This window comes from Variovorax sp. TLI9-5A (assembly GCF_056867935.1).
Window position 1 is genome coordinate 3295028 of sequence record NZ_CP200310.1, and the last position, 111969, is coordinate 3406996.

Consider the following 111969-nt stretch of genomic DNA (forward strand, 5'->3'; position numbering starts at 1 on the left):
CTGGACCTACTCCTGCATCAACTGCATTCGCACGCTGCCGCACGTGGTGCGCTGGTACGAGACGTTCAAGGACCGGGGCTTCACCGTGGTGGGCGTGCATTCGCCCGAGTTCGCCTACGAGAAGTCGACGCGCAATGTGCAGGACGCGATCGAGCGCTTCAACATCCGCTATCCGGTGGCGCAAGACAACGGATTCGCCACCTGGCGGGCCTACAACAACCAGTACTGGCCCGCGTTCTACCTGGCCGACAGCAGCGGGCAGGTGATGCGGCAGCACTTCGGCGAAGGGGAATACGCCGAGATGGAGGCCGCGATCGAGGCGCTGCTGGCGCGCAGGCCGGCAGCCTGAGCCAAGGCTACAGGGCTACTTCGGCGATTCGACGATGCGCCGTACCGCCGCCTTGCCAGCGGGCGTGAGAACCGGATCGAGGTCGGCGTAGGGCACTTCGACCTCGATTTCGCAGCCGTTGCCATAGGCGGGCTGGGCGAAGCGCATGCCCTTGGCTTCCAGCGTCAGGTCGTAGTAGGCGCCTTCTTCGTAGTTGGACCGGCAGTTGTCCTCGGCCTTCGACGCGTCGATGCCCGCGTAGCGGAACAGGAAGCGGCGCAGCTTCGGTGTCATCGAGGCGCCTCCGGTGCCGGAGATCCTCCCTACCTCGGCCGGGCGCGACTTCGACAGCGAGCGCAGACCGAACCAGGACCATGGGTCGACCTGCCTGCCCGTCTGCAGGTCCCAGGTGCGATAGAACCAGGAGATGCCGTTACGGCCCATGCCGGCCGCCCAGGTGTAGTTGCGGATGCTGAGCCACTGCGAGCTCCAGTACGAAGGATCGGCGGTGTTCTCGTCTTCCGCCGGCACGCCGACCCGTCCGAGGAACTCGCGGCGCTTGTCGAAGTACTCCTTGATCGTGTCCTTGCTGGTGTCGAAGTCGCGGCGCAGCTCGCGGTTGATGGCCGCCAGCGTGGGCTCGGGGCCGGAGAGTTCGATGGTTTCCTGCCCCGCAAAGCGCAGGCGGCGGAAGCTGCGGCCTGCCGCGAATTCCTCTTTCTTCCCGGTCTCGATCTTCGGTGGTGCTTCGAGCAGGCCTGCATAGCCGTCGCTGCCGCAGGCTTTGTCGCCGCCCGTGGCGTCGGACATGTCGAGCCGGATGGGCAGCGTCACGGGCGTGCCCTTCACGCTCTTCCAGGTGCCGGTCAGCGTGTTGCCTTTGGCTGGCTCCAGCGACCACAGGCCGGTGTCGCCGCCCTCGTGCCAGAAGCTGTCTTTCTCGACGCGGCTCAGCGGGATCGCCTTCTTGTACTGCTTGTAGAAGTAGCTGCCGCTCGGGAATTCGGCGTTGAAGCAGGCCACGATGGCCTTGGTGCCGAGCGTGCCTTCCCACACGCCCTTGGGCACTTCGACGGTTCCGGTCGCGCTGGCCAGGAAGGGCGCCAGCAGATAAAGGCCACCGAGGGCGTGAAAGAGTTTCATGGCTTGCGTGCGGAGATCGAATACATGAGCGGAATGCGCGGCATGCCCTCGGGCGGCGCCATGCGGCGCCCGCCGATGTCGCGCATGCCTTCGAAGGGCTTCCAGCCGTTGGCGTACGGGTACTCGTCGAGCTGCTCGATGACGAGGCCGGCCTGCGACAGCGCGGTCGTCACCTGGCCCACGCCCCATGTGAACTCGAAGCTCGGATGCGGGTTGCTGAAGTTCTCCACGCCGCGCTCGTAGCCCTCGCGCACGAGGCCGTCGCCGGACTCGGCCACGTAGTCGCCCACGCCTTCCTCGGGCACGGGAGCTTCGTTGAAGTAGTCGTAGTGGAACTTCCAGGCGGGGTCGAACACGAGTGCGAAAGGATGGAACTCGATGAAGACGAAGCGGCCGCCGGGCTTGAGCAGCTGCGCCACGCCGCGCGCCCAGGCGCCGATGTCGGAGAGCCAGCACAGCGTGCCGTACGAGCAGAACACGATGTCGAAGCGCTCGCCGCGCGCCTGCGCATCGCGAAAGTAGTCGTAGACATCCGAGCGCACGAAGCGCGCCGCGATGCCCGACTGCTGCGACAGCCGCGTCGCGAAGTCGACGGCCTCGTCGGAGATGTCCACGCCCGTCACCTCGGCACCCAGGCGCACGATGCTCAGGCTGTCCTGCCCGGCATTGCACTGCAGGTGCAGCACCGACAGGCCCGTCACGTCGCCGAGCAGGCCGGCTTCCTCGGGAAAGAGGGTGGAGCCGCCCTTGCGGAAGAAGGCGGCCTGGTCGCCCTTGTGGCTGTTGTGCGCGACAGTGGCCGCGTTCCACGAGAGCCGGTTGGCTTCGTGCAGGTCCTGCTTCATTTGGTGGTGCTTGTTCCTTGCGTGGGCCAGCCCGCCAGATTGCGTTCGGCGATGCCCGCTAGCGCGGTGATCCATGCCGGGCTGTCGTTGAGGCAGGGGATGTAGCTGAAGGCTTCACCGCCTGAGTGCAGGAAGGCTTCGCGGCCTTCCATGGCGATTTCTTCGAGCGTCTCGAGGCAGTCGGCCGGGAAGCCCGGGCAGACCACGTCCACGCGCTTCACGCCGGAGGCGCCGAGTTCGCGCAGCGTTGGCTCGGTGTAGGGCTCCAGCCACTTGGCCTTGCCGAAGCGCGACTGGAAGGTCACGCGGTACTGCGTGCTCGAAAGGCCCAGCCGTGCCGCGAGCAGGCGTGCGGTTTCGAGGCACTGCGCCTGGTACGGGTCGCCCAGCGCGATGTTGCGCGCGGGAATGCCGTGGAAGCTCATCAGCAGCACCTCGCCACGGCCGTCGGTCTTCCAGTGCTTCTCGATGCTCTGCGCCAGCGCCTCGATGTACGCGGGGTCGTCGTGGTAGTCGTTGACGAAGCGGAATTCGGGCACGCGGCGCTGCTTGCGGCTCCAGGCGTTCACCGCGTCGATCACGCTCGCGGTGGTCGTGCCCGAGTACTGCGGGTAGGCCTGCAGCAGCAGCACGCGGGTGGCGCCATCGGCCTGCAGCGCGTCGAGCCGGGAGGCGATGGAGGGGCTGCCGTAGCGCATCGCGTCGCGCACCGTCACGCGATGGCCGCGCTCGCCGAGCCAGCCGGCCAGCAGCGTGGCCTGCTTCTGCGTCCATACCTTGAGCGGCGAGCCTTCGCGCATCCAGATGCTTGCGTACTTGGCGGCCGACTTGGCAGGCCGCGTGCGAAGGATGATGCCGTGCAGGATCGGTGCCCACAGCACCTTCGGGATCTCGACCACGCGCGGGTCGCCCAGGAAGTCGGCGAGGTAGGGGCGCACGGCGGCCGCGGTGGGGGCGTCGGGCGAACCGAGGTTGCACCAGAGCACCGCAGTGCGGGGGGCACTTGAGGAACCGGGGGTACTCGGAGAGGCGTTCTCTTGGGTCGAAGGCATGCGATATTCTCAGGCATGACTTCCGCTTCCCCGGTGCCCGCGGGCGCCGCGCCTCTCGATCTCAAGCGCATCTCGGCGATCTCGCTGGACCTCGACGACACCCTCTGGCCGATCTGGCCGACCATCGAACGCGCCGAGGCCGTGCTGCATGCGTGGCTGCTGCGCGAGGCACCAAAGACGGCCACGCTGCTGATGACGCCAGGCATCCTGCGCGAGCTGCGCGAAGCCACCGCCAAGGAGCGCTCAGACCTCGCGCATGACCTGAGCGCGCTGCGCCGCGAGTCGATCCGCACCGCACTCACCCGCGCGGGCGAAGACCCGGCGCTGGCCGAGCCGGCCTTCGACGCCTTCTTCGCCGAGCGCCAGCGCGTGACGCTGTACGACGACGCGCTGCCGGCGCTGAAGTGGCTCAGCGAACGCTATCCGCTGGTGGCGGTCTCCAACGGCAACGCCGACATCCACAAGACCGGCGTGGGCCGCTGGTTCCGCACCGCCTTCAACGCACGCGCCTTCGGCAGCGGCAAGCCGCACGCGCCCATCTTCCGCGCGGCCGCCGCGTCGGTCGGCCTGCTGCCCAAGGACGTGCTGCACGTGGGCGACGATGCCGAGCTGGACGTGGTCGGTGCGCTCAATGCCGGCATGCAGGCTGCCTGGCTGGTGCGCGACGAACGCCCCTGGGTGCACGGCGCGCGGCCGCAGCTGATCGTGCCGAACCTGCACGCGCTGTGCGTGGCGCTGGGCGGCTGAGGCGTCAGCTGAAGACCGGGCGGAAGAAGCTGCGTTCGTAGCTCACGATGCAGCGGGTTTCTTCCGCGTACTTGAACGCGGCCTGGCATTCCGGGTCCTGCATCGAGTCGGCGCGGTACTTCTCGTAGGCGGCCAGGCTCGGGAAGGTGAACATCGCGAGCGCCACGTTGTTCGTGCCCTCCGAGGGCAGGAAGTAGCCGTGGTGCTTGCCGCCGAATTTCTCGACCAGTGGAATCCAGAGCTTGCCGTAGTGCTCGAACTCCTTGAGCTTGTAGGCGTCGACGATGTATCGCAGGTAGCAGGTGACCATGGTGTCCGTTTTTCCGTGATGCGGGCCGAGGGGTATTGGCGCGGCGTCTGCAGCCGCGCGCCGGGCTGACTATAGTTTCCCGGCTGTCTCAACGTCTTGCGGCTTCGCGCCGGGCAGGAACCCCAAAGTGCATTTCTCCAACTGGCTCATCTTCTGCAGCGTCACGCTGCTCGTCGTTTTCACCCCGGGGCCGGCCGTGCTGCTCGCGGTCTCGAACTCGATGAGCGTCGGCCCGCGACGCGCGATGATCAGTTCGCTGGGCAATGCGGCCGGGCTCTTCATGGTGTCTGCCGCCGCGATGGCCGGACTGGGCGTGGTGCTCTCCACCTCGGCGCATGCCTTCATGGTGCTGAAGCTGGCCGGCGCGGCCTACCTGATCTACCTGGGCATCAAGCAGTGGCGCAGCCAGGGCAGCGTGTTCGCCGACGTGCAGGGCAGCCAGGGCGGCGCGGCACCGCGTTCGAGCTGGCGCCTCTTCGGCCACGGGATGACGGTGGCGCTGACCAACCCCAAGGGCATTCTTTTCTTCTCCGCGCTGTTCCCGCAGTTCCTCACGCAGGACGCGCCGATGCTCACGCAGTTCGCGGTGCTGACCGGCACCTTCGCGGCGGCATCGGTGGTCGCGCATTCGTTCTACGTGCTGCTGGCGCGGCTGCTGCGCAAGCAGCTCTCCGATCCGCGCCGCACGCGCATCTTCAACAAGGTGTCGGGCGGGGCCTTCGTGCTGCTGGGGCTGAGCCTGCTTCGGCTGCGCAACAAGGCGGCCTGATCTCGCTTCCGCTCAGTCGAGCGCGAAGCGTTCGCGCAGCGCCGCGCAGAAGTCGGCGGTGCCGCCGATGGAGAGTGTGATGGTGTCGTAGCGCGGGTCGTCCTCGCTCGACTCCTGCAGGTCGTAATCCCACATCCCGCCTTCGTCAAGGGCGCCGCGCGCATCGGGAAAGGCGGCCTCGGCCCACGCGAGCACGAGTTCGACTTCGGCGCGCACCTCGTGCGTTTTCTCGGGCGAGGTCGAGGCCATGGCGTCGAAGGTGCCGTGGCCTTCGGTGTCTTCGCTGTAGTCGAAGTCGAGGTAGCGCAGTCCGGTCGTCATGGCGTCAATCCAGTGATCTGGCGGCGGCGAGCCCGCTGAGCACCGCGCCTTCGAGCGTGGCGGGGTAGGGGCCTTCGATGTAGTCGCCGCAGGCTTGCAGGCCCGGTGCGATGACCGAGTGCGGCCGCACGAGGCCGGGCGTGCAGGCGAAGGTGGCGCGTTTCTCGACCACGGTCTGCACCAGCTGCAGGTTCGATTGGCCCAGCTGGGCGGCGGCTTGTGCGATGACTTGTTCTTCCAGCACCTCGCGCGACGCCTCGTTCGCGCTCACGACCATCGCGAGCACGCCCTGCATGCCGCCGAGCCGGCTCCTGTCGAAGGCGAACTGGGCCGGTGCCGTGGCCGGATCGCTGCGAAGCGCGAGCATCGGCTCGGCCAGCGGCCTGGCGCCACGCACGTAGACGGTCGCGATGGCCTCGAAGCGCAGCGCCTCGGTGGTTTCGCACCAGCGGTCCGCAGGCAGGCCCGAGGCGCGGACCAGCCGCGCCGCGTCCCAGGGCGCGCAGGCCAGCACGACCTGGTCGAAGGCTTCTCCGTCGACCTGCCATTGCCCGGCTTCGGATGCGATGGCACGCACGCGCGTGCCGATGCGCACCGTGGCGCCTTGCTGCGTCAGCCAGCGGATCGCGGCATCGGGCAGCAGAGCCCCAAGATCGGCGCGCGGCAGCAGCAGGTCGGCGCCGCCGCTTCCGCTGAACAGCGCGTCCTTCAGCACGCGCAGGAAGACTTCACCGCTCGATTGCGCCACGGGCGTGTTGAGCGCGGAAACGCAAAGCGGCTCGATCAGCTCCTGCATCACGCGCGGCGTAAGCCCGTCGCACAGATCGGCAACCGTCGTGCCGCGCTCGCAGCGAAAGCCCGAGAGCCGCCAGCCGATGGCGGTGCGCAGCAGCGACGACCTGTCGCGCCACGTCCAGCCGCGCGCCGTGAAGATGCCCGCCAGCAGATCGAGCGGCGCAGGCAGCCGCGGCAGCTTCAGCCCGCCGCCATCGGCGAAGCGCAGCGAAAGAGGCAGCCGCAGCAGCGCGCCTTCGACGTCGACGCCCACATCGCGCATCAGCTGCAGCGTGGCGGTGTACGCGCCGATCAGGATGTGCTGGCCGTTGTCCAGCGCCAGCCCGTGCATGTTGTCGACCCGCCGCGCCCGCCCGCCCGGCGTGTGCGCAGCCTCGAACAGCGTGACGGCATGGCCGAGGCGCGTGGCCTCCACCGCGCACGCAAGGCCGGCCCAGCCGGCGCCGATGACGGCGGTCTTCTTCTTGCTCAAGCTCAGATGCGTCCGAGGGCTTGGACTTTCCAAGCCAGCCAGAGCTTGCGCACCGGCGTCAGGCTCACGCGCTGGTTCAGCACCTGGAAGTTGTCGCGTTCGATCTCGCGCAGCAGGGTGCGGTAGATGCTGGCCATCATCAGGCCGGGCTTCTGCGAGCGGCGGTCGGCCAGTGGGAGCAGGGCGAGCGCTTCGTCGTAGGCGGCGTGGGCGCGGGCGGCCTGGAACTTCATCAGCTCGACGAAGCGCTCGGAGTGCACGCGGTTCAGGAGCTCGTGCGCCTTCACGTCGAATTTCTGCAGCTCGTTGACTGGCAGGTAGATGCGGCCGCGCAGGGCGTCTTCACCCACGTCGCGCAGGATGTTGGTGAGCTGCAGCGCCAAACCGAGCTTGTGGGCGTAGGCGGTGGTCTGGGCATCGGTCTGGCCGAAGATGCGGGCGGCGACCTCGCCGACCACGCCGGCCACGAGGTGGCAGTAGCGCGAGAGGCCCTGGAAGTCGAGATAGCGCGTCTGGTCGAGGTCCATCTGGCAGCCGTCGATTACCTCGTTGAGCTGGCACGCCTCGATGCCGTAGGCCGCGGCGTGCGGCATCAGCGCCTGCATCACCGGATGGCGAGGCGTACCGGCGAACGACTGGGCAACCTCGGTGCGCCACCAGGCGAGCTTGGTGGCGGCCACGCCCGGGTCGCTGACCTCGTCGACCACGTCGTCGACTTCGCGGCAGAAGGCATAGAAGGCCGTGATCGCGGCGCGGCGCGGCTTGGGAAGGAACAGGAAGGCGTAATAGAAACTGCTGCCCGAGGCGGCGGCCTTGTCTTGCACGTATTGCTCGGGGGTCATCGGGGAGGCGCTGCTTTCATGGGGCGTGATTGTCTCCGCATCCGCAGGGCCTTCCAGAGCAGCACCGGCGCGTCGAGCTTGCCGATGGCGGGGCGCTGGGTGAAGGTGTCGAAGCCCAGGTCCTGGATCTTGTCGAGGATGCGCAGGCCGCCCTGCACCACGAAGCGCAGCTCCCAGCCTGCGCGGCCGGGCAGGCGGTGCACGAGGGGGGCCCCCTCGGTCATGAGCTCGCGTGCCCAGTGCGATACGACTGCTATCAAATTGATAGCTTCCTGCGGAGGCTCCGCGCGCGAAAGCGGCGCGAAGACCTTGAAGTTCTCGGGCGAGAGGCTGCGCCGGTCGCAGTCGGTCAGCGGAAAGTAGAAGCGGCCGCGCGGCAGGTCGACGCTCGGGTCCTGCCAGAAATTGATGAGCTGCAGGGCGCTGCAGATGGCGTCGCTCTGAGCCAGCGCCTCGGCGTCGTGCACGCCGTAAAGATGCAGCAGCAGGCGGCCGACGGGGTTGGCGGAGCGGCGGCAGTAGTCGAGCAGCTCTGCGCGGTCGGCATAGGTGCCGCGGTCGCGGGTTTTCTCGATGTCCTGCATGAAGGCGCTCAGCAGGTCGGCGAGCAGGTCCTCGGGCAGGCCGTGCCGGGCGATGCTGTGGGCCAGCGGGCCGAACACATGGGGCCAGCGCGATTCGGGGAGCACTTCGCCCCGAGCGGCGGCGGCCAGTTCTTCGCGGTAGGCGCGCAGTTCGGCAAGGCGCTCGGCGGGCGAGGCGCTGCCTTCATCGGCGATGTCGTCCGCGGTGCGCGCGAAGTGGTAGATCGCGGCGATCGGCGGGCGCAGATGCGGCGGGCATAGCCAGGAGGCTACGGGGAAGTTTTCGTAGTGCGCCGGCGGCGCGGCATGTTGGGGAGTGGCGGGCACGCCACGATTGTCAGCGACGGCGCAATGCCCCGGCACTATGCTCGCAGCGTCGCCACTACGAACTTCCCGCTTCATGAAAGCATCCGCTCCGGCTCCCGGGTCCCAGGTTTCAGCGTACGGCGAGGCGGCGCACCCGACGGGCCCGGCGCTCATGGTGGCGGCGCTGGGCGTCGTGTTCGGCGACATCGGCACCTCGCCGCTGTACGCCTTCAAGGAAACGATGAACCCCGAGCACGGCGTGCCGTTCACGCCCGATTCGGTGCTGGGGCTGCTCTCGCTGATCTTCTGGGGGTTGATGTTCGTGGTCACGCTGAAGTACGTGGTGTTCGTGCTGCGCGCCGACCACGACGGCGAGGGCGGCATCCTGGCGCTGCAGGCGCTCGCGCGCAGCGCCGTCGCGGGGCCGAAGACCAGGCCGTGGGTGTGGAACGCCATCGGGCTGCTGGGGCTGGTGGGCGCGGCCATGTTCTACGGCGACAGCCTGATCACGCCGGCCATTTCCGTGCTGTCGGCGGTCGAGGGGCTGGAGGTGCAGGCGCCGGTGCTGCAGCGCGCGGTGCTTCCGATCACGGTGGTGATCCTGATCGCGCTCTTCATGGTGCAGAAGAAGGGCACGGGCACGGTCGGCAAGATCTTCGGGCCGGTCATGCTGCTGTGGTTCATCGTGCTGGCGGCAGCCGGTGCTTGGCAGGTGCTGCAGCAGCCTCAGGTGCTGGCGGCGCTCGATCCGCGGCGCGCCCTGGGATTCCTGGTCGAGCACCGGGCGCAGTCGCTGGCGGTGTTGGGCGCGGTGTTTCTGGCCTTCACGGGCGGCGAGGCACTCTATGCGGACATGGGGCACTTCGGTGCCAAGCCGATCCGGCTGGCGTGGCTCTTCATCGCGCTGCCGGGGCTGGTGCTGAACTATTTCGGGCAGGGCGCGCTGGTGCTGGCGAACCCGGCGGCCATCGACAACCCGTTCTTCCGCTTGTTTCCCTCGTGGGGCGTGCTGCCGATGGTGGTGCTGGCTGCGATGGCGACGGTGATTGCCTCGCAGGCGGTGATTTCGGGCGCCTTCTCGCTCACGGCGCACGCGATGCGCATGGGCTATCTGCCGCGCATGCGGGTGATCCAGACCTCGGGCACGGCCATCGGGCAGATCTACGTGCCGGCGGTCAACTGGCTGCTGATGGTGGGCGTGCTGCTGCTGGTGCTGGGCTTCCGCAGCTCGGGGGCGTTGTCGGCGGCGTACGGCATCGCGGTGTCGATCACGATGGTGACGACCACGCTGCTGGCCGGCATCGTGGCCTGGGGGCTGTGGCGCTGGAACAAGGTGGCGGTGGTGATCGGCGTGGCGGCCTTCGCGGTGGTCGACCTGACTTTCGTGATCGCCAACAGCCTGAAGGTGGCCGAGGGCGGCTGGCTCACTCTGGCGGTCGCGGCCGTGGTGATGGTGCTCTTCACCACCTGGTCGAAGGGGCGCCGGCTGGGGCTGGAGGCTGCCGCGGCCGAAAGCCTGCCGTTGCGGCCCTTCGTCGAATCGCTGGCGCAGCACATGCCGCATCGGGTGAGCGGCACGGCGGTGTTCCTGAACCCCGACGCCACGGCGGTGCCGCACGCGCTGCTGCACAACCTCAAGCACAACCAGGTGCTGCATGAGCAGGTGATCGTGCTGCGCGTGCTGCCCTGCGACACGCCGCGCGTCGATGCGCGCATCCGCATCGAGGCCGAGCAGCTGATGGAGGGCATCTGGATGGTCACCGCGCGCCACGGCTTCATGGAGCGGCCCGACGTGCCGGAATTCATCCGCATCCTGGCCTACCAGAAGACGCTGGCGATCGATTCGATGAAGACTTCGTACTTCGTCTCGCGGGCCTCGGTGGGCGAGGAGAACCTGCCGGGCATGAACCCGATCCGGCGCGCGCTCTTCGGCTGGCTGCAGCGCAATGCGGGGCGGGCTTCCGACTATTTCGAGCTGCCCGACAACCGCCTCGTGGAGATGGGCCAGCGCACCTAGAAAGCGGCAGGTGGAAGGGCGGTGACAGGCCCTAGTGACCAACGGGTCATTGACACTGGTTCACGTTTACCCTAGATTACTAACCAGTGGGTCAGTAATGACTCGGTTCGTCCTATCCAGGGTGTCTCATGACCGCCTCCGCCGTCTTCTCGTCCCGTGTGCGCAGCGCCGCCTGGCTGCTGCTTCCCGCCGTCTTTCTGGCCGGCTGCTCCCCCAAACCCGCGGCCGAAGATCCCGTCCGGGCGGTCAAGTTCGTGACCGTGGGCGCGAGCGAATTCGATGCCCAGCCCGAGTTCTCGGCCGAGGTGCGAGCCCGGGTCGAATCGCGCCTGGGCTTCCGCGTCGGGGGCAAGATCACCAGGCGCCAGGCCGAGCTCGGCCAGCATGTGCAGGCAGGGCAGGTACTTGCCCAGCTCGATCCGCAGGACTATCGCCTCGCCGCCGAAGCGGCACGCGCCCAGCAGGCCGCCGCGCTGACCAACCGTGACCTGGCGGCGGCCGACCTCAAGCGCTACACCGAGCTGCGCGCCCAGAACTTCATCAGCGGCGCCGAGCTGGAGCGCCGCGAAACCACCTGGAAGGCCGCGCAGGCCCAACTCGAACAGGCGCAGGCGCAACTCGCCTCGCAGGGCAACCAGGCCAACTACACGACGCTGGTGGCCGACGTGGCCGGCATCGTCACCGCCATCGAGGCCGAACCCGGCCAGGTCGTGCAGGCTGGCACGCCGGTCGTACGCATCGCCCAGGACGGCGCGCGCGACGTGGTGTTCGCGGTGCCTGAAGACCGCGCCACGCTGATCAAGGCCGGCTCACCCGTCACGGTGCGCGGCTGGTCCGGCGGCAATGAGCTGCAGGGCCAGGTTCGCGAGGTGGCGGCCAGCGCCGATGCGGTCACCCGCACCTATTCGGTCAAGGTTTCCATCGACGCGGCCACCGCGCCGCCGCTGGGTGCCACGGTCTACGCGCGTCCGCAGGCGCTGGCGCATTCCGCCGCCACGGTGATGAAGCTGCCGACCAGCGCGCTGCGCCAGGAAGGCAAGGGCTCGGCCGTGTGGGTGCTCGACAAGTCGACCATGACGGTGCGTTCGCAGACTGTGCAGGTGGCCACCGCCGACGGCAATGAGGCCGTGATCGCCGGCGGCATCTCGCCCGGCATGATGGTCGTGGCGGCCGGCGTGCACGTGCTGTCGCCGGGGCAGAAGGTCACCATCTACCAGTCCAGGGAGGCGGCTGCTGCCGCCGCCAATGCAGGTGCCAAGGAGTCGGCGCAGCCCGTCACGGCTGTGGCTGCGACGAACAAGGAGATCGCATCGGGTGCCGCCAAATGAGCGGCGGCGCGGCGAAATCCACCGACAAGCCCTCCGGCTTCAATCTCTCCAAATGGGCGCTGGACCACGCGCCCCTCACGCGCTACCTGATGGTGGTGCTGATGGTGCTGGGCGCCTTCGCGTACTTCCAGCTCGGGCAGGACGAAGACCCGCCCTTCACCTTCCGCGCGATGGTGGTTCGCACCTACTGGCCCGGCGCCACCGCGCAGCAGGTGGCCGAGCAGGTCACCGACAAGCTCGAGCGCACGCTGCAGGAAGCGCCTTACGCCGACAAGATCCGCAGCTATTCGAAGCCCGGCGAGTCGCAGATCATCTTCAACATCAAGGACTCGTCGAAGTCCACCGAGGTGGCCAACGTCTGGTACACGGTGCGCAAGAAGATCGGCGACATGCGCGCCACCTTGCCGGCCGGCGTGCAGGGGCCGTTCTTCAATGACGACTTCGGCGATGTCTATGGCGTGATCTACGCGCTGGAGAGCGAAGGCTTCAGCTACGCCGAGCTCAAGACGATGGCCGACGACGTGCGCCAGCAGCTGCTGCGCGTGAAGGACGTTGCCAAGGTCGACCAGTTCGGTGTGCAGGACGAGAAGGTCTACATCGAGATCTCGCAGAAGCGCCTGGCGCAGCTGGGGCTGGATTTCAACGCCGTGCTCTCGCAGCTCGGCTCGCAGAACGCCATCGAGAGCGCGGGCACGATCCAGTCGCCGCTGGACGTGGTGCAGGTGCGCGTCGCGGGCCAGTTCACCAGCGTCGACCAGCTGCGCGAGATGCCCATCCGCGGCAGCTCGGGCAACCAGCTCAAGCTCGGCGACATCGCCGACATCCATCGCGGCTACATCGATCCGCCGTCGGTCAAGGTGCACCACCAGGGCAAGGAAGTGATCGCGCTGGGCGTGTCGATGGCCAAGGGCGGCGACATCATCGCGCTGGGCAAGGCGTTGAAGGCCACCGCCGTGACCATCGGGCAGCGCCTGCCGGCCGGCGTGAAGCTGGCGCAAGTGCAGGACCAGCCGGTGGCGGTGGCGAGCTCGGTCAACGAATTCGTGGGCGTGCTGATCGAGGCCGTGGCCATCGTGCTGGCCGTGAGCATCATCTCGCTGGGCCTGCACAAGGGCGGGCGCTTCGGCTGGTACATCGACATGCGCCCGGGGCTGGTGGTGGCGATCACCATTCCGCTGGTGCTGGCCGTGACCTTCCTCGCGATGAACTACTTCGGCATCGGGCTGCACAAGATATCGCTGGGCTCGCTCATCATCGCGCTGGGCCTGCTGGTTGACGACGCGATCATCGCGGTCGAGATGATGGTGCGGAAGATGGAGGAGGGCTACGACAAGGCCCGCGCCGCCACCTATGCCTACGACGTCACGGCCAAGCCGATGCTCACGGGCACGCTCATCACGGCGGCGGGCTTCCTGCCGATCGGGCTGGCGAAGTCGGTGACGGGCGAGTACACCTTCGCCATCTTCGCGGTGACGGTGATCGCGCTGGTGCTGTCGTGGATCGTCTCGGTGTACTTCGTGCCGTACCTCGGCACGCTGCTGCTCAAGGTGAAGCCGCACGACGCGAACGCGCCGCCGCACGAGCTCTTCGACTCGCCGTTCTACAACGCCTTCCGCCGCTCGGTGAACTGGTGCGTGCAGCACCGCTGGATGACCATCGGCGCCACGGTGCTGATCTTCGCGCTGGGCATCTTCGGCATGGGCAAGGTGCAGCAGCAGTTCTTCCCGGATTCGAGCCGGCCGGAGATCCTGGTCGACCTCTGGTTCCCGGAGGGCACCTCGTTCGCCGCGAACGAGGAGGTGGCCAAGCGCGTCGAGAAGCGCGTCATGCAGGAGGCCGGCGTGAGCACCGTCAGCACCTGGATCGGTTCCGGCGTGCCGCGCTTCTACCTGCCGCTGGACCAGGTGTTTCCGCAGACCAACGTGTCGCAGCTGATCGTGCTCGCCAAGGACCTGAAGGTGCGCGAGACGCTGCGCATCAAGCTGCCGCAGGTGCTGGCACAGGAGTTCCCCGAGGTGCGCGGCCGCGTCAAGCTGCTGCCCAACGGGCCGCCGGTGCCGTACCCGGTGCAGTTCCGCGTGATCGGCCCCGACCCGGCGCTGCTGCGAGGCCATGCCGACGAGGTGAAGGCCGTGCTGCGCGACAACGCCAACATGCGTGGCGTGAACGACAACTGGAACGAGTCGGTGAAGGTGATCCGCCTCGAGATCGACCAGGCCAAGGCGCGCGCGCTCGGCGTGACCAGCCAGGCCATCGCGCAGGCCTCGAAGACCATGTTCAGCGGCACCACTGTGGGCCAGTACCGCGAGAACGACCTGCTGATCGACATCGTGCTGCGCCAGGCGCCCGACGAGCGCCAGGCCATCTCGGACATCGGCAACGCCTATATCCCGACGACCTCGGGCCGCTCGATCCCGCTCACGCAGATCGCCAAGCCGGTGTTCACCTGGGAGCCGGGCGTGATGTGGCGCGAGAACCGCGACTACGCCATCACCGTGCAGGGCGACGTGGTCGAGGGCCTGCAGGGCGCGACCGTGACGGCACAACTGCTGCCGACACTGCGCGAGCTGGAAGCCGGCTGGGTCGCGGCCGGGCAGGGCGCCTACCGCATCGAGGTAGCGGGCGCGGTCGAGGAAAGCAGCAAGGGCTCGGCCTCCATCGTGGCGGGCGTGCCGATCATGCTGTTCCTGGTGTTCACGCTGCTGATGCTGCAGCTGCACAGCTTCAGCCGCTCGCTGCTGGTGTTCATCACCGGCCCGATGGGCATTGCCGGCGTGGCCGGCGCACTGCTGGTGCTGAACCGGCCCTTCGGCTTCGTTGCGCTGCTGGGCGTGATCGCGCTGATGGGCATGATCCAGCGCAACGCCGTGATCCTGATCGACCAGATCGAGCTCGACCGCGCGGCGGGCGTGCCGGCGTGGGACGCGATCGTGGAATCGGCGGTGCGGCGTCTGCGGCCCATCGTGCTGACGGCGGCCGCGGCGGTGCTGGCGATGATCCCGCTGTCGCGCAGCGTGTTCTGGGGGCCGATGGCCGTCGCAATCATGGGCGGCCTGATCGTGGCAACGGTGTTGACCCTGCTTGCACTGCCCGCGATGTACGCCGCCGCATTCCGTGTGAAGCGCGAGCCGGAAACGCAGCCGATTAGCGTCTAAAATCGCTGGCTGACCGATTTCAAGCGGATGGTCTTTGGCCCACGGGAATCCGTGATGCCGAAAGCCCGTCCGCTTTTGCATTCACCTGAAAAAAGATTGGCATCGCGCGGGTGGCGAAATTGGTAGACGCACCAGGTTTAGGTCCTGACGTTCGCAAGAACGTGCCGGTTCGAGTCCGGCCCCGCGCACCAGCCCTGCTATGTAGCCTGATCTATCGAGCAGTGAAAAAGCCCCGTTTCGTGAGGAACGGGGCTTTTTCTTTTTAGCCGGCTCTTATTACCAGTCGTTGTCGCCGCTGCTGCTGTCGCCGCCGCTGTCGAAACTGCCGCTGCCGCTCGAGTCGTCCCAGGAGCTCGTGTCCTTGATGCCGAAGTCGTTGTCGACGATGCGTTCGGGCTCCGGGGTGGTCGACGAGGGCCAGAGGCCGCGGCCCATTTCGGTGTTTCCGTTGTCGGCGATGCGGGTCGTGCCGCTGTCCCTGTTGTCGATCACGTTGTTGTCGCTACCGTGCATCCAGTGGCGCACCGCCTCTTGCGCGACCATCGCGCCGACGCCCACGGCTGCACCTGTGGCAAGGGCCGAGCCGAGGCCCATGCCGGGGCTGGCGGCGGGCGGTGGCGCGGGCGTCCAGTTGCCGCCTGGGCCGTAGCTTCCATAGCCTGCCGGCGCGCCCTGCATGCCGGGCATGCCCGGTGCGGGGCCGTACGACGGGGCGACCGGTGCCGCGGGCGGCGCAACCCGGCGCCGGAAGGCGAGGTAGCCGACGACCAGCAGCCCCAGCAGGGCGATGGGCATCCACGGCACGGAACTCGTTCGGCTCTCGGCGGCGCGCGGTGCTGGCGCAGCGGGCTCGCTCACGCGGGAGGGCGTGCTCCTGGCCTGCGGCACCGGCTTGTCGAGCTTGTTCGCGAGCCGTTCGACGGCCTCGGGCTTGGCGAAGTCGAGTTCGGGCGACAGCGTCTTCGCCTTCGCGAGTTCGCTTCTCGCGTCGTCGAGCTTGCCTTCGGCCGCGAGCAGCTCGGAGTGCACGAAATGCGCCTTGGCGCTGTTGGGGTGGTCCTTCAGCACCTTCGCGATCATCGCGTCGGCGTCGGATATCCGGCCGCCGTTGGCGGCCTCGTAGATCTGCTGGATGGTCGGCTCTTTCGGAGTCGGCGCGTCGGTCTTGGCCTGCGCGAGGGAGGGCATGCCGAACGCCACGGCAAGGCTGAGGGCGAGGGCGGCAAACATTCGCTGGAGCATGAGAATTTTCCTGTGCATCCCTGTGAGGGAGGATGAATCGAGAGTCACTGTACGAGCTGAATATTGGCCAAACCTGACCGCTGTTCGCTCCGCGCTTCAACCCCGTGAAAACCCGCTTTCCCGCCGGATTAGAATCCCGGGTTGCCCAGTTTTGCAGGCGGCACCCGCGTGCCTCCGCATAAATCCCGCCAGCGCGTGTAAGTCCTTGATCTGTATTGATAAAAAAGATGCAGGCCCCGCGCACAGCCCCCTTACCAGGAAGACATCATGACCGTGACCGTTGAAACTCTCGAGAAGCTCGAACGCAAGATCACGCTGACCCTGCCGGTCGGCACCATCCAGTCCGAAGTCGATTCGCGCCTCAAGAAGCTTGCGCGCACCGTCAAGATGGACGGCTTCCGTCCCGGCAAGGTGCCGATGAACGTCGTGGCCCAGCGCTATGGCTACTCGGTGCACTACGAAGTCATGAACGACAAGGTCGGCGAGGCCTTCTCGCAAGCCGCGAACGAAGCCAAGCTGCGCGTCGCCGGCCAGCCCCGCATCACCGAGAAGGAAGAGTCGCCCGAAGGCCAGCTGGCTTTCGACGCCGTCTTCGAAGTGTTCCCCGACGTCAAGATCAACGACCTGTCGGGCGCCGAAGTCGAGAAGCTCTCGGCCGAAGTCGGCGAAGAAGCCATCGACAAGACCCTGGACATCCTGCGCAAGCAGCGCCGTACCTTCGCCCAGCGCGCGCAAGACGCCGTGGCACAGGACGGTGACCGCGTGACGGTCGACTTCGAAGGCAAGATCGACGGCGAGCCCTTCCAGGGCGGCAAGGCCGAAGACTTCCAGTTCGTCGTCGGCGAAGGCCAGATGCTGAAGGAATTCGAAGACGCCGTGCGCGGCATGAAGTCGGGCGACAGCCGCACCTTCCCGCTGTCGTTCCCGGCCGACTACCACGGCAAGGACGTGGCCGGCAAGCAGGCCGACTTCCTCGTCACCGTGAAGAAGATCGAAGCCTCGCACCTGCCCGAAGTCAACGAGCAGCTCGCCAAGTCGCTCGGCATCGCCGAAGCCACCGTCGAAGGCCTGCGCGCCGACATCAAGCGCAACCTCGAGCGCGAAGTGAAGTTCCGCCTGCTGGCGCGCAACAAGAATGCCGTGATGGACGCCCTGGTGGCCAACGCCGAGCTCGACCTGCCCAACGCCAGCGTGCAGTCCGAAGTCAGCCGCATGGTCGAAGGCGCCCGCGCCGAGCTGAAGCAGCGCGGCATCAAGGACGCCGACAAGGCCCCGATCCCCGACGAAGTGTTCCGTCCGCAAGCCGAGCGCCGCGTGCGCCTGGGCCTGGTGGTGGCCGAACTGGTGCGCGCCAACAACCTGCAGGCCAAGCCCGAGCAGATCAAGGCCCACATCGACGAGCTGGCCGCCAGCTACGAAAAGCCGGCCGACGTGGTGCGCTGGTACTTCAGCGACAACAACCGCCTGGCCGAAGTCGAAGCCGTGGTCATCGAGAACAACGTGACCGATTTCGTGCTGGGCAAGGCCAAGGTCAACGAAAAGTCGGTCTCGTTCGACGAACTGATGGCTCAGCAGCAAGGCTGATTTCCCAAGCCGCCCGCTACGCCGATGGGGCTTGTGCTTTGCGGCACGAGCCCCATTTCACTCAGGCGTACAGTTCAGAAACAGCGAACGATCCCATTTCTCGGAGAGCAAATTCATGAGCGCACAGGAAACCCAGGCCCTCGGCATGATCCCGATGGTCATCGAGCAGTCGGGCCGCGGCGAGCGGTCTTACGACATCTACTCGCGTCTCCTCAAGGAGCGCATCATTTTCCTGGTGGGCGAGGTCAACGACCAGACCGCCAACCTCGTGGTGGCCCAGCTGCTGTTCCTCGAGAGCGAAAACCCGGACAAGGACATCTCGTTCTACATCAACTCCCCGGGCGGCAGCGTGAGCGCCGGCATGGCGATCTACGACACCATGCAGTTCATCAAGCCCGACGTGTCGACCATGTGCCTGGGTTTCGCGGCCAGCATGGGCGCCTTCCTGCTGGCGGCCGGTGAGAAGGGCAAGCGCTTCTCGCTGCCCAACTCGAAGATCATGATCCACCAGGTGCTCGGCGGCGCACGCGGCCAGGCCACCGACATCGAGATCCACGCGCGCGACATCCTGCGCACCAAGGACCAGATGAACCGCATCCTGGCCGAGCGCACCGGCCAGCCGCTGGAAAAGGTCAAGGCCGATACCGAACGCGACTATTTCCTGACCGCCGACGAGGCCAAGGACTACGGCCTGGTGGACCAGGTCGTCGCCAAGCGCGGTTAAACGCCGGCGCCGCTGGCGCCAAATGGCAAAAAACGGCGTTTTCCACACGGGAAACGCCGTTTTTGTTTAGTTATCATTGTCCCTACCCTGTAACGAGGCAAAAGTCCATGGCCGATAAAAAAGGCTCCTCCAGCGAAAAAACGCTTTATTGCTCGTTCTGCGGCAAGAGCCAGCACGAGGTCAAGAAGCTGATCGCGGGCCCTTCGGTCTTCATCTGCGACGAGTGCATCGACCTTTGCAACGAGATCATCCGCGATGAACTCCCGGCGGGTGAGGAAGCGCGCGAGGCGCGCAACGACCTGCCGACGCCGCTGGAGATCAAGGCCAACCTCGACAACTACGTGATCGGCCAGGAGCCGGCCAAGCGCATGCTGTCGGTGGCCGTCTACAACCACTACAAGCGCCTGCGCCACAAGGAAAAGGCCAAGGGCGACGACGTGGAGCTCAGCAAGAGCAACATCCTGCTGATCGGCCCAACCGGTTCGGGCAAGACGCTGCTGGCGCAGACGCTGGCGCGCATGCTCGACGTGCCCTTCGTGATGGCCGACGCCACCACGCTGACCGAAGCCGGCTACGTCGGCGAGGACGTCGAGAACATCATCCAGAAGCTGCTGCAGAGCTGCAACTACGAAGTCGAACGTGCCCAGCGCGGCATCGTCTACATCGACGAAATCGACAAGATCTCGCGCAAGTCCGACAACCCCTCGATCACCCGCGACGTGTCGGGCGAGGGCGTGCAGCAGGCCTTGCTGAAGCTCATCGAAGGCACGATGGCCAGCGTGCCGCCGCAAGGCGGGCGCAAGCACCCGAATCAAGACTTCCTGCAGATCGACACGACCAACATCCTGTTCATCTGCGGCGGCGCGTTCGCGGGCCTCGAGAAGGTCATCGAAAACCGCACCGAGGCCTCGGGTATCGGCTTCGGCGCGTCGGTCAAGAGCAAGCAGCAGCGCAGCATCACCGAGGTGTTCCGCGAAGTCGAGCCCGAAGACCTGATCAAGTTCGGCCTGATCCCCGAACTCGTGGGCCGCATGCCCGTGGTCGCCTCGCTCGCCGAGCTTTCCGAAGACGCGCTGGTGCAGATCCTGACCGAGCCGAAGAACGCGGTGGTCAAGCAGTTCACCAAGCTTCTGCAGATGGAAGGCGTGGACCTCGAGATCCGTCCGGCGGCGCTCAAGGCGATCGCCCGCAAGGCGCTGGCCCGCAAGACCGGCGCGCGCGGTTTGCGCTCGATCCTTGAACAGTCGCTGATCGACACCATGTTCGAGTTGCCGAACGCGACCAATGTCGACAAGGTGGTGGTCGAGGAATCGACCATCGACGAAAACAAGCCCCCGCTGCTCGTGTACCGCGAAGCTGCGAAAAAGGCTTAAAGCCAAAGACGCGAAGGATCTGCATGTCTGGCCATACCCCTCTGCCTCCCGAAGCCCTCGACCTGCCGCTGCTGCCGCTGCGCGACGTCGTGGTGTTTCCCCACATGGTGATCCCGCTGTTCGTGGGTCGCTCCAAGAGCATCAAGGCGCTCGAACTGGCCATGGAGGCCGAGCGCCGCATCATGCTGGTGGCCCAGAAGGCCGCCGCCAAGGACGAGCCCTCGGTCGAGGACATGTTCGAGGTCGGCTGCGTCTCGACCATCCTGCAGATGCTCAAGCTGCCCGACGGCACGGTGAAGGTGCTGGTCGAGGGCCAGCAGCGCGCCCGCGTGAACCGCATCGATGACGGCGAGACCCACTTCTCGGCCAACGTGACGCCCGTCGAGGCGCCCGAAGGCGGCGAGAAGGGCACCGAGGTCGAGGCCCTGCGACGCGCGGTAATGCAGCAGTTCGACCAGTACGTCAAGCTGAACAAGAAGATCCCGCCCGAGATCCTGACCTCGATCTCGAGCATCGACGATCCGGGCCGCCTCGCGGACACCATCGCCGCGCACCTGCCGCTCAAGCTCGACAACAAGCAGGCCGTGCTCGACCTCGACGACGTCAAGGCGCGCCTGGAAAACCTGTTCGGCCAGCTCGAACGCGAAGTCGACATCCTGAACGTCGACAAGAAGATCCGGGGGCGTGTGAAGCGCCAGATGGAAAAGAACCAGCGCGACTTCTACCTCAACGAGCAGGTCAAGGCCATCCAGAAGGAGCTCGGCGAGGGCGAGGAGGGCGCGGACATCGAGGAGATCGAGAAGAAGATCAAGCTCGCGAAGATGTCCAAGGAAGGCCTGAAGAAGGCCGAGGGCGAGCTCAAGAAGCTCAAGCTCATGTCGCCCATGTCGGCCGAGGCCACCGTGGTGCGCAACTACATCGACGTGCTGATCGGCCTGCCCTGGAGCAAGAAGACCAAGATCAAGCACGACCTGGCCAATGCCGAGGCGGTGCTCAACGCCGACCACTACGGCTTGGAAAAAGTCAAGGACCGCATCCTCGAATATCTCGCGGTGCAGCAGCGCGTGGACAAGGTCAAGGCGCCGATCCTGTGCCTCGTGGGGCCTCCGGGCGTGGGCAAGACCTCGCTCGGGCAGTCGATCGCCAAGGCGACCGGCCGCAAATACACCCGCATGGCGCTGGGCGGCATGCGCGACGAAGCCGAGATCCGCGGCCACCGCCGCACCTACATCGGCGCGCTGCCGGGCAAGGTGTTGCAGGGGCTGAGCAAGATCGGCACGCGCAATCCGCTGTTCCTGCTCGACGAAATCGACAAGCTGGGCACGGACTTCCGCGGCGACCCTTCGAGCGCGCTGCTCGAGGTGCTCGACCCCGAGCAGAACCACACCTTCGGCGACCATTACGTGGAAGTCGACTTCGACCTGAGCGACGTGATGTTCGTCGCCACCTCGAACTCGATGAACATCCCGCCGGCGCTGCTGGACCGCATGGAAGTCATCCGCCTCTCGGGCTACACCGAGGACGAGAAGACCAACATCGCGATCAAGTACCTGCTGCCCAAGCAGATGAAGAACAACGGCGTGAAGGACGACGAGCTCGCTGTCACCGAAGAAGCGGTGCGCGACATCGTGCGCTACTACACGCGTGAAGCCGGCGTTCGTTCGCTCGAACGCGAGCTGTCCAAGATCTGCCGCAAGGTGGTTAAGGGCCTCCTGCTGAAGCAACTCACGCCGAAGGTCACGGTCACCGGCGCGAACCTCAACGATTTCCTCGGTGTGCGCAAGTTCACCTTCGGCCTGGCCGAGAAGCAGAACCAGGTCGGCCAGGTGGTCGGCCTCGCGTGGACCGAAGTCGGCGGCGACCTGCTGACGATCGAAGCGGTCACCATGCCCGGCAAGGGCGTGATCAGCCGCACCGGTTCGCTGGGCGACGTGATGAAGGAGTCGGTCGAGGCCGCGCGCACCGTGGTGCGCAGCCGCTCGCGCCGCCTGGGCATCAAGGATGAGGTGTTCGAGAAGCGCGATATCCACATCCACGTGCCCGATGGCGCAACGCCGAAGGACGGCCCGAGCGCCGGTGCAGCGATGACGACGGCCTTCGTGTCGGCGCTCACCGGCATCCCCGTGCGCGGCGACGTCGCGATGACGGGCGAGATCACGCTGCGAGGCGAGGTCACTGCCATTGGTGGACTGAAGGAAAAGCTGCTGGCGGCCCTGCGTGGCGGCATCAAGACCGTGCTGATTCCGGAAGAGAACGCCAAGGACCTGCAGGACATTCCCGAAAACGTGAAGAACGGCCTTGAGATCGTGCCCGTGAAGTGGATCGACAAGGTGCTCGAGATCGCTCTCGAGAAAACGCCCGAACCGCTGTCCGATGAGGAAGTGGCTGCATCCGCCGCTGCAATGGCCGAACTGGCCAAGCAGCGCGGTACTTCGCCGGCTTCTGAAGGCTCGGTCAAACACTGATCGGCGCCTTCAAGAGTTGCGGGGCCTCGAAGAATTGGTATATACTTCAAGGCTCGAAACGCGGGAATAGCTCAGTTGGTAGAGCGCAACCTTGCCAAGGTTGAGGTCGAGAGTTCGAGACTCTTTTCCCGCTCCAGTTTTGAAAAAGGGAAGCTCCAGCTTCCCTTTTTTTCGCTAGTTTGATTTCGTATTTCTGCGTGGCGCGATAGCAAAGCGGTTATGCAACGGATTGCAAATCCGTCTAGTCCGGTTCGACTCCGGATCGCGCCTCCACTCTTTCGGTTCAAACAGATTCGGCCCCGAATTCCAAGCCCCGCCAACCGACGTTGCCGGGGCTTGTTTTGTTTGGGTTATCGTCGATGTCCAACCTGACGCCCGGATGGTGAAATTGGTAGACACATCGGACTTAAAATCCGCCGCTTCCTTAATCGGGGCATACGGGTTCGACCCCCGTTCCGGGTACCAACTTACAAGGGAGCATTAGATGCCTCGCTACAACGCTCCATTTGAAATTCATGTGCACGGCGACGTGCCGCTGCGTTCGGACGTGACCTTCGAGCAGATCCAGGAAGCGCTCAAGCCGCTCTGGAAGTACGCTGGTGCCAAGTCGCTGGCCGACGGCGCGACCAGCTCCTACGAAGAAGAGCCCGGCATCCGCTACGAGCAGAAGGACCATGTGCTCCAGATGTGCTGGACCGTGGCCGGCGACGAAGACTTTCGCCAGGCGCTCGACGAGATGTGCATGGGCCTGAACGAGCTCTCCGAACGCGGCGCGGCCATCGAGGTCACCTTCTACGACACCGACTTCGACGAGGAAGAAGGCGATCCGGAAGAAGAGTCGCGCGACGACTTCCTGATGCTCTTCGTCGGCCCCAACCCGGCGGCGATCATGCAGGTGCAGCGCGACCTGCTGGTGGAAGACGTGGTCAACCTCATGGAGCGCCACTTCGACGGCTCCGAACTGGGCGGCGTGGTTGCCGAAATCGATCGCCTCTTCAGCGACCGTTTCGACGCACTCGTGAACTCGCTCGAAATAGGCAAGCGCCCGCGCGGCACCGGTGGTCCGGGCAGCGGGGGCAGCGGCGGTGGCCATGGCGGCGGCCGCCGTCCGCGCCACCTGCACTGACTACCTGACCGACGCCGCCCGCGGCACTCCGCGCATGGCCCTGTTCCCCGCCTCAGCGCTGCAACCGGGCGTGCGCAAGCGCGAGGTCTTCGGCTGGGCGATGTACGACTTCGCCAACTCTGGCTACACCACTGTCGTCATCACTGCAGTATTCGCCGCCTACTTCGTGGGCGGCATCGCCAAGGGTGCTCCATGGGCCGCCTTCGCGTGGACGGCCGCGCTCAGCACCTCTTACGCCATCGTGATGCTCACGATGCCCGCCATCGGCGCCTGGGCCGATCTGCGCGCGGCAAAGAAACGGGTCCTGGTTCTCGCAACCCTGGGCTGCGTTTTCGCGACGGCGGCGCTTGCCGTCACCCCCAGCTTCACCGGCGCCGGTGGCGTAGCGCTCGCGATGGCGCTGATCATCGTCTCCAACGCCTTCTATTCCTACGGCGAGTCCCTCACGGGCGCCTTCCTGCCCGAGCTGGCCACGGCCGAAGGCATGGGTAAGGTGAGCGGATGGGGCTGGGCCTTCGGCTATGTCGGCGGCATGCTGGCGCTGGGCATCTGCCTGGCCTATGTGCTGTGGTCCCAATCCAAGGGGCTGCCGGCGGCGCACTTCGTGCCCGTCACGATGCTGATCACGGCGGCCATCTACGGGCTCGCAGCCTGCGCGACCTTCGCGCTGCTGCCCGAGCGCGCGCAACCGCGTGCCACGGGCAGCGAGCAGGGTGCCTGGCAGCAGCTGCTCGTTACCTACCGGCAGGCGCGCTCGTACCGCGACTTCATGTGGCTGCTGGCTTGCACCGTCTGCTACCAGGGCGGCGTGGCTGTGGCCATCACCCTCGCTGCCATCTATGCGGAGCAGGTGATCGGTTTCGTGGCGAGCGAGACCATGGTGCTGATCTTCGTGCTCAACATCGCGGCCTCGCTGGGAGCCTTCGGCTTCGGCTATGTGCAGGACCGCATCGGCCACAAGATCTCGCTGGCCGGCACGCTCATCGCGTGGGTCGCGGTCTGCGTGATCGCCGCGCTGGTCACCACCAAGGGCGGTTTCTGGTGGGCAGCGACCATCGCGGGGCTGGCCATGGGATCGAGCCAGTCGGCCGGCCGCGCGATGACGGGCTACCTGGCGCCGCCGAAGCAGCTTGCAGAGTTCTTCGGGCTCTGGACCTTCGCAACGCGGCTGGCGAGCATCGTCGGCCCGCTGAGCTTCGGCGCCATCACCTGGATGTCCGGCGGCAACCAGCGCATCGCGATTCTTTCAACCACGGTGCTGTTCGTGGCGGGGCTGTTGCTGCTGCTGCCGATCGACATGCGGCGCGGCCGCCAGGCCGCGCTGCGCGCTTCCTCCTGACTGCCGCCGGCGATCAGGGCAGCTTGTCGCCGAACAGGCTGTCGTTGGTCAGCGGCCAGCCGACTTCCGGTGCATAGCGCACCGTCCAGTTCGCCGGGTCCTTCACGCGGGCCGCGAAGGCGGCGAGATCCGAACGGTCGAGCGAGCCGGTGTAGATCGCGTTGGTCTGGTTGGCGGGCGTGACCTTGAAGCTCATGCCCGTACCGGCTGTCGTGACGGCGTCGGGAATGGAGCCCGCGTCACCGCCCAGCGTGATGGTTGCAAGGTAGTCGCCGACGGCGGTGATCTGTCCCGCCACGCCGTCGCCCAACCCGGCGATGGTGCCGCCCGCGATGGCGTAGACGGTTTCCGACTTTCCGATGCCGCCCGGCGACCCGAGCGTGAAGCCCTTGTCCGCGATCGGATTGCCCGTCACGTCGGTCTGGATGGTCACGATGGTGCCGGCCGGCAGGTTGCGGTCGGCGGTCCAGAAGAAGGCCGTCTCGTTGGTGATGCCGGTGAACTCGTTCGTGCCCGTCTTGCGGTCGCGGTCGGTGAAGAGCACCTTCGTGCCGCCGTTCACCGCCTTCAGCAGCACGAAGGCGTAGGCGTCGGGCGCCTCGGCGTTGGCGGCCATGAAGAGCAGGTCGCCAGCGGCAAGCGTCGTGGCGCCGGCGGTCGTGGTGAAGCTCAGCTTCGTCGCGTCGCTGATGCTGGCGAAGGCGTTGCCGGCGGGGTCGGTGATGGCATTGCCATCGATGGTGACGTAGTAGCCGCTGCTCGCTGCCAGCGGCGCCGACGGGATCAGCTTCAGCTTGTTGAACGCCACCTGCAGGCGGGCGGCGGGGCTGTTTGCGTGGAAGGTCTCGACCACGCTGCCGTCGGCCTTGTGCAGCACGATGCTGCCCGAGCCCAGGCGCACGGCCTCGTTGAACGACAGCGTGATCGCGGTGTCGAGGTTTACGCCCACGAGACCGGCCGGCGTGGCCTTCTGCAGCTTCGGCGCGGTGGTGTCCACCAGCGGCGAGCCCAGGCGCACCACGAAGCCGTCGAACTTCTGGTCGGCGGCGGGCAGGTCCTTCGAGGCGGTCTTGCCGTCCCACTTGGTGTCGCCGTTGTCCAGCAGCAGCTGGACCTGCGTGCCGGCCTTCACCGGGCCCGGCACCTCGACCACGGATTCGAAGCTGCCGCCGGTTTCCTTGCGCAGCGCGTCGAGGTCGTTCGAAAGCTCGACCGGCGCGCTGTTCGGGTTGCCGTCCCATGCGAAGAGCGCGAAGTTGCGGTCCACCTCCGGCACGCCGGGGCCCGCGGGGCCGGCGACGATCAGGTAGTTGCCGTCGGTGCCCTTGTCGATCGAGCGGATGCCGCGGCCGCCGAGTTCGAGCTCGATGGGCGCGCCGAAAGTGGCCTGCGTGGCGGTGCCACCGACCAGCGCGGCGTAGTTCTGCACCGGCACGATCAACGCCTTGGAGCGCACCGTGGTACCCGTCTGCGGCGCGCGGAAGCCGAGCCACAGCGCGGTGTCGCCGGGCGAACTGGTCATGCCCTCGATGGAGAAGCCGTCGACCCGCTCGGGCGCGATGCCCGCCGCGGCCGACACGGCAAAGCCGAAACGGTTGGCGCCGAGGCCGTGCGCGTTGCCGGAGTCCCAGGCGATGAGCTGCGCTTCGAGCAGCGCGAACTGGCCGACGTAGTCGAAGGCGGTGGCTGCGCCCGTGCCGGTGACCTTGACCGCGAACAGGTGCGAGCGGTCGGCGGCCGCGTCGCCGCCATCCTTCTTGTTGCTGTTCGAGCCGGTGAAGTACAGCGTGTCGCCGACGCGGGTGCCGGCCTCGAGGTCGAGTTCCTTGGTGAGCTTGGGGCCTTCGAGCTCGTAGCTCCATTCCTTCACCGCGGCGCCGCCGCCGCGCGGGTAGACGCGCAGCACGTTGGCCTCGTCGTCCGCCACGATCATGAAGTTGTCGGGCAGCGCGATGGCGGTCGATGCGTCGGAGGAGCCCTTGGTGGTGCCCGCATTGGGCGTGAACCGTGCCTTGGAGACGAGCTGGTCGGGCTCAGGCTGCGCGGCCGGCGGTTGTGCCGGTGGCTGGGCGGCCGGCGGCGCCGAACTGATCGGCGGAAAGAATCCGCCGGAGCCGCCACTGCCACCTCCGCAGGCACTCAGAGCCAGCGCGAGCGCGCCGGCGAGCAGCAGGGGCTTGAAGGGAATGCGAGTCTGGGAGGGGGAGTTCATTGTGCGCGGCAATACTTTTTGACAAACCGCGCATGCTGGTACTTTTGTGTGACGGCCTGGTGAAAAACGGGCCGCGGATCAGGCTCCCGTCAGGGGACTTGCTGCTGGAGCGACTTCGGCACCTTGAAGCGCTCGCCGTCGTAGCGCAGCGTGACGGTGTTGAACTTCGGGGGCAGGGCCTTCTCGACGCAGCCCTGGTCTTCCTGCTCCTGCGCGCGGCTTTGCAGCAGCGTGCGCGACAGCTGCAGGTCGGCAAAGCCGTTGCTGCTGCCCTTGCCGACCGACAGCATGGTGCGCAGCTTCTCGAAGTGGCCGGTGCAGGCCGAATCCCATCCGCCGTGGTCGTGGTCGAGCTCGATCTCCTGCAGCACCTGGCGCATCTGCTTGCCGTGGTGCACGTACAGTCGCACCGTCTCGCTCGCCAGCGGGCTGCCGGGTGCGTTGCTGCCCCTGTAGCGCACCCGCACGCCGAAGGCGCGCGCCTCGGACGACAGCACGTAGCGCGAGGTGTCGATGCGGATGTCCTGGATCGAGGTGGTGGCGTCCTCGTCGAGCGCCTCTGGCTGCAGCAGCCGGCCGATGACGGTGTCGCGGTCGGTGTTGCCGTTGTCGGGGCGCTGGATCAGCAAGATTTCGAGGTCGAAGACCTTGGCGCCCCGGTCGGTGGTTTCGCGCGGCATCGGCAGCACGACGATGCTGCGCCCCGGAAAGGCCGGCCACACCTTGCAGGCCGCGAGCCGCTCGTCGAGCTGGCGGTTGGGGTGCAGCTTGGCATGCATGCGCTCGGCAAGGCCGCTTTCGCAGGCCGCGTGGCTCAGGCCGGCGGCTGAAAGGCCCAGGAGGAAGAGGGCGGCGTGGCGCAGCAGCAGGCGCATGGAGCGGTTCAGGCTGTGGCGGCTGCGGAAAGCCCGAGCCATTTGGCGGCCGCGGCTTCGAGCACGGCGACGTCGCCGCTGCTCTGCAGCAAGAGGCTTCCCGTGGCTGCGGTGCCGTCGGCGAGCCGCCCCGCCGATGCGAGCAGGCGCCGCGTCTGCTGCGCGACCGGCACACCCGTGTCGATGAAGCGCAGCGTGGCCGGTGCATGCTTGCCCAGTTCGTCCTTCACCAGCGGATAGTGGGTGCAGCCGAGCACCACCGTGTCGACTTCGCCGTGCCCGTCGCCGAAGGGGCCGGCCTCGGCCATGTAGCGTTCGCTCAGTGCCGCGATGCCGGCCGAGTCGAAGCCCTCGATGGCCTTCACGAGGCCGTCGCAGGGCACCGGCCTCACGTCGGCCGATCCGGCGAACGAGGCGCGCAGGGCCGCGTACTTGGCGCTGGCCAGCGTGCCTCGCGTGGCCAGCACCGAGATGTGCCCCGTGCGGCTCGCCGCCACGGCGGGCTTGAGACCGGGCTCCAGCCCGACGATCGGCAGGTCGGGGTGGTCGGCCCGAAGCAGGTGGATGGCAGCGGTGGTGGCCGTGTTGCAGGCCACCACCAGCGCCTTGATTCCGTGCTCGCGCAGCAGGTGTTCGACCACCGCGCGCGAGCGCTCGATCACGTAGGCGTCTCCGCGTTCGCCATAGGGCGCATAGGCCGTGTCGGCGAAGTAGACGAAGTTCTCGTGCGGCAGTTCGGCCCTCAGCGCGGCCAGCACGCTGAGCCCGCCGACACCGCTGTCGAAGACGCCTACCGGGCTCAACTCAGGCTTCTTCCATCATGATGGTCTTGAACTCGCCCATGGCGATGCGCTTCTGCCACTCGGCCGGACCGGTGATGTGCGCGCTGGTGCCGCCAGCATCGACCGCCACCGTCACGGGCATGTCGACCACGTCGAATTCGTAGATGGCTTCCATGCCCAGGTCCTCGAAGCCCACCACCTTGGCGGTCTTGATGGCCTTGCTGACCAGGTAGGCGGCACCGCCCACGGCCATGAGGTAGGCGCTCTTGTGCTTCTTGATGGCCTCGATGGCGACCGGGCCGCGCTCGGCCTTGCCGATCATGGCGATCAGGCCGGTCTGCGCCAGCATCATCTCGGTGAAGCCGTCCATGCGGGTGGCGGTGGTGGGGCCGGCGGGGCCCACGGCCTCGTCCTTCACCGGATCGACCGGGCCCACGTAGTAGATGACGCGGTTGGTGAAGTCCACCGGCAGCTTCTCGCCCTTGGCCAGCATGCCCTGGATGCGCTTGTGCGCGGCGTCGCGGCCGGTGAGCATCTTGCCGTTGAGCAGCAGCGTGTCGCCCGGCTTCCAGCTCGCCACTTCGGCGGGCGTGAGCTTGTCGAGGTCGACGCGCTTGCTCTTCTTCTCGTCGGGCGCCCAGTTCACGTCGGGCCACAGGTCGAGCGAGGGCGCTTCGAGGTAGACCGGGCCGCTGCCGTCCATCGTGAAGTGCGCGTGGCGCGTGGCCGCGCAGTTGGGGATCATCGCCACGGGCTTGCTCGCCGCGTGCGTGGGGTACATCTGGATCTTGACGTCGAGCACGGTGGCCAGGCCGCCCAGGCCCTGCGCGCCTATGCCCAGCGCATTGACCTTCTCGTACAGCTCGACGCGCAGCGCCTCGACCTTGCTGAGCTCGGCGCCCGAGTTCTTCTTGGCCAGCAGCTCGTGCATGTCGAGGTCGTCCATCAGGCTTTCCTTGGCCATCAGCGCCGCCTTCTCGGCCGTGCCGCCGATGCCGATGCCCAGCATGCCCGGCGGGCACCAGCCGGCGCCCATGGTGGGCACGGTCTTGAGCACCCAGTCGACCACGCTGTCGCCGGGGTTCAGCATGACCAGCTTGCTCTTGTTCTCGCTGCCGCCGCCCTTGGCGGCCACGGTGACTTCAAGTTTGTCGCCCGGAACGATCTCCGTGAAGATCACCGCGGGCGTGTTGTCCTTGGTGTTCTTGCGGTCGAACTGCGGGTCGGCCACGACCGAGGCGCGCAGCGTGTTGTCGGGGTGGTTGTAGCCACGGCGCACGCCTTCGTTGATGGCGTCGTCCAGGCTGCCGGTGAAGCCGCCCCAGCGCACGTCCATGCCCACCTTGAGGAACACGTTGACGATGCCGGTGTCCTGGCAGATCGGGCGCTGGCCGGTCGCGCTCATCTTGCTGTTGGTCAGGATCTGCGCGATGGCGTCCTTGGCCGCGGGGCTCTGCTCGCGCTCGTAGGCGCGGGCCAGGTGGGCGATGTAGTCGGCGGGGTGGTAGTAGCTGATGTACTGCAGCGCGGCGCTGATCGATTCGATCAGGTCGGCCTGCTGGATCGTGGTCGTCATGGTGGGGGCTTTTTAGGAATGTGAAACGCCCCCCGATTATCTCAGCCGCGGCGCCTGCCCCGCCTACCTTGCCGCAGCCCGGGCTTGCTCCACCCAGCCGTCGAAGAGCTGCTGGTGCGCCCTGATCCATCCGTCGGCGTGGCGCTCCACGTCCTGCTGCGTGTTCGCGCCCTGGCTCATGCGCAGGTTCTGGGCGTTGATGTCGCCGATGGGCAGCTTCATCACCTCGAACAGCCTGCCGGCGGCCGGGTTCTTTTCGACGAAGGCCCGGTTGGCGACGATCTGTTCCTGGTTGGCCTGGAAGCCGTAGTTCCTGCCGTTGGGCAGCTGCGTGTCGACATTGCCGCCATCGCCCTGAGAGGAGGAGAAGGGCACCTGCAGCCACACCACGTCCGCGCCCGGGCGCAGCACGGCGCTCACCCAGTACGGCGTCCACGTGTAGTACAGCACCGGCTTGTCCTGCCTGAAGCGCGCGATGGTGTCGGCCATGAGCGCGGCGTAGCTGCCCTGCCTGTGACTGACGGTGTCGCGCAGTTGGTAGGCCGTCAGGTGGTTCTCGATGGCCAGCTCGCAGCCCCAGCCGGGGTTGCAGCCCGTGAGGTCGGCCTTGCCGTCGCCGTCGGTGTCGAACATCTTCGCGATGGCCGGGTCCTTCAGCTGCGCGATGTTGGTGATGTTGTATTGCTCGGCCGTCTTGCGGTCGATGAGGTAGCCCTGCACCGCGCCGTCGGAGTACACGCCCTTGCGCCACAGCCTGGCGTCGCCGCCGCTGTTCTTGTAGAAGTCGGCGTGCAGCAGGCTCCAGTGGTTGGCCATGAAGGTGGCGTCGCCGTTGGCGATGGCCAGGTGCTCGGTGGCGGGCTCCAGGTCCTTCATGGGCTCGACGGTGTAGCCGAGCTTCTCGAGCGCGCGCATCACCAGCAGCGTCTGGAAGGCCTCCTCGGCGAGTGAACTCTTCAGCGGCTGCACCTTGATGCCCTTGCCGGGCAGGTCGGCGGAGGCTTGGGCGGCAACGCCCGAGGCCACGAAGGCGAGGGCGAGCAGGCCGCGTGCGATGAATCGGGGTTTCCGGTTGATGAAGTTCATGTGGCGGATTCCTCCGTTCATCGCGCCTGCGCCGACAGGGCGGGGGCGGGTTCGGCATCGGCGTGAGCCGGTGCCACGGCACGCTGCAGCATGCGCAGCGCAAGGCCCACCGGGCCGGTGTGCCACCAGCGGCGACCGGCGCTGCGGCGCGACTTGCCCATGGCCTGCGTCAAGCGGTCCAGCGAGATCGCCAGCAGCACGATGCCCACGCCGCCCACGGTCGCCAGGCCCATGTCGAGGCGGCCGATGCCGCGCAGCACCATCTGGCCCAGGCCGCCCACGGCGATCATCGAGGCGATGACCACCATCGACAGCGACAGCATCAGCGCCTGGTTGATGCCCGCCATGATCGAGGGCATGGCCAGCGGTAGCTGCACCTTCACCAGCATCTGCCAGGGCGAGGCGCCATAGGCGCGCGCGGCCTCTATGAGGTCGGGGCGCACCTGGCGCAGGCCGAGGTTGGTCAGGCGCACCAGCGGTGCCAGCGCGAAGACGATGGTGACGATCACGCCCGGCACGTTGCCGATGCCGAACAGCATCACCACCGGCACCAGGTACACGAAGGCGGGCGTGGTCTGCATCGCGTCGAGCACCGGGCGTATGACGCGCTGGGCCCGGTCGCTGCTGGCCAGCAGCACGCCCAGCGGCAGGCCGATGACCATGCAGAAGACCAGCGAGGTCAGCACCAGCGACAGCGTGACCATTGCCTCGGGCCAGATGCCCAGCATGGCCACCAGCAGCAGAGCCACCGTGGTGCCGATGGCCAGCGCGCGGCCGGCGAACTGCCAGACCAGCAGGCCGATCAGCGCGATCATCGCCAGCGTGGGCAGGCCGGTGAGCAGGCTCTGCACCGAGTTCAGCGTGCTGTCGATGGGCAGGCGAACGGTCTGGAAGAAGGGACGGAAGTGCTCGACCACCCAGCCCAGGCCGCTGTTGATCCAGGACTCCACGGGCAGCGAGCCGTCCCAGAGCCGGTGGAGCTGGAAGCCGCCGGTGGCTGCATCGGCGTGGCCGGCCAGCAGGTGGGCGCTGTCGAGCTGCGCGGGGGCGTCGAGCCAGGCGCTGGTCGCGGTGGCGTCGGGCGCGGCGGAGAGGGCCTCCCACGGGTCGACCGGGGCGGGGGCAGGCGTCGCCAGCACGGTCGCGGCGTCGTTCAGCGGTGCGAGTTCGGAGGGCAGTGCGGTGTCGTTCATCGGTTGTTCCTTCGAAATCGTTCAGGCGGCTGTCGCTGCGGTTGCGGCGGCCACGGGTTGCTGGGGCTGGTGCGCCGGGTCGATCGGCGGCGTGTCGCGGTCGAGGAATTTCAGCAGCGTCGTCTTGCTGATCGCGCCGCAGAAGCGGCCATCGGCCGCCACCACCGGCATCGCGCACGGCGCCTGGGCTACCTGGCCGAAGAGGCCGGCCACGGGCGCATCGGCGTCGATGGTGCCGAGGTCGTTCAGGAAGGCGTGGCGCAGGCCCAGCGGGCCGGAATGGCCGTCGAGCGCGGCGCGCAGCGTGTCGGCCGACACCGTGCCCAGGTAGCGCCTGTTGGGGCTGGTCACATAGGCGAAGTCGCGGTCCTGGTCTTCCAGCTGCTTGAGCGCCGCGCGCGCGCCGCGCTCGGGGTGCTCGCAGACCACGGTGAGCTGCTTGCGCGCGATGTCGCCGGCCTTGAACACGGCCGCCGCGTCCACGCCGCGCACGAAGCTGCGCACGTAGTCGTTGGCGGGGCTGCGCAGGATCTCGTCGGGCGTGCCGACCTGGATCACCTGGCCGTCCTTCATGATCGCGATGCGGTCGCCGATGCGCATCGCCTCGTCGAGGTCGTGCGAGATGAAGACGATGGTGCGGCGCTGCTCCTGCTGCAGGCGCAGCAGCTCCGATTGCATCTCGGTGCGGATGATCGGGTCGAGCGCCGAGAAGGCCTCGTCCATCAGCAGGATCGACGGGTCCGAGGCCAATGCCCGCGCCAGGCCCACGCGCTGCTGCATGCCGCCCGAGAGCTCGTCGGGGTAGCTGTCGCCCCAGCCCGCCAGGCCCACCTGCGCGAGCGCCTTGTCTGCCTGCGCGAGGCGCTCTCTCTTGCCGGTGCCCGAGAGCTCGAGGCCGAAGGCGGTGTTCTCGCGCACCGTCATGTGCGGCATCAGCGCGAACGACTGGAACACCATGCTGATGTCCTTGCGGCGCAGCGCGCGCAGGCGGGCGTCGGAGTGTTCGTTGATGTCGGCGCCGTCGATCACGATGCGCCCGGCGGTCGGCTCGATCAGGCGGTTCAGCAGGCGCACCAGCGTCGACTTGCCCGAACCCGAGAGCCCCATGATGACGAAGATTTCTCCGGCCTGGATATCGAAGGTGGCGTCGAACACGCCGATCGACTGGCCGGTGCGCGCCAGGATCTCCTTCTTCGAAAGTCCTTGCCGGACCAGCTCCAGGGCTTGTTCGGGCTCGTCGCCGAACACCTTGAAGACATGGTCGATGAGAATTCCTTTGGCCATACGTCGGGGCTCCTTGGGTGAAGGGTTGACAGATCGCCGCCCCCGCCGGAAAGCACGCAGGAGCGACGCGACCACGCCCCCAGCCCAACGCATGGGCTGCCGGCAGGCACTGAAGACGACATGGCGACGAAGCCAGTGCCCGCCGGATGCTTCATTCGCAGGGCAACGGGCCTGGTCGAGGGGCGCCGCCTGGATGAGCGTGACGTGGCAATGGGGACGGAAAAGATCCGGCCGGTTTGCCGGGCTGGGCCCGGCGGGAGAACCTTGCACCGCGACGGGATTCGGAGATCCGCGAGTAGTGAAGGGGTGACCGGCAAGTTCAAGAGAGCGGGGAACCCGAACTCATCATGACTTGTTGGTCGTCAGAAGGCTTCGATCATAACTTTTCGACATGATGCGGTCAAGGCGGGAGGCGTATCGTGATGTCAGCGGCCAGCCAATGGCCCCGTCAGATGCGAGCTATTCCTATTGGCCGATACTCGGGCTCGCGCCCGCCGAGCGGCGCGACCTTTCATGATCCTGCGGAGCTTTTTCTCATGACGACTTCCCCCAAGACCCGTGCCGAGCGCGATACCTTCGGACCGATCGACGTGCCGGCCGACAAGCTGTGGGGCGCGCAGACCCAGCGCTCGCTGCAGAACTTCGACATCTCCGGCGAGCAGCAGCCGCGCGAGATCATCAAGGCGCTGGCGCAGGTCAAGCGCGCGTCGGCCGTGGTCAACCACGCGCTGGGCCTGCAGGACGAGAAGAAGACCAACGCCATCGTGGCGGCCGCCGACGAAGTCATCGCCGGCAAGCACCCGGGTGAGTTCCCGCTGGTGGTCTGGCAGACCGGCTCGGGCACGCAGACCAACATGAACGTCAACGAGGTGCTGGCCAACCGCGCCAGCGAGATCCTCGGCGGCGAGCGCGGCGAAGGCCGCCTCGTGCACCCGAACGACGACGTGAACCGCAGCCAGTCGAGCAACGACGTGTTCCCGACCGCCATGCACGTGGCAGCCGTCGAGGCCATCACCCACAAGCTGCTGCCGGCCATCGCCAAGCTGCGCGGCACGCTGGAGCAGAAGTCCAAGGACTTCGCCGACATCGTGAAGATCGGCCGCACCCACCTGCAGGACGCCACGCCGCTCACGCTGGGCCAGGAGTTCTCGGGCTACGTGGCGCAGCTCGCGCATGGCGAGGCGCATGTGCGCGCCGCGCTGCCGCACCTGTGCGAACTGGCACTGGGCGGCACGGCCGTCGGCACCGGCCTGAACGCACCCAAGGGCTATGCGGAACAGGTGGCCGCCGAACTCGCGAAGCTCACCGGCCTGCCGTTCGTGACGGCGCCGAACAAGTTCGAGGCCATGGCCAGCATCGACGGCATGGTGCACGCCCACGGCGCGCTGAAGACGCTGGCCGCCAGCATGAACAAGATCGCCAACGACGTGCGTTGGCTCGCCAGCGGCCCGCGCAGCGGCATCGGCGAACTGAGCATTCCCGAGAACGAACCCGGTTCATCGATCATGCCGGGCAAGGTCAATCCGACCCAGAGCGAAGCCGTGACGATGCTGGCCGCGCAGGTGTTCGGCAACGACGTCGCCATCAACATCGGTGGCGCCTCGGGCAACTTCGAGCTGAACGTGTTCCGCCCGATGGTGGCGCACAACTTCCTGCAGAGCGTGCGCCTGCTGGCCGACGGCATGGTGAGCTTCAACGACCACTGCGCGGTGGGCATCGAGCCGAATCGCGAACGCATCACGGAGCTGGTGCAGCGTTCGCTGATGCTGGTGACGGCGCTGAACACGCACATCGGCTACGACAAGTCGGCTTACATCGCCAAGAAGGCGCACAAGGAAGGCACGAGCCTGCGCGAAGCGGCGATTGCCTCGGGGCACCTCACGGCCGAGCAGTTCGACCAGTGGGTGGTGCCGGAGAACATGACTGGCCGTTGATTCGCCGGCGAGCCCCATGAAGAAAGGACCCTCGCGGGTCCTTTCTTCTTTCAGTAGCCGATGGTGTATCGCTGGCGTGAATGGGCGGGCTTTTCCAGCTCGTCGATGAACGCGATGGCGTAGTCCGCGAAGGTGATCCAGCTGCGACCTTCGGCGCTCACCAGCAGGTCGTCCTTGCCCAGGCGGAACTTGCCGGTGCGCTCGCCTTCGACGAATTCGGCGGAGGGCGAGAGGAAGGTCCAGTCCAGGTCCTTCTCGTTGTTGCGCAGCGTGTCCAGGAACACGCCGCCGGCCGAGGCTTCGGCGCGATAGGCGTCGGGGAAGTTCGGCGTGTCGATGACCTTCAGGCCGGGCGCCGCGAACAGGCTGCCTGCGCCGCCGACCACCAGCAGGCGCTTCACGCCGGCGCGCTTCGTCGGCTCGATGATGGCCGCGGGCGGCACGGTGGCGAAATGCGCGGCGCTGAACACGGCGTCGTGGCCGGCCAGGGCCTTCTCGAGGGCGGCGCCGTCGAGCACGTCGAGGTCGACGGCCTTCACGTTGGCGCGGCCCGCCAGCTTGGCGCTGGCCTTGCGGGCGATGGCGGTGACAGTGTGGCCGCGGCGCAGGGCCTCTTCGAGAAGCTGGCTGCCGGCGCGTCCGGTGGCGCCGATGATGGTGATGTGGCTCATGGTGACTCCTGTGAAAGATCGGATGGGATGAGCCGCATCTTAGGTTTCTGGTTTCGAAAGAAATACCTCGATTTGCGCGCTTGTTTATTCCTAAAATCGTTCGAATGGACCGATTGAATGCAATGCGCGTGTTCGTCAGCGTGGTCGACTCGGGCAGCCTTTCGGCCGCGGCCGACAAGCTGGACATGTCCCGCCCGGTGGTCACGCGCTACGTGGCCGAACTGGAGCAGTGGACCGGCGCGCGCCTGCTGCATCGCACGACGCGCCGCCTGAGCCTCACGGCCGCCGGCGAGGAACTCCTGCCGCGCTGCCGCCAGGTGCTGGAACTCACGGGTGACATGCAGGCTGCGGTGCGGCATCCGGCGGAGGCGCCGCGGGGGCAGTTGCGAATCACGGCCAGCACTTCCTTCGCGCAGGCCCAGTTGGCCGATGCGATGGCCGACTATGTGCGGCTCTATCCGGGCGTGGCGGTCGACTTGGTACTGCTGGACCGCGCGGTGAATCTCGTCGACGAGCGTATCGACCTCGCGATCCGCGTGGCGGCGGAGATCGACCCGAATCTGATCGCGCGACGGCTCACCGATTGCCGCTCGGTGGTGTGCGCCTCACCGGCCTACCTGAAGGAGCACGGCAGGCCGTCGAGCGTGGAAGAACTGGCGCAGCACAACTGCCTCACGCACTCCTACTTCGGGCGCAGCCTCTGGAATTTCACGCGCAAGGAAAACGGGGAGCCGGTTTCGGTGGCCGTCGGCGGCAACGTGTCGACCAATGAAGCCGCGAGCCTGATGTACCTGGCGAGGGCAGGGGCCGGCATCGCGATGCTGCCGACCTACCTCACGTCGCAGCTGCTGCAGTCCGGCGAACTGGTCCGGCTCTTCGGCGATTTCGAGCCGCAGGTGGTGGGCATGTACGCCGTGTACGCCTCTCGCAAGCACATGCCGGCCACCCTGCGCACGATGCTCGACTTCCTGGCCGCGCGATTCACCGAAGTGCCCGCGTGGGACGCAATGCCGCACGCAGGCTGAGGAGCAGGGCTCAGTGGCCGTCGCCGGCGTGCGGCGGCGGGGCCATCAGTCGGTCGGTGTAGGCAATGGCCATCGCCGACAGCAGGAACGCGATGTGGATCACGGTCTGCGCGATCAGCACGCGATCGGTGTAGTTGTCCGCGTTGATGAAGGTCTTCAGCAGGTGGATGGAGCTGATGCCGATGATGGCGGTGGCCAGCTTCACCTTGAGCACCGAGGCGTTCACGTGGCTCAGCCATTCGGGTTGGTCGCGGTGGCCTTCGAGGTCCATGCGGCTCACGAAGGTCTCGTAGCCGCCCACGATCACCATGATGAGCAGGTTGGAGATCATCACCACGTCGATCAGCGCGAGCACCACGAGCATGATGACCGTCTCGTTCAGCGTGCCGACGGGCGCCGTGGTCTTGTAGCCGATGCTGGTGATGAGTGCCTGCAGCGCCTCCTTGGAGCCGAAGGCGGCCTCCACCAGGTGCAGCAGCTCGACCAGGAAGTGCACCACGTACACCGCCTGCGCCACGATCAGGCCCAGGTACAGGGGCAGCTGCAGCCAGCGGCTCGCGAAGATCAGCTTGGGCAGGGGCCGCAGCGGCGAACCACGGCGTGGTACGGGCGGGTTCCGGGTGTCGAAAGGATCGGGAGCGGACATCGGCAGGGCGGTTGTGGAGGACCGCGAATTCTAGGGGTGTCCCAGTGACGCACTCGTGATAACCCCGAGAGGGCAAACAAACAAGCTCTAACATCGGACTCGTCAGTGACCCGTAAGTGGGCCCGCCGACATTACGGCCGCACCCCTCCTGGAGACAAAAAGCATGAGCAGCAGCGCATCGAAGAACATTGAATCCGTCCTGGTCGAGAACCGCGTGTTCCCGCCTGACGCCCGCGCCACGCAGGGCGCGCGCATTTCCGGCATGGCCGCCTACGAGGCCCTGTGCAAGGAAGCCGAACAGGACTTCGAGGGTTTCTGGACCCGCCAGGCCAAGGACAACCTGAACTGGACCAAGCCCTTCACGAAGACGCTCGACGAATCGAACGCGCCGTTCTACCAGTGGTTCGGCGACGGCGAGCTCAATGCCAGCGCCAACTGCCTCGACCGGCACATCGGCACCCCGGTCGAGAACAAGACCGCCATCGTCTTCGAAGCCGACGACGGCACCGTCACCAAGGTCACCTACAAAGAACTGCTCGCGCGCGTGAGCCAGTTCGCCAATGCGCTCAAGGCGCGCGGCATCAAGAAGGGCGACCGCGTCATCGTCTACATGCCGATGACCGTCGAGGGCGTCGTCGCCATGCAGGCCTGCGCGCGCATCGGCGCCACCCACAGCGTGGTGTTCGGCGGCTTCTCGGCCAAGGCGCTGCAGGAGCGCATCATCGACGCCGGCGCGGTGGCCGTGATCACCGCCAACTTCCAGCTGCGCGGCGGCAAGGAACTGCCGCTGAAGGCCATCGTCGACGACGGCATCGGGCTGGGCGGCTGCGAGTCGATCAAGACCGTGTTCGTGTACGAGCGCACGCCCACCGCGTGGAACCGCGTCGAGGGCCGCGACATCAGCTTCGCCGAGGCGCTGAAGGGGCAGGGCACCGAGTGCGCGCCCGTGCCGGTCAACGCCGAGCACCCGCTCTTCATCCTCTACACCTCGGGCTCCACCGGCAAGCCCAAGGGTGTGCAGCACTCCACCGGCGGCTACCTGCTGTGGGCCAAGCTCACGATGGACTGGACCTTCGACATCCGCCCCGAAGACGTGTTCTGGTGCACCGCCGACATCGGCTGGATCACCGGCCACACCTACGTCGCCTACGGCCCGCTCGCGGCCGGCGCCACGCAGGTGGTGTTCGAGGGCATCCCGACCTTCCCGCACGCGGGCCGCTTCTGGCAGATGATCGAGAAGCACAAGGTGACTGTGTTCTACACGGCCCCCACCGCGATCCGATCGCTCATCAAGGCGGCCGACGGCGACGAGAAGGTGCATCCCAAGAACTGGGACCTGACCAGCCTGCGCATCCTCGGCTCGGTCGGCGAGCCGATCAATCCCGAGGCATGGATGTGGTACCACCGCAATGTGGGCGGCGAGCGCTGCCCCATCGTCGACACCTTCTGGCAGACCGAGACCGGCGGCCACGTCATCACGCCGCTGCCGGGCGCCACGCCGCTGGTGCCGGGCTCGTGCACGCTGCCGCTTCCGGGCATCATGGCCGCCATCGTCGACGAGACCGGCAAAGACCTGCCCAACGGCGCGGGCGGCATGCTGGTCATCAAGCGGCCCTGGCCCTCGATGATCCGCACGATCTGGAACGATCCCGAACGCTTCAAGAAGAGCTATTTCCCCGAGGAGATGGGTGGCACGATCTACCTCGCCGGCGACGGCGCGGTGCGCAGCGCCGACCGCGGCTACTTCCGCATCACCGGCCGCATCGACGACGTGCTGAACGTGTCGGGCCACCGCCTGGGCACCATGGAAATCGAATCCGCGCTGGTCGCCAAGACCGACCTCGTGGCCGAGGCCGCCGTGGTGGGCCGCCCCGACGACGTGACGGGCGAGGCCGTGTGCGCTTTCGTCGTGCTCAAGCGCGCCCGCCCGACCGGCGAGGAAGCCAAGCAGATCGCCAACGAGCTGCGCAACTGGGTCGCCAAGGAAATCGGACCGATTGCCAAGCCCAAGGACATCCGCTTCGGCGACAACCTGCCCAAGACCCGCAGCGGCAAGATCATGCGGCGCCTGCTGCGCAGCATCGCCAAGGGCGAGGCGATCACGCAGGACACCTCGACGCTGGAGAACCCGGCGATCCTGGAGCAGCTCTCGCAGACGAACTGACGAGCAGTGCATTAGTGCTGTAGGACATGGCCGTTTATGCGGCCATTTGCGCCGAACAGGGCTCTTCGCTGAGGTAAAACCATCGGATCACCGCGCGCCTCGAAGCGCGCGGGTTCCCATGTGTTCGATCTTTCCGAAGGAGGCCCCAATGGGCGTGAGATCCGCTTTTCTTTTCGTCGTCGTGCTGCTGATCGTGGCGCTTGCCGCGCTCAACTGGGGCACGCTGGCCACGCCCACCGACGTGTGGCTGGGCTTCATGACCGTCTCGGCGCCGCTGGGCCTCATCATGCTGGGGCTGACCACGGTGCTGGCGGCCTTCTTCCTCGTCTACGTGCTGTACCTGCACAGCTCGGTGCTGATCGACACCAAGCGCCACGCCAAGGAAATGCAGGCCCAGCGCGACCTCGCCGACAAGGCGGAGGCTTCGCGCTTCACCGAGCTGCGCAACTTCCTGGAGGCGCAGGAAAACAAGCACATGGCGCAGAACGCCGACCGCCAGTCGGCTGTCCTGGCCCGTCTGGAGCAGCTCGAAACGGCGATCCGCCTGCGCTCCGACCAGACCGACAACACCATGGCCGCACACATCGGCCAGCTCGAGGACCGCATCGAGCGTCGTCCTGTGCCGGTGGACATCAACCCACAGGCGTGATGTCGATGCCCGAAGGAGGGCTTGAAGGAGGGCTTATTTCGTCGACAGCACCCAGGCCGCGAGCTTCTTTGCGTCGGCTTCGCTGACCTGGTTGTTCGCGGGCATCGGCACCGGTCCCCACACGCCGGAGCCGCCCTTCATGATCTTGTTGGCGAGGGTGTCGACGGCGCCCTTGTCGTCCTTGTACTTGGCAGCCACGTCCTTGAACGAGGGGCCGAGCACCTTGCGCTCGACCGCGTGGCAGCTCATGCAGTTCTTCGAGGTCGCCAGCGCCAGGTCGGCGAAGGCGGGCGCGGCGAGTGCAGTGAGGCCGAGGCCCAGGACTGCCGGCAGCAAGACTCTTTTCATGGGGTGTAATTGTTAAAGGCTGAGTTACATTCGTCTCAACGCGATTGTAGGTAGCGCCGTGCACGGCGCCGGATGCGTTGCCAATACAACCCTGAGGGATTCGCGATGTGGTTTCTGGGATTGGGCCTGCTTGCTCTGGCCCTGAAATATTTCGAGATCGGCATGGTCGCCACATGGAGCTGGTGGATCGTGCTGTCGCCGTTCGCGCTGGCCGTCGCATGGTGGGCCTGGGCCGATTCGTCGGGCTACACCAAGCGCAAGGTCATCGAGCGGGAAGAACGGCGCAAGCAGGCGCGCATCGACCGCCAGAAGAACAACATGGGCATGAAGACCAGCAACGGGCAACGCCCGCGCCGCTGAGCCGTTTCCGAGGCGCTTCTTCTCCCAGCGGCCGAAGTCCCCGCACCGCATGCATCGAGCAGACGTGCCATGGACGAGGAAGCCACCACCCGCGCGCTGATCGTCTTCGGACTTTCGCTGCTGCTCGGCCCGGCCGTCGGCGGGCTCGTGGGGTGGCTCAAGAATTTCTTCTGGGGTGTGGGCGTGGGCGCCTTGCTCATCGGCTGCGCCGGCCTGTACGGCGCGGCATCTCTCGGCTGGAACCGCTACCAGTCGATCGCCGGCACCGCCAGCGTGCAGGGCAGCCTCCTCGAGTTCGTCGACGAACAGAGCAAGGACAGCAAAGGGCGCACCACGGTTTCGCGCGCGCCCATCGTCGAATACGTCACGCCGGATGGACAGAAGCGCCGCGTCAAGGGGCTGGGCGGCGGCCTGTCGGGCAAGGAGTGGGGTGATCCGGTGGAGGTGCGCTATCGCGTGGCCGACCCCTCGCAGGCGCTGGTGGCCGACTTCCAGAACATGTGGGGCGGCGTCTGGGGGCTCGGCATCTTCGGCGCCTTTCCCATGATGTTCGGCCTGTTCTTTGTCGGCATGGCGCGCAGGGAAGCGCGCGAGAAGCAGGGCGCTGGCGTACGGCCGGAGTTGCGCGAGCCCACGCCCGGGCAGAAGCGCTGGCGCACGCGTGGCACGGTGCTCGCCAACCTCGTCTTCCTGGCCGGCTTCGCGCTCGTGTTTCTCTACCCGGACCCGAGCCCGATGAAGCAGTTCGGCGCGGGCTTCATGACCATCGGCGCCGGCGCGATCCTGCACTTTCTCGTGCAGAGCCTGCCGCCGGCGATGGATTTCCAGTCGCGCAGCATCCTCGCGATCGTGGGCCTCGGGTTTCTGGCCTTTGGCTACGGCGTGTGGATGATGGCCTGATCGACCGATCTCAGAACTTGTCGAGCACAGCGCCCGAGCTGGCGCTCGATGCGTTGAACGCGAACTTCGCCTGCACGCCGCGCGTGTAGCGTGGGGCCGGTGCCTTCCAGCCTTCGCGGCGCTTGGCGATCTCGGCTTCGGGCACGTTCAGTTCGAGCTTGAGCTGGTGCGCATCGATGGTGATCGAGTCGCCCTCGTTCACGAAGGCGATGGTGCCGCCGGCAGCCGCTTCGGGCGCGACGTGGCCCACCACCATGCCCCAGGTGCCGCCCGAGAAGCGGCCGTCGGTAATGAGGCCCACGCTCTCGCCGAGGCCCGCGCCGATCAGCGCGCCGGTCGGCGCCAGCATCTCGGGCATGCCCGGGCCGCCCTTGGGGCCGAGGTAGCGCAGCACCATCACGTCACCGGCCTTGATCTTGCCGTCGAGGATGGCCTTCAGCGCCGACTGCTCGTCGTCGAACACGCGTGCCGGACCGGTGATGACCGGGTTCTTCAGGCCGGTGATCTTGGCGACCGCGCCTTCGGGCGACAGGTTGCCCTTCAGGATCGCGAGGTGGCCTTCTTCGTACATCGGGTTGTCGATGGTGCGGATCACGTCCTGGTCGGCGCGCGGCACGTCCGGCACGTCCTTCAGCACCTCGGCGATGGTCTGGCCGCTGATGGTGATGCAGTCGCCGTGCAGCAGGCCCGCGTTCAGCAGCACCTTCATCACCTGCGGGATGCCGCCGGCCTGGTGCAGGTCGACCGCGAGGTACTTGCCCGAGGGCTTCAGGTCGCAGATCACCGGGACCTTCTTGCGCATGCGCTCGAAGTCGTCGATGGTCCATTCCACGCCCGCCGCGTGCGCGATCGCCAGGAAGTGCAGCACCGCGTTGGTCGAGCCGCCGGTGGCCATGATGACCGCGACCGCGTTCTCGATGGCCTTCTTGGTCACGATGTCGCGCGGCTTCAGGTCCTTCTTGATGGCCTCGATCAGCACCTTGGCCGACTCCTTGGCCGAGTTGGCCTTCTCGTCATGCGGGTTGGCCATGGTCGAGGAGTAGGGCAGCGAGATGCCCAGTGCCTCGAACGCGCTCGACATGGTGTTGGCCGTGTACATGCCGCCGCACGAGCCGGTGCCGGGGATGGCGCGCTTTTCGATCTCGAGCAGGTCTTCGTCGCTCATGTTGCCGGCGGCGTTCTGGCCCACGGCTTCGAACACGCTCACGATGTTCAGGTCCTGGCCCTTGTAGCGGCCCGGCAGGATGGTGCCGCCGTACACGTAGATGGCCGGCACGTTGGCGCGCAGCATGCCCATCAGGCCGCCGGGCATGTTCTTGTCGCAGCCGCCGACCACCAGCACACCGTCCATCCACTGGCCGCCCACGCAGGTCTCGATGCAGTCGGAGATGACTTCGCGGCTGACCAGCGAGTACTTCATGCCCTCGGTGCCCATGGCCATGCCGTCGGAGATGGTGGGCGTGCCGAACACCTGCGCGTTGCCGCCGGCTTCCTCGATGCCGGCGATGGCCGCGTCGGCCAGCTTCTGCAGGCCCGAGTTGCAGGGCGTGATGGTGCTGTGGCCGTTGGCGACGCCGACCATCGGCTTCTTGAAGTCGCCTTCCTGGTAGCCCATGGCGTAGAACATCGAGCGGTTGGGAGCGCGGCTCTTGCCTTCGACGATGTTGGCGCTGCGGCGGTTGATCTGGATTGGCTTGGTGTCCATGGTGTCTCTTCTGTCGTGGGGGAGATCGGGGGAGCCCAAGTATCGGACTTCTGATTGATTGCTTCCAATCCATTTTCAATCGCTGATTGATATGCTTGGCATATGAATGAAGCACTGATCGACCTGCGCGCCTGGCGCCAGTTCGTCGCCGTGGCCGAGGAGCTGCACTTCGGCCGCGCCGCGCTGCGGCTGCACATGACCCAGCCGCCGGTCACCCAGGCCATTGCCCAGCTCGAGAAGACGCTGGGCGTGGTGCTGTTCGACCGCACCCGCCGGCGCGTGGCGCTCACGCCGGCCGGCGAGGCGCTGCTGCCCGACGTGCGGGAGCTTCTGGCGCGCGCACAGGCCCTGCCTGGGCGGGCTCGCGCAGCCGCAGCGGGGCAGGTGGGCCGCGTGCGCATCGGCTTCGTCTCGACGGTGGGTTTCGAGCAGTTGCCCGCCTGGGTGCGCGAATTCCGCGTGCTGTGCCCCGAGGTGGCGCTGGAGCTGGTCGAAGCCACGGGCGACGTGCAGCTCGAAGCCTTCGCGCGCGGCGAGATCGACGCCGGCCTGATGCTGCATTCGCCCGGCGCCGCGCCGCCGGGGCTGGCGCGCCTTGCCGTGTCGGAGGAACCGCTGGTGCTGGCGCTGCCCGAGCGTCACGCGCTCGCGCGCACCGGCAAGCTGCTGCTGGCCGACGTGCTGGCCGAGCCGCTGGTGATCTTCCCGCGCCGCATCGTGCCGTCGCTGCACGATGCCATCTTCGCCCTGTACCACGCGGCCGGCCGCACGCCGCAGCTCGGGCAGGAGGCGATCCAGATGCAGACCATCGTGAACCTCGTCTCGGGCGGCATCGGCGTAGCCTGGGTGCCCGAGAGCGTCACGCAGTTCCGTCGGGCGGGCGTGGTGTATCGCCGCGCCGAGGAGTTCGCGCCGGCCGCGCGGCGGCGCAGTGCGCCGGAGCTGCCCGGGTGCGAAACCAGCCTGGTGTGGCCAGAGGGCACGGCCAATCCGGCGCTCGAACGCTTCATTGCCTTCGTGCGCGAGCGGGGTGCAGGTTCGAAGAGCCGGTAGGAGGCTCAGGAGGATTAGCGGGCCTTGCGGGTGCGTCCGCCGGCGGGGTGGGCCGGCTTGTCGAGCGCATCTGCCAGCACCGCTTCAAGCCAGCCTACGAAAGCCTGCATGCGCCGCGACAGGTTGCGCCGATGCGGATACACCAGCTGCACCGGCAGCGGCTCGGCGCGCGCGTCGGGCAGCACTTCCACCAGTTCGCCTGCCGCCAGGTGCTCGCGCACGTCGTATGCCGGGATCTGGATCAGGCCCAGCCCGGCCAGCGCGCAGGCGATGTAGGTCTCGGCGTTGTTCGCCGCCACCTGGCTGCGCATGCGCAGGGTGGAGGTTTCGCCGTCGCGCAGCCATTCCCATGGCGCGGCGCGGCCGCTGGTCGGCGAGGCGTAGTTGACGGCCACATGATCCGGCAAGTCGGCCGGGGTGCGCGGCGTGCCGTGGCGCTCCAGGTAAGCGGGGCTCGCGCAGTTGATCAGCGTGAAATGTCCCAGGGGCCGTGCCACCAGGCTGCTGTTGGCCAGGGGGCCGACGCGCAGCGCGCAGTCGATGCCTTCGAGCACGAGATCGACGGCGCGGTCGCTGGAGCCGAGTTCCAGTTCGATGGCCGGGTGGAGCGCGAAGAAGCCCGGCAGCGCAGGTGCGATCAGGCGTCGCGCGATACGGCTGGGCACGTCGACCTTCAACCGCCCGCTCACTTGGCCGCGCGCGGGCAGGAACTGCTGCTCCATGTCCTCCATGTCGGCCACCAGCGCGCGGGCGCGCTCCAGCATCACCTCGCCGTCGGGCGTGAGGCCGACGCGGCGCGTGGTCCGGTGCAGCAGGCGGGAGCCGAGGCGGGTTTCGAGCTGCTGCACTGCAGTGGAGACGCTTGCGCGCGGCAGGCCCAGGCGGTCGGCTGCGCGCGTGAAGCTGCCGGTTTCGGCCACGCGAACGAAGACCTGGAGGAGGTCGATGCGGTCCATTGAAGAAGAGGGGATGGAAGGAGTGTGGATTGTTCGTGAAATCCTGAACAGTCTAGCGCTGGATGTTCTATTTATCTGTCCGATGCCGATCAATAGACTGGCCGCTCCAGTCACACATCCACGCTTCAACCAAGGAGTTCATTCCATGTCCGCACGTACGCTCAAGAACAAAGTCGCCGTCATCGCTGGCGGCGGCAAGAACCTCGGCGCCCTCATCGGCCACCAGCTGGTCGACGGTGGCGCCCGCGGCATCGCCATCCACTACAACAGCGACGCCTCGCGCGCCGATGCCGAGAAGACCGCCGCCGAACTCAAGGCGAAGGGCGCCGACACGCTGCTGGTGCAGGGCGACCTCTCGAAGGTCGAGAACTGCGTCGGCCTGTTCGACAAGGCGGTGAAGCACTTCGGCCAGGTCGACATCGCGATCAACACGGCCGGCGTGGTCATCAAGAAGCCGATCCTCGATGTCACCGAGGCCGACTACGACAAGAGCTTCGACGCCAACGCCAAGGCCGCCTTCTTCTTCATCCAGCAGGCCGGCCGCACGATGGCCGACGGCGGCAGCATCGTCACCCTGGTGAGCTCGCTGCTGGCGGCCTACACGCCGTTCTATGCGATCTACCCGGGCTCGAAGGCGGCGGTGGAGCACTACACGCGCGCTGCGTCCAAGGAGTTCGGCGAACGCGGCATCTCGGTCAACGCCATCGGTCCCGGCCCCATGGACACGCCGTTCTTCTATGGACAGGAAAGCAAGGAGGCCGTGGAGTACCACAGCAGCGCCGCCGCGCTCAGCAAGTTCTCGAAGAAGGGCCTGACCGACATCGAGGACATCGCGCCCATCGTGCGCTTCCTGGTCACCGAGGGCTGGTGGATCACCGGGCAGACGATCTTCGCGAACGGCGGCTACACCACGCGTTGATCGGGCAAGATGCCGCCAGGAGGAAAACGACATGCACACGATCATGGTGATGGGCGGCGGCTTCGTGCTGCTGGTGGTGTTCCTGCTGGCCGGGCGCCTGCTCGGCGATGGCTCCTCGGCGGCGCTGGCCGTCGCGGCCAAGTGGTTCATTCCGGCGTGGTTCGTCGGCGCGGGCATCAACATGGCCGTGGGCGTGATCAAGGCCGGGTATTCGGTGGCCGAGGAGCTGCCGATCTTCCTGCTGATCTTCGCGGTGCCGGCCGTGGTGGCGGGGCTGCTGTGGTGGAAATTCGGGCGCTGACCGGCGGCCTGAACGCCCCTCGAATCTCCTAAAAGCCCCGACCCGGCCACGACATCGGGCCGGGGCACAATCCGCGGATGCTCATGTATCCGCATATCGACCCCATCGCCCTGCAAATCGGGCCGGTGGCCATCCACTGGTATGGCCTGACCTACCTGGCCGCGTTTGCGCTGTTCTACTTCCTCGGCACGCGCCGCTTGCGGCACGAGCCGTTCCGCAGGCTGGTGGATGCCGGCGTGTGGCAACGCCGGGACATCGAGGACATTCTTTTCCTCGGCGTGATGGGCGTCATCGTCGGCGGGCGGCTGGGCTACTGCCTGTTCTACAAGCCCGAGTTCTATCTCACGCATCCGCTCGAAATCCTCTACGTGTGGCAGGGCGGCATGAGCTTCCACGGCGGGCTGCTCGGCGTGATCGGCGCGATGGTGTGGTTCTCGTACTCGCGCAAGCGTGCGTTCTGGCAGGTGATGGACTTCGTCTCGCCCTGCGTGCCGACGGGCCTCGCGGCCGGCCGCGTGGGCAATTTCATCAACGGCGAGCTGTGGGGCCGCTTCAGCAGCCCCGACCTGCCTTGGGGCATGGTGTTTCCGCAGAGCGGATCAATGCTGCCGCGCCATCCCTCGCAGGTCTACCAGTTCCTGCTCGAGGGGCTGCTGCTCTTCGTCGTGATGTGGCTCTACGCGCGCAAGGAGCGCAAGCAGGGGCAGGTGGCTTCTGTGTTCCTCATCGGCTACGGCGTGCTGCGCTTCGTCGCGGAGTATTTCCGCGAGCCCGACGACTTCCTCGGCCTGCGGGCGCTCGACCTGAGCCAGGGGCAGTGGCTCAGCATCCCGATGATCGTCGCGGGCATCGCGCTGTGGCTGTGGTTCGGCCGCACCGGCGGCAAGGCTGCCACCGCGCGCGCCTGAGCTTCCGGGCGCAGGGGCTCATTGAGCCCTAAGTTTTCAGGGTAAGTCCCAGCCGCGCACGCGATGCGCGGCACTTGCGTCTGGCCGTGCACGGGCTCAGAATTACGCGTAATTACAGGAAATTATGCGGCCCTGATCCCATGCGCCTGGTCCCCAACTCCCTGCACGACGAAGTCGCCGCCACGCTGCGCGAGCAGATCTTCGACGGCTCCCTGGCTCCCGGCAGCTTCGTCGATGAAACGGCGCTGTGCGAGCGGCTTTCCATCTCCCGCACGCCGCTGCGCGAAGCGCTCAAGGTGCTCACCGCCGAAGGCCTGCTGCGGCACGAGCCGCGGCGCGGCTGCTTCGTCAACGAGGTGACCGAGCGCGACCTCGACGAGATCTTCCCCGTCATCGCTTTGCTCGAAGGCCGCTGCGCCTACGAGGCGGCCCGCAACGCCAGCGACGCCGAGCTGCAGGAGCTCGACGCCCTGCACGAGCGCCTAGTGCGCCACGCCAGGGCCAAGCGCATCAACGACTACTACGCCACCAATCACATCATCCACGAGGCGATCATCAAGCTGGCCGACAACAAGTGGCTGGCCCAGGTGATCGGCGACCTGCGCAAGATCCTCAAGCTCGCCCGGCTGCAGCAGCTGCATGCGCCGGGGCGGCTCGACCAGAGCCTGTCGGAGCACCTGGCCGTGTTCGCGGCGCTGAAGGCGCGCGACAGCGAAGGCGCCGACGCCGCCATGCGCACGCACCTGACCCGCCAGCGCGAGGCGCTGCGCGAGGTCGCGCGCCAGCAGAAATCCAGGGTGATGTCGTGACAAGCGTGACAACCCCCTCAAGCATTGGAGTGCCCCGATGAGTGCGACCGAATGGTTCCAGGCGCGGCTGCGTTCTGGCGAGAAGTCCAAAGTGCCCGTGGCGCCCGAAGGCGCGGCGAAGAGCGCACCGAAGAACGCGCCCAAGCCCAGCGCGCGCCCGACCGCCGAGCGCCTGCAGGCCACGCTGCGCAAGGCCGACGAGGCCCTGTCGCCGCGCGCGTTGCGCCGCGTGCTGGCCGACCTGCAGGCGGTGATCGACCCGCGCGTGAGCGAGGTCGAGGGCGGCCGCCGCGCCCATGCCATTGCCGACGCCTACCGCGCCGCCACACCCGACGAGCGCCGCGACTACTGGGCGCTCATGAGCGAGCATTTCGCCGCCGATGCGCAAAAGCTCAAGACCGCGCGCGACCAGCACCAGGCGGCCGTCGGCACGCCCGACGAGGGCCAGGCCGAGCTGCGCCTGCGCCGCGCGCTGGTGTCGCCGCGCATGCGCCTGCTGCAGCGCTTCGCGGTCGAGCCCGAGGGCATGCGCTTTCTGGTGGACCTGCGCGCCGACCTGCTGCCGTGCCTGAAGGCCGACAAGCGTCTGCTCGCGCTCGATGCCGAACTCGAACAGCTCTTCTCCACCTGGTTCGACGTCGCCTTCCTCGAGCTTCGCCGCATCGACTGGGATTCGCCGGCTTCGCTGATCGAGAAGCTCATCCGCTACGAGGCGGTGCACGACATCAAGAGCTGGTCCGACGTGAAGAACCGGCTCGACGACAGCGACCGCCGCTGCTACGGCTTCTTCCATCCGCGCCTGCCCAACGAGCCGCTGATCTTCGTCGAGGTGGCGCTGGTCGACCGCATCAGCGCCGGCATCACGCCGCTGCTCGACGAAACCGCCGTGCCGGTGCCGGCTGCCCGGGCCACCACCGCGATCTTCTATTCGATCAGCAACACGCAGAACGGCCTGCGCGGCGTGAGCTTCGGCGACTCGCTCATCAAGCGCGTGGTCGAGACGCTTCAGGAAGAGCTGCCGCGCCTGAAAACCTTCGCCACGCTTTCGCCGATTCCGGGTTTTCGCACCTGGCTGGCGAAGAATGCCGCCGACCTGCTGCCGCGCATCGACGAGAAGCGCGAAGCCGAGCTGGGCCGCCTCGTCGGCTCGGTGCCGCCCACGGCAGAGCGCCTGCTCGCCGCGGCGGACGGCGCCGCCAGCCTGGACGCCAAGTCGCCATTGCGCCAGTGGCTGATGCAGGCCGCCGCCGAGTACCTTGGCCGCGCGCTGGTCGATGGCACGCCGGCCGACCCGGTGGCGCGCTTCCACCTGGGCAACGGCGCGCGCGTCGAACGCCTGAACTGGGCGGGCGATCCGTCGGCCAAGGGGCACAAGCAGTCCTATGGACTCATGGTCAACTACCTCTATGACCTCAAGCGCCTGGACAAGCACCGCACCTGGCTGGCCGAGGGTAAGGTGGCCGTATCGGGAGACGTCGAAAGCCTGTATTTCAAAAAAGGCTGAAGTCCGCGAAAGAGAAAGTCGAAGCAGAGCAAGGAGCCGGTGTACCCAAGGCCGGCAGCCGCACGGGGCGGCAAGATCCACAACGACACACAGGAGATGAGACAAATGAACCCAAGCTTTCAGCGCCGCGACGTGCTGCGCGTGGCCGCCGCCGGTGCCGCCGTTCTGTGCGGTGCCGCGCGGGCCCAGCAGGGCTGGCCGACGAAGCCCGTGACGATGATCGTGCCGTTCCCGGCCGGTGGCGGCACGGATGCCTTCGCGCGGCCGCTGTCGGGGCAGTTCTCGCGCGTCGCGGGCCAGACGCTGGTGATCGACAACCGAGGCGGGGCAGGGGGCACGCTGGGCGCGAGCATTGCCGCCAAGGCGCCGGCCGACGGCTACACGCTCTTCATGGGCGCGGTGCATCACGCGATCGCTCCGTCCATCTATCCGAAGCTCGACTACGACATCGAGAAGGACTTCGTGCCGCTGATGCTGCTGGCCAACGTGCCGCAGGTGGTGGTCATCAACCCGAAGCGGGTGCAGGCCAACACCATCCAGGAGTTCATTGCCCTGGTGAAGCGCAACCCCGGCAAGTTCAACTACGGCTCGGCCGGCTCGGGCACCTCGCACCACCTGGCGGGCGAGCTCTTCAAGATCCAGACCGGCACCTTCATCACCCACATCCCGTATCGCGGCGCGGGCCCGGCACTGTCCGACCTGATCTCGGGCAACGTCGACCTGATGTTCGATGGCCTGGGCTCCTCGGCGCAGCACATCAAGAGCGGCCGCATCAAGGCGCTGATGGTGGCCGGCACCAAGCGCAACCCGGCGTTCCCCGACGTGCCCTGCGCCGCCGAGGTGGGCCTGCCCGAATACACCGTGACCACCTGGTACGGCCTGTGGGCGCCCAAGGGCACGCCGGCCGACACGCAGGCCCGCGCCATCGACGACATGAAGAAGGCGCTGGCCACCGACGACCTGAAGGCCATCTGGGCCCAGAACGGTTCCGAGATCCCGAACCTCACCACCACCGCCTACGGCAGCTTCGTGAACGCCGAGATCAAGCGATGGGCCGCGGTGGTGAAGGCCTCGGGCGCCAAGCTCGAATGACGACTGAAAGCCATATCTCCCTGCGCCGCGACGGCGATGGCGCCATCGCGTTCGTCACGCTGTCGAACCCGGGGCGCCTCAACGCCATGACGCGCGCCATGTGGCGCGAGCTGCGCGCGCTGTTCGACGGCCTGCGCAGCGAGGCGGACAGCGCCCTGCGCTGCGTCGTCGTGCGCGGCGAGGGCGGCGCCTTCTGCGCGGGCGGCGACATTTCGGAGTACCCGTCGTTCCGTTTCAGCGAACCCAGCCTGCGCGAGTTCCACGAGAACGAGGTCTGGGCCGCGCTGCAGGCGATGCTCGACTGCCCGCTGCCGCTGGTTGCGCAGATCGAGGGCGCCTGCATGGGCGCGGGCATCGAGATCGCGAGCTGCTGCGACATCCGGCTGGCCGGCACTTCCGCGAAGTTCGGCGCGCCTATCGCCAAGCTCGGTTTCCCGATGGCGCCTCGCGAGGCCGCGCTGGTGCATGGCGCCATTGGCGACGTGCTCGCGCGCGACATGTTGCTGGCCGCCGGTGTGCACGGCGCCCAGCGCCTTTACGACGCGGGCTTCCTGCTGCAGGTGCTTCCCGACAACGAGGTGCCGCTGGCCGCGCAGTCGCACGCCGCGCGCATCGCGGCTCTTTCCCCGCAGGCTGCGCGCCTGCACAAGGCCACTTTCGCCGCGCTGCGTGCCGGCGCTCCCTCGGCCCACGGCCTACTCGCCACGGCCTACGATTACGCCGACTCCGCGGAACACCGCGAGGGCATCGCCGCCTTTCTCGCCAAGCGAACCCCGAATTTCTGAAGCCAAGCAAGCAATCGATCGTCCGAATGAAGAAGTCCGCCAACGCCAACCTGTTCGCCGCCCTGCGCGCGGCCTTTCCCGCTGACCTCGACGCCATCGCCGTCGAAACCGACAGCGGCCTGTTCTATTCCTGGCGCGACCTGGAGCGCGCCAGCGCCATGATCGCCAACCTGCTCGACGCCCTCGGGCTGGAGAAGGGCGCGCGCATCGCGGTGCAGGTCGAGAAGTCGGTCGAGGCCATGCTGCTGTACCTCGCCACGCTGCGCGCGGGCTATGTGTTCCTGCCGCTGAACACCGCCTACCAGAGCGCCGAGATCGAGTACTTCATCGGCAACGCCGAGCCGGCCGTGGTGGTGTGCACCAGCCGCAATGCGTCGTGGGTCGCGCCCATCGCCACCGCGGCGGGCACGAAGCACGTCTTCACGCTGGACGACGACCGCACCGGCACGCTGCTCGACGTGGCCGCCCAGTGCAGCGACCAGCACGTGCCTGCGCAGCGCAAGGCCGACGACATGGCCGCCATCCTCTACACCAGCGGCACCACCGGGCGCAGCAAGGGCGCGATGCTCACGCACGGCAACCTGCTGTCTAACGCCGAGGTGCTGAAGGACTACTGGGGCTGGACCGAGGGCGACGTGCTGATCCACGCGCTGCCCATCTTCCACGTGCACGGCCTGTTCGTCGCGCTGCACGGCGCGCTGCTCAACGGCAGCAAGATCCTGTGGTTCGCCAAGTTCGACCCGAAGCGCGTCGTGCAGAAGCTGCCCGAGGCGACCGTGTTCATGGGCGTGCCCACGCTGTACGTGCGCCTGCTGGCCGAGCCGGGCCTCACGCGCGAGGCGGTGCGCAACATGCGCCTGTTCGTCGCGGGCTCGGCGCCGCTGCTCATCGAGACCTTCGACGAATGGCGCGAGCGCACCGGCCACACCATCCTGGAGCGCTACGGCATGAGCGAGACGGTCATGCTCACCTCCAACCCCTACCGGCCGGAGCAGGGCGAGCGACGCGGCGGCACCGTCGGCTTCGCGCTGCCGGGCGTGCAGCTGCGCGTGCGCGACGACAGCGGGCGCGACTGCACCACCGACGAGATCGGCAACATCGAGGTCAGCGGTCCCAACGTGTTCGCGGGCTACTGGCGCATGCCCGAGAAGACGAAGGAGGAGTTCACCGCCGACGGCTTCTTCAAGACCGGCGACGTGGGCAAGATCGACGGCCGGGGCTACATCACCATCGTCGGGCGCAGCAAGGATCTGATCATCAGCGGCGGCTACAACGTGTACCCCGCCGAGATCGAGGGCTACATCAACGAGATGGCCGGCGTGGCCGAGAGCGCCGTGGTCGGCGTGCCGCACCCCGACTTCGGCGAGGTGGGCGTGGCCATCGTCATTCCCAAGGCGGGCGCTGCGCTCGACGGCGACGCCATCGTGGCGGAGCTGAAGTCGAAGCTCGCCAACTTCAAGATCCCCAAGCGCTGCTTCGTGGTGCCCGAGCTGCCGCGCAACGCCATGGGCAAGGTGCAAAAGGCGCTGCTGCGCACCGAGCACAAGGGCCTGTTCGCGGCCTGAGCGCGTTCAGGCCGCAGCTATTGCGGGCGCGAGTCCGTTCATCAGCCCGCTGCCCGCGTGGCAGTTGACGTACTCGTAGCTCTGCTCGTCGGCCTTGAGCACCGACACCTCGTGGTACACGCGCAGCTGCAGCTGGAAGTTCAGCGCCTGCACGTAGCGCATGAAGCTGCCGAAGATCGCGACGTGCGTGGGGTGCGACTCGGCCCAGCGCTCCATGTCGGCCAGCGAGCGCCACCAGCTCAGGCCGAAGGACTTCTGCAGCGGCGTGCCCTGCGCGTCGAGGTGGCGCATGTAGCGGTTGCTGTAGCAGCCGATGCCCAGCCCCTGGTCGCGCAGGAAGTCCATGCCCTCGCGCAGCACCGGCTCCATGTCCTGCAGATAGAGCGTGCGTTCCTGGCCGGTGGTCTCGGTCCATTCCTGGCCGGAGCGGATCATCGCGACGTTCTCGTGGCCCGCGATGCGCACGCGCTGCCCCGGCGCCGGCGCGCCCGCGATCACCGCGCGCGTGCCCGAAGGCGCCATCGCATCGGTCTGCGAGAGCGCAATGCGGTCGCGCATCGAACCCCAGTAACCGTGCTCCTGCAGCTCCCCGCTGACCCCGCCCATCACCACGCCGACGCCTTCGAAGCGATCGGGCGTGTTGAACATGGTCTCGAAGTGCTCGACGCGCGGCGAGGCGATCTCGCGGAAGTAGCCGAGGCCCTCCTTGAGCCGCTCTTCGGCGCGCCACCAGGCATCGATCGCGGGCGTCGCGCACCAGCGTGCATAGGCGGCGGGATCGCTCCAGTAGGCGATGGCGATCATGTTGTCGAAGTGTTGTCGAAGCCTTCGGCATCGACGTAGTGCGTCAGGTCGTGATGGCCGGGGCCGTCGGGCAGGGCGAAGTCGCGCGCGATCTTCATCAGCGCTGCGCAGGCGCGGCCCTGCATTTCGGGGCCGCGCGACTGCACGCCGAAATAGCCCATCACGACCTGCTTCACCGAGACCGGAGCCCGCGCCGACCACACGGGGTAGGGCGGCACGTAGTCGTCTTCCACGCGGCGATGCCGCGTGCGGGGGCACTTCAGGTGCTCGTCGATGGCGGATTCCATGGCGTGCCTCCGGTGCTTCAGGCTGCGACCGCTTCAGGCGCGCTGGCTTCGGGCTCCGGCGACGTCGCCTGCTGCACCACGACAGGCTCGCGGCGCGTCTTGTTCAGCAGCAGCTGCGTGACGTCGGGCCGCGAGTAGTGGCCGCTGGGGTCGGCTGCCGCCTTGGCGAGCGGGATCATGCCGAGGTCGATGTCGGCGACGACCAAACCTTCCTCGTCTTCCGCCAGCGGCGCGCCCAGCGGCGAACCGTCGGGTGCGTAGATGCGCGCATAACCGCCGCCGGTGCGCAGCATCTGCTGCTTGCCGGCGTCGGTACACATCAGCTCGCTCATGGCCTTCGACACGGTGGCGCAGGGCGCGACCACGAAGCACTGCCCCTCGGCCGCGTAGACCTGGCTCGCGGCATTGTTGACCTCGGGCCCCAGCGCGTAGGCCGCACCACGGTACAGCGAGAAGCTCGGCCATGCGCCGCAGTGGATCTGCTCGTTCTGAGAGTACATCGCGTACTTGCTCAGCGGCTGCAGGTGCTCCCAGCACGAGAGCGAGCCGATGTTGCCCAGCGGCGTGCGGACCACGGCGAGGTCGGAGCCGTCGCCTTCGCCGAACACCGTGCGCTCCACATGCGTGGGCTTGAGCTTGCGCCGCGTCTGCACCGTCTCGCCCTGGTCGTCGATGAGCGCCTGCGCGATGTAGAGGCTGCCGGCGGCCTTCTCGCTGTAGCCCAGCGAGACCCAGATTCCGAGACTGCGCGCGGCCTCCTTGATGCGGTCGAACTCGGCCGAGCCGACGACCAGCGAGTTGTCGTGGTAGCGCTGCACGAACTGCATGCCCCAGGCCGGCGAATCGAGCCAGATCCACCACGGGTAGCCGGGCACCCAGGTCTCGGGAAAGGCGATGAGCTTCACGCCCTGTTTCGCGGCCTGCGTCATGAGGTCGATGGTTTTGTCGACGGTGCCGTCGAGGTCGAGGAACACGGGGGCGGCCTGCACTGCGGCAACGCGCAGCTTGGGGTGGACGGTGGTCGGCATGAGGCTTCTCCAGATGCAATGAAAGTAACGAGGCGTGGTCCGCAGGCACCGGGTTTGCGCTGTGGCATGCGGGTTGCTTGAAGCGTAGATTCGCGCCGCCTGAACGCCTTGACCCGGTTTGGCGGCGTTCTTGTTCCAGCGTTGCATCCGTTCGTTGCCCAGGCCTTCCGAGGAATCTCCATGACCCAGCTGCTCAGCACCGACGCCGTCCCGCGCGACCAGCGGCTCGCCTACTGGACCGACATGATCTGCAACGTCTACGTGCAGCTCGGCTGCGACCCGGTGCGCGAGGGCGAAGCCGGCGATTTCGAAGGCAGCATCCGCCAGCACACGCTGCCCGGGCTCGACGTGTCGGTCGTCACCTCGGGCCCGCAGAAGGTGATGCGCACGCCGGGGCACATCTCGCATTCCAGCGACGACTACTTCCTCGTGAGCATCCAGGCGCGCGGCCAGGGCGTGGTGAGGCAGGACGGCCGCGACGCGGTGCTGTCTGCCGGCGACTTCGCGCTGTACGACAGCACGCGGCCCTACCAGTTGCTCTTCGACCAGTCTTTCGAGCAGATCGTGCTCAAGCTGCCCGGCGAGCGCCTGCGCAGCGAGCTGCGCGATACACAGGCGCTCACGGCCACCACCGTTTCAGGCCGTGAGGGCGCGGGGCATCTGCTGCTGGGCATGATCCGCACGCTGCGCGAGGACATCGACACGCTGCAGCCGGCCTCGGCTCTCGCGGTGGCCAACGGCGTGCAGAACATCCTGGTGGCGGGGCTGCAGACCCTGCCGGCGGCGAGCGCGCCTTCGCTCAGCAATCTGGCGGCTTACCATCTCGCGCGCGTGAAGCGGCGCATCGACGAGCAGCTGGCCGATCCGTCACTCTCGGTGAGCACGCTGGCGACCGGGCTGGGGGTGTCGGTGAGCCACATCCACCGCGTGTTCAAGAGCGAGCCGCTCACGCCCTCGCAGTACATCTGGGAGCGCAGGCTGGAGGCATGCAGCCGCGACCTGCTGGAGCCGCGCCTTGCGGGCCGCCCCGTGGCCGACATCGCCTATGGCAGGGGATTCAACGACGCGGCGCATTTCAGCCGCGCGTTCAAGGAGCGATTCGGCTGCTCGCCGCGCGAATGGCGGCAGCAGCGCACGCAGTAGCAGGCTGGCTTACTGCACCAGCAGCACCGTGGTGTTCGTCTCGGCGATCACCTTGGTGGCGACGGAGCCCATCAGCGCGCGGCCCAGGATGCCGTGGCCGTGCGTGCCCAGCACGATCAGCCCCGCCTGCGCAGCCGCGGCCGACTTGAGGATTTCCTCCGCGATGTGGCCGTGGCGCGCATCGACCGTGTAGTTCGTGATGCCCTGCGCAGCGAGCTGCGCCTTCACCGGCTCGATCACCTTGGCGCTTTCCTCGGCGTAGTAATCGGAGACGATCTCCTTGCTGAGGTGGCGCGTGACGTGGCCCGAGATGCCGGTGCACACGTGCACGATGACCAGTTCGTGGCCGTCCACGAACATGGCGCGGTTGGCAACAAGATAAGCCAGCGCCTTCTGCGTGTAGGCGCTCCCGTCGACTGCGATGAGGATTTTCATGGCCCCGTTATACGGCGCGTGCCGCGCAGGCGGCAACGAGTCGCACCGAAGGCCGAAGGGCTATGCGCCTCCGGAAGATCAGCCGCGAATCAGCCGTGCAAGCCCTTCCAGAGCATGTAGGCCGCCAGCATGTAGAGGATGCTCGCGAACACGCGCTTGAGCTTCTTCACGGGCAGGCTGTGCGCCGCCTTCGCGCCCAGCGGCGCGGTCAGCACGCTGCACAGGGCGATCACCGCCAGCGCAGGCAGCCAGATGTAGCCGAAGGAACCTGCCGGCAGGCCCTGCACCGACTGCCCGCTCACCGCATAGCCCAGCACGTTCGCCACCGCGATAGGAAAACCCAGCGCCGCGCTGGTGGCCACCGCGTTGTGGATGGAGATGTTGCACCACGTCATGAACGGCACGCTGATGAAGCCGCCGCCGGCACCCACCAGGCCCGAGATGAAGCCGATGGCGCCGCCCGCCGCGAGCTGGCCGCCGGTGCCCGGCATCTGCCGCGTGGGCGCGGGCTTCTTGTCGAGGAACATCTGCGTGGCCGAGAAGCCCACGAAGAGCGCGAAGAAGATCGCCAGCGCCGTGCCCTTGAGCAGCGAGAACACGCCCAGGCTGCCCACCAGGCTGCCGATGACGATGCCGGGCGCGAGCCGCCGCACGATGTCCCAGCGCACGGCGCCGCGCTTGTGGTGCGCGCGCACGCTCGACACAGAGGTGAAGATGATGGTCGCCATCGAGGTCGCGATGGCCATCTTCACCGAAAGATCGGCCGGCGCGCCGCGGTGGCCCATGATGATCGTGATGAACGGCACCATCAGCATGCCGCCGCCGATGCCCAGCAGGCCTGCGAGAAAACCGGTGCCGAGCCCGAGGGCGGCGAGTTCGGCGATGAGGATGGGGTCGAGCAGGCTGGAGACGTTCACGGAAATTCTGTATCGCAAAAAGCAACGGCCCCGAGCAGTGTGTGCAGGGGGCCGTGGCGGAAATAGGTGTCTGCAAGTGGGCGCCGGACTCGCATCCTGAACCGGGGTTCAGGTGGGCGAGGGCAGCAGGACTTCGGGTTCATCTGACGCGAGATGATCACACCCGTCGAGCGATTTACCAAGCCCGGCTCCGTAGAGCATTGGAACAAGGACATATAAAGCCCAACGCGCACCGCAGACGAATCGGATTTTACGCTCCGCCCCGCAGCCGGGGAACCCGTTCAGAGCAAATGTCCATCGCCCGCCAGGGCCTGATCGAGTCTTTGAATGAGTTGGGCGGCCTTCGGGTCGGTGTCTGTGGTATCTGCGGCAACGGCAGGCGCGGGCGCCGCGGTGGCGGCGGCCTGCTGCGCGGCGAGGTCGAACGCCAGGTTCAGCGACGCCAGCACCGCGATGCGGTCGCGGGCCTTGACTTTTCCCGCGTCGCGGATCTTGCACATGGCGGTATCCACGCGTTCGACGGCTTCGCGCAGCTGCGCCTCGCCGCCATCGGGACAGCCGAGCAGATAGCTCTGTCCCATGATCTGTACTTCAATCTGCTTCATGCGGGGGAATCTTCGGAAGGTGGTTCAGCCGGCAACCGTTCGAGCAGGGCGTCGAGGCGCGTGCGGGCCGCGACGAGCCGCGACTTCAGAGCGTCGCGTTCGCGCGTGAGCGCATCGACCTGTTCCTGCAGCAGCGCGTTGGTGCGCTGCACCTCTTCGTGACGCACGAGCAGTCGTTCGACGCGCTCGGCGATCTGGTCGATGGGGCTGGAGGCGGGCATGGTTGGCGATTGTAGTTTCCCGGGGAGGCGGTCCCGCCGAGGCCGGACGCGGCGCCCGGCATGCCCGGGATTCTGCGGCTTTGCCGCCCGCCGATCAAACCCTTCGTCGGGCGCTCAGCCCTCGCTCAGCCGCACGTAGGTGGCCAGCAGCGCGCTCTTGGCGACCACGCCCAGCAGCACCGGGTTGGCGGCGCTCTCGATCAGCGGCAGCCGCTCGCCGAGGTGGTCGAGAAAGCGCTGCAGCGCCTCGCCCAGCCCGGTGTCGGCGGTGATCGGCAGGATCGCCTGCGAGAGCAGGGCGCCGGCCGTCGTCTCCTGCGGCGCGGTACCGAGCGAGGAGAGGGGCACCACGCCCAGGTAGCGGTTGCCCGCGTCCACCACGTACAGGTACTTCACGGGGTACTGCAGAAAGAGCTTGCTCATCGCCTCGCGGTCCGCCTGCGGGCCGACCACGGTTTCGGCCGGCTGCACCAGGTCGCGCATGTGCAGCCCGCGCAGGCGCATCTGGTCGTCGCGCTGGGCATTGCGGTGCAGCGTGATCTCGTACATCGAGCCCGCGTTGGCCGAGCGCGCCACGAAGTACGCGATGACGCTCGCGGCCATCAGCGGCAGCATGACCTGGTAGCTCAGCGTCATCTCGAAGATCATCAATATCGCCATCAGCGGCGCTTGCGTGGCCCCCGCGAGGAACGCTCCCATGCCGACGATCGCGTAGGCAAAAGGCGCCGAGCTCGCTGCCGGCCACAGTGCCTGCACGCCTTGGCCGAAGAGGGCGCCGATCATGCAGCCGAAGAAGAGCGCGGGCGTGAACACCCCGCCCACCGCGCCCGAACCTGCGGTTGCCATCGTCGCCACCGCCTTGGCGAGCAGCACCATCGCGATCAGCGTCCACGCCCACGGCGTGTGCAGCACCGAATTGACCACGCTGTAGCCGTTGCCCCAGACCTCCGGCATCGGCACCGACACCGCGCCCATGACCAGCCCGCCCAGCGCAAGCCGCCAGGGCAGCGCCAGCGGCAGCCGCGAGAACAGCGCCCGGCTGCCCTGCAGCGCGCGCAGGAAGCCCACCGCCGCGAAACCCAGCAGCACGCCGAGCACGCAGAACAGCACGACCTCGGTGCCGTGGATCTCCGGGAACGGCGGCATCCTGTAAGGCGGCTGGTAGCCCGGCAGCGCGCGCATCGCGACGTTGGCGACCACCGAGGCGATGATGATCGGCCCCACGCTCTCCATCGCGATGGAGCCCAGCACGATCTCCGCGACGAAGAAGGCGCCGGCGATGGGAGCGTTGTAGGCGGCGGTGAGGCCGGCCGCCGCGCCGCAGGCCACCAGGAGCCGCAGCCGCTCGGCCGGAAAGCGGAACACCCGCCCCAGCAGCGAGGACGCCAGCGCCGCCAGCTGCACCATCGAGCCCTCGCGCCCGATGGAACCGCCGGTGCCGATACTCACCAGCGACGACGCGCTGCGCGCCAGCGTCTGCGCCACCGGGATGCGTCCGTCGCCGAGCACGATGGCTTCCATGTAGTCCGACGTGGCGCTGCGCTGCGCCACGCGCCTGGCCAGCACCAGCAGCAGCCCCGCCACCAAACCGCCCAGCGTGGGGCATGCGATGCGCGCCCACCAAGGCAGATGCTTCGCCATCGCCACCAGCCCTTCGCCGGGACCGAGCACCAGGTGCTCGAAGGCGAGAAGCGCGGCGCGGAACAGTTCGGTCGCCAGCGTGCCCAGCAGCCCGGCCACGATGGACCACAGCAGCATCGACTGCCAGCCCGAGACACCGAAAAGTCGCTGCAGCGCCGAACGCAGATTCAGGAAGATCGAGGCGGGCCGCATCATGGCTGTCGATGTTAGCGGGGGCGCAACTTTCGACTTAAGCCCTGCCGGGCAGCGCATAAAATCGCCCCGTTGGTGCTCGCGCCGTGGTTCGCACGGCGCAGTTCAACGGGAAGCAGGAGTGGAAGCCTCCCGGTCGATCGTATGGGATCGCATCGGACCAAGGCCGAAGCCGCCTGCGCTGCCCCCGCAACGGTCAAGCAGACGGTGCCGCAAGGTGCCAACCCCTTTCCATCGAAGCCACTGGATGCCCTGAAACAGGCGTCTGGGAAGGCGGCAAGGAGTCGTTCTGCCAGCCCGGATACCGGCCAACAAGGCGGCTGCCGCATGCGTCGAAGATGAATGACGAACGCATGCGCGGCCATTGCGCCCAGGCGCCGGCGGGGAGGCCGGCCAGGGGTATTGACGTTCGTTCGCTTGATTCATGATTTCCCACGTTTGCTCTTTCCGCGGCTGTGCTCCCGCGCGCCGTTTCCGCCACGCCTGCCTGCCGCTGGCGCTGGTTTCCGCCTTCGGCAGCCTGGCCCATGCGCAGGAGGCGACCACCCTGCGCGAGACGGTCGTCACGGCCAACCGCACGCCGCAGGCGCTCTCGGAGCTCGTGGGAGACGTCTCCGTCGTCGACAGCAACACCATCGAGCGCAGCGGCGCGACCGGCGTGGCCGACCTGCTCGCCCGCCTGCCAGGCATCGAGATTTCTCGCTCGGGCGGCGTGGGCAACACCACCAGCCTGTACATCCGCGGCGCCGAGACGCGCTTCACTGCCGTGTACCTCGACGGCGTGCGCATCGACTCGCAATCCACCGGCGGCGCGGGCTGGGAAGGCATCCCGCTCTCGCAGATCGACCGCATCGAGGTGCTTCGCGGTCCGGCCGCGGCGGTGTACGGCTCCGACGCCGTGGGCGGCGTGATCCAGCTCTTCACCAAGCGCGGCGAGGAGGGCGTGTCGCCCTACGCCGGCATCGGCTTCGGCAGCAAGGGGCTGCGCAGGATCGAGGGCGGCGTGAGCGGCCAGTCGGGCCTCTTCGACTACTCCTTCGGCGTGGCGCATGAAGAGAGCAAGGGCTACAACGTGCAGCCGGTGTCGAAGCGCAATGTGGTCAAGGACGGTTTCACCAACCCCGACCGCGACGGCTACAACAGCACTTCGGGCAACGTGAAGCTGGGCTACCAGATCACGCCCGACCAGCGCATCGAGGCCACGCTGCTTTCCAGCGACATCAAGGCCGGCTACGACGCCACCGTGTCGTACAAGACCAGGCTGCCGATCCTGTTCGCCAACGACATCTCGAACAACACGCTGCAGACCGCCGGCCTGACCTGGTCGGCCAAGTGGAACGACGTCTACAGCACCCGCGTGCAGGTGACCGATTCGCAGTCGGTCTACAAGACGCAGCCTTCGTTCTACCGCACCGAGACCCGCCTGCGCGGCTACCTGTTCCAGAACGAATTCCGCTTCGGACCGCACCTCGTCACCGCCACGCTGGAGCGCCGCGAGGACGCCCTGGAGAACGCGCCCACCACCACCTCCAAGCTGCTCTCGCGCGACCGCTCGCAGGACGCGATTTCGCTCGGCTACGGCTTCGTGAAGGGCCCGCACTCGCTGCAGCTGCACGTGCGCCACGACAAGGACAGCGAGTTCGGCGGCAAGACCACAGGCAGCGCTGCCTACGGCTACGCCATCACGCCGTCGCTGCGCTTCACGGCCTCGGCCGGCACCGCCTTCCGCGTGCCCACGCTGTACCAGCGCTTCAGCGAATACGGCCTGGCCACGCTCAAGCCCGAGTCGAGCCGAAACCTCGAGCTGGGCCTGCAGTACACCGAGGGCGCGACGCAGATGGGCATCGTGGCGTATGCCAACCGCGTGCAGAACCTGATCGTGTTCGACGGCTCGGCCAAGGGCTGCGCGTCGTCCTTCGGCTGCTACGCCAGCACCGCCCGCGCGCGCTACCAGGGCGTCACGCTCTCGGGCAGCCACCGCATCGGTGACGTCACGCTGCGCGGCTCCTTCGACTTCCAGGACCCGCGCGACCTCGCCACCCACAACCTGCTCGCGCGCCGCGCGCAGCGCCACGCCACCCTGGGCGCCGACTGGCGCATCGCGGGCTGGACGCTGGGCGCCGAGGTGCAGACCTCCAGCCGCCGCTACGACGACGCCGCCAACAGCGTGAAGCTCGGCGGCTACACCGTGCTGAACCTGTCGGCCACCACGCAAATCACGCGCGACATCAACCTCGTCGCGCGCGTCGACAATGTGGGCAACAAGGACTACCAGTTCGCGCGGCTGTACGCCAATGCCGGCCGTACCGCCTACGTCGGTCTCAAGTGGACGCCTCACTAAACAGCCAGCCATACCAGCCGGGCGGCACCGCCGGTGCCGCGGCGGCCTCCTGCGCCGCTGTGCTGGTGGCCGCCCCGGCCTCGGGGCAGGGCAAGACCACGGTCGCGGCCGCGCTCGCCCGGCTGCATGCGCGCCGGGGCCGGCGCGTGCGCGCCTTCAAGTGCGGCCCCGACTTCCTCGATCCGCACTGGCTGGCGCTGGCCACCGGCGCGCCGGTGCATTCACTGGACCTCTGGATGACCGGCGAGGCCGACTGCCGCGCGCGCCTGCATACGGCAGCCGCCGACAGCGACCTGCTGGTCATCGAAGGCGTGATGGGCCTCTTCGACGGTACGCCCAGCGCCGCCGACCTCGCGCAGCGCTTCGGGCTGCCGGTGCTGGCGGTGATCGACGCGCATGCCATGGCCGGCACCTTCGGCGCGCTGGCTTACGGGCTGCAGAACTTCCGCGACGGCCTGCCATGGGCTGGTGTGCTGGCGAACCGCGTGGCCAGCGAAAGGCACGGCCAGATGCTGAAGGACGCGCTGCGCGACCCTTCGCAATGGCTCGGCGCCTTGCCGCGCGATGCCCGTTTCTCGCTGCCCGAGCGGCACCTGGGCCTCGTGGCCGCAACCGAACTCGGCGACGCGCTGGCGCGGCTGGACGCGGCCGCCGACGTACTGGCCGACACACCGCTGGGCCGCATGCCAGTCGACAAACTGCCGCAGGTGCGCTTCGAGGCCTCCGCATCCGACGAGGCGCAAGCCGTGCCGCCGCTGCTGGCCGGCCGAACCATCGCCATCGCGCGCGACGCCGCCTTCTCGTTCATCTACCCGGCGAACCTCGACGTGCTCACGGCGCTGGGCGCGAAGCTGAGCTTCTTCTCGCCGCTCGCGGGCGACGCCTTGCCGGCCTGCGACGCCGTCTGGCTGCCCGGCGGCTACCCGGAGCTGCATGCGCAGGCGCTGTCGGCTTGCACGCCGATACGCGAATCGCTCGCCGCGCACGTCGCTGCGGGCAAGCCGGTCTGGGCCGAGTGCGGCGGCATGATGGCGCTCTTCGACGAGTTGGCCCAGCAGGAGGGCGCACAGGTCCAACGACTCTGGGGCCTGCTGCCGGGCCGCGTGACCATGCAGAAGCGGCTCGCCGGACTCGGTCCGCAACAGCTTTCCCTCGGCAGCCATGTGCTGCGCGGGCACACCTTCCACTATTCGAGCTGCGAGACACCGCTGGAGCCGGTCGCGCATACGGCCCGGCCCGGCGCTACGCAGGCCGTCGGTGCGCGGGCCGGCGAGGCGCTGTATGTGCACGGTCCGGTGCGCGCGAGCTACTTCCATGCGTGGTTCGCGTCCAGTCCGCAAGCCACGGCCCGTCTTTTCGGCGCCATGCCCATCGAGTTGGAGAGCCATGCCGCATTCGACCAAGCCTGAAACCGTGGTGCACGAATTCATCCTGGGCGGCCAGAAGAGCGGCAAGTCGCGCCGCGCCGAGCAGCGCGCCATCGACTGGCTTGCGGCCGGCGCGCGCGCGCGCCGCGCCGTGCTGATCGCCACCGCGCAGGCCTACGACGACGAGATGCAGGAGCGCATCGTGCGCCACCAGGCCGACCGCGCCGAGCGCGTGCCCGGCATGCGCACCATCGAGGAGCCCATCGAGCTCGCGCGCGCCATCGTCACCCAGAGCACGCCCGAGACGCTGGTGGTGGTCGACTGCCTCACGATGTGGCTCACCAACCTGCTGATGCCGATGTCCTCCGAAGACGCCCGCCCCGTGACGCGCACCCCGGCGACGCACATCGCGATGTTGCTGGTCGCGCTGCGCGATGCGCCAGGGCCGGTGTTGCTGGTCGGCAACGAGATCGGCCTTGGCGTGATCCCGATGGGCCGCGAGACGCGCGCCTTCGTCGACGCGCTGGGCCGCCTCAACCAGGACGTGGCCGCCGCCTGCGGCCGCGTCACGCTGATGGCGGCCGGGCTGCCGCTGAACCTGAAGGCGCCTGTCGCATGAAGATGATCCGCATCACGCTGGCGGCTTTCGGCCTGGCCTTTTTCGCCCTGGCCGCGCACGCACTCGACGTGGTCGACGAGCGCGGCGTTTCCGTGAGCCTGCCGCAGCCGCCGCAGCGCATCGTCTCGCTGCTGCCTTCGCTCACCGAGTCGGTCTGCGCGCTCGGCGCCTGCGACCGGCTGGTGGGCGTGGACCGGTACTCCAATTCGCCCGAGCGGGTGAAGACGCTGCCGCAGCTCGGCGGCGGGATCGATCCGAACGTGGAAGCCATCGTCGCGCTCAAGCCCGACGCGGTGCTGCTGGCCAAGTCCTCGCGCGTCACGCAGCGGCTGGAGGCGCTGGGCATGAGGGTGCTGGTGCTCGAACCCAAGAGCCACGCCGACGTGCGCCGCGTGCTCGACAAGCTCGACCAGGTGCTGGGCACGCACGAGGCGCCAAAAGTCTGGCGCGTGATCGATGCCAGCGTGTCGGCCGCCGCGCAGTCGGTGCCTGCAGGGGCGAAGGGCATGCGCGTGTATTTCGAAGTCAACAGCGCACCGTACGCGGCGGGCGAGTCGTCCTTCATCGGCGAGACGCTTTCGCGGCTCGGCATGAAGAACATCGTGCCGGCATCGCTTGGCCCGTTCCCCAAGCTCAACCCCGAGTTCGTGGTGCGCGCGAACCCCGACCTCATCATGGTCAGCGTGCGCAGCGCCCAAGGGCTGGAGCAGCGGCCCGGCTGGGCCGGCATCCGCGCGGTGCGCGAGGGCCGCATCTGCCGCTTCAGCGCCGAGCAGTCCGACGTGCTCGTGCGCCCCGGCCCGCGCATGGACGAGGCTGCGCGGCTGATGGCGCAGTGCATCGCCGACAAGGGCGGCAAGCGATGAATGCGGCGGCCGTCAGGCACACCGCCCATCTGCGCCGCGTCCTGCTGCTCGGCGCCGGCCTGCTGGTGCTGGGCGCGGCGCTGATGCTGCTGGGCCTGGGCATCGGCAGCACCGGCTTCGAGAGCCTGTTCGCCGCGCGCCACGACCCGGTGGCGCTGCAGATCGTGTGGGACATCCGCCTGCCGCGCACGCTCGGCGCCTGGCTGGCGGGCGCTCTGCTGGGGCTGGCCGGCGCGGTGGCGCAGGGGCTTTTTCGCAATCCGCTGGCCGATCCGTATCTGCTGGGCAGCGCCTCGGGCGCCTCGCTCGGCGTGGCTGTGGCGCTGCTGATGTTCGGCGGCTCGGCCGCGAGCACGCAGTGGGTGATGCGGCTCGGGCTCACCGGGGCCGCCTTCCTGGGCGCGGTGCTGGCGGTGATGCTCACGCTGATGCTGGCGCGCGGCGTGCAGCAGACGCTGCGGCTGCTGCTGGCCGGCGTGATCGTCGGCGTGGTGCTGGGTGCGGCCAAGGACCTCATCACCATCGCCTCGGCCGACATCCTCCAGGCCATCCAGGGCTTCATTCTCGGCAGCACCGGCCTCGTCGGCTGGAGCGCCTGCGCGGTGATGGCCGTGGTCGGCGCGGCCTGCCTGCTCGCGGGCTGGGCGCTGGCGCCGGTGCTCGACGGGCTCGCGCTCGGCGAGGCCACCGCGCGCAGCCTCGGCCTGCCGCTGGGCGCGATGCGCGCGGCGCTGGTGGTGGTGCTGGCGCTGGCCACCGGCGCCGCCGTGGCGCAGACCGGGCTGATCGCCTTCGTCGGCCTCGCGGCGCCGCATCTCGTGCGCTCGGCGGTCAAGACCACGCATGCGCGGCTGATCGTGCTGTCGGCACTGATGGGCGGGTTGCTGCTGATGGCGGCCGACCTGCTGGCGCGCTGGCTGATCGCACCGCAGGAACTGCCCGTGGGCGTGCTCACGGCCGTGCTGGGCGGCAGCTACCTGCTGTGGCTGATGCACCGGCGCAGCGCGCGGAGCGGCGTGGCATGAGCCGAAACGACACTCCCGCCGCGCTCGAGGCGCGCCAGCTGAGCGCCACGCTCGGTTCCACCGAGGTGCTGCACGGCATCGACCTGAAGTTGCCGGCCGCGCGCTGGACCAGCATCGTCGGCCCGAACGGCGCGGGCAAGTCGACGTTGCTGAAGGCGCTGGCGGGGCTGCTCGCGCATCGCGGCGAGGTGCGGCTCTTCGGCGAGGCGCTGGGCAAGGTGCCGGCGCGCGTCCGTGCGCAGCGCCTTTCGTGGCTGGGCCAGAGCGGCACGGGCGAGGGCAGCGCCGACGACCTGATGGTCTACGACGTCGCCATGCTCGGCCGCCTGCCGCACCAGCGCTGGCTGGCCACGCCCGGCGAGGCCGACCGCGAGGCCGTGGAGCGCGCGCTGCGCAGCACCCAGGCCTGGGACTGGCGCGACCGCCCGCTGGGACAGCTCTCCGGAGGCGAACGCCAGCGCGTGCTGCTGGCGCGCGCGCTCGCCGTCGAGGCCGAGGCGCTGCTGATGGACGAGCCGCTGGCCAACCTCGACCCGCCCCACCAGTCCGACTGGATGCAGATCGTCCGCGCGCTCGTCGCCGAAGGCCGCACCGTGGTCAGCGTGCTGCACGAACTGCCGATGGCCCTGGCCGCCGACGAGCTGGTGGTGATGAACCAGGGCCGCGTCGTGCACCACGGCGCCTGCGACGACCCGGCCACCCATGCGGCGCTGGAGCAGGTGTTCGACCACCGCATCCGCGTGCATCGCGTGGCGGACCAGTGGATTGCGCTGCCGAAGTAGCCACACGCCAGGAAATACGGAAACAACCTCACCATGCAGATCGAAACTCCCCCCAGCGAAAAGCCCTACGAGAAGCCGGAGGGCGAACGCCGCGGCATCGTCGTCGTCAACACCGGCGACGGCAAGGGCAAGAGCACGGCCGCCTTCGGCCTCGCGCTGCGTGCGCACGGCCGGGGCAAGGCCGTGAAGATCTACCAGTTCATGAAGGTGCCGACCGCGCGCTTCGGCGAGCACCGCATGTTCGAGCAGATCGGCATTCCCATCGAAGGGCTGGGCGACGGCTTCAGCTGGAAGAGCCAGGACCTGGAGCGCTCGGGACAGCTCGCGCGCGACGGCTGGGAAAAAGCCAAGGCGGCGATCCTGTCGGGCGAGTTCTTCCTGGTGGTGCTCGACGAGATCACCTATCCGCTGATCTACGGCTGGCTGCCGCTCGAAGGCGTGCTCGAAACCCTGCGCGCGCGGCCCAGGCACGTGCACGTGGCGCTGACCGGCCGGCGCTGCCCGCCGGAGATCATCGAGCTGGCCGACACGGTGACCGAGATGACGCTGGTCAAGCACGCCTTCAAGGCCGGCATTCCCGCGCAGCGCGGCATCGAGGACTGAAGCCCATGGCGATGGCGCAGCAGGCTTTCGCGGCCGACGAGGCGAGGGCGGTGTACCGGGCCATCCACGAGCGGCGCGACATGCGCCACTTCGCGGGTGGCGAGGTCGCGCCCGAGGTGCTGCGGCGGCTGCTGGACGCGGCGCATCACGCGCCCAGCGTGGGCTTCATGCAGCCCTGGCGCTTCATCCGCATCCGCGGCGAGGCGCTGCGGCAGCAGCTGCATCGCGTGGTCGAGCAGGAGCGCGTGCTGACCGCCCGCGCCCTCGGCGAGCGCGAGGACGAGTTCATGCGCCTGAAGGTGCAGGGCCTGCTCGATGCGGCCGAGCTGCTGGCGGTGACGCTGGCCGACGGCCGCGAGACGCACGTGTTCGGCCGCCGCACGCTGCCGCAGATGGACCTGGCCTCGGCCTCCTGCGCCATCCAGAACCTCTGGCTCGCGGCGCGCGCCGAGGGGTTGGGCATGGGCTGGGTGTCGCTCTTCGATCCGCCCGAGGTGGCCGCGCTGCTGGGTCTGCCTGAGGGAGCCGAGCCCATCGCCTTGCTGTGCCTCGGCCCCGTGAATGCCTTCTACGAAGAGCCGATGCTGCAGCGCGAGCGTTGGGCGAAGCGCGAGCCGCTGGCCTCGCTGGTGTTCGACGAAGGCTGGGGCCGGCCTTCGGACCTCTTCGACCAACCAACCGCCGTGGAGCGCCCCTGATGCTGGCCTTCGACTCCGTTCTCTTCGAGCTTGCGCGCCTCTTCCTCTGGCCGGTGACGCTGGGCGTGCTGCTGTCCTTCGTCTATGCCGTGTACTGCCTGGGCGCGTTCGGCGTCGAGTACCTGCAGCGCCGCCGAGATCCCGTACGCGCGCTGGTGCTGCAGCCGCATGCGCAGGCCAGCCAGGAGCAGATGGAGCTGGTGGTGCTCAAGCAGCTCGAAGGCGTGCGCCTGTGCAGCCGCGTGGCGCCGATGCTGGGGCTGATCGCTACCATGATCCCGATGGGCCCCGCGCTGGTGGCCGTGGCCTCGGGCGAATCGCAGGGCGTGGCGCAGAGCCTGGCGCCGGCCTTCGCGAGCGTGATCGTGGCGCTGGCCTCGGCTTCGATCACCTTCGTGGTCTACACCGTGCGCCGCCGCTGGCTGATGCGCGAGCTGGTGACGGTGCTCGATGCGCGGGACCGCCTCTCATGAGCCGGCGCCAGTTTTCCATCCTCAGCAGCCTGGACAGCGACGACGACGATCCTGTGCTCTCCACCATCAACCTGATCGACGTGTTCATGGTGGTGATCGGCATGCTGATGATCGCGGTCATCAACAACCCGATGAACCCCTTCGCGCAGGACAAGGTGACGATCATCCGCAACGAAGGCCAGCCGGACATGGAGATCGTGACGCGCGAGGGCCGCAAGATCACGCGCTTCAAGGCCAGCGGCGCGACAGGGCAGGGCGATGGCGAAAAGGCCGGTACCGCCTGGCGGCTGAAGGACGGGACGATGGTCTACGTGCCGGCGGATGCGGAGCTGGCTGGTTCGGGCGGGAAGTGACGCGGCTTCTTGTTTTCGCCTGGCTCTTTCTTGCCGGGGCGGGGTTCCTCCTTCCGGCGCATGCACAGTCGCAAGAGGCGAATCGCGTCGTTGTGCTGAGCACCTCGCTGGTGTCGCCGGCGCGCGTGGTGCGGCTGCAGGCGGTGGCGCGCGAGGCGGGAGTGCCGCTGCAGGTGCTGTCGGCTTCGCAGGACTCGCCCGAGGCGCTGGCCACCGCGATCGACGGGGCAAGCCTGCTCGTGATCGACGCGCCGCACGTCAGCGTGGCGCAGGCGGCGGCTGCGCGTTTCGGCGACACGATCTCGCGCAGCGCGGTGCCCTATGTGCTGGTCGGCGAGTTCGCGCTGGTGGCGAAGGGCCAGACGACTGCCGCCGCACCGCTTGCGGCCGGGCGCGGCATCGATGCCGCCTGGGCGCAGCGGCTGCGCGAGTTCTGGCGCTTTGCTGGCGCGGCCAACCTGGGCGCTGCGATGAAGGCGCTCCGGCAGCCCGGCAGGCTGGACGGGCTGCCCGATCCCGTGCCCCTTCCGCTCGCCGGCATCTACCACCCGGGCTGGTCGCGCGTCGAAACGGACATCGCCGCCATCCAGCGCCTGCCGGGAAGGGGCACCGTCGCCATCGCCATCAACAGTGCCACGGTGACGGGCGACGACACCGGCTGGCTCGATGCGCTCATCGCATCGCTGGAAGCCCGAGGCCTGCGCGCCTACGCCTTCTACGGCCCGCGCCAGCAGAAGGACCTGTTCTTCCGCATGACGCACGACGGCGCGCAGCGCGCGGCAGACGCCATCGTCAATGCCTCGCTGGTCTTCAGCCCCAACGAGCGCAAGGCTGAGCTGGAGCGCATCGGCGTTCCGGTGCTGCAGACGCTGCCCTCGCTGGCGATGGACGCTGCGCAATGGGAACGGAGCAGGGACGGCCTTGCGCAGACCGACATCGCTGCCTACTACAGCCCGAGCGAGCTGGCCGGCATGACCGACCCGATGCTCGTCAGTGCTCGCGACGCGGCAACCGGCGTGCTTCAGCCGCTGCCCGGGCAGATCGAGGCCGTGGCCGCCAAGGCGGCAGCGCTGCTGCGGCTGCAGCGCACGCCGCCGGCCGAGCGGCGCGTGGCGATGCTGGTCTACAACTACCCGCCGGGCGAGGCCAACTTCGGCGCTTCGTTCCTGAACGTGCCGCGCAGTGTCAACAACATGCTGGCTGCCATGAAGTCGGCCGGCTACGTCGCCGAGCTGCCGGGCGCCGACGCGCTCGTCGCGCAGGTGCAGGCGACGATGCGGGCCTACTACCCGACGGGCCAGGGCGACGAGCTGCAGCCGCTGCTCGACAAGGGCCTTGCCGACACGATGCCGCTGCCGGACTACCTCGCGTGGTTCCGCGCGCTGCCGCAGGAAACGCAGCGCCGCATCGAGAGCTACTGGGGCCCGCCCGAGAAGTCGACCATGCTGCGTGCCGTGGCGGGCGGGCCGGCCTTCGTGATTCCGCGCGTGCGCTTCGGCAACGTCGTCGTGCTGCGCCAGCCGCCCCGCTTCGAGCCCGGCACGCAGGTGGCGGGCAAGGCCGAGCAGGTCTATCACCGCTCGGCCGTTCCTCTGAGCCACGGCTACCTGGCAACGTATCTCTGGCTCCGCACCCGCTTCGGTGCCAGTGCCGTGGTGCACGTGGGCACGCACGGCACGGTCGAGTGGTCGGCGGGCAAGGAGCGCGGGCTTTCGGTGCAGGATGACCCGCTGCTCGCGCTGGGCGACCTGCCCAACGTGTACCCGTACATCATGGACAACCTCGGCGAAGCCACCACCGCCAAGCGGCGCGGCCGCGCGACCATGGTGAGCCACTCGACACCCATGTTCGCGCCGGCGGGTTTCCGCCCTGGCGTGCAGGAGATGCACGAGCGCATGCACGAGTGGGAGACGCTCTCGCCCGGCCCCGTGAAGACGGCCCTGGAAAAACGGCTCACGGCCGAGTTCGCCGAACAGCGCTATGACCGCGACCTGGGCTGGACGCCCGCGCGCATCCGCGCCGACTTCGCGGGCTTCATCGCGGTGCTGCATCCGTACCTCGACGAGCTCGCGCAGACCGCGCAGCCGCTGGGCCTCGCGACCTTCGGGCGGGCGCCCGACGCGCAGCGCAGGCGCATGACCATCCTGCAGATCCTTGGCAAGCCCTTGGTCGAGGCGCTGGGCGAGGACGTCGACGAGGCTTTCCTGATCGACGCGAAGAACGTCGCCGGCTCGCGCCCCGCGCGCTGGGTGGAACAGGCGCTCGCCGACGCGCAGGCCGCGAGCGCCATGGGCAAGACAGCGGCCGACCGGCAGAAGCTGCTGGAGCTGGCCGCGCGCGCCCGCGAGCTCGAAGATGTGCTCGCGCACAACGAGGAAATCGAAGGGCTGCTGACGGCGCTCGACGGCCGCTACCTCAAGTCCAGCTACGGCGGCGACCCGGTGCGCAACCCCGACAGCCTGCCGACCGGGCGCAACCTCTACGGCTTCGACCCGAGCCGCGTGCCCACCCGCACGGCCTGGGAAACGGGTGTCGCCGCGATGGACGCCTGGATCGTGCAGCACGCGAAGACCCATGCCGGCAAGGCACCCGAGAAGATCGCCTTCACCCTCTGGGCCGGCGAGGCCTCGCGCCACCAGGGTGTGCTGGAGAGCCAGGCCTTCTACGCCATGGGCGTGAAGCCGCGCTGGGACGAGGGTGGGCGCATGGCGGGCATCGAGATCATTCCCGCGTCGCAGCTGAAGCGGCCTCGCATCGACGTGCTGGTCAGCGTCACCGGCTCCTACCGCGACCAGTTTCCGGCCGTGATGCGTTGGCTCGACGAGGCGGTGCAGCAGGTGGCGGCCCTGCGCGAGCCCGGCAATGCCGTGGCGCGCAACAGCGAGGCCATGGCGCGCAGGCTTCGCTCGGAAGGGGCGACCACGGACGAGGCGCAGCGCTGGTCGACGGCCCGTGTGTTCTCGAACGAGCAGGGCCGCTACGGCGCGGGGCTCGAGGAAGCCGCGCTCGCGAGCGACGTATGGAGGAGCCAGCAGCGCGGCGGCGGCGACGCGCAGATGGCGCAGCTTTACATGGACCGCATGGGCCACGCCTACGGCAAGGGCCTCGACGGTGCCGCGCGGCCGGGCGCCTATGCGGGCAACCTCGTTCAGGTCGATGCGGCGCTGATGGCGCGCAGCTCCAACCTCTACGGCGTGCTCACCAACGACGACCCGTTCCAGTACCTGGGCGGCATCGCGCAGGCGGTGCGGCATCTCACCGGCAAGGACCCGGCGCTGTACGTTCAGAACCTGCGCGACGGCACCGAGGTGCGCACCGACACCGCGGCCGGCGCCATCGCGCGCGAGATGCAGACGCGCTACCTGCATCCGCAGTGGATCGAGGCCCAGAAGGCCGAGGGCTACAGCGGCACGCTGCAGGTGCTGAAGACCGCGCAGTTCCTCTGGGGCTGGCAGGTCACAGCCCCGCAGGCGGTGCGGCAGGACCAGTGGCAGTCGCTGCACGACGTGTACGTGCGCGACAAGTACAGGCTGGGCACACGCGAATGGCTGGAAGGCGACAACCGCGCGGCCTTCGCTCAGACGCTGGAGCGGATGCTCGACGCGGTGAGGCTGAACTACTGGAAGCCTGATGCAGCCACGCGGCGCGAGCTGGCGAAGGACTATGCGGAAGCTGTGCGGGCGACGGGGCTGCGCGAGCGCAATGCGGGCGTGCAGCGCTTCGTGCAGGCGGAGTTGTCGCCGGCTCCGGCTTTGCCCAAGTCGAGTCCTGCAGTCACGCCCGTGGTCGTGCAGGCGCCCGCGCCGGCAGCGGCCCCTGAACCCGCTCCCGCGCCGGAAGGCCCGCAGCCCGTCACCGGGCTGAAGCTGGAGCCGACGCCAGCGGATGCACCGCCGCCCAAGGCCGGCGAAGCCACCGTTCTCCGGCTCTGGATGGCGCTGGGCGCCGCGCTGCTCCTCGCGTTCGGCGCGACGATGCAATGGCGCCGGGGCAGGGCGGGCGCCTGATTCGCGAGAATGGCGGCTCCCATGCCCTTGCCGAGTTCCGAGTACGCCATTGCCTTCGCCGCCGCGCTGTGGATCGCGCTGGCCGTCGACAGCTGGCTGGGCGAGCCGCCCGCGTCGCTGCATCCGGTCGTTTGGATGGGGCGCTATCTGGGGATGGGCGCGCGCATCGCGCCGCGCGCGCATCAGGCGAAGGCGGTCGATCTGCCGATGTTCTTCTGCGGGGCGCTGGTGTGGTGCGTGGGAGCGATGTGCGTCTGGGGCATCGCGATGGTCCTGCAGACGCTGGCGATGCTGCATCTGCCGGCCTGGGCGGTGGCGCTGGTGGTAGGCCTGCTGCTCAAGCCGCTCTTCGCCTGGCGCATGCTGCGCGACGAGGTGCTCGCGGTCGAGGCGGCGCTGGGCGTTTCGCTCGATGCCGGCCGCAAGCAGCTGGCTCGCCTGGTGAGCCGTGACGTCGAGCGGCTCAGCGAGCGCGAGGTGCGCGAGAGCGCCATCGAATCGCTCGCCGAGAACCTCAACGATTCACTCGTCGCGCCGGTCTTCTGGTTCGTGCTGCTGGGCCTGCCGGGCGCGGCGCTCTATCGCTTCGCCAACACCGCCGATGCGATGTGGGGCTATCGCGGCGAGCGCAGCGGTCGCGACTGGACCTGGTTCGGCAAATGGGCCGCGCGTGCCGATGACGTGCTCTCGTGGATTCCGGCGCGCATCACCGTGGCGCTGCTCGCGCTGGCCGCATGGCGCTGGCCTGGCGGCCTCGCGTTCGAGGCGCGCCGCACGCCGTCGCCCAACAGCGGCTGGCCGATGGCCGCGATGGCGCTGCTGCTGGGCGTGCGGCTGGCCAAGCCGGGCGTGTATGCGCTGAATGCCGAGGGCGCCGCCCCGACGCCAGCGGATACCGGCCGTGCCGCGCAGCTTGGCCAGCGCGGTGTGCTGCTGCTGGCCAGCGGGGTCCTGTTGCTGGCCGCCGCTGTACTGTTCTTCGTGCCATGACCGACGCGGTTTCCTTTTTCACCCACGGTGGCCCGGACGCGCTCGGCGCGCCTGCGCACGACTTTTCCACCAACGCCAACGCATGCGGTCCTTGCCCCGGGGCGATGGAGCTGGTGCGTGCGGCCGACCTGTCGCGCTATCCCGATCCGGCCTACACCGCGCTGCGGGAGCTGCTCGCGGCCATGCATGGCGTGGACGCATGGCGCATCGTGCTCGCGGCCGGGGCCAGCGAACTCATCCGGCGCATCACGACCTGGGTGGCGCTCGAAGACCGGGGCGGGCATGGCGAGGTCGTGCTGCCGGCCACGTCCTATGGCGACTACGCGGCGAGCGCGCGTGCCCTCGGTCTGCAGGTGGTGCGCGCGCCTCATGCGGCGCGGCGACCTCGGCTGGCCTGGTGCTGCGATCCGTCGGCGCCGCTGGGCCAGGCCCAGCAGGGCATCGGCGAGACCGTCGATGCGCTGCCCGAAGGCGTGCCCTGCGTGCTCGACCGCGCCTACGACCCTCTGCGACTGGAGGGCCGCCTTGCGCTGAACCAACGACAGCTGGACCGCGTCTGGCAGATGTGGTCGCCCAACAAGGCGCTCGGCATGACGGGCGTGCGCGCGGCCTACGCGATCGCGCCGGCGGATGCGCAAAAGGCGGTCAACGCGCTGTTGCGCCTCGCGGCCTCATGGCCGGTGGGCGCGGATGGCGTGGCGATGCTTTCGGGCTGGACGCAGCCCGGCGTGCAGCGGTGGCTGTGCGACAGCCTCGTCACCCTGCGCGCGTGGAAAGCTTCGCAGGCGGCGCTGTGCGGCGAGATGGGCTGGCGGGTCTGGCCGAGCGACGCGAACTTCCACGTCGCCAAGCCCGGCGGCGACGATTTCGCGGGCCTGCTGAAGCGCCTGCGCGCGGCGGGCATCAAGCTGCGCGACTGCACCTCCTTCGGCCTGCCGGGCCATGTGCGCATGGGCGTGCTGCCGCCAGCCAGCCAGCAGGCGCTGCAAGAAGCCTGGACAAGCGCCGTCTGAACGCCTACACACCCACACCTGAAGAAGAACGCAACAGAACACAAAGATGCTCTACGCCATCACCACGCTTTTCCTCTGCCAGCTTGCCGGCGAACTGCTCGTGCAGTGGCTGGGGCTGCCCATTCCCGGCCCGCTGATCGGCATGGTGTTTCTGTTCATCGGCCTGCTTGTGCGCGGGAGCGTGCCGCAGGTGCTGAGCGATACATCGGGCCATCTGCTGCGCAACCTGATGCTGCTGTTCATTCCGGCGGTGACCGGCGTGATGCTGCATTTCGAGCGGGTGGGGCGCGAGTGGCTGCCCTTTCTCGCGGCCGGCATCGTGGGCGCGGCCTTCACCATGACGGTCACAGCGCTCACCTTCCGCTGGATGATCCGCATCACCGGCAAGGACGCCCAGTGAGCGCGCCCGCCAGGCTCTTCGAGATCTGGGTGTTCCTGGCCCAGTCGCCGCTGCTGTGGCTGTCGCTCACGCTGCTGGCGTACCTGGGGGCGCTGTGGCTGCACACGCGCAGCGGGCGCAATCCGGTGGTCAATCCGGTGCTGATCTCGGTGATCGTGATCGTCACCGTGCTGCTGCTCACGCGCACGCCGTACGACACGTATTTCGAAGGCGCGAAGTTCGTGCACTTCCTGATCGGCCCCGCCACGGTGGCGCTGGCCGTGCCGCTATACGGGCAGATCGACCGGCTGCGGCGGCTGTGGCTGCCCATCGGCGTGGCGCTGCTCGTGGGCTCGGTCGCGGCCATCGTCTCGGCCGTGGGCATCGCCTGGGTGCTGGGCGGCTCGCACGAACTGATGATGTCGCTCGCGCCCAAGTCGGCCACCATGCCCATCGCGATGGGCGTGGCCGAGAAGATCGGTGGGCTGCCCTCGCTGGCGGCGGTGGCCGCGGCCGTCGCGGGCATCTCGGGCGCGATCATGGCCACCGGCCTGCTGAACCTGCTGCGCATCAGGGAACCGGCGGTGCGCGGCTTTGCGGTCGGCATGGCGGCGCACGGCATCGGCACGGCGCGCGCCATCCAGGTGAACGAGACGGCGGGCGCGTTCTCGGCGCTGGCGATGGGGCTCAACGGCATCGCCACCGCGCTGCTGGTGCCGCTGATCGTGAAGCTGATGGGAGCCTAGGGAAGGTCATGGCCAGGCAGCCTGCCGTGGAGCCGCGTCCGATGGAGCTGGTCTGGCCCTCCAGGGCCTATCTGCCCAGCTACGTTTCGGCGCTCAACCGTGGCTGGGCGCGCGACGAGACGCGGCCCGAATCGGGCGCCGAGGACCGCGCCGCCATCAAGGCCAACGCCGACCGCTTCCTCGCAAGCCTGGTCGACCGAGAGGCGAAGGGCGGACGCATCGTCATGCCCGACGGCTCCAAGGTGCGGCGTCTGCCGGGCTACAAATGCTGGATGTGGGACGGCGAGTTCTGCGGCAGCATCGACCTGCGCTGGCAGCCCGGCACCGACGCCTTGCCGCTCTACTGCCTGGGCCACATCGGCTACAACGTGGTGCCCTGGAAGCAGCGCAGGGGCTACGCCACGCGCGCGCTCGGCGCGATGCTGAAGCTCGCGGCAGGGGAGGGCCTGAAGCGCGTGGAGATCACCACCAGCCCCGACAACTTCGCCTCGCAGAAGGTGATCGTGGCCAATGGCGGCGAGCTGGTCGAGACCTTCGTCACCCTGCCGAGCCAGGGGAGCCTGACGAAGCTGCGCTACCGCATCGCGCTTGCCTGAATCGCGGCTGGCGCAGAATCGCACTCCCGCAAACCGAGCCGGAGAAGAATTCCATGGCCCAGTACACAGCGGAAGTCCTCTGGCTGCGCGGCGAGCAGGACTTTCTGTCGAACACCTACAGCAGGCGGCATTCGCTGCGCTTCGATGGCGGCGCCGAAGTGGCCGCTTCTTCCTCGCCGCACGTGGTGCCGCTGCCGATGTCCGATGCATCGGCGGTCGATCCTGAGGAGATGTTCGTGGCCTCGCTGTCGAACTGCCACATGCTGTGGTTCCTCACGATGGCGGTGAAGCGCAGGTTCGTGGTCGACCGGTATTTCGACGCGGCCGTCGGTGTGATGGAGAAGAACGCCGACGGCAAGATGGCGATGACGGTGGTCACGCTGCGGCCCAAGGTGAGCTTCTCGGGCGAGAACCTGCCCACGCGCGAGCAGATCGGGCAGATGCATCACCGGGCGCACGAGGAGTGCTTCATCGCCAATTCGGTGAAGACCGAGGTGCGTTGCGAGCCGGTGTTCTGACGCTGCATGGCGGGTTCAGCCGACCAGCGAGCGGCTCTTCATCTCGATCCGCGTGATCAGGCGCTGCAGCGCGCTTTCCGCGCCAGGCGGCAGAGCCAGGAAGCGGAAGCCCAGCTGGTAGCGCGGCGTGCCGTTGGGCTGCAGGGCGGGGCGCAGCGACACCAGTTCCAGGTCGAGCGTGAGGCGCCCGAGTGCGCCCAGCGACAGTTCGCAGTCCCTGAGGAAGGTGCCCACCGGCAAGGCGGCCGCGCGCTCGTCGCGGGTGCGAAGGCCGACGCCGCCCAGCGACAGGTCCTGCACCTCGAAGGAGAAGGCCTCGCGGTTGGGCAGGGTGCCGGAGCAGGTGTACGAATCGGCGATGGGCGCGTCGACGCGGAAGTACTCGCGGCGCTGCAGGTAGAAGAGCACTTCCGGAAAGTCGGCCTCGAACGCCGGCAGGCCTTCGAAGCGGATCTCGCGTGGGGAGGCGATGGAGAACTCGATGCGCACGCCTTCCTGCTGGGCCTCGAAAAGGCAGCGCGACGCGGCCAGCAGGCTCTGGTTCTGTTCGGGTGAGGCGCCCCAGTCGAAGGTGAAGACGCGTGCGCGGGTATCCACGTCGAGCAGTTGCGTCACCAGGTGGCCGCCCGCGTACTGGACGGTGAGGTTGTCGCGGCGGCTGGCGAGGTTTCGCAGGTGGACGCCGATCTCCGCCGGCGTGCGGCGGCCGAATTCGCTGGCGCGCTCGTCTGGCGCGGCGTGCGGCTTTTCGGGCGCTTCGGCCCCGCCGTTCGACAGGTCTGTATCCATGAGCTTGCGGGTGTGTATGTTCCTGCGGACGCGTGCCGGGGCTCCTCCCGGGGCCTCCTGCGAGCCTTTTGCGCGTTCAACCGGAAATCGGGGCGGCTTCCCGCTGGCGCGCTTTACCTGTTAACGGCATCGGCCGGCAAGAATTTAGGGTGCCGGCGTGAATTGTTCGTTGCAGGCGTGCAGTGGTCAGCGCCGCTGCAGCCGCGGATTCTTCGCGAACAGCTCGGCCGCCCAGTCCACGAAGGCGCGCACCTTGGCGCTCAGGTGGCGATTGGGCGGATACACCACGTGGATGGGTAGCGGGTCGCGCTGCCAATCGGGCAGTATCCGCACCAGCTCGCCGCTTTCCAGCAGCGGCTCGGCCATGAAGGTGATGCACTGCGAAATGCCGAAGCCGCCCAGAACCGCCGTGATGTGCGCGTTGCTCTCGTTCACCGCCACGCGGTAGGGGCCGTTCAGCTCGATCACCTCGTCGCCCTTCTTGAACTCGTGCGGGTACACGCGCCGCGTGGTGCCCGAGAAGTAGCTGACCACGTGGTGGCGCTTCTCGATGTCGTTGGGGTGCTGCGGAATGCCGTAGCGCTTCACATAGGCCGGTGACGCCACGGTGACGAAATCGAGCGTGCCGATGCGCCGCGCCACCAGCGACTGGTCGTTGAGCTCGCCGGCGCGGATCACGCAGTCGACGTTGTCGCTGATAAGGTCGACGGTGCGGTCGCTCACGCCCAGGTCGACCTGGATGTCGGGGTAGCGGTCGCAGAAGGTGGCCAGCGCGGGCAGGATGATCAGCCTCGCCACCGATGTGCCGACGTCGATGCGCAGCCGCCCCGTGGGGTTGGCCTGCGCATTCGTCATGCTGGCTTCCATGTCGTCGAAGTCGTTGAGCAGGCGCGCCGCGCGCTCGAAGTAGGCCGCGCCGTCGGGCGTGACGGTGACGCGGCGCGTGGTGCGGTTGAGCAGTTTCACGCGCAGGCGCGATTCGAGCGCCTGAATCTGCTTGGTGACCGTGCCCTTGGGGAGGGCCAGCGAGTCCGCTGCCCGGGTGAAGGTGCCGGCTTCCACGACGCGGACGAAGATCCGCATGGCCTGGATTTGATCCATCGAATGCCTGTTCTGGGTACCCGGCCCACACCGGGGGAGGCGGATTCTCACACAAGGAGGCAATTCCCTCCGGCATGCGCGCCTGTTGCCATGAGTTGTGGTGATTGTTGTCGGTTTGGAAACAGAGTGGGGTTGGCCCGCCTGTTTATGGATACAGCGGGCGACTTATATTTCAACCATCGCCCAAATCCCCGAGGTCGCCCATGTCACCCGTTCCATCGTCCCGTTCTGCCGAAGCTGCCGCCCGCGCTGCGGCACAAGGCGTGGAAGCCGATCTGATGATCGAGCTGCCAGGCCGTGAACCGGTCGGTGCCCGCGTGTACGGCCAGCGCGCCAAGGGCGATGTGGCACCGCTGGTGCTGCATTTCCATGGCGGCACTTTTGTCTGCGGCGGCCTGGACAACGGCCGCAACGTGGCGCGTCTCCTGGCCGGGGCGGGCGCGGTGGTGGTTTCGCTGGCCTATCCGCTGGCGCCCCAGTCGCCGTTCCCGGAACCCATCGAAGTGGGCTATGCCGCCCTCGAATGGCTCTACAAGCAGCGCACCAAGCTCGGCGGCAAGGGCTCCCAGGTGTACCTGGCCGGCGAGGAAGCCGGCGGCAACCTGGCGGCTGCCGTGGCGCTGATCGCCCGTGACCGGGCCCATCCGCCGATCGCGGGCCAGATTCTGCTGTCGCCCATGCTCGACCCCTGCGCCGGCACCGCCTCGCTGCGCAACGCCACCAGCGACGCGGCCGAATGCCGCTGGGCCAGCGGCTGGGAGAAGTACCTGAGCTGCCCCTCGAACGCCATGCACCCCTATGCGGTGCCCAGCGGTTCGCTGCGGCTGTCGGCACTGGCGCCCGCGCTGGTGCTGGTGGGCGCCGACGACGCGATGCACGACGAGGCCATGACCTTCGCCAACCGCCTGCGCGCGGCCGGCATCGAAGTCACGAGCAGCGTGCTGCCCAGCGCCGCCAACTGGCCGAAGGCGCTGTACGACACCGAGAACACGGGCTGCGTGGCCTGCGAAGCCTCGGTGCAGCAGCACTTCCGCGAATTCTTCAGCGCGACCACGCCGCCTCCCGCGACGGCTGATCACCCCAGCTAGTACCCGGCCGTCACTGGCTGCCTGATCGACACGCTGCCAGCGCGGCAGCGTGCCGGGGCCTCTTTTTTTCTGAAATCCGCCTCCTGGTGCCAAAAGCGCCGGGGTGGCCTGTTGCATCCCAAAGTCATCGAGAAGGACTAACCATCATGTCGAACAACGAGAAAAAGCTGTCTTCCGCCGCCCGCAAGGGCCTCTGGCCTGCCGTGACCGGCATCACCGCGCTGCTGGCCGTGGCCGCGGCGGTGGTGGGCATGTACAGCTTCAAGGCCGAAGCCAACAACGCGCCGGCGGCGCCGCCGGCCACGCCGGTGTCGGTCGCCACCGTGGCCTCGAGCGAGATCAACGCCTGGGACGAGTTCTCGGGCCGGCTCGAAGCCGTGCAGCGCGTCGACGTGCGCTCCCGCGTCGCGGGCGCCGTGCAGGCGGTGCACTTCCGCGAAGGCGCGCTGGTGAAGCAGGGCGACCTGCTGGTCACCATCGACCCCGCGCCGTACGCGGCGGAGGTCGAGCGTGCCGAGGCGCAGGTGGCTTCCGCGCAGGCCCGCCAGTCCTTCAGCCGCAGCGAGCAGGAGCGCGCCAAGCGCCTGTGGGACGACAAGGCCATCGCCCAGCGCGAGTACGACGAGCGCGTGAACGCCGGCCGTGAAGCCGAAGCCAACCTGCGCGCGGCACAGGCCTCGCTGCTGTCGGCACGCCTGAACCTGGGCTACACCCAGGTGCGCGCGCCGGTGTCGGGCCGCATCGGCCGCATCGAGGTGACGGTGGGCAACCTGGTGGCGGCCGGTCCGGGCGCTCCAGTGCTGACCACGCTGGTGTCGGTGAGCCCGATCTACGCGAGCTTCGATGCCGACGAGCAGGTCATCACCCGCGCGCTGAAGGAGCTGCCCAGCGGTTCCAGCGCCCGCGGCCAGATCGAAAGCATTCCCGTGCAGATGGGCACCGCCGGCCTCGACGGCACGCCCTTCACCGGCAAGCTGCAGCTGATCGACAACCAGGTCGACGCCCGCAGCGGCACGGTGCGCGTGCGTGCTTCGTTCGACAACAAGGACGGCGCGCTCATCCCCGGCCAGTTCGCCCGAATCCGCATGGGCCAGGCCCGCAACGACACCGCGCTGCTGGTGAGCGAGCGCGCCATCGGCACCGACCAGAACAAGAAGTTCGTGATGGTCGTGGGCGACGACAACAAGGCCGTCTACCGTGAAGTGACGCTGGGTGCCTCCATCAACGGCCTGCGTGTCGTGAGCAAGGGCCTGAAGGCGGGCGACCGCGTGATCGTCAACGGCCTGCAGCACATCCGCCCGGGTGCGGTGGTGGCTCCGCAGCAAGTGACGATGGACGCGAAGGCAGACCCAAAGCAACAACAACCGGAACGCGTGGCCGAGGCCGCGAAGTCCTGATTTCGGAGGAGGGCGCAGCCGCGCTCGCCGGAGAACCAACATGAATCTCTCAAAATTCTTCATCGACCGGCCGATCTTTGCCGGCGTGCTGTCGCTACTGATGCTGATAGCCGGCCTGATCGCGCTGCGCGGTCTGCCGATCTCGGAGTACCCGGAAGTCGCGCCGCCTTCGGTGGTGGTGCGCGCCCAGTACCCCGGCGCCAATCCGAAGGTGATCGCTGAAACAGTGGCGACCCCGCTGGAAGAGCAGATCAACGGCGTCGAAGGCATGCTCTACATGGGCAGCCAGGCAACGACCGACGGCGTGCTCACGCTCACCGTCACGTTCCGCCTCGGCACCGATCCCGACAAGGCACAGCAGCTCGTGCAGAACCGCGTCTCGCAAGCCGAGCCGCGCCTGCCCGAGGAAGTGCGCCGCCTGGGCATCACGACTGTCAAGAGCGCCCCTGACCTGACGATGGTGGTCCACCTCGTCTCGCCCAACAACCGCTACGACATCAACTACCTGCGCAACTACGCGGTGCTGAACGTGAAGGACCCGCTGGCGCGCATCGAAGGCGTGGGCCAGGTCCAGATCTTCGGCGGCGGCGACTACTCCATGCGCGTGTGGCTCGACCCGCAGAAGGTCGCGCAGCGAGGCCTGTCGGCCAGCGACGTGGTGGCCGCCATCCGCGGCCAGAACGTGCAGGCCGCGGCCGGCGTGGTCGGCGCTTCGCCGGGCCTGTCGGGTGTGGACATGCAGCTGTCGATCAATGCGCAAGGGCGCCTGCAGAGCGAGGAAGAGTTCGGCGACATCATCGTCAAGAGCGGCACCGACGGCGCCGTCACGCGTCTTCGCGACATCGGCCGCCTCGAAATGGGCGCCGCCGACTACTCGCTGCGCTCGCTGCTGAACAACGACCCGGCCGTCGGCATGGGTGTGTTCCAGGCGCCGGGCTCCAACGCCCTCGACATTTCGGCCAACGTCCGCAAGACGATGGAAGAGCTGAACAAGAACATGCCCGAGGGCCTGGAATACCGCATCGCCTACGACCCGACGCAGTTCGTGCGCGCGTCCATCGAGTCGGTGATCCACACGCTGCTCGAAGCCATCATGCTGGTGGTGCTGGTCGTGATCCTGTTCCTGCAGACCTGGCGCGCTTCCATCATTCCGCTGCTGGCCGTGCCGGTGTCGGTGATCGGTACCTTCGCGGTGCTGCACATCCTCGGTTTCTCGATCAACGCGCTGAGCCTGTTCGGGCTGGTGCTGGCCATCGGTATCGTGGTGGACGACGCCATCGTGGTGGTGGAGAACGTCGAGCGCAACATCGAAGCAGGCTTGACGCCGCGTGAGGCCACGTACCGCGCCATGCGCGAGGTGTCGGGCCCGATCATCGCGATCGCGCTGGTGCTGGTGGCCGTGTTCGTGCCGCTGGCCTTCATCAGCGGCCTCACGGGTCAGTTCTACCGCCAGTTCGCGGTGACCATCGCGATCTCGACGGTGATCTCCGCCATCAACTCGCTCACGCTGTCGCCCGCGCTCGCCGCCTTGCTGCTGCGCGGCCATGACGAGCCCAAGGACGCGCTGACGCGCGGCATGGACCGTGCATTCGGCTGGCTGTTCCGCGGCTTCAACCGCTTCTTCCATCGCGGCTCCGAGGCCTACAGCGGCGGCGTCAAGCGCGTGATCTCGCGCAAGGCGCTGATGCTGGGGATCTACGTCGCGCTCATCGCCGTGACCTTCGGTCTCTTCAAGGCGGTGCCCGGCGGCTTCGTGCCGGCGCAGGACAAGCAGTACCTGATCGGTTTCGCCCAGCTGCCCGACGGCGCCACGCTGGACCGCACCGACGAGGTGATCCAGCGCATGGGCGAGATCATGAAGAAGAACCCGAACGTGGAAGACGCCATCGCCTTCCCGGGCCTGTCGATCAACGGCTTCACCAACAGCTCGAACTCGGGCATCGTGTTCGCCACGCTCAAGCCCTTCGACCAACGCAAGCGCCCCGACCAGAGCGGCGGCGCGGTGGCGGGCCAGCTCAACGGCGCCTTCTCGAGCATCCAGGACGCCTTCATCGTGATGTTCCCGCCGCCGCCGGTGGCGGGCCTGGGCACGACGGGCGGCTTCAAGCTGCAGCTGGAAGACCGTGGCTCGGTGGGCTACGACCAGATGGACGCCGCGGTGAAGGCCTTCATGGCCAAGGCCTACCAGGCGCCCGAGCTGGCCGGCATGTTCACCAGCTGGCAGGTCAACGTGCCGCAGCTGTACGCCGACATCGACCGCACCAAGGCCCGCCAGCTCGGCGTGCCGGTGACGGACATCTTCGACACCATGCAGATCTACCTCGGCAGCCTGTATGCGAACGACTTCAACAAGTTCGGCCGCACGTACTCCGTGCGCGTCCAGGCCGATGCGCCTTACCGCGCGCGTGCCGAAGACGTGGGCATGCTGAAGGTGCGCTCGACCTCGGGCGAGATGGTGCCGCTGTCGGCGCTGATGAAGGTGAATTCGACCTTCGGCCCTGAACGCGCCATGCGCTACAACGGCTACCTGGCCGCCGACATCAACGGCGGCCCGGCACCGGGCTATTCCTCGGGCCAGGCGCAGGACGCGATCGTGAAGATCGCGGCCGAGACGCTGCCCAAGGGCGTGAGTTTCGAGTGGACCGAGCTGACCTACCAGGAGATCCTGGCCGGCAACTCCGCCTTCCTGGTGTTCCCGCTGGCGATCCTGCTGGTGTTCCTGGTGCTGGCCGCGCAGTACGAAAGCCTGACGCTGCCGATCGCGATCATCCTGATCGTGCCGATGGGCATCCTGGCCGCGATGACCGGCGTGTGGATCTCGGGAGGCGACAACAACGTCTTCACGCAGATCGGGCTGATAGTGCTGGTGGGGCTGAGTGCGAAGAACGCGATCCTGATCGTGGAGTTCGCCCGGGAGCTCGAATTCGCCGGCCGCACTCCCGTGCAGGCCGCCATCGAAGCCAGCCGCCTGCGCCTGCGCCCGATTCTCATGACCTCGCTGGCCTTCGTGATGGGCGTGCTGCCCCTCGTGCTGTCCACCGGCGCGGGCTCGGAGATGCGCAAGGCCATGGGCGTGGCGGTGTTCGCCGGGATGATCGGCGTGACGGCCTTCGGCCTGTTCCTGACGCCGGTGTTCTACGTGCTGCTTCGCCGCCTCGCGGGCAACCGGCCGCTCAAGCTGCACGGCGAAGTGCCGCACGGCGACGAGTTCGTGTCTGCCGACCATCCGGCCACGCCTGCCTCGCATGGCGGTTCCGGCGGTGGCGGCATGCACCCGGTGCCTGCCTCGCCGCGCCCCTCGCACGGCTCGCATGACTGACTGATCGGGAAGAAGAAAGAAAGCTGATCATGAAATTCTCAGTACAACCCTTGGTGAAGCCCGCCCGGGCCTTCCGTACCGCCTTGCTGCCCCTGATGGCTGCCCTGGTGCTGGCCGGCTGTGCCACCGTGCCCTCGGGCCTGCCCGAGATCACGACCACGGCCCAGTTCAAGGAGCAGGGCAAGGAGCAACAACAGCAGGGCGCCACGCCGCCCGCCGGCTTCACGCGCGCCGTGCCCGCCGAGGCACAGCCGCGCGGCGCCTGGTGGCTGGCGTTCAACGACCCGGTGCTCAACACGCTGGTCGAGAAGGCCGACGTCGACAACGGCAACATCCAGGCCGCCGCCGCGCGGCTGGCCGAAGCCCGCGCGCTGGCGCGCAGCGCCAACGCCGACCGCCTGCCGCAGATCGGCCTGAGCGCCGGCGCCAACCGCGGCGCTGGCCTGGACAAGGCCACCGCCAGCACACGCCCGGCCACGATGACGAACATCGGCGCCACCTTCTCGTACGAGGTCGACCTGTTCGGCCGTCTCTCGGGCGCGAGCAACGCGGCCAAGCTGGATGCGGCCGGCCGCGAGGCGCTGCTGCAGAGCACGCGCCTGGCGGTGCAGGCCGAAGTGGCGCAGACCTACCTGCAGCTTCGCGCGCTGGATGCCGAACGCGTGCTGGTGCGCGAGCAGGTCGAGGCCTATCGCGACACGCTGCGCCTGTCGCAGCGCCGCGAGCAGGCCGGCGACATCGCCGAGCTCGACGTGGCGCGGGTGCAGACCGAGGTGTCGTCCACAGAATCGGATGCGCTTGCGCTCGACCGCCAGCGCGCCCAGGTCGAGCATGCGCTCGCGGTGCTGGTGGGCGATTCGGCCTCCAGCTTCGGCCTGAGCGGCGCCGACTGGTCGACCACGCTGCCGAGCATTCCGCCCGGCGTGCCGGCCACGGTGCTCACGCGCCGCCCCGACGTGTCGGCCGCGCAAAGCGCCGTGCTGGCCGCGCAGGCCCGCGTGGGCGTGGCGCAGGCCGCGTGGTTCCCCGACATCTCGCTGACCGGCGCGGCCGGCTACGCCTCGCCCGAGATCGGCGACCTCTTCAAGTGGTCGGCCCGCTCGTGGGGCGTGGGCGCGCTGCTGTCGCTGCCGATCTTCGACGGCGGCCGCCGCGAGGCCGGTGTGCAGGGCGCCAACGCCCAGCTCGACGGCGCGCTCGCGAGCTATCGCACGCAGGTGCTGGTGGCCTTCCAGGAAGTGGAAGACCAGCTGGCGGCCATCCGCACGCTGCAGGAGCAGTCGGTGGTGCAGGCGCAGGCCGTCACCTCGGCCGCCCGAGCGACCAGCCTGTCGGACACGCGCTACCGCAACGGCTACATCAGCCAGCTCGACCTGCTCGACGCCCGCCGCAGCGAGCTGCGCAACCGTCGCCAGGCACTGCAGGTGAAGTCGGCCCAGTACCAGGCAGCCGTGGGGCTGATCCGCGCCATCGGCGGGGGCTGGGAAGTGCCGGCGCCGGTGGCGGCGGCTGGCGCACAGACCACGGTGGCTGCGCGCTGAGCCGCCCGGAACAGAAATCGAGAAATTGACAGCCTGAACGCCGCAAGGCGGTCTTGCGCCGTCGTGGGCTCAGCCGGTTTCGCCGGCGGGGTTCGCGGCGGCGCTTATTTTTTGCAGTTCCAGCACGCCCATGGCCATGGCGTTGGAATAGCTGGCCTGCGGCCGGGCCGCCTTCCGGTAGACCCGGTAATCCAGGGTTTCGGAGGCTTCGTCGGCGTGATGGGCCTCGAGCAGGGTCCAGAAGAACTGGCCCGGCTCGGGTTCCTCGACGGTCAGCGCCAAATCGTTCAAGGCTGGCATGGGTCCCTGGGGTGCGTTGTTGTGACAGTGTGCGACGCCGGGTTTACGCAGGAAAGCGCCACCTGGATTCGCCGGCCGCATTTGCTGCGTCCAGATGTGAAAGATGTCGCACTCCGGCGGAGCGGCCACGGTGCTCAACGACAATCCGCCGATGAGTTCAAAGGCAAAGGCAAAGGCGAATAGCGGACCGGCGCGCTGCGTCATGGTCCTGGGCACCACCAGCGGCGCCGGCAAGAGCTGGCTGGCCACCGCGCTGTGCCGCTGGTATGCCCGCCGGGGCCTGAAGGTGGCGCCCTTCAAGGCGCAGAACATGAGCAACAACGCCCGGGTGGTCGATGGCGGCGAAATCGGTAGCGCCCAGTATTTCCAGGCCCTGGCCGCGAATGCGGTGCCCGACGTGCGCATGAACCCGCTGCTGCTCAAGCCCGAGCGCGACACCCACAGCCAGGTGGTGCTGATGGGGCAGGTGAGCGAAGCGCTCTCCGCCTTGCCCTGGCGCGGCCGCAGCGAGCGCGTCTGGCCGCAGATCGCGCAGGCGCTCGACGAACTGCGCGCCGAGAACGACGTGGTCGTGATCGAAGGCGCAGGCTCGCCGGCCGAGATCAACCTGATGGCCAGCGACATCGTCAACATGCGCATTGCCCGCCACGCGCAGGCGCGCTGCCTGCTCGCGACCGACATCGACCGCGGCGGCGCTTTCGCCCACCTTTACGGCACCTGGGCGCTGCTGCCCGAGGCCGACCGGGCACTGCTGCGCGGCTTCGTGCTCAACAAGTTCCGGGGCGACGCCTCGCTGCTCGCGCCGGCTCCGCAGCAACTGCAGGAGCTGACCGGCGTGCCTATCGTGGCGACGCTGCCCATGTGGTGGCAGCACGGCCTGCCCGAGGAAGACGGCGTGTTCGACGACCGCAGCCGCTCCAGCGGCACCGTCACGCGCACGGTGGCCGTCGTCGCCTATCCGCGCATTAGCAACCTCGACGAATTCCAGGCGCTCAAGAACGTGCCGGGCGTACGGCTGGTCTGGGCCCGCGCGCCCGCCGACGTGGCCGGCGCCGACTGGATCGTGCTGCCCGGCTCCAAGAACACCAGCGGCGACCTGGCCTGGCTGCGCGCTCAGGGGCTGGACCGCGCGGTGGCCGCGCATGCCGAACGCGGCGGCGCTGTGCTGGGCATCTGCGGCGGCCTGCAGATGCTGGGCGAGGCGCTGGTCGATCCGCACGGCATCGACGGCAATGCGCCGGGGCTGGGCCTGCTGCCGCTGGTGACGGTGTTCGAGCGCGAGAAGACGGTGCGGCACCGCACGGCCGGCTTCGGCGAGCTCGCCGGCAACTGGAGCCAGCTGTCGGGCGTGGCGGTGGCCGGCTACGAGATCCATCACGGCCAGACCGCCGAGCACCCGCAGCTGGCGCACGACGGCCGCGCGGTGATGCCCGACGCTCTGGCCTGGCAGAACGCGCGCGGCAACGTGCTCGGCATCTATCTTCACGGCCTGTTCGAGGATCCGGGCGCGCTGCACGCGCTCTTCGGCGCCTCGGCGCCCACGCTGGAATCCACCTTCGACGGCCTGGCCGATTTCACCGACACCCACTTCGACGCCGGCGTCCTCGCCGGACTGATTGCATGACCGACCTCGTTCCCACGATCCCCGACATTTCCGACGCCGCGCTCGCCGCCCGCCTGCAGGCCGCGCTCGACAACAAGACCAAGCCGCTGGGTGCGCTCGGCCGGCTGGAGGCGCTGGCGCTGCGCATCGGCAGCATCCTCGGCACCGACGAGCCTGTGCTGGAGGCGCCGCAGATGCTGGTCTGCGCTGCCGACCACGGGCTGGCGGCGCGCGGCGTCTCGGCCTACCCGAGCGAGGTGACCTGGCAGATGGTCGAGAACTTCCTGGCCGGCGGCGCCGCCGTGAGCGTGCTCGCGCGGCAGCACGGTCTGGCGCTGACGGTGGTGGACTGCGGCGTGCGCCGCGACTTCCAGGCACGACCGGGGCTGGTCTCGCGCCGCATCGCGGCCGGCACGGCCGACGCTTCCGTGGGGCCTGCCATGAGCGCCGATCAATGCGCGCAGGCGATCGCCAACGGGCGCGAGGTGGTGCGCGCGCTGCCTGGCAATGCGCTGCTGCTCGGCGAGATGGGCATCGGCAACAGTTCGTCGGCCGCGCTGCTGCTGTCGCGCCTGGGCGGGCTGGACATCGACGCCTGCATCGGTATCGGCACCGGCCTCGACGCGGCCGGACTGGCGCGCAAGCGCGAGGTGCTGCGGCAGGTGCTGGCGCTGCACGCGGACGCGAAGGCTCCGCTGGAAGCGCTCGCGGCACTCGGAGGTTTCGAGCTGGCGACGCTGGCGGGCGCCGTGCTGCAGGCGGCCAGTGAGCGGCGGGTGATCGTGGTGGACGGCTACATCGCCAGCGCGGCGGTGTTGGTGGCACAGGCGCTGCAGCCGAACGTGGTGCAGCGCTGCGTGGCCGCGCACCGCTCGGCCGAGCCGGGCCACGCGCTGCTGCTGGAGCGGCTGGGGCTGGAGCCGCTGCTGCAGCTCGACCTGCGCCTGGGCGAGGGCTCGGGCGGCGCGCTGGCCTGGCCGCTGCTCGAATCCGCCTGCCGCATCCTGCGCGAGATGGCGAGCTTCGAATCGGCCGGCGTGTCGCGAAAGGATGCATGAGCGCCGCGCCGGGCCGCCCCAAGCAAAGCTCGCACCGCAGTGCGAAGCACGGAGGTACTCCGATGAGCGCCGCGCCGGGCCGCCCCAAGCAAGCTCGCACCGCAGTGCGAAGCGCGGAGGTACTCCCGTGAGCGGTATCCGCCATTTCCTGCTCGCGTTGCAGTTCTTCACCCGGGTGCCGGTGACGGGCGCGCTGGCCGAGTGGGTCGGCTTCAGCCCGCAGATGCTGCGCGCGAGCGCGGCTCACCTGCCCGGCATCGGCTGGCTGGCGGGCGGGGTGGCGGCGCTGGTGTTCGCGGGCGTGGCCTGGGGCTTGCCGGGCGTCGCGGGCGCGCAGGCCGCCGCGGTGCTCAGCACGGTCGCCACGGTGATGCTCACCGGTGCCTTCCATGAAGACGGGCTGGCCGATGTGGCCGACGGCCTGGGTGGTTCGGCGAGCCGCGAGCGGGCGCTGGAGATCATGAAGGACTCGCGCATCGGCGCCTTCGGGGCCGTGGCGCTGGTCTTGGCGCTGGGCCTCAAGTTCGCGCTGCTCGCCGCGCTGGCGGGGCAGGGGCTGCAGGCGGCGGCGATTGCCATCGTCGGCGCGCATGTGCTCTCGCGGCTGATGCCGCTGTTCCTGATCCGCTGGCTGCCTTACGTGGGCGACAGCGGCGCGAGCAAGGCAAAGCCGCTGGCGGATGCGATCAGCCCCGGCGCGCTGCTCATCGCCTTCGTGTGGGCGTTGCCCGCGGTGGTCCTGCTGCTGCAGGCGCACGACGCGGCCCACGTCGGGGCAGCAGTGCTCGCGGCCGTGCTCGCGGCGGGCTGGATGGCGCGGCTCTTCATGCGGCGGCTGCAGGGCTTCACGGGCGACGGGCTGGGCGCGACGCAGCAGGTCTGCGAGCTCGCCATCTACCTCGTTCTCGCCTGGAAAGCATGAGCACGCTCTGGCTCCAGCGCCATGCGCCGGTCGTGGCCGAACCCGGCCTCTGCTACGGTGCGACGGACCTCGAAGCCCATGCGGACGCCACGCTGGCCGCCGCCGGGCGCATCGCGCCCTTGCTGCCTGCTGGCGTGATGCTGTGCAGCTCTCCGCTGAGGCGCTGCGTGGCACTGGCCGAAGCCATCGCCGCGCTGCGCCCGGACCTGCCGGTCCGGCAGGACGCGCGGCTGGCCGAGATGGATTTCGGCACCTGGGAGGGCCGGCCCTGGGCCGACATTCCGCGCGAAGACTTCGATGCCTGGACGGCCGACTTCGCCGACCTGCGCGCCGGCACCCACGGCGAGAGCGTGCGCGCCTTCATGTCGCGCATCGCCGAGGCGCACGACGAATGGCTGGCCCGGCCGCGCGACACGCTCTGGGTCACGCATGCGGGTGTGCTGCGCGCAGTGACCTTGCTGCAACGCGGCATCCGCTGCCCGGCCGTGGCGGGCGATTGGCCGTCCGGTGAGATGCCCTTCGGTAATTGGCTGGTTTTCGACAACCCGCCCTGATCGGACAACGGCCGCGCGCTACTTGCCGCCCGCGCCGCTGCCTTCGTCGTTGCGCTCCAGCTCCCGCCGCATCCGCTCGGCGACCGCGCTGCGGCCGTGGGCGTCCAGCTTCAGGTAGATGTTCTTGAGGTGCCACTTGACCGTGTCCAGCGACAAGCCGAGCTTGAGCGCGATCTTCTTGTTTGGCAGCGATTGCAGCAGCAGTTCGGCGATCTCGGCTTCGCGCAGCGTGAGCAGGCGTGTCAGGCGGCGGTCGTCGTGGAAGCGCGGCGCTAGCGAGGGCGCGGCGCGCCCGTCGAGCTGCGAGCGGGCCTGCGCCTCGATGCGCTCGATGAAGAAGCCCAGCACCGGGTCGAGGTTGGGGATGGACGTCGCCGTGCGGATCAGCGGCAGGGCGTTGTCGTGCGCGCCCAGCAGGGTCTGCAGCAGACCGAGCCGGTGACCCAGGCGCAGGGCCGCGCACACGCGCGCCTTCGACGCCTCGGCGCGGCCCAGCCTGCGCTCGACCTCGGCCGCCTGCAGCTGCAGGGCGGCGACGAGGCCGACCTGCCCGAGCTTCTCGTAGTGCCGCGACAGGTTTTCGATTCTTTCCAGCGTGGGCGGCAGGTCGCCCTCGTGCATCGCCATGCGGATGCGCGCGCGCTCCACGACGTCGGCGATGCGACGCAACGTGCCGTGCCCGACGGCGGGATGCCGGGCGTGCAGCGCTTCCAGCTCCTGCAGCGACTCGCGCGCGGCATCGGCGTCGCCGTTCGCGAGCTGGACGCCGAGCTGCTCGAGCAGCACGCAGGCCAGCGCGCGGTCCATGCCGAAGCGCCGCAGGAAGCAGCCGGCCTGCGCCAGATGCTCGAGCGCCTCACGCTGGCGGCCGGCGGCCTGCTGCGCGCGGTTGGCCACGATGATCATGCGCAGGGTGGTGTCGGGAATCAGGCCGTCATGCGTGCCCAGCTGTTCCTGCATGAAGCGGGCCGCCACCAGCGGGCCCTGCTGCTCGTACAGAACCTCGACCAGCAGCTGGGCGGTGAGCCTCGCGGCCTCGCCGCAGCGCGCGCCGCGCTCCTGCGCCTCGCCCAGCACCTGGCGGTAGATGCGCTCCGCCCGGTGCATCTGGCCTTCGATGGCGTACGACAGCCCGACCAGGCACTGGCCCACCAGCGAGCCGAACAGGGTGCCGGCGACTGGCTCGCCGTCGATGCGGGGCGCCGGCTCGTCGCGCTGGATGCGCCGCGCCTCCTCGAACTCGCCGCGATGCAGGTGCAGCCAGGTCAGCACGTTGCGCCGTCCGGCCGCCGCGAACTCGTCGGCCGCGGGTGGCGGGGCCAGCAGCTCCGGCAGCAGCCAGGAGAGGGCTTCGTCGTCGTCGTTGCGGATGGCGAACAGGCAGCCCAGCAGCGTCAGCCGGTAGCGCATGGCCGGGTCGAGCGCGCCGGGCCTGGCGCGCAGGCGCTCGATGCTGCGGGCACAGTCGTCCAGTCGGTAGTCGGCCAGTTCGACCCAGCCAATCCAGAGACCGAGATTGGCGTTGTCGCCGATTGCGCTGGCGTCGAGCTGGCGCAGCAGCGCGATCACTTCGCTCATCTTGCCCCGGGTGAACAGCGCCTCCGCGCCGCGCTCGGCCAGCCGGGCGGCTGTCTGGTGGTTGCCGCCCGCGAGCGCATGCCGCACGGCCTGGTGGTGCATGCCGCGGGTCGCGAAGGCATGGCAGGCCGTGGCATGCACCACCAGGCGCGCGGCTTCGGGCCAGGCCGCGAAGCGCACCAGAAGCACGCTGCGCAGCAGCGGGTGCATGTGCCACCAGCGCTCGTGGGTGGCTGTCTCCGGCGTTTCTGCCACGAGCGACAGCAGGCCTTCGTGCACCAGCGATTCCAGCAACTCGGCGCACAGGGCCGAGTTGTAGCCCTCGCCCGCGAGGTCGGCGCACAGCGGCGCGCTGAAGCGGGTGGTGGCGGCGCAGCAGGTGAGCAGGCGCAGCTGCGTTTCCGACAGGCGAGGGAAGACGTGCGCGTGGAAGTACGCGGCGAAAGGTTCCGGGTCGGGCACGCCGTGCACCAGCGGCGACTGCACGCCACGCCGGCGGCGCACGTCGGCGCTGGCCAGCCGCAGCAGGGCGGGCCAACCTTCGGTCAGCCGGTGGATGGTCGCGGCGGCGCGCTCGTCGAGCTGGGGCAGCCGCATGCCGAGGTAGTCGATCGACTCCGGCAGGCTGAAGCGCAGGTCGTCGTTGCGCAGCTCCAGCACCGTCTTAGAGGCGGGGGAGTGCGCCAGCGTCATCGGCAGTTCGTCCTGGCTGGCGAACACGCACAGCAGGTTGGGCGGCGCGTACTCGACGAGCAGCTGCAGCGCGTGCAGCACGTTGCCGCTCTGCGCGCACTGCACGTCGTCCACGATCAGCACCACCTTGCGGCCATGCGCCGAGATGCCGCGCACCAGCGCGATGACCAGCCGCTCCATCGAGAGCGCATCGGGCACGGCGTGTGCCATCGCCTGACTGGGAATGGCGGTGTCGATGCCGGCCAGGGCCGTCATCAGGCCGGTCATGAAATGCAGGTCGCCCTCGGGAAGATCGGCGAGCCTGAGCCAGGCGATGCCGGCGTCCGAAGAGACCAGTTCGCGCTGCCAGGTGAGCAGCAGCGAGCTCTTGCCGAACCCGGCGGGCGCGCGCAGCACCACGCACCGGCGGCAGTCCGGTCCGTCGAGCCTTTCGAGCAGGCCTTGACGGACCAGCAGGCGACGGCTTCGCGTGCGCAGTGCGGGCGTACCGGGGATTGGGGCGGGTTGCATCCGTGCGGATTCTGAGTCATCCCGCGCGCGGATCGAATCCCATATTCGAGGGTTTGCCCGTCCCCACCCTTCGAGGGTGGGGTGGCGCGCGGCCGCGCTGCCGATGACGCAGCGCAGCCCTCAACAACAAGTCCACTGGAGAACGCCACATGTTCGATCTCTCGAACCTCAAGATCGGAGCCCGCCTCGGGCTGGGTTTTGCACTGTTGCTGCTGTTGCAGCTTGTCATCACCGGCATCGGTTTGCGCGAGATGGCGCATCTCTCGGAGAGCGTCGCCTTCGCGACCGAGGTGGGCCAGCGCAAGCTCGACGAGCTCAACAACGTGCAGTCCGCCATCGGCAAGCGCGCCATCGCGGCGCGCAACCTGGCGCTGGTGTCGGGCCCGGCGGCGCAGAAGGGCGACATCGACCTCGTCAGCAGCTCGCAGCGCGAGATCGACGGCGGCCTGCAGAGCCTGGCCGCGGTGATGGCCGCGCCGGACGCCTCGACTCCCGAGGAGCGCCGGATGCTCGAGAAGCTGCGCGCGCTCGAAGAGCAGTACCTGCCCATCGCGAAGAACGTCGTCGGGCTCGCCACCTCGCAACAGACCGACGCGGCCGTGAAGGTGCTGACGCAGGAGTGCATGCCGCTGCTCAACCAGGTGCTGGCGCATGTCTCGGCCTTCCAGGCGATGCTGAGGAAGAGCGCCGACGAAAGCACTGCGTCGACCCAGGCCGCGTACCAGCGCGCCAAGTGGATGATCCTGGGGATCAGCTGCGCCTCGCTGGCCGGCGGGCTGCTGCTGGCATATCGCATGACGCGCTCCATCACGCGGCCGCTGGGGCAGGCGGTGACCGTGGCGCAGCAGGTGGCCGCGGGCGACCTGACGGCGCGCATCGAGGTGGCCGACGCATCGGAGTCTGGCATGCTGATGCGCGCGCTGCGCTCGATGAACGACGAACTCGCCAAGGTGGTCGGGCAGGTGCGCGACGGCACCGATTCCATCGCCTCGGCATCGGGCCAGATCGCCTCGGGCAACCGCGACCTGTCGTCGCGCACCGAGGCGCAGGCCAGTTCGCTGGAGCAGACGGCTGCCGCCATGCAGGAGCTCACCGGCACAGTCAGGCAGAACGCCGACAACGCGCGGCTGGCCAACCAGCTCGCGGACTCGGCCTCGCAGGTGGCCTCGCGCGGCGGCGCGGTGGTCGATCAGGTGGTGGAGAAGATGGCGTCCATCAACGCCTCGTCGAGGAAGGTGGTGGAGATCATCGGCGTGATCGACGGCATCTCGTTCCAGACCAACATCCTCGCGTTGAATGCCGCCGTGGAGGCGGCCCGCGCCGGCGAGCAGGGACGCGGCTTCGCGGTGGTGGCCTCGGAAGTGCGCAGCCTGGCGCAGCGCTCGGCCGCGGCGGCCAAGGAAATCAAGACGCTGATCGGCGACTCGGTGGACGAGGTGGAAGCGGGCAGCACGCTGGTCAACGAGGCCGGCAAGACCATGGAGGAGATCGTGGGCAGCGTGCGGCGCGTGACGGACATCATGGCGGAGATCACGGCGGCCAGCCAGGAGCAGGCGGCCGGCATCGGTCAGGTCAACGACGCCATCAAGCAGATGGACCGCACCACCCAGCAGAACGCGGCGCTGGTCGAGCAGGCATCGGCCGCCGCGCAGTCGATGAACGACCAGGCCGCGGGGCTGGTGCACGCGGTGCGGATGTTCAAGCTGGCCTGAATCCGCCCCTCAGCGGCCGATCAGTTCGACTTGCGCCATTGCTCGCGCCAGAGCTTGTCGAGCTGCGGCGCGAGCGTGGCGGGCGGCGAGCCCACCAGGCGGTTGCTGCCGCTGCGCTGCAGCAGGCCGTAGATGCGGCCGGAACCCTGGTCGTACAGCGCGATGGCGTTGTTGTCGTAGCAGTCGTGCGGCTTGCAGAAGGCATGCAGCAGGTAGCGCGTGCCGTCGACCGTCACCCATTGAGGCTCGGGCGCCGGGCCCTCGCGGCGCACCAGCCAGCGGTCGTTCTCGCGCGTGCCCAGGGCGGCGCGCCAGGCCTTCTGCATGGCGGGGCCCTGCGCCAGCGCGGCGGGGCTTCCGGTGGGCGGGGGCGGCACCTTGGCGGCCGGCTCGGTGGGTGGAGGCAGCGCGCGGGCGGCGCCGTTGCAGCGCCAGTAGCGCTGCTTCAGCATCTCGGGGCCGAGCTGGCCGGCCACGGGCTTGTCGGCATCCAGCGTGATGTACTGGCCGCGCGGGCTCCGGTAGACAAGGAAGGTCATCGCGCCGGCCTTGCCGGTGTCGCTCATCAGCGCCACGTCGAAGCCTTCGGGCGGGGGGCTGTTGCCGAAGAAGCTGTAGGCCGTCTGCGGCTCGCGGGCGACCACGCGGCGCTTGCCGCTTTCGGCGATCAGCGAATCCTGCCGCACCTGCAGCGCGGCGGCCGCGTTGTCCGCGCAGTTGGCGGACCAGCGGCCCGTGTACTGGGCGATGTTGTTGGGAAACTGCGTGCCGCCCTGTTGCGACCAGGCCGCGGCCGGCAACAGCGCGGCCAGCAGGGCGGCGCGCAGCAGCGCCCGGGTGTTGTTCGTCGCCGTTGTTGTTGTTGTTGTGGTCGTGTTTCTATTCATTCGTCTTCGCAGCGTTTTCTTGTCTCAGGCCGATTTCGGCGCGGGCGTCTTGGGCTTGTAGGAGCAGAAGGTCGCCACCGCGCACTCCCAACAGCGCGGCTTGCGGGCCACGCAGATGTAGCGGCCATGCAGGATCAGCCAGTGGTGGGCATGCAGCCGGTACTCCAGTGGGACGCGCTTCTCGAGCTTGAGTTCCACCTCCAGCGGCGTCTTGCCCGGGGCAAGCCCGGTGCGGTTGCCCACGCGGAAGATGTGCGTGTCGACCGCGATCGTCGCTTCGCCGAAGGCCACGTTGAGCACCACGTTCGCCGTCTTGCGGCCCACGCCCGGCAGCGCCTCCAGCTCGGCGCGGGTGCGCGGCACCTCGCCGCCGTGCTGTTCCACCAGCATGCGGCAGGCCTCGATCAGGTGCCTGGCCTTGCTGCGGTACAGGCCGATGGTCTTGATGTATTCCTCCAGCCCCTCTACGCCCAGCTCGAGGACGGCCTGCGGCGTGTTCGCCACCGGAAAGAGCTTGCGCGTGGCCTTGTTCACGCCCACGTCGGTGGCCTGCGCCGACAGCAGCACGGCGGCCAGCAGCTCGAAGGGAGTGCTGTACTCCAGCTCGGTCTCGGGCTCGGGGTTGGCCGCCTGCAGGGTGGCGAAGAAGAGGGGGATGTTGTCTTTTTTCATCGGGCGTCAGAAGGGCGCCGCAAGAGCGGCAAGCGCAATATATCGTCGAAAGCAGATAGCCTTACGCAGCTTTATTGCCCGCGCTTTGGCGACAATGCCACCCCAGAAAGAGAGACTGACCATGCAATTCGCCTCCCGCCTCGACAACGTCGAGACCTCCGCCATCCGCGAACTCTTCAAGCTGCTGGGCAAGCCCGGCATCATCAGCTTCGCGGGCGGCTTCCCCGACAGCGCCATGTTCGACGTCGAAGGCCTCAAGGAGGCGAGCCAGAAGGCACTCACCGAGGAACCAGGCGGCGCGCTGCAATACGGCGCCACCGAAGGCTACGAACCCCTGCGCACGCAGCTCAGCTCCTTCATGAAGACCAAAGGCGTGGACGTCGACCCCAGCGGCCTGATCGTCACCACCGGCAGCCAGCAGGCGCTGGACCTGCTGGGCAAGACCATGATCTCGCCCGGCGACAAGGTGATCGTCGAGGGCCCGACCTTCCTGGCCACCATCCAGTGCTTCCGCCTCTACGGCGCGCAGCTCATCAGCGCGCCCATCGACGCCAACGGCGTGAAGACCGACGAGCTCGAGAAGCTCATCGCCGAGCACAAGCCCAAGTTCGTCTACCTGATCCCCACCTTCGGCAACCCCAGCGGCGCCATGTTGAGCCTGGAGCGCCGCAAGAAGGTGCTGGAGCTGGCCGTGAAGTACCAGACGCTGATCGTCGAGGACGACCCCTACGGCGACCTCTACTTCGGCGAGGCCCCTCCGCCTTCGATCATGTCGCTGAGCAAGGACGTGCCCGGCAGCCGAGAACTGCTGGCGCATTGCGGCAGCCTGAGCAAGGTGCTGAGCCCCGGCCTGCGCATCGGCTGGATGATCGCCCCGGCCGCACTGCTGGCCAAGGCCACCATGTGCAAGCAGTTCAGCGACGCCCACACCAGCACTTTCTCGCAGGCCACGGCCGCGCAATACCTCAAGAGCGGCCGCATGCCCGCCACGCTGGCGCATGTGCGCGAGGTGTACGGACAGCGCGCGCAGGCCATGGGCGCGGCGCTCGAGCGCGAACTGGGCGACGCGGTGAGCTTCACCCAGCCCAACGGCGGCCTGTTCTTCTGGGCCCGCCTCACGGGCGCCAACGGCAAGCTGGCTGATGCGAACGAACTGGCGAAGCGGGCCATCGAGAAGCTGGTGGCCTTCGTGCCCGGTGCGCCGTTCTTCGCGGAGAAGCCCGACGTTGCCACTCTGCGCCTGAGCTTCGCCACCGCCGACGTGGCGAAGATCGAAGAGGGCGTGAAGCGCCTGGGCCAGGCGCTGTAAGAAGAAAAGGAAGAAAGCCCTGCCGGTCAGGGCGACCTGTGCAGCCGGGGTGCCGCGAGCAGGTCCATGTTGTCGGCGATGGCCGCATCCACGTTCGGATAGCGGCCCTTCATCTTCGACAGCGTCATGATGGTCTGCAGCGCCTTCAGGTCCTTGACCGAGGGCGCTACCTTGATCTGCGCGATGGCCGCGGTGGGATTTCCCCCGTTGATCAATGCCATCACCTTGCTTGCCCAGTCGTTTGCGCGCGCCATGTCTTTCACCTGCTTTCGTTCGAGGCACCGACTGTACACAGCGTGGCGTCCGTGAATCCCCCGAAGAAGGCGCGCGCGTTGGCTTCCAGGCTATCGAGGTGGTAGCCGCCTTCCTGGACGATCAATGTGGGCAGGCCCAGCGCGCCGATCTCCTTGCCCAGGCGCCCGAAGCCTTCGGTGCTCACCGCGACCTGCGACTGCGGGTCGTCCTTGTAGATGTCGAAGCCCAGCGCCAGCACCAGCGCATCGGGCGCGAAGCGCCGCAGCGCTTTCGTGGCGTCGTCCAGCCGGTCGAAGAAAACCGATTCCGGGGAGCCGTGCGGCATCGGGAAGTTGAGGTTGAAGCCTTCGCCTTCGCCGGCCCCACGCTCGTCCTCGTAGCCGACCACGCCGGGGTAGAAGTTGGTCGGGTCGCCATGGATCGACACGTACGGCACGTCGCCGCGCCCGTAGAAGATTTCCTGCACGCCCTGGCCGTGGTGCATGTCGGTGTCGAGCACCGCCACGCGGGCGAAGCGCCCGCGCAGCGCCTGGGCGGCGATGGCGGCGTTGTTGAGGTAGCAGAAGCCGCCGGCCGCGTCGACGCGCGCATGATGGCCGGGAGGCCGGCACAGCGCATAGGCCGAGCGGGCACCGCCGGCGATGGCCGACGCACCGGCCACCGCGCTCTGGGCCGACCAGTACGCGGAGCGCCAGGTTTCGGCTCCGACCGGGCAACTGCCGTCGGCCAGATGGCGCGCCGCCCTGGCCAGGATGCCGCGCAGCCGGTTGGGCTCGCGCACGTAGATGTTGGACATCACCTCGTCGCCCCAGTCGGGCGGCATCTTCTTCCACTCGCGGTGCGCTTCTTCCAGGAAGCGCAGGTAGTCGTCGCCGTGCACCGCGGCCAGCGGCGCCATGCCGGCATCGGGCGGTGTGCGGAGGTCGAAGCCCAGCGACTGCACGGCGGCCGCGAGACGCAGCGCGCGCTCGGGCACTTCCTGCGGGGTGCGCATCTGTCCGCGCGACAGGTAGCTGCGAGGGTGGTGCAGCAGTTGCTCCGGATGGAAAAAGCTCAGCATGGTCGGTTCGGCATGGTGCTTGCCGTGGAATGGGCCTGATGGTCATGTTAGCCAGCAAGTCCGATGCCCATTTCACATTGGTTACGATCACCCATGAGAAAAACCTTCCAGCTTCAGGTCGAGGGCAAGCACCCCGACCGTCTACTCGAAGCCATCAAGCACGAGATCCGCAAGTACATCAAGCGCGAGCGGCGCCGCGAACTGCCCGAGGGCATGGACTACTGGGACTTCGACTGCAGGTTCGGCACCTCGCAGGAATCGGCAGCAGTCGTCCACCTTTCCGCCATCACCGGCCTGATCGACGGCGTGGCCAAAGAGGCCGGCAAGCAGTTCTACATCGAGATCCTGGCCAAGCCGGCCCAGCGCAAGGCGCGCCCCGAGGGCTCGCCCGGGTCCGAATCCACCGAGGGCTGAGAGCCCTGCTCAGGCCAGCGCCTGTGCCAGCCGCAGGCCGTGACGCTGCTCTGCATCCTGCAGCGAGCGCGCGATCGAGGGGTGCAGCCGCACCCCGTTCTTCGATTGGGACTCCCGACGCTTCAACCCGCCTTCGCCCGGCAGCCGCACAGGCTTTGCAGGGTCGATGGGCGCGTTGCCGCGGCAGCGTTCGGCCACGTGGTCCATCTGGCGCAGGAAGGCCTCCTTGCCGCCGAAGGCGTTCAGGTCGTGCAGCGTGATGTGCACCGTCGCGCCCCAGCCCTCGGGCGGGTCGGCCCGGCCGTGGCCCGCGAGGCCGGCCGTGAGCGTCTCGACCAGCAACGCCATTCCGTAGCCCTTGTGCCCGTGGCTCAGCCCGCCGACCGGCAGCAGCGTGCCGGGCGGCTGGTCGAACAGCACCTGCGGGTTGTTCGACGGCTTGCCGGTGGCGTCGATCAGCCACTCCTCGGCGAAAGTCTCGCCGGCCGCGCGCTTGCGGTTGCTCATGCCGTTGGTGGTGATGGAGGCCGAGATGTCGACCATCACGCCGCCCTGCGACAGCGGAAAGCCCATGGCCAGCGGGTTGGGCGTGAACACCGCCTGCGTGCCGCCGAAAGGCGCGACGCTGGCGGCGTTGGGGTCGGAGCAGGCCAGCAGCATCAGCATGTCTTCCTGCAGCGCGCGCAGCATGTAGACGGCAAGGCAGGCGATGTGGTGGCTGCGGCGGATGACCAGCGAGGCGGTGCCAAGCTCGCGGGCGCGCGGTACCAGCAGGTCCATGCCCTGGTCCATGAGCCAGGGGCCGGGCAGGCGCTTGCCGTCCCAGAGCACGGCGGCGGGGCGGTCCGACAGCACCTCGGGGGCGCCGTCGCGCGTCATGCCGCCGGACTCGATTTCCTTCACATAGCCGGCAAGCAGCGCGAGGCCGTGCGTGTCATGGCCCAGCAGGTCGCCTTCGACCAGCGTGCGCGCCACGCTGTCGGCCATCGATGCGGCAAGGCCGGCTTTCTGCAGCAGGGCGCTGGCGTAGTCCCTGAGCGCGTCGGCGCTGTAGAGCGGGGCGGCGTCGGTCATTTCAATACCTCCAGCACGCGGTCGAGGCCGCCTTCGTTGATCGCCACCATGGCCTGCTCGCGCACCTTCGGCTTGGCGTGATACGCAACCGAAAGGCCGGCCTCGCCCATCATCGGCAGGTCGTTGGCGCCGTCGCCCACGGCGATGGTTTCCTGCGGCGAGATGCCCATGAGCGACGCCACCTCGAGCAGCGTGCGGCGCTTTTCGGCACCGTCGCAGATGTCGCCCCAGCTTTGCGTGACCACCTGGCCGGTGAGCTTGCCGCCGGCTTCGTCGAGCAGATTGGAGCGCGCGAAGTCGATGCCCAGCCGGTCCTTCACGCGGTTGGCGAAGAAGGTGAAGCCGCCCGACACCAGCAGCACCTTGAGCCCGGCCGCCTTGCAGGCCGCCACCAGCTCGCTCGCGCCCGGGTTGAGCTTCAGCCGCTCGTCGTACACCTGCTGCAGCGCTTCGACCGGCACGCTTTTCAGCAGCGCCACGCGGCGGCGCAGGCTCTCCTTGAAGTCCTTGATCTCGCCGCGCATCGTGGCTTCGGTGATCGCGGCAACCTCGGCCTTCTTGCCGACCGCATCGGCGATCTCGTCGATGCATTCGATGTTGATCAGCGTCGAGTCCATGTCGAACGCGATCAGCTTGAAGTCGGCGAGCTTCAGCGGCGGCTTCACACGCTGGATGACGAGGCCGGGGGAGATTTCAGTAGCGCTCATGCGGTGACGGTTTCCTTGACGGTAGGCTGGCCCAGGCTGCGCAGCACGTCGCGCACCATCTGGGCCCGCTCCTTGGGTTCTTTCAGTTCGCGCTCGATACGCAGCTTCTCGTTGCCGGCGAGCTTGATGTGCTTGTTCTTCTGGATCAGCTGGATGATGGCCATGCCATCCACCGGCGGATCTTTCTTGAAGGTGATGTTGATGATGCCGGGCGCGGCATCGACCTTCACTACGCCGTAGGGCCGCGCAAGCACGCGCAGGCGGTGCGTGTCGATCAGCGTCTGCGCCTGCGGCGGCAGCTTGCCGAAGCGGTCGACGATTTCTTCCAGCAGCGTATCGATCTGGTCGGGCGTCTTCGCCGTGGCCAGCTTCTTGTAGAACGACAGCCGCAGGTGCACGTCCCCGCAGTAGTCGTCGGGCAGCAGGGCGGGTGCGTGCAGGTTGATTTCGGTGGTGACCGACAGCGGCGACAGCAGGTCGGGCTCCTGCCCAGCCTTGAGCGCACGCACGGCTTCGCTCAGCATCTCGTTGTAGAGCTGGAAGCCGATCTCCATCATGTTGCCGCTCTGGTTCTCGCCCAGCACCTCGCCGGTGCCGCGGATCTCCAGGTCGTGCATGGCCAGGTAGAAGCCGGAGCCCAGCTCTTCCATCTGCTGGATCGCGTCGAGCCGCTGCGCCGCCTGCTTGGTCAGGCCCTCGGTGTCGGGCACCATGAGGTAGGCATACGCCTGGTGGTGCGAACGGCCGACGCGGCCGCGCAGCTGGTGCAGCTGCGCCAGGCCGAACTTGTCGGCGCGGCTCATCACGATGGTGTTGGCGGTCGGCACGTCGATGCCGGTCTCGATGATGGTCGAGCACAGCAGCAGGTTGTAGCGCTGCGCCACGAAGTCGCGCATCACCCGCTCCAGCTCGCGCTCCGGCATCTGGCCGTGGGCCACGGCGATGCGGGCCTCGGGCAGTATCTCCTCGAGCTTCTGGCGGCGGTTCTCGATGGTCTCGACCTCGTTGTGCAGGAAGTAGACCTGCCCGCCGCGCTTGAGCTCGCGCAGCACGGCCTCGCGGATCACGCCGGTGCCCTCGTTGCGCACGAAGGTCTTGATGGCCAGCCGCCGCTGCGGCGCGGTGGCGATCACGCTCAGGTCGCGCAGGCCTTCGAGCGCCATGCCCAGCGTGCGAGGGATCGGCGTGGCGGTGAGGGTGAGCACGTCGACCTCGGCGCGCATGGCCTTCATCGCCTCCTTGTGGCGCACGCCGAAGCGGTGCTCCTCGTCGATGATGAGCAGGCCCAGGTTCTTGAACTTGACCGACTGCGAGAGCAGCTTGTGCGTGCCGACCACGATGTCGACCTGGCCCTCGGCCAGCCCCTTGGCGGCTGCGGTGACTTCCTTGGCCGAGCGGAAGCGGCTCATCTCGGCCACCTTCACCGGCCACTTGGCGAAGCGGTCCACCAGCGTCTGGTAGTGCTGTTCGGCCAGGAGCGTGGTGGGCGCGAGGAAGGCCACCTGCTTGCCGCCGGTGACGGCGATAAAGGCAGCGCGCAGCGCCACCTCGGTCTTGCCGAAGCCCACGTCGCCGCACACGAGGCGGTCCATGGGCTGGGGCGAGATCATGTCCTGCACCACGGCGTGGATCGCGGCCTTCTGGTCGGCTGTTTCCTGGAAGCCGAAGTCGTTGGCGAACACCTCGTAGTCGGCCGGCGAGTAGCGAAAGGCGTGGCCCTCGCGCGCCGCGCGGCGCGCGTAGATGTTCAGCAGCTCGGCGGCCGAGTCGCGCACCTGCTCGGCGGCCTTGCGCTTGGCCTTTTCCCACTGGCCAGAGCCCAGCTTGTGCAGCGGTGCCTCGTCGGCGCTGACGCCGGTGTAGCGGCTGATCTGGTGCAGTTGCGAGACGGGCACGTAGAGCGTGGCCTTGTCTGCGTACTCCAGGTGCAGCATTTCCTGCAGCAGCGGCTTGCCGTCGGGGCCGTTGCCCTGGCCCAGGTCCATGTGGATCAGGCCCCGGTAGCGGCCGATGCCGTGCGCGCTGTGGACCACCGGATCGCCCACGTTGAGCTCCGACAGGTCCTTGATGAGCGCCTCGACGTCGCTGACCTGCTCCTGCTTCTTGTTGCGCCGGCGCGTGGTGGGCGCGGTGGCGAAGAGCTCGGTCTCGGTGACGAAGTCGATGCCCTGTTCGCGCCAGGCGAAGCCCGAGGCGAGCGCGGCGGTGGCGATGCCGATCTTCTCGTCGCCGGAAGACTCGAACTCGGCCAGCGAGTCGAAGGCCGGCGGGTTCACGCCGCTGGCGCGCAGGAAGTCGAGCAGGCTCTCGCGTCGCCCGTCGCTTTCGGCGATCAGCAGCACGCGGTGCGGCGTCTTCGCGATGTGGGCCTTCAGGCCGACCAGCGGGTCTTCCGCGCCGCGCACCACGGCGAAGGGCGGCAGCCGGTCGAATTCGGCATACGGCGCCTCGGTGGGCACGTCGCCGCCGCCCCGGATGGCGAGCTGCGCATGGGGCTTGGCGCGCTGGTAGAACTGCTCGGCATTCAGGAACAGTGCCTCGGGCGGCAGGGCAGGGCGCTCGGGGTCGCCGCGCACGAGGCGGTAGCGCTCGTTGGTGTCCTGCCAGAAGTGCTGGAAGGCGGGTTCCAGGTCGCCGTGCAGCACCACGGTGGCGTCGTCGCCCAGATAGTCGAACACGGTGGCCGTCTCGTCGAAGAAGAGCGGCAGGTAGTACTCGATGCCGGCGGTGGCCACGCCATTGCCCATGTCCTTGTAGATGCGGCTCTTGGTCGGGTCGCCCTCCAGCAGTTCGCGCCAGCGGCTGCGGAAGCGCCCGCGCGCGTCGTCGTCCATCGGGAACTCGCGCCCGGGCAGCAGCCGGACCTCGGGAACGGGGTAGAGGCTGCGCTGGGTGTCGGGGTCGAAGGTGCGGATGGTGTCGATCTCGTCGTCGAACAGGTCGACGCGGAAGGGCACCGGCGAGCCCATGGGGAAGAGGTCGATCAGGCCGCCGCGCACCGCGTATTCGCCGGGGCTCACCACCTGCGTCACGTGGGTGTAGCCGGCCAGCGTGAGCTGGGCCTTGAGCTTCGATTCCTCGAGCTTCTGCTTGGCCTTGAACTGGAAGGTGTAGCCGGCCAGGAAGGAGGGCGGCGCCAGCCGGTAGAGCGCGGTGGTGGCGGGCACCAGCACCACGTCGGCCTCTTTCTGGCTGATGCGCCAGAGGGTGGCGAGGCGCTCGCTGATCAGGTCCTGGTGGGGCGAGAAGCTGTCGTAGGGCAGCGTTTCCCAGTCGGGAAAGAGGGCGCAGCGCAGCTCAGGGGCGAAGAAGGCGATCTCGTCGATCAGGCGCTGGGCGTCGTTGGCGTCTGCGGTGAACATCGCGGTGGCGCGCCCGGCGCCTTTTTCGCGCATGGCCAGCTGCGCCAGCAGCAGTGCATCGGCCGACAACGGGGGACGCGGCAGCGTGAATCGCTTGCCCGCCGTGAGGTGGGGGAGGTCCATGGAACGCTTGATGGAAATGCACAACACCCCGCGCCGGCTGGCGAGGGGTGTGCGTAGCGGGCAATTCTAGAATGGCGGCCCCTTATCCGCTTGTCGGCCGCCGCCGACGCTGGGCCCTCATGTCCTCTTCCCGACTTTTCGTGCTGATCCCGTGCGCCGGCTCCGGCCATCGCGCGGGGCATGCGCAGTCCACGCAGCCCAAGCAGTACCGGCGCCTGGCCGGCCTGCCGATGGTCGCCCACACGCTGGAGGCCTTCCGCTCGCTGGCGGGGCGCTTCGCGGGGCTGGCGCTGGTGGTGTCGCCGGACGATCGCGACGTGAACGCGGTGCTGCCGCGCTTCCCGGCCGAGAACGAATACCTGCTGCGCGTGGGCGGCGTGACCCGCGCGGCCACCGTGCGCAACGGCCTGGCGGCGCTGCGCCAGAAGGGCGCAGGCGCGCACGACTGGGTTCTGGTGCACGACGCGGCGCGCTGCCTCGTCACCTCCAGCCAGATCGAGGCGCTCATTGCCGCTTGCGAGCACGACGCCGTCGGCGGCCTGCTGGCGCAGCGGCTGGCGGACACGCTGAAGTCGTCCACTACCGAGAGCCGCGTGGCCCAGACCTTGCCGCGCGCCGACAAGTGGCTGGCGCAGACGCCGCAGATGTTCCGCATCGGCATGCTGCTCGACGCGCTGGAGCGCACCGGCGATGCCGTCACCGACGAAGCCAGCGCCATCGAGGCTGTCGGCCTGTCGCCGTTGCTGGTGCCCGGCAGCGCGCAGAACTTCAAGGTGACTTTCCCGGAAGATTTCGCTCTGGCTGAAGCGGTCCTGCTGGGCCGTAGGAAGGGGTTGGCATGACGGCTCCTTCTTTCAACATCCGCATCGGCGAGGGCTGGGACGTCCACCAGCTGGTGGCGGGCCGCAAGCTGATCCTGGGTGGCATCGAGGTCCCGCACACCACCGGGCTGCTCGGCCACTCGGACGCCGACGTGCTGCTGCACGCCATCACCGATGCGCTGCTGGGCGGTGCGGGGCTGGGCGACATCGGCCGGCACTTTCCGGACACCGATCCGCAGTTTCGTGGTGCCGATTCGGCGGTGCTGCTGGCCGAGGCGGCGCGCCGGGTGCGTGCGGCGGGCTGGGAGATCGGCAACGTCGACAGCACCGTGATCGCGCAGGCGCCCAAGCTTGCGCCGCACATTCCGCTGATGTGCCAGCGCATCGCCGACACGCTGGGCGTGGCGCTCGGGCAGGTGAACGTGAAAGCCAAGACGGCCGAGAAGCTGGGCCCGGTGGGCGAGGGCCGCGCGATGGAAGCTCGCGCGGCCGTTCTGCTACACCGCTGACGCGGGCCTGGCTCGCGTTGTTCAGGCCGGCTTCTTGCCGCCGACCGGAAGCTCGCCCGGCCTGACCATGCCTGCCGGCATTGCGCGCGGCATCCGGATGTGCGCCGCCAGGCCACGGCCCGGCGTGCTGGTCAGCGCGAAGGTCCCGCCCATGCGCTCGATGTTCTTCGCCACGATCGACAGGCCCAGCCCCGCGCCGGCCGCCGAGGTGCGGGCCGCGTCGCCGCGGAAGAAGGGCTTGGTCAGCTGCGCGAGCAGGGCGGGCTCGACGCCCGCGCCGTGGTCGCGCACCTTGATGAGCACCGCGTCGTTGTTGGCCTGGGCCTGGATCGTCACGTCGGCCACGCCGGTGGCGGGCGTCTTGCCGTAGCGGCGCGCGTTCTCGACCAGGTTGGAGATGACGCGGGTGAGTTCGACCTCGTCGCCCATCACGCGCAGGTCGGGCGGCACCTCGACCTTGATGTTCATCTCCTCGTAGTCCTGCACGGCGTAGGTGCAGGCGTCGACCACGTCGCGCAGCAGCACCGGCTTGGGATCGACATGGTCGGGGCGGGCGTAGTCGAGGAACTTGTCGATGATTGCGTCGAGCTGGGCGATGTCGGCCGCCATGTGGTCGCGCGCATCCTCGTCGGCCACGCTCATCTCGGTTTCCAGCCGCAGCCGGGCCAGCGGCGTGCGCAGGTCGTGCGAGATGCCGGCCAGCATGATGGCTCGGTCCTGCTCGATCTTGGCGAGCTGGTCCGCCATGCGGTTGAAGCCGATGTTGACCGCGCGGATCTCGTTGGTGCGGGCGCGCTCGTCGAGCCGGTGCGCCTCGTACTCGCCCTCGCGCACCTGCATGGTCGCGCGCGACAGCTGCTTGAGCGGCAGGTTGATGAGCCGGGTGATCAGCGCCGCGCCGGCCAGCGACAGCGCCATGGCGGTGCTCAGCCACACCAACCAGGTACGGCCGCCCACGCGGCTGAATCGGGTGGGATCGAGCAGCAGCCAGTAGGTGTCGCTCTCGATGGTGAAGCCGATCCACAGGCCGGCCTCGTCGTTCACGCGGCTCGCCACGGTGGTGCCTTCGCCGAGCTGGTCGATGAGCTCCTCGGTCACGCGCAGGTCGAGCGCGCCGCTGGTGTAGGGCTGGAAGCGGTCGTTGGGCTCGCGCGGCAGGATGCGCACGCCTTCCTGGTCGGCCAGCGTCTTGATCAGCGACACCCGGGTGATGGCGTCCGAATACACCAGCGCCGCACGCGTGAGGTTCACGAGCGAGGCGATCTGGTGGGCTGTCTGGATGGCGCGCGGCTCGTATTCGAGCGAGCGGAAAGTCTGCAGCCAGGCGACCGTACAGCCGATCAGCAGCAGAGCGAGCAGGAAGAAGGTGCGCCAGAAAAGGCTGAAGCCCAGCTTGAGGCCGGGGCGGCGGTCACGTTGCGCGCTCGCTTCGAGCGGGCTCGGCATCGTGACCTGCGCGCCGTCCTCCTGGGCAGAGCCTGGTCCGGGGGGTTGGCCGACGGCCACCGGTCAACGTGGCGTCAGGCCGTGCCGTCCGGCACGAACACGTAGCCCACGCCCCAGACGGTCTGGATATAGCGGGGCGCAGCGGCGTCGGACTCGACGAGCTTTCGCAGGCGCGAGATCTGCACGTCCAGGCTGCGGTCGAAGGGCTCGAACTCGCGCCCGCGCGCCAGCTGGGCCAGTTTTTCGCGCGACAGCGGCTGGCGCGGATGGCGCACCAGCGCCTTCAGCATGGCGAACTCGCCGGTGGTCAGCGAGAGTTCTTCGCCGTCCTTCTTCAGGGTGCGCGAGCCGAGGTCGAAGGCGAACGGGCCGAAGGTGACGGTCTCGTTCTCGGTGGAGGGGGCGCCCGGCGCCTCGAGCGGCGGACGGCGGCGCAGAACGGCGTGCACGCGGGCCAGCAGTTCGCGGGGGTTGAAGGGCTTGCCGAGGTAGTCGTCGGCGCCGACTTCCAGACCGACGATGCGGTCCACGTCTTCGCCCTTGGCGGTGAGCATGATGATCGGAGTGCGGTCATTGGCGGCGCGCAGGCGGCGGCAGACGGACAGGCCATCCTCGCCGGGCATCATCAGGTCGAGCACGATCAGGTCGACCGTGTCGCGCAACAGGATGCGGTTGAGCGCCTTGCCGTCCTCGGCCACGATCACTTCGAAGCCTTCCTGCGTCAGGTAGCGGCGCAGGAGGTCGCGGATGCGGGCGTCGTCGTCGACGATCACGATCTTGTCGGTGCGAGCGGGAACTTGAGTCATTTCTACAACGTCGAATTTGTAACAGGGCCGATTCTGAAGGCGTTGAGTGGTCGTTGAGCCGGATTTGCTTGTGGTTTGACACTAAGTTACAAAACTTGCGGACGCTCGCTGTCTGGTCATCCGACGTTCGCAAGGAGGTGGCAAAGTCGCCCCTTCTGATGACTTTCGCCTCAATGAGACGCCCTTTTTCAGCCCTCCCGTTCATCCTCGTTCTCGTCTGCGGTCCTTCGCTGGCGGTGTCCGGTGACTTCTTCAGGGTGGGCGAGGTGCGTCGCAGCGAAGTCCGCGATGCGGTGGCGGCCCACCGGGCCGCGCAGCGCGAGGAAATGCGCCGCGGAGAAGCCATTGCCGGGCGGCGCCTCACGCCCGCCGAATTGTTCGAACTGCGGCAGCAGGTTCGCGGCCAATGGACCCCGCCCGCCGCGGGTGCTTTGCTCAATTCGGCAGAATCGCAGCCGGCCGAGCGCATCGTTCCGGTGCCGCCGGCGGCGGCAAGCATCTTGCCGACCGCGCCGCGCAGCCAGCGCCGCTGATCCTGCGCAGATGCACCCGGCCTGCAGTTGCGCAGGCACGTCATCCGCCTGTCTTTTCATACCAACAACGGGAGTACTTCGCCATGAAGAAAAAGATCAAACTGCTCGCGGCCTGCGCCGCCCTGGCTGCCGCAAGCACGGCAATGGCCCAGAACGCCGCCACGCCGGCACCCCAGAACGTGCTGCAGCTGACCGCTTCGGGCACGGTCGAAGTCCAGCAGGACATGCTGAGCATGACCCTCGTGACCACCCGCGACGCGACCGACGCCGCCACCGTGCAGACGCAACTGAAGGCTGCGCTCGACGCCGCGCTGGCCGAAGCGAAGAAGAATGCGCAGGCAGGCCAGCTCGATGTGCGCACCGGCAACTTCAGCCTGTCGCCGCGCTACACCAAGGACGGCAAGATCAACGGCTGGCAGGGCTCGACCGAGCTGGTGCTCGAAGGCCGCGACTTCCCGCGCATCACGCAGACGGCGGGGCGCATCACCACGCTCAGCGTGGGCAACGTGGGCTTCGGCCTGAGCCGTGAGCAGCGGGCCAAGACCGAGACCGAGGCGCAGAACATCGCCATCGACAACTTCAAGCAGAAGGCCAACGAGCTGGCCAAGGGCTTCGGCTTCAGCGGCTACACGCTGCGCGAGGTGTCGGTGAATGCGAACGACAACGGCCCGATCCGCCCGCGCATGATGGCGGTGCAGGCCAAGTCGTTCTCGTCGGCCGATTCGGCGGTGCCGGTGGAAGCCGGCAAGACCGCCGTGATGGTGACCGTGTCGGGCTCCGTGCAGCTCAAGTAGAGCGGACAGCGCTCATATAGGAAGGGCGCGTACCGGCGGGCTACCCACTACTGGGCAGTCTTACTGGGCAGTCCAGCCGCCGTCCATGGCCCAGGCCTGGCCCCGGACCTGGTCTGCGGCCGGCGAGCACAGGAAGACGGCCAGGCCGCCCAATTGCTCGACGGTGGTGAACTGCAGCGAAGGCTGCTTTTCGCCCAGCAGGTCGTTCTGCGCC

The 111969-nt window shown here is 68.3% G+C and carries 101 protein-coding genes, 4 tRNA genes, 1 pseudogene and 1 riboswitch (2 of these 107 only partly in view); of the genes and pseudogenes, 64 read left to right on the plus strand and 42 right to left on the minus strand.

Annotated elements, in window-relative coordinates; translation table 11 throughout:
* On the plus strand, positions 1 to 349 hold the 3' portion of the coding sequence (locus AC1VNX_RS15595; RefSeq protein WP_483161960.1) for a thioredoxin family protein. It extends 215 nt beyond the left edge of the window; the window shows 349 of its 564 coding nt (coding positions 216-564); its start codon lies off the left edge, out of view; its stop codon occupies positions 347 to 349.
* A gap of 15 nt (positions 350 to 364) precedes the next feature.
* Here AC1VNX_RS15595 and AC1VNX_RS15600 read toward each other — a convergent pair whose 3' ends face one another.
* Genes AC1VNX_RS15600 through hemH form a run of 3 tightly spaced genes read right to left on the minus strand, consistent with a single transcriptional unit; the run spans position 365 to position 3368 of the window.
* Positions 365 to 1471, minus strand: a complete 1107-nt coding sequence (locus tag AC1VNX_RS15600; RefSeq protein WP_483157512.1) for a hypothetical protein — start codon at positions 1469 to 1471, stop codon at positions 365 to 367.
* Positions 1468 to 2316, minus strand: a complete 849-nt coding sequence (locus AC1VNX_RS15605; RefSeq protein WP_483157513.1) for a class I SAM-dependent methyltransferase — start codon at positions 2314 to 2316, stop codon at positions 1468 to 1470. Before AC1VNX_RS15605 ends, AC1VNX_RS15600 begins: the two co-directional genes overlap by 4 nt.
* Complete coding sequence (hemH, locus tag AC1VNX_RS15610) at positions 2313 to 3368, minus strand: ferrochelatase (RefSeq protein ID WP_483157514.1); 1056 nt, start codon at positions 3366 to 3368, stop codon at positions 2313 to 2315. Before hemH ends, AC1VNX_RS15605 begins: the two co-directional genes overlap by 4 nt.
* Positions 3369 to 3383: 15 nt before the next feature.
* Here hemH and AC1VNX_RS15615 point away from each other — a divergent pair, with 15 nt between their 5' ends.
* Positions 3384 to 4115, plus strand: a complete 732-nt coding sequence (locus AC1VNX_RS15615) for an HAD family hydrolase (RefSeq protein WP_483157515.1) — start codon at positions 3384 to 3386, stop codon at positions 4113 to 4115.
* A gap of 4 nt (positions 4116 to 4119) precedes the next feature.
* On the opposite strand, the gene AC1VNX_RS15620 is transcribed toward AC1VNX_RS15615, so the two are convergent.
* Complete coding sequence (locus tag AC1VNX_RS15620; protein WP_301508975.1) at positions 4120 to 4425, minus strand: NIPSNAP family protein; 306 nt, start codon at positions 4423 to 4425, stop codon at positions 4120 to 4122.
* 127 nt (positions 4426 to 4552) lie between these two features.
* On the opposite strand from AC1VNX_RS15620, the gene AC1VNX_RS15625 reads away from it, so the two are divergent.
* Positions 4553 to 5194: a LysE family translocator gene (locus AC1VNX_RS15625; RefSeq protein WP_483157516.1), complete on the plus strand. Its 642-nt coding sequence runs from the start codon at positions 4553 to 4555 to the stop codon at positions 5192 to 5194.
* Between the two features lie 12 nt (positions 5195 to 5206).
* Here the strand turns inward: AC1VNX_RS15625 and AC1VNX_RS15630 are convergent, their stop codons facing one another.
* Genes AC1VNX_RS15630 through hpnC form a run of 4 tightly spaced genes read right to left on the minus strand, consistent with a single transcriptional unit; the run spans position 5207 to position 8535 of the window.
* Entirely contained in the window at positions 5207 to 5515 is a 309-nt protein-coding gene (locus AC1VNX_RS15630) for a hypothetical protein (RefSeq protein WP_483157517.1), read from the minus strand.
* A gap of 4 nt (positions 5516 to 5519) precedes the next feature.
* Positions 5520 to 6782, minus strand: a complete 1263-nt coding sequence (hpnE, locus tag AC1VNX_RS15635; protein WP_483157518.1) for a hydroxysqualene dehydroxylase HpnE — start codon at positions 6780 to 6782, stop codon at positions 5520 to 5522.
* 2 nt (positions 6783 to 6784) lie between these two features.
* The gene (gene hpnD / locus AC1VNX_RS15640; protein ID WP_483157519.1) at positions 6785 to 7624 is read right to left on the minus strand and encodes a presqualene diphosphate synthase HpnD; all 840 of its coding nucleotides are present in this window, start codon (positions 7622 to 7624) and stop codon (positions 6785 to 6787) included.
* The gene (gene hpnC, locus AC1VNX_RS15645; protein WP_483157520.1) at positions 7621 to 8535 is read right to left on the minus strand and encodes a squalene synthase HpnC; all 915 of its coding nucleotides are present in this window, start codon (positions 8533 to 8535) and stop codon (positions 7621 to 7623) included. Before hpnC ends, hpnD begins: the two co-directional genes overlap by 4 nt.
* 151 nt (positions 8536 to 8686) lie before the next feature.
* Between hpnC and AC1VNX_RS15650 the strand changes: the two genes are divergently transcribed.
* The 4 genes from AC1VNX_RS15650 (at position 8687) to AC1VNX_RS15665 (ending at position 15205) form a co-directional block, all read left to right on the plus strand.
* On the plus strand, positions 8687 to 10531 hold the full coding sequence (locus AC1VNX_RS15650) for a potassium transporter Kup (protein WP_483161961.1): 1845 nt from the start codon (positions 8687 to 8689) through the stop codon (positions 10529 to 10531).
* A gap of 128 nt (positions 10532 to 10659) precedes the next feature.
* Entirely contained in the window at positions 10660 to 11859 is a 1200-nt protein-coding gene (locus AC1VNX_RS15655; protein WP_483157521.1) for an efflux RND transporter periplasmic adaptor subunit, read from the plus strand.
* Positions 11856 to 15014, plus strand: a complete 3159-nt coding sequence (locus AC1VNX_RS15660; RefSeq protein ID WP_483157522.1) for an efflux RND transporter permease subunit — start codon at positions 11856 to 11858, stop codon at positions 15012 to 15014. The genes AC1VNX_RS15655 and AC1VNX_RS15660 overlap by 4 nt, the downstream gene beginning before the upstream one ends.
* Before the next feature lie 104 nt (positions 15015 to 15118).
* Positions 15119 to 15205: transfer RNA gene (locus AC1VNX_RS15665), tRNA-Leu, on the plus strand.
* 85 nt (positions 15206 to 15290) lie between these two features.
* Here the strand turns inward: AC1VNX_RS15665 and AC1VNX_RS15670 are convergent.
* Positions 15291 to 16256: a tetratricopeptide repeat protein gene (locus AC1VNX_RS15670; RefSeq protein WP_483157523.1), complete on the minus strand. Its 966-nt coding sequence runs from the start codon at positions 16254 to 16256 to the stop codon at positions 15291 to 15293.
* Between the two features lie 267 nt (positions 16257 to 16523).
* On the opposite strand from AC1VNX_RS15670, the gene tig reads away from it, so the two are divergent.
* The 9 genes from tig (at position 16524) to AC1VNX_RS15715 (ending at position 24867) form a co-directional block, all read left to right on the plus strand.
* Positions 16524 to 17840, plus strand: a complete 1317-nt coding sequence (gene tig / locus AC1VNX_RS15675) for a trigger factor (RefSeq protein ID WP_483157524.1) — start codon at positions 16524 to 16526, stop codon at positions 17838 to 17840.
* A gap of 115 nt (positions 17841 to 17955) precedes the next feature.
* Positions 17956 to 18564, plus strand: coding sequence for an ATP-dependent Clp endopeptidase proteolytic subunit ClpP (clpP, locus tag AC1VNX_RS15680; protein ID WP_126023915.1), 609 nt, complete (start codon positions 17956 to 17958; stop codon positions 18562 to 18564).
* 107 nt (positions 18565 to 18671) lie between these two features.
* Entirely contained in the window at positions 18672 to 19937 is a 1266-nt protein-coding gene (gene clpX, locus AC1VNX_RS15685; RefSeq protein ID WP_483157525.1) for an ATP-dependent Clp protease ATP-binding subunit ClpX, read from the plus strand.
* Positions 19938 to 19960: 23 nt separating this feature from the next.
* Positions 19961 to 22402 carry an endopeptidase La gene (lon, locus tag AC1VNX_RS15690; protein ID WP_483157526.1) on the plus strand — a complete coding sequence of 814 codons (2442 nt, stop codon included), beginning with the start codon at positions 19961 to 19963 and terminating at the stop codon, positions 22400 to 22402.
* Between the two features lie 60 nt (positions 22403 to 22462).
* Positions 22463 to 22538, plus strand: a tRNA-Gly gene (locus AC1VNX_RS15695).
* A gap of 63 nt (positions 22539 to 22601) precedes the next feature.
* Positions 22602 to 22675: transfer RNA gene (locus tag AC1VNX_RS15700), tRNA-Cys, on the plus strand.
* A 100-nt stretch (positions 22676 to 22775) separates the two neighbouring features.
* A tRNA-Leu gene (locus AC1VNX_RS15705) sits at positions 22776 to 22867 on the plus strand.
* A 19-nt stretch (positions 22868 to 22886) separates the two neighbouring features.
* Complete coding sequence (locus AC1VNX_RS15710) at positions 22887 to 23528, plus strand: DUF6806 family protein (protein ID WP_301509542.1); 642 nt, start codon at positions 22887 to 22889, stop codon at positions 23526 to 23528.
* A 34-nt stretch (positions 23529 to 23562) separates the two neighbouring features.
* Positions 23563 to 24867 (plus strand): MFS transporter, encoded by a 1305-nt coding sequence (locus tag AC1VNX_RS15715; protein WP_483161962.1) that lies wholly within the window; start codon positions 23563 to 23565, stop codon positions 24865 to 24867.
* A gap of 13 nt (positions 24868 to 24880) precedes the next feature.
* On the opposite strand, the gene AC1VNX_RS15720 is transcribed toward AC1VNX_RS15715, so the two are convergent.
* The 7 genes from AC1VNX_RS15720 to proV form a co-directional block, all read right to left on the minus strand.
* The gene (locus tag AC1VNX_RS15720; protein ID WP_483157527.1) at positions 24881 to 27079 is read right to left on the minus strand and encodes an Ig-like domain-containing domain; all 2199 of its coding nucleotides are present in this window, start codon (positions 27077 to 27079) and stop codon (positions 24881 to 24883) included.
* An 89-nt stretch (positions 27080 to 27168) separates the two neighbouring features.
* Complete coding sequence (locus AC1VNX_RS15725; RefSeq protein ID WP_483157528.1) at positions 27169 to 27996, minus strand: PA3715 family protein; 828 nt, start codon at positions 27994 to 27996, stop codon at positions 27169 to 27171.
* Positions 27963 to 28757, minus strand: a complete 795-nt coding sequence (murI, locus tag AC1VNX_RS15730; protein ID WP_483157529.1) for a glutamate racemase — start codon at positions 28755 to 28757, stop codon at positions 27963 to 27965. The genes AC1VNX_RS15725 and murI overlap by 34 nt, the downstream gene beginning before the upstream one ends.
* A gap of 1 nt (position 28758) precedes the next feature.
* Positions 28759 to 30312 carry a fumarate hydratase gene (locus AC1VNX_RS15735; protein ID WP_483157530.1) on the minus strand — a complete coding sequence of 518 codons (1554 nt, stop codon included), beginning with the start codon at positions 30310 to 30312 and terminating at the stop codon, positions 28759 to 28761.
* A 63-nt stretch (positions 30313 to 30375) separates the two neighbouring features.
* Entirely contained in the window at positions 30376 to 31398 is a 1023-nt protein-coding gene (gene proX / locus AC1VNX_RS15740; protein ID WP_483157531.1) for a glycine betaine/L-proline ABC transporter substrate-binding protein ProX, read from the minus strand.
* Between the two features lie 17 nt (positions 31399 to 31415).
* Positions 31416 to 32591 carry a glycine betaine/L-proline ABC transporter permease ProW gene (gene proW / locus AC1VNX_RS15745; RefSeq protein ID WP_483157532.1) on the minus strand — a complete coding sequence of 392 codons (1176 nt, stop codon included), beginning with the start codon at positions 32589 to 32591 and terminating at the stop codon, positions 31416 to 31418.
* Between the two features lie 21 nt (positions 32592 to 32612).
* Entirely contained in the window at positions 32613 to 33875 is a 1263-nt protein-coding gene (gene proV / locus AC1VNX_RS15750; protein ID WP_483157533.1) for a glycine betaine/L-proline ABC transporter ATP-binding protein ProV, read from the minus strand.
* Positions 33876 to 34411: 536 nt separating this feature from the next.
* On the opposite strand from proV, the gene fumC reads away from it, so the two are divergent.
* Complete coding sequence (gene fumC, locus AC1VNX_RS15755) at positions 34412 to 35809, plus strand: class II fumarate hydratase (protein WP_483157534.1); 1398 nt, start codon at positions 34412 to 34414, stop codon at positions 35807 to 35809.
* Positions 35810 to 35859: 50 nt separating this feature from the next.
* Here the strand turns inward: fumC and AC1VNX_RS15760 are convergent, their stop codons facing one another.
* On the minus strand, positions 35860 to 36480 hold the full coding sequence (locus AC1VNX_RS15760) for an NAD(P)-dependent oxidoreductase (protein ID WP_483157535.1): 621 nt from the start codon (positions 36478 to 36480) through the stop codon (positions 35860 to 35862).
* A gap of 104 nt (positions 36481 to 36584) precedes the next feature.
* Here AC1VNX_RS15760 and AC1VNX_RS15765 point away from each other — a divergent pair, with 104 nt between their 5' ends.
* Positions 36585 to 37505, plus strand: a complete 921-nt coding sequence (locus tag AC1VNX_RS15765; RefSeq protein ID WP_483157536.1) for a LysR family transcriptional regulator — start codon at positions 36585 to 36587, stop codon at positions 37503 to 37505.
* A gap of 10 nt (positions 37506 to 37515) precedes the next feature.
* On the opposite strand, the gene AC1VNX_RS15770 is transcribed toward AC1VNX_RS15765, so the two are convergent.
* Positions 37516 to 38151, minus strand: a complete 636-nt coding sequence (locus AC1VNX_RS15770; protein WP_483157537.1) for a YqhA family protein — start codon at positions 38149 to 38151, stop codon at positions 37516 to 37518.
* 163 nt (positions 38152 to 38314) lie between these two features.
* On the opposite strand from AC1VNX_RS15770, the gene acs reads away from it, so the two are divergent.
* Both acs and AC1VNX_RS15780 read left to right on the plus strand, forming a co-directional pair.
* Positions 38315 to 40315: an acetate--CoA ligase gene (acs, locus tag AC1VNX_RS15775; RefSeq protein WP_483157538.1), complete on the plus strand. Its 2001-nt coding sequence runs from the start codon at positions 38315 to 38317 to the stop codon at positions 40313 to 40315.
* A 148-nt stretch (positions 40316 to 40463) separates the two neighbouring features.
* The gene (locus AC1VNX_RS15780) at positions 40464 to 40964 is read left to right on the plus strand and encodes a DUF485 domain-containing protein (protein ID WP_483157539.1); all 501 of its coding nucleotides are present in this window, start codon (positions 40464 to 40466) and stop codon (positions 40962 to 40964) included.
* Between the two features lie 33 nt (positions 40965 to 40997).
* On the opposite strand, the gene AC1VNX_RS15785 is transcribed toward AC1VNX_RS15780, so the two are convergent.
* Positions 40998 to 41312, minus strand: coding sequence for a c-type cytochrome (locus AC1VNX_RS15785; protein ID WP_176666610.1), 315 nt, complete (start codon positions 41310 to 41312; stop codon positions 40998 to 41000).
* Positions 41313 to 41417: 105 nt separating this feature from the next.
* On the opposite strand from AC1VNX_RS15785, the gene AC1VNX_RS15790 reads away from it, so the two are divergent.
* Positions 41418 to 41672, plus strand: coding sequence for a TIGR04438 family Trp-rich protein (locus AC1VNX_RS15790; protein ID WP_483157540.1), 255 nt, complete (start codon positions 41418 to 41420; stop codon positions 41670 to 41672).
* Between the two features lie 69 nt (positions 41673 to 41741).
* A complete protein-coding gene (locus AC1VNX_RS15795; protein ID WP_483157541.1) occupies positions 41742 to 42572 on the plus strand; it encodes a DUF3592 domain-containing protein in 831 nt (276 codons plus the stop codon).
* Between the two features lie 10 nt (positions 42573 to 42582).
* On the opposite strand, the gene ilvD is transcribed toward AC1VNX_RS15795, so the two are convergent.
* Entirely contained in the window at positions 42583 to 44277 is a 1695-nt protein-coding gene (ilvD, locus tag AC1VNX_RS15800) for a dihydroxy-acid dehydratase (RefSeq protein ID WP_483157542.1), read from the minus strand.
* 102 nt (positions 44278 to 44379) lie between these two features.
* Here ilvD and AC1VNX_RS15805 point away from each other — a divergent pair, with 102 nt between their 5' ends.
* On the plus strand, positions 44380 to 45330 hold the full coding sequence (locus tag AC1VNX_RS15805) for a LysR family transcriptional regulator (protein ID WP_483157543.1): 951 nt from the start codon (positions 44380 to 44382) through the stop codon (positions 45328 to 45330).
* 14 nt (positions 45331 to 45344) lie between these two features.
* Here the strand turns inward: AC1VNX_RS15805 and AC1VNX_RS15810 are convergent, their stop codons facing one another.
* The gene (locus AC1VNX_RS15810; RefSeq protein ID WP_483157544.1) at positions 45345 to 46286 is read right to left on the minus strand and encodes a LysR family transcriptional regulator; all 942 of its coding nucleotides are present in this window, start codon (positions 46284 to 46286) and stop codon (positions 45345 to 45347) included.
* A gap of 145 nt (positions 46287 to 46431) precedes the next feature.
* Between AC1VNX_RS15810 and AC1VNX_RS15815 the strand changes: the two genes are divergently transcribed.
* The 8 genes from AC1VNX_RS15815 to AC1VNX_RS15850 all read left to right on the plus strand — a co-directional run bounded on the left by AC1VNX_RS15815 (position 46432) and on the right by AC1VNX_RS15850 (position 54169).
* Positions 46432 to 47205, plus strand: coding sequence for an SDR family oxidoreductase (locus tag AC1VNX_RS15815; RefSeq protein ID WP_483157545.1), 774 nt, complete (start codon positions 46432 to 46434; stop codon positions 47203 to 47205).
* A 31-nt stretch (positions 47206 to 47236) separates the two neighbouring features.
* Positions 47237 to 47506: a hypothetical protein gene (locus AC1VNX_RS15820; protein ID WP_483157546.1), complete on the plus strand. Its 270-nt coding sequence runs from the start codon at positions 47237 to 47239 to the stop codon at positions 47504 to 47506.
* A 77-nt stretch (positions 47507 to 47583) separates the two neighbouring features.
* Entirely contained in the window at positions 47584 to 48414 is an 831-nt protein-coding gene (gene lgt / locus AC1VNX_RS15825; protein ID WP_483157547.1) for a prolipoprotein diacylglyceryl transferase, read from the plus strand.
* Between the two features lie 140 nt (positions 48415 to 48554).
* Entirely contained in the window at positions 48555 to 49223 is a 669-nt protein-coding gene (locus tag AC1VNX_RS15830) for a GntR family transcriptional regulator (RefSeq protein WP_184637460.1), read from the plus strand.
* 37 nt (positions 49224 to 49260) lie between these two features.
* Positions 49261 to 50727, plus strand: coding sequence for a malonyl-CoA decarboxylase (locus AC1VNX_RS15835; RefSeq protein ID WP_483157548.1), 1467 nt, complete (start codon positions 49261 to 49263; stop codon positions 50725 to 50727).
* A 105-nt stretch (positions 50728 to 50832) separates the two neighbouring features.
* On the plus strand, positions 50833 to 51819 hold the full coding sequence (locus tag AC1VNX_RS15840) for a Bug family tripartite tricarboxylate transporter substrate binding protein (protein WP_483157549.1): 987 nt from the start codon (positions 50833 to 50835) through the stop codon (positions 51817 to 51819).
* Positions 51816 to 52604 (plus strand): enoyl-CoA hydratase/isomerase family protein, encoded by a 789-nt coding sequence (locus AC1VNX_RS15845; protein WP_483157550.1) that lies wholly within the window; start codon positions 51816 to 51818, stop codon positions 52602 to 52604. Before AC1VNX_RS15840 ends, AC1VNX_RS15845 begins: the two co-directional genes overlap by 4 nt.
* Before the next feature lie 26 nt (positions 52605 to 52630).
* Positions 52631 to 54169 (plus strand): malonate--CoA ligase, encoded by a 1539-nt coding sequence (locus AC1VNX_RS15850; RefSeq protein WP_483157551.1) that lies wholly within the window; start codon positions 52631 to 52633, stop codon positions 54167 to 54169.
* A 6-nt stretch (positions 54170 to 54175) separates the two neighbouring features.
* Here AC1VNX_RS15850 and AC1VNX_RS15855 read toward each other — a convergent pair.
* Both AC1VNX_RS15855 and AC1VNX_RS15860 read right to left on the minus strand, forming a co-directional pair.
* Positions 54176 to 55260: pseudogene (locus tag AC1VNX_RS15855) on the minus strand (phenylacetaldoxime dehydratase family protein).
* A gap of 17 nt (positions 55261 to 55277) precedes the next feature.
* Positions 55278 to 56288 carry a carbon-nitrogen hydrolase family protein gene (locus AC1VNX_RS15860; RefSeq protein WP_483157552.1) on the minus strand — a complete coding sequence of 337 codons (1011 nt, stop codon included), beginning with the start codon at positions 56286 to 56288 and terminating at the stop codon, positions 55278 to 55280.
* A gap of 180 nt (positions 56289 to 56468) precedes the next feature.
* On the opposite strand from AC1VNX_RS15860, the gene AC1VNX_RS15865 reads away from it, so the two are divergent.
* Positions 56469 to 57431, plus strand: a complete 963-nt coding sequence (locus AC1VNX_RS15865; RefSeq protein ID WP_483157553.1) for an AraC-like ligand-binding domain-containing protein — start codon at positions 56469 to 56471, stop codon at positions 57429 to 57431.
* Positions 57432 to 57440: 9 nt separating this feature from the next.
* Here the strand turns inward: AC1VNX_RS15865 and AC1VNX_RS15870 are convergent, their stop codons facing one another.
* From AC1VNX_RS15870 to AC1VNX_RS15890, 5 genes are all read right to left on the minus strand, one after another.
* A complete protein-coding gene (locus AC1VNX_RS15870) occupies positions 57441 to 57866 on the minus strand; it encodes a universal stress protein (protein ID WP_483157554.1) in 426 nt (141 codons plus the stop codon).
* A gap of 89 nt (positions 57867 to 57955) precedes the next feature.
* Entirely contained in the window at positions 57956 to 58783 is an 828-nt protein-coding gene (locus AC1VNX_RS15875) for a sulfite exporter TauE/SafE family protein (RefSeq protein ID WP_483157555.1), read from the minus strand.
* A 281-nt stretch (positions 58784 to 59064) separates the two neighbouring features.
* Entirely contained in the window at positions 59065 to 59388 is a 324-nt protein-coding gene (locus AC1VNX_RS15880; protein ID WP_483157556.1) for a cell division protein ZapA, read from the minus strand.
* On the minus strand, positions 59385 to 59609 hold the full coding sequence (locus AC1VNX_RS15885) for a hypothetical protein (RefSeq protein WP_019652365.1): 225 nt from the start codon (positions 59607 to 59609) through the stop codon (positions 59385 to 59387). The genes AC1VNX_RS15880 and AC1VNX_RS15885 overlap by 4 nt, the downstream gene beginning before the upstream one ends.
* A 114-nt stretch (positions 59610 to 59723) precedes the next feature.
* Positions 59724 to 61445, minus strand: coding sequence for a ClcB-like voltage-gated chloride channel protein (locus AC1VNX_RS15890; protein ID WP_483157557.1), 1722 nt, complete (start codon positions 61443 to 61445; stop codon positions 59724 to 59726).
* 53 nt (positions 61446 to 61498) lie between these two features.
* Positions 61499 to 61769: riboswitch (cobalamin riboswitch) on the plus strand.
* 97 nt (positions 61770 to 61866) lie between these two features.
* Here AC1VNX_RS15890 and AC1VNX_RS15895 point away from each other — a divergent pair.
* From AC1VNX_RS15895 to AC1VNX_RS15975, 17 genes are read left to right on the plus strand one after another with little or no spacing between them, the layout of a single operon-like run.
* Complete coding sequence (locus AC1VNX_RS15895; protein ID WP_483157558.1) at positions 61867 to 63783, plus strand: TonB-dependent receptor domain-containing protein; 1917 nt, start codon at positions 61867 to 61869, stop codon at positions 63781 to 63783.
* On the plus strand, positions 63768 to 65192 hold the full coding sequence (locus tag AC1VNX_RS15900) for a cobyrinic acid a,c-diamide synthase CobB (RefSeq protein WP_483157559.1): 1425 nt from the start codon (positions 63768 to 63770) through the stop codon (positions 65190 to 65192). The genes AC1VNX_RS15895 and AC1VNX_RS15900 overlap by 16 nt, the downstream gene beginning before the upstream one ends.
* Entirely contained in the window at positions 65170 to 65769 is a 600-nt protein-coding gene (locus AC1VNX_RS15905) for a bifunctional adenosylcobinamide kinase/adenosylcobinamide-phosphate guanylyltransferase (protein WP_483157560.1), read from the plus strand. The genes AC1VNX_RS15900 and AC1VNX_RS15905 overlap by 23 nt, the downstream gene beginning before the upstream one ends.
* Positions 65766 to 66635, plus strand: coding sequence for an ABC transporter substrate-binding protein (locus AC1VNX_RS15910; RefSeq protein WP_483157561.1), 870 nt, complete (start codon positions 65766 to 65768; stop codon positions 66633 to 66635). Before AC1VNX_RS15905 ends, AC1VNX_RS15910 begins: the two co-directional genes overlap by 4 nt.
* Positions 66632 to 67660, plus strand: coding sequence for a FecCD family ABC transporter permease (locus tag AC1VNX_RS15915; protein ID WP_483157562.1), 1029 nt, complete (start codon positions 66632 to 66634; stop codon positions 67658 to 67660). Before AC1VNX_RS15910 ends, AC1VNX_RS15915 begins: the two co-directional genes overlap by 4 nt.
* Positions 67657 to 68442: an ABC transporter ATP-binding protein gene (locus tag AC1VNX_RS15920; RefSeq protein ID WP_483157563.1), complete on the plus strand. Its 786-nt coding sequence runs from the start codon at positions 67657 to 67659 to the stop codon at positions 68440 to 68442. Before AC1VNX_RS15915 ends, AC1VNX_RS15920 begins: the two co-directional genes overlap by 4 nt.
* Positions 68443 to 68475: 33 nt before the next feature.
* Positions 68476 to 69045 carry a cob(I)yrinic acid a,c-diamide adenosyltransferase gene (cobO, locus tag AC1VNX_RS15925; RefSeq protein ID WP_483157564.1) on the plus strand — a complete coding sequence of 190 codons (570 nt, stop codon included), beginning with the start codon at positions 68476 to 68478 and terminating at the stop codon, positions 69043 to 69045.
* 5 nt (positions 69046 to 69050) lie between these two features.
* Positions 69051 to 69743: a 5,6-dimethylbenzimidazole synthase gene (bluB, locus tag AC1VNX_RS15930; protein WP_483157565.1), complete on the plus strand. Its 693-nt coding sequence runs from the start codon at positions 69051 to 69053 to the stop codon at positions 69741 to 69743.
* Positions 69743 to 70216, plus strand: a complete 474-nt coding sequence (locus AC1VNX_RS15935) for a MotA/TolQ/ExbB proton channel family protein (RefSeq protein ID WP_483157566.1) — start codon at positions 69743 to 69745, stop codon at positions 70214 to 70216. Before bluB ends, AC1VNX_RS15935 begins: the two co-directional genes overlap by 1 nt.
* On the plus strand, positions 70213 to 70569 hold the full coding sequence (locus AC1VNX_RS15940) for a DUF2149 domain-containing protein (RefSeq protein WP_483157567.1): 357 nt from the start codon (positions 70213 to 70215) through the stop codon (positions 70567 to 70569). Before AC1VNX_RS15935 ends, AC1VNX_RS15940 begins: the two co-directional genes overlap by 4 nt.
* Positions 70566 to 74576 (plus strand): cobaltochelatase subunit CobN, encoded by a 4011-nt coding sequence (gene cobN, locus AC1VNX_RS15945; protein ID WP_483157568.1) that lies wholly within the window; start codon positions 70566 to 70568, stop codon positions 74574 to 74576. The genes AC1VNX_RS15940 and cobN overlap by 4 nt, the downstream gene beginning before the upstream one ends.
* A gap of 21 nt (positions 74577 to 74597) precedes the next feature.
* Positions 74598 to 75566 (plus strand): adenosylcobinamide-phosphate synthase CbiB, encoded by a 969-nt coding sequence (gene cbiB / locus AC1VNX_RS15950; protein ID WP_483157569.1) that lies wholly within the window; start codon positions 74598 to 74600, stop codon positions 75564 to 75566.
* Complete coding sequence (locus AC1VNX_RS15955) at positions 75563 to 76579, plus strand: aminotransferase class I/II-fold pyridoxal phosphate-dependent enzyme (protein WP_483157570.1); 1017 nt, start codon at positions 75563 to 75565, stop codon at positions 76577 to 76579. The genes cbiB and AC1VNX_RS15955 overlap by 4 nt, the downstream gene beginning before the upstream one ends.
* 46 nt (positions 76580 to 76625) lie before the next feature.
* Positions 76626 to 76979: a CidA/LrgA family protein gene (locus AC1VNX_RS15960; protein WP_483157571.1), complete on the plus strand. Its 354-nt coding sequence runs from the start codon at positions 76626 to 76628 to the stop codon at positions 76977 to 76979.
* Complete coding sequence (locus AC1VNX_RS15965; RefSeq protein ID WP_483157572.1) at positions 76976 to 77704, plus strand: LrgB family protein; 729 nt, start codon at positions 76976 to 76978, stop codon at positions 77702 to 77704. The genes AC1VNX_RS15960 and AC1VNX_RS15965 overlap by 4 nt, the downstream gene beginning before the upstream one ends.
* Positions 77705 to 77712: 8 nt before the next feature.
* Positions 77713 to 78300: a GNAT family N-acetyltransferase gene (locus AC1VNX_RS15970; protein WP_483157573.1), complete on the plus strand. Its 588-nt coding sequence runs from the start codon at positions 77713 to 77715 to the stop codon at positions 78298 to 78300.
* A 53-nt stretch (positions 78301 to 78353) separates the two neighbouring features.
* Positions 78354 to 78818 carry an OsmC family protein gene (locus AC1VNX_RS15975; protein WP_483157574.1) on the plus strand — a complete coding sequence of 155 codons (465 nt, stop codon included), beginning with the start codon at positions 78354 to 78356 and terminating at the stop codon, positions 78816 to 78818.
* 15 nt (positions 78819 to 78833) lie between these two features.
* On the opposite strand, the gene AC1VNX_RS15980 is transcribed toward AC1VNX_RS15975, so the two are convergent.
* Positions 78834 to 79607 (minus strand): flagellar brake protein, encoded by a 774-nt coding sequence (locus AC1VNX_RS15980; RefSeq protein WP_483157575.1) that lies wholly within the window; start codon positions 79605 to 79607, stop codon positions 78834 to 78836.
* A 186-nt stretch (positions 79608 to 79793) separates the two neighbouring features.
* Entirely contained in the window at positions 79794 to 80708 is a 915-nt protein-coding gene (locus tag AC1VNX_RS15985) for a LysR family transcriptional regulator (RefSeq protein ID WP_483157576.1), read from the minus strand.
* 203 nt (positions 80709 to 80911) lie between these two features.
* On the opposite strand from AC1VNX_RS15985, the gene AC1VNX_RS15990 reads away from it, so the two are divergent.
* The 4 genes from AC1VNX_RS15990 to AC1VNX_RS16005 all read left to right on the plus strand — a co-directional run bounded on the left by AC1VNX_RS15990 (position 80912) and on the right by AC1VNX_RS16005 (position 88053).
* On the plus strand, positions 80912 to 81796 hold the full coding sequence (locus AC1VNX_RS15990) for an alpha/beta hydrolase (protein ID WP_483157577.1): 885 nt from the start codon (positions 80912 to 80914) through the stop codon (positions 81794 to 81796).
* A gap of 146 nt (positions 81797 to 81942) precedes the next feature.
* On the plus strand, positions 81943 to 83193 hold the full coding sequence (locus AC1VNX_RS15995; protein WP_483157578.1) for an efflux RND transporter periplasmic adaptor subunit: 1251 nt from the start codon (positions 81943 to 81945) through the stop codon (positions 83191 to 83193).
* Positions 83194 to 83233: 40 nt separating this feature from the next.
* Positions 83234 to 86512 carry an efflux RND transporter permease subunit gene (locus AC1VNX_RS16000; protein WP_483157579.1) on the plus strand — a complete coding sequence of 1093 codons (3279 nt, stop codon included), beginning with the start codon at positions 83234 to 83236 and terminating at the stop codon, positions 86510 to 86512.
* A 29-nt stretch (positions 86513 to 86541) separates the two neighbouring features.
* On the plus strand, positions 86542 to 88053 hold the full coding sequence (locus AC1VNX_RS16005; protein ID WP_483157580.1) for an efflux transporter outer membrane subunit: 1512 nt from the start codon (positions 86542 to 86544) through the stop codon (positions 88051 to 88053).
* Between the two features lie 69 nt (positions 88054 to 88122).
* Here AC1VNX_RS16005 and AC1VNX_RS16010 read toward each other — a convergent pair whose 3' ends face one another.
* Complete coding sequence (locus tag AC1VNX_RS16010) at positions 88123 to 88557, minus strand: hypothetical protein (protein ID WP_483157581.1); 435 nt, start codon at positions 88555 to 88557, stop codon at positions 88123 to 88125.
* Here AC1VNX_RS16010 and AC1VNX_RS16015 point away from each other — a divergent pair.
* From AC1VNX_RS16015 to AC1VNX_RS16030, 4 genes are all read left to right on the plus strand, one after another.
* Complete coding sequence (locus AC1VNX_RS16015; protein WP_483157582.1) at positions 88505 to 89977, plus strand: cobyric acid synthase; 1473 nt, start codon at positions 88505 to 88507, stop codon at positions 89975 to 89977. The genes AC1VNX_RS16010 and AC1VNX_RS16015 overlap by 53 nt on opposite strands.
* Entirely contained in the window at positions 89974 to 91014 is a 1041-nt protein-coding gene (cobT, locus tag AC1VNX_RS16020) for a nicotinate-nucleotide--dimethylbenzimidazole phosphoribosyltransferase (protein ID WP_483157583.1), read from the plus strand. The genes AC1VNX_RS16015 and cobT overlap by 4 nt, the downstream gene beginning before the upstream one ends.
* A 127-nt stretch (positions 91015 to 91141) precedes the next feature.
* The gene (locus AC1VNX_RS16025) at positions 91142 to 91936 is read left to right on the plus strand and encodes an adenosylcobinamide-GDP ribazoletransferase (protein ID WP_483157584.1); all 795 of its coding nucleotides are present in this window, start codon (positions 91142 to 91144) and stop codon (positions 91934 to 91936) included.
* Positions 91933 to 92490 carry a histidine phosphatase family protein gene (locus AC1VNX_RS16030; protein WP_483157585.1) on the plus strand — a complete coding sequence of 186 codons (558 nt, stop codon included), beginning with the start codon at positions 91933 to 91935 and terminating at the stop codon, positions 92488 to 92490. The genes AC1VNX_RS16025 and AC1VNX_RS16030 overlap by 4 nt, the downstream gene beginning before the upstream one ends.
* An 18-nt stretch (positions 92491 to 92508) precedes the next feature.
* On the opposite strand, the gene AC1VNX_RS16035 is transcribed toward AC1VNX_RS16030, so the two are convergent.
* Entirely contained in the window at positions 92509 to 95271 is a 2763-nt protein-coding gene (locus AC1VNX_RS16035; protein ID WP_483157586.1) for a LuxR C-terminal-related transcriptional regulator, read from the minus strand.
* 149 nt (positions 95272 to 95420) lie between these two features.
* Here AC1VNX_RS16035 and AC1VNX_RS16040 point away from each other — a divergent pair, with 149 nt between their 5' ends.
* Positions 95421 to 96983 carry a methyl-accepting chemotaxis protein gene (locus tag AC1VNX_RS16040; RefSeq protein WP_483157587.1) on the plus strand — a complete coding sequence of 521 codons (1563 nt, stop codon included), beginning with the start codon at positions 95421 to 95423 and terminating at the stop codon, positions 96981 to 96983.
* 20 nt (positions 96984 to 97003) lie between these two features.
* Here the strand turns inward: AC1VNX_RS16040 and AC1VNX_RS16045 are convergent, their stop codons facing one another.
* Entirely contained in the window at positions 97004 to 97870 is an 867-nt protein-coding gene (locus AC1VNX_RS16045) for an Ivy family c-type lysozyme inhibitor (protein ID WP_483157588.1), read from the minus strand.
* A 24-nt stretch (positions 97871 to 97894) separates the two neighbouring features.
* Positions 97895 to 98542 (minus strand): endonuclease III, encoded by a 648-nt coding sequence (nth, locus tag AC1VNX_RS16050; protein WP_483157589.1) that lies wholly within the window; start codon positions 98540 to 98542, stop codon positions 97895 to 97897.
* A 121-nt stretch (positions 98543 to 98663) separates the two neighbouring features.
* Here nth and AC1VNX_RS16055 point away from each other — a divergent pair, with 121 nt between their 5' ends.
* Positions 98664 to 99851, plus strand: coding sequence for an aminotransferase-like domain-containing protein (locus AC1VNX_RS16055; RefSeq protein WP_483157590.1), 1188 nt, complete (start codon positions 98664 to 98666; stop codon positions 99849 to 99851).
* A gap of 26 nt (positions 99852 to 99877) precedes the next feature.
* Here AC1VNX_RS16055 and AC1VNX_RS16060 read toward each other — a convergent pair whose 3' ends face one another.
* On the minus strand, positions 99878 to 100105 hold the full coding sequence (locus AC1VNX_RS16060) for a hypothetical protein (protein ID WP_483157591.1): 228 nt from the start codon (positions 100103 to 100105) through the stop codon (positions 99878 to 99880).
* A 5-nt stretch (positions 100106 to 100110) separates the two neighbouring features.
* Positions 100111 to 101166: a histone deacetylase family protein gene (locus AC1VNX_RS16065; RefSeq protein ID WP_483157592.1), complete on the minus strand. Its 1056-nt coding sequence runs from the start codon at positions 101164 to 101166 to the stop codon at positions 100111 to 100113.
* 93 nt (positions 101167 to 101259) lie between these two features.
* Here AC1VNX_RS16065 and AC1VNX_RS16070 point away from each other — a divergent pair, with 93 nt between their 5' ends.
* Positions 101260 to 101580, plus strand: coding sequence for a DUF6172 family protein (locus AC1VNX_RS16070; protein ID WP_483157593.1), 321 nt, complete (start codon positions 101260 to 101262; stop codon positions 101578 to 101580).
* A gap of 9 nt (positions 101581 to 101589) precedes the next feature.
* Here AC1VNX_RS16070 and AC1VNX_RS16075 read toward each other — a convergent pair whose 3' ends face one another.
* Genes AC1VNX_RS16075 through mfd form a run of 3 tightly spaced genes read right to left on the minus strand, consistent with a single transcriptional unit; the run spans position 101590 to position 106846 of the window.
* A complete protein-coding gene (locus AC1VNX_RS16075) occupies positions 101590 to 102654 on the minus strand; it encodes an Ldh family oxidoreductase (RefSeq protein ID WP_483157594.1) in 1065 nt (354 codons plus the stop codon).
* Positions 102651 to 103361, minus strand: coding sequence for a phosphoserine phosphatase SerB (serB, locus tag AC1VNX_RS16080; RefSeq protein WP_483157595.1), 711 nt, complete (start codon positions 103359 to 103361; stop codon positions 102651 to 102653). Before serB ends, AC1VNX_RS16075 begins: the two co-directional genes overlap by 4 nt.
* Complete coding sequence (gene mfd / locus AC1VNX_RS16085; protein ID WP_483157596.1) at positions 103358 to 106846, minus strand: transcription-repair coupling factor; 3489 nt, start codon at positions 106844 to 106846, stop codon at positions 103358 to 103360. The genes serB and mfd overlap by 4 nt, the downstream gene beginning before the upstream one ends.
* 119 nt (positions 106847 to 106965) lie before the next feature.
* On the opposite strand from mfd, the gene ispD reads away from it, so the two are divergent.
* Both ispD and ispF read left to right on the plus strand, forming a co-directional pair.
* Positions 106966 to 107688 carry a 2-C-methyl-D-erythritol 4-phosphate cytidylyltransferase gene (gene ispD, locus AC1VNX_RS16090; RefSeq protein WP_483157597.1) on the plus strand — a complete coding sequence of 241 codons (723 nt, stop codon included), beginning with the start codon at positions 106966 to 106968 and terminating at the stop codon, positions 107686 to 107688.
* Positions 107685 to 108176: a 2-C-methyl-D-erythritol 2,4-cyclodiphosphate synthase gene (gene ispF, locus AC1VNX_RS16095; RefSeq protein ID WP_483157598.1), complete on the plus strand. Its 492-nt coding sequence runs from the start codon at positions 107685 to 107687 to the stop codon at positions 108174 to 108176. Before ispD ends, ispF begins: the two co-directional genes overlap by 4 nt.
* A gap of 21 nt (positions 108177 to 108197) precedes the next feature.
* Here ispF and AC1VNX_RS16100 read toward each other — a convergent pair whose 3' ends face one another.
* Both AC1VNX_RS16100 and ompR read right to left on the minus strand, forming a co-directional pair.
* Positions 108198 to 109622, minus strand: a complete 1425-nt coding sequence (locus AC1VNX_RS16100; protein WP_483157599.1) for a sensor histidine kinase — start codon at positions 109620 to 109622, stop codon at positions 108198 to 108200.
* A gap of 74 nt (positions 109623 to 109696) precedes the next feature.
* Entirely contained in the window at positions 109697 to 110428 is a 732-nt protein-coding gene (gene ompR / locus AC1VNX_RS16105; protein WP_007837017.1) for an osmolarity response regulator transcription factor OmpR, read from the minus strand.
* 137 nt (positions 110429 to 110565) lie between these two features.
* Here ompR and AC1VNX_RS16110 point away from each other — a divergent pair, with 137 nt between their 5' ends.
* Positions 110566 to 110961: a hypothetical protein gene (locus tag AC1VNX_RS16110; protein ID WP_483157600.1), complete on the plus strand. Its 396-nt coding sequence runs from the start codon at positions 110566 to 110568 to the stop codon at positions 110959 to 110961.
* A gap of 83 nt (positions 110962 to 111044) precedes the next feature.
* On the plus strand, positions 111045 to 111755 hold the full coding sequence (locus AC1VNX_RS16115; protein WP_483157601.1) for an SIMPL domain-containing protein: 711 nt from the start codon (positions 111045 to 111047) through the stop codon (positions 111753 to 111755).
* A 60-nt stretch (positions 111756 to 111815) separates the two neighbouring features.
* On the opposite strand, the gene AC1VNX_RS16120 is transcribed toward AC1VNX_RS16115, so the two are convergent.
* Positions 111816 to 111969 carry the 3' end of a 3-hydroxybutyrate dehydrogenase gene (locus tag AC1VNX_RS16120; RefSeq protein ID WP_483157602.1) on the minus strand. 617 nt of this gene lie beyond the right edge of the window, so 154 of the gene's 771 nt are visible here — the last part of the coding sequence; the start codon falls outside the window, past its right edge; it ends in the stop codon at positions 111816 to 111818.

Coding starts and splice junctions, on each gene's coding strand:
- AC1VNX_RS15835 (WP_483157548.1), top strand. CDS start 49,261: ATGAGTGCGACCGAATGGTTCCAGGCGCGGCTGCGTTCTGGCGAGAAG.
- AC1VNX_RS15720 (WP_483157527.1), bottom strand. CDS start 27,079: ATGAACTCCCCCTCCCAGACTCGCATTCCCTTCAAGCCCCTGCTGCTC.
- AC1VNX_RS15850 (WP_483157551.1), top strand. CDS start 52,631: ATGAAGAAGTCCGCCAACGCCAACCTGTTCGCCGCCCTGCGCGCGGCC.
- AC1VNX_RS15970 (WP_483157573.1), top strand. CDS start 77,713: ATGGCCAGGCAGCCTGCCGTGGAGCCGCGTCCGATGGAGCTGGTCTGG.
- cobO (WP_483157564.1), top strand. CDS start 68,476: ATGCAGATCGAAACTCCCCCCAGCGAAAAGCCCTACGAGAAGCCGGAG.
- AC1VNX_RS15660 (WP_483157522.1), top strand. CDS start 11,856: ATGAGCGGCGGCGCGGCGAAATCCACCGACAAGCCCTCCGGCTTCAAT.
- AC1VNX_RS16005 (WP_483157580.1), top strand. CDS start 86,542: ATGAAATTCTCAGTACAACCCTTGGTGAAGCCCGCCCGGGCCTTCCGT.
- AC1VNX_RS15715 (WP_483161962.1), top strand. CDS start 23,563: ATGGCCCTGTTCCCCGCCTCAGCGCTGCAACCGGGCGTGCGCAAGCGC.
- AC1VNX_RS15940 (WP_483157567.1), top strand. CDS start 70,213: ATGAGCCGGCGCCAGTTTTCCATCCTCAGCAGCCTGGACAGCGACGAC.
- AC1VNX_RS15735 (WP_483157530.1), bottom strand. CDS start 30,312: ATGACGACCACGATCCAGCAGGCCGACCTGATCGAATCGATCAGCGCC.
- AC1VNX_RS15620 (WP_301508975.1), bottom strand. CDS start 4,425: ATGGTCACCTGCTACCTGCGATACATCGTCGACGCCTACAAGCTCAAG.
- AC1VNX_RS15655 (WP_483157521.1), top strand. CDS start 10,660: ATGACCGCCTCCGCCGTCTTCTCGTCCCGTGTGCGCAGCGCCGCCTGG.
- AC1VNX_RS16065 (WP_483157592.1), bottom strand. CDS start 101,166: ATGCTGAGCTTTTTCCATCCGGAGCAACTGCTGCACCACCCTCGCAGC.
- mfd (WP_483157596.1), bottom strand. CDS start 106,846: ATGGACCTCCCCCACCTCACGGCGGGCAAGCGATTCACGCTGCCGCGT.
- hpnD (WP_483157519.1), bottom strand. CDS start 7,624: ATGACCCCCGAGCAATACGTGCAAGACAAGGCCGCCGCCTCGGGCAGC.
- AC1VNX_RS15920 (WP_483157563.1), top strand. CDS start 67,657: ATGAGCCGAAACGACACTCCCGCCGCGCTCGAGGCGCGCCAGCTGAGC.
- AC1VNX_RS15615 (WP_483157515.1), top strand. CDS start 3,384: ATGACTTCCGCTTCCCCGGTGCCCGCGGGCGCCGCGCCTCTCGATCTC.
- AC1VNX_RS15985 (WP_483157576.1), bottom strand. CDS start 80,708: ATGGATCAAATCCAGGCCATGCGGATCTTCGTCCGCGTCGTGGAAGCC.
- acs (WP_483157538.1), top strand. CDS start 38,315: ATGAGCAGCAGCGCATCGAAGAACATTGAATCCGTCCTGGTCGAGAAC.
- AC1VNX_RS15790 (WP_483157540.1), top strand. CDS start 41,418: ATGTGGTTTCTGGGATTGGGCCTGCTTGCTCTGGCCCTGAAATATTTC.
- proV (WP_483157533.1), bottom strand. CDS start 33,875: ATGGCCAAAGGAATTCTCATCGACCATGTCTTCAAGGTGTTCGGCGAC.
- AC1VNX_RS15915 (WP_483157562.1), top strand. CDS start 66,632: ATGAATGCGGCGGCCGTCAGGCACACCGCCCATCTGCGCCGCGTCCTG.
- AC1VNX_RS16070 (WP_483157593.1), top strand. CDS start 101,260: ATGAGAAAAACCTTCCAGCTTCAGGTCGAGGGCAAGCACCCCGACCGT.
- AC1VNX_RS16055 (WP_483157590.1), top strand. CDS start 98,664: ATGCAATTCGCCTCCCGCCTCGACAACGTCGAGACCTCCGCCATCCGC.
- AC1VNX_RS16015 (WP_483157582.1), top strand. CDS start 88,505: ATGAGTTCAAAGGCAAAGGCAAAGGCGAATAGCGGACCGGCGCGCTGC.
- AC1VNX_RS15795 (WP_483157541.1), top strand. CDS start 41,742: ATGGACGAGGAAGCCACCACCCGCGCGCTGATCGTCTTCGGACTTTCG.
- AC1VNX_RS16040 (WP_483157587.1), top strand. CDS start 95,421: ATGTTCGATCTCTCGAACCTCAAGATCGGAGCCCGCCTCGGGCTGGGT.
- AC1VNX_RS15990 (WP_483157577.1), top strand. CDS start 80,912: ATGTCACCCGTTCCATCGTCCCGTTCTGCCGAAGCTGCCGCCCGCGCT.
- AC1VNX_RS16075 (WP_483157594.1), bottom strand. CDS start 102,654: ATGACCGACGCCGCCCCGCTCTACAGCGCCGACGCGCTCAGGGACTAC.
- AC1VNX_RS15880 (WP_483157556.1), bottom strand. CDS start 59,388: ATGAAGCAGATTGAAGTACAGATCATGGGACAGAGCTATCTGCTCGGC.
- cbiB (WP_483157569.1), top strand. CDS start 74,598: ATGCCCTTGCCGAGTTCCGAGTACGCCATTGCCTTCGCCGCCGCGCTG.
- AC1VNX_RS15935 (WP_483157566.1), top strand. CDS start 69,743: ATGCTGGCCTTCGACTCCGTTCTCTTCGAGCTTGCGCGCCTCTTCCTC.
- AC1VNX_RS15770 (WP_483157537.1), bottom strand. CDS start 38,151: ATGTCCGCTCCCGATCCTTTCGACACCCGGAACCCGCCCGTACCACGC.
- AC1VNX_RS15760 (WP_483157535.1), bottom strand. CDS start 36,480: ATGAGCCACATCACCATCATCGGCGCCACCGGACGCGCCGGCAGCCAG.
- AC1VNX_RS15980 (WP_483157575.1), bottom strand. CDS start 79,607: ATGGATACAGACCTGTCGAACGGCGGGGCCGAAGCGCCCGAAAAGCCG.
- AC1VNX_RS15895 (WP_483157558.1), top strand. CDS start 61,867: ATGATTTCCCACGTTTGCTCTTTCCGCGGCTGTGCTCCCGCGCGCCGT.
- AC1VNX_RS15820 (WP_483157546.1), top strand. CDS start 47,237: ATGCACACGATCATGGTGATGGGCGGCGGCTTCGTGCTGCTGGTGGTG.
- AC1VNX_RS15630 (WP_483157517.1), bottom strand. CDS start 5,515: ATGACGACCGGACTGCGCTACCTCGACTTCGACTACAGCGAAGACACC.
- serB (WP_483157595.1), bottom strand. CDS start 103,361: ATGAGCGCTACTGAAATCTCCCCCGGCCTCGTCATCCAGCGTGTGAAG.
- AC1VNX_RS16035 (WP_483157586.1), bottom strand. CDS start 95,271: ATGCAACCCGCCCCAATCCCCGGTACGCCCGCACTGCGCACGCGAAGC.
- AC1VNX_RS15860 (WP_483157552.1), bottom strand. CDS start 56,288: ATGCCGACCACCGTCCACCCCAAGCTGCGCGTTGCCGCAGTGCAGGCC.
- AC1VNX_RS15785 (WP_176666610.1), bottom strand. CDS start 41,312: ATGAAAAGAGTCTTGCTGCCGGCAGTCCTGGGCCTCGGCCTCACTGCA.
- AC1VNX_RS16115 (WP_483157601.1), top strand. CDS start 111,045: ATGAAGAAAAAGATCAAACTGCTCGCGGCCTGCGCCGCCCTGGCTGCC.
- AC1VNX_RS16060 (WP_483157591.1), bottom strand. CDS start 100,105: ATGGCGCGCGCAAACGACTGGGCAAGCAAGGTGATGGCATTGATCAAC.
- clpX (WP_483157525.1), top strand. CDS start 18,672: ATGGCCGATAAAAAAGGCTCCTCCAGCGAAAAAACGCTTTATTGCTCG.
- lon (WP_483157526.1), top strand. CDS start 19,961: ATGTCTGGCCATACCCCTCTGCCTCCCGAAGCCCTCGACCTGCCGCTG.
- proX (WP_483157531.1), bottom strand. CDS start 31,398: ATGAACTTCATCAACCGGAAACCCCGATTCATCGCACGCGGCCTGCTC.
- AC1VNX_RS15890 (WP_483157557.1), bottom strand. CDS start 61,445: ATGATGCGGCCCGCCTCGATCTTCCTGAATCTGCGTTCGGCGCTGCAG.
- tig (WP_483157524.1), top strand. CDS start 16,524: ATGACCGTGACCGTTGAAACTCTCGAGAAGCTCGAACGCAAGATCACG.
- AC1VNX_RS15885 (WP_019652365.1), bottom strand. CDS start 59,609: ATGCCCGCCTCCAGCCCCATCGACCAGATCGCCGAGCGCGTCGAACGA.
- AC1VNX_RS15845 (WP_483157550.1), top strand. CDS start 51,816: ATGACGACTGAAAGCCATATCTCCCTGCGCCGCGACGGCGATGGCGCC.
- lgt (WP_483157547.1), top strand. CDS start 47,584: ATGCTCATGTATCCGCATATCGACCCCATCGCCCTGCAAATCGGGCCG.
- AC1VNX_RS15725 (WP_483157528.1), bottom strand. CDS start 27,996: ATGGCTCGGGCTTTCCGCAGCCGCCACAGCCTGAACCGCTCCATGCGC.
- ispD (WP_483157597.1), top strand. CDS start 106,966: ATGTCCTCTTCCCGACTTTTCGTGCTGATCCCGTGCGCCGGCTCCGGC.
- ompR (WP_007837017.1), bottom strand. CDS start 110,428: ATGACTCAAGTTCCCGCTCGCACCGACAAGATCGTGATCGTCGACGAC.
- AC1VNX_RS15765 (WP_483157536.1), top strand. CDS start 36,585: ATGGACCGATTGAATGCAATGCGCGTGTTCGTCAGCGTGGTCGACTCG.
- AC1VNX_RS15955 (WP_483157570.1), top strand. CDS start 75,563: ATGACCGACGCGGTTTCCTTTTTCACCCACGGTGGCCCGGACGCGCTC.
- AC1VNX_RS15840 (WP_483157549.1), top strand. CDS start 50,833: ATGAACCCAAGCTTTCAGCGCCGCGACGTGCTGCGCGTGGCCGCCGCC.
- clpP (WP_126023915.1), top strand. CDS start 17,956: ATGAGCGCACAGGAAACCCAGGCCCTCGGCATGATCCCGATGGTCATC.
- nth (WP_483157589.1), bottom strand. CDS start 98,542: ATGAAAAAAGACAACATCCCCCTCTTCTTCGCCACCCTGCAGGCGGCC.
- AC1VNX_RS15995 (WP_483157578.1), top strand. CDS start 81,943: ATGTCGAACAACGAGAAAAAGCTGTCTTCCGCCGCCCGCAAGGGCCTC.
- AC1VNX_RS15815 (WP_483157545.1), top strand. CDS start 46,432: ATGTCCGCACGTACGCTCAAGAACAAAGTCGCCGTCATCGCTGGCGGC.
- AC1VNX_RS15810 (WP_483157544.1), bottom strand. CDS start 46,286: ATGGACCGCATCGACCTCCTCCAGGTCTTCGTTCGCGTGGCCGAAACC.
- AC1VNX_RS15805 (WP_483157543.1), top strand. CDS start 44,380: ATGAATGAAGCACTGATCGACCTGCGCGCCTGGCGCCAGTTCGTCGCC.
- AC1VNX_RS15865 (WP_483157553.1), top strand. CDS start 56,469: ATGACCCAGCTGCTCAGCACCGACGCCGTCCCGCGCGACCAGCGGCTC.
- hemH (WP_483157514.1), bottom strand. CDS start 3,368: ATGCCTTCGACCCAAGAGAACGCCTCTCCGAGTACCCCCGGTTCCTCA.
- AC1VNX_RS15650 (WP_483161961.1), top strand. CDS start 8,687: ATGGTGGCGGCGCTGGGCGTCGTGTTCGGCGACATCGGCACCTCGCCG.
- AC1VNX_RS15910 (WP_483157561.1), top strand. CDS start 65,766: ATGAAGATGATCCGCATCACGCTGGCGGCTTTCGGCCTGGCCTTTTTC.
- AC1VNX_RS15780 (WP_483157539.1), top strand. CDS start 40,464: ATGGGCGTGAGATCCGCTTTTCTTTTCGTCGTCGTGCTGCTGATCGTG.
- AC1VNX_RS16100 (WP_483157599.1), bottom strand. CDS start 109,622: ATGCCGAGCCCGCTCGAAGCGAGCGCGCAACGTGACCGCCGCCCCGGC.
- ispF (WP_483157598.1), top strand. CDS start 107,685: ATGACGGCTCCTTCTTTCAACATCCGCATCGGCGAGGGCTGGGACGTC.
- AC1VNX_RS15870 (WP_483157554.1), bottom strand. CDS start 57,866: ATGAAAATCCTCATCGCAGTCGACGGGAGCGCCTACACGCAGAAGGCG.
- fumC (WP_483157534.1), top strand. CDS start 34,412: ATGACGACTTCCCCCAAGACCCGTGCCGAGCGCGATACCTTCGGACCG.
- AC1VNX_RS15600 (WP_483157512.1), bottom strand. CDS start 1,471: ATGAAACTCTTTCACGCCCTCGGTGGCCTTTATCTGCTGGCGCCCTTC.
- AC1VNX_RS15975 (WP_483157574.1), top strand. CDS start 78,354: ATGGCCCAGTACACAGCGGAAGTCCTCTGGCTGCGCGGCGAGCAGGAC.
- AC1VNX_RS16045 (WP_483157588.1), bottom strand. CDS start 97,870: ATGAATAGAAACACGACCACAACAACAACAACAACGGCGACGAACAAC.
- proW (WP_483157532.1), bottom strand. CDS start 32,591: ATGAACGACACCGCACTGCCCTCCGAACTCGCACCGCTGAACGACGCC.
- AC1VNX_RS15960 (WP_483157571.1), top strand. CDS start 76,626: ATGCTCTACGCCATCACCACGCTTTTCCTCTGCCAGCTTGCCGGCGAA.
- AC1VNX_RS15670 (WP_483157523.1), bottom strand. CDS start 16,256: ATGCTCCAGCGAATGTTTGCCGCCCTCGCCCTCAGCCTTGCCGTGGCG.
- AC1VNX_RS15905 (WP_483157560.1), top strand. CDS start 65,170: ATGCCGCATTCGACCAAGCCTGAAACCGTGGTGCACGAATTCATCCTG.
- AC1VNX_RS16000 (WP_483157579.1), top strand. CDS start 83,234: ATGAATCTCTCAAAATTCTTCATCGACCGGCCGATCTTTGCCGGCGTG.
- ilvD (WP_483157542.1), bottom strand. CDS start 44,277: ATGGACACCAAGCCAATCCAGATCAACCGCCGCAGCGCCAACATCGTC.
- AC1VNX_RS16030 (WP_483157585.1), top strand. CDS start 91,933: ATGAGCACGCTCTGGCTCCAGCGCCATGCGCCGGTCGTGGCCGAACCC.
- AC1VNX_RS15710 (WP_301509542.1), top strand. CDS start 22,887: ATGCCTCGCTACAACGCTCCATTTGAAATTCATGTGCACGGCGACGTG.
- AC1VNX_RS15830 (WP_184637460.1), top strand. CDS start 48,555: ATGCGCCTGGTCCCCAACTCCCTGCACGACGAAGTCGCCGCCACGCTG.
- bluB (WP_483157565.1), top strand. CDS start 69,051: ATGGCGATGGCGCAGCAGGCTTTCGCGGCCGACGAGGCGAGGGCGGTG.
- AC1VNX_RS15605 (WP_483157513.1), bottom strand. CDS start 2,316: ATGAAGCAGGACCTGCACGAAGCCAACCGGCTCTCGTGGAACGCGGCC.
- AC1VNX_RS16010 (WP_483157581.1), bottom strand. CDS start 88,557: ATGACGCAGCGCGCCGGTCCGCTATTCGCCTTTGCCTTTGCCTTTGAA.
- cobT (WP_483157583.1), top strand. CDS start 89,974: ATGACCGACCTCGTTCCCACGATCCCCGACATTTCCGACGCCGCGCTC.